Genomic DNA, 115,343 nt, shown 5'->3' on the forward strand with positions numbered 1-115,343 from the left:
CCTCTCGCTGACGGTGCGGAACCAGGGCCCGGCCGCAGCCACCGACATTCTGGTACGGGATCGACTGCCCGACAACCTGGCGGTGGTATCCGTGCCATCGTCCATGACCAGCAGCGGAAGCGTCGTGTCCGGAACGATTGACCGCCTGGAAGCCGGTACTCAGGGCACCTTCACGTTTACGGTCAAACCAACCGCTACCGGTTTTTACCGAAACTCCGCCGAGATTGCCCAGGTTACCCAGCTCGACCCCGACAGTCAGCCCAACTCCGGCACCGGCGACGGGCAGGACGATGCGACCGGGCTTGACTTCAGAACCGCGCAAACGGGCGCGGGCGTCTTCGTGTCACCCAATCCCAACCAGGTGCCGCTGCCCGCTGTGCAAAGCAACCAGCCCACGCCCGACCCCGCCCGGGCCGACCTGAGCCTGCGCGTGGCGGTCAGCAACCGAACCCCGCGGCTCAACGAGGTCATTTCGTTTTCCATTACGCTCACCAATACCGGCGGCTTAACGGCCACGGGCGTGAACCTGACGGCGTACCTGCCGGCTAACCTGTCATTCGTGCCGGGCGATGATCTGGCGCCGGGCGGGGGTGGGCTATCGGGAGGCATCAGTAGCCTGGCGGCTGGAGCCAGCCACGTCTTTCGGTTCTCGGCGCGGGCTGTTTCGGCGGGGCGCGGTGTCTGCACCGCTCAACTGACGGCATCCGGTCAGGCCGACCCGGACTCGACCCCCAATAACGGCACTACCAACGGCGAAGACGACACCGCTCAGGTCGACATCCGGGTTCAGTGAATGGCTGATACTGAACGGTTATTGACCGGATTTGGTTAAATTTGAACTCACCGACGATTAAATTGGAGTAAAACCGATTGCTTTTCCTTTTATATAGGGAAAGAAGACAGTTGCATCTGTACGAAACGTATGAGAGCGAATTGGATCGTATTGGGAGTAGCCGGCATTGGCGGGGCGTTGTTTTTATCGTCGTTTCTTGGCGTGTTCGAAAGCCGCGTCGATTATAACACGCAGGTCAAGCCGCTGCTGAACAAAAACTGCATTGCCTGCCATGGCGGGGTAAAAAAAGCATCGGATTTTTCACTTCTGTTCAGACACGAAGCCGTAGCGCCGGCCAAGTCAGGCAAGCCCGCCATTATTCCGGGCGATGCCGATGCCAGCGAGATGATCCGCCGGCTGACGCTGGCCGAAGATGACGACGAGCGTATGCCGCTCGACCACCCGCCCCTCAAACCTGACGAAATTGATCTGCTCCGCAAATGGATCGACCAGGGAGCCGAATGGGGCGATCACTGGGCCTACCAGCGCGTCGAAAAACCCGATGTACCCGCTATCGGTACGTTCTGGTCGCGGCTGGGGCTGGGCGGCAGCGATGAAACCAGCTGGGCCAAAAACGAAATCGACCATTTTATTCTCGATAAACTCCGCGACGAAGGGCTCAAACCCATGCCCGAGGCCGACCGGGCTACGCTGATCCGGCGGGTAACCCTCGACCTGACGGGTTTGCCGCCCACGCAGCAGGAAGTGGCCGCCTTCCAGAACGATCCATCCCCGACGGCTTACGAAAAAGTAGTTGACCGGCTGCTGGCATCACCCGCATACGGCGAACGCTGGACCGGCATGTGGCTCGACCTGGCCCGTTATGCCGATACCAAAGGCTACGAACGCGATCCGGGCCGTAAAATCTGGCGCTACCGCGATTACCTCATCAACGCCTTCAACGCCGACAAACCCTATAACCTGTTCCTGACCGAACAGCTGGCCGGTGACCTGATGCCGAAGGCGTCGGATGAGCAGTTTATTGCTACGGGTTTCCATCGCAACACGATGACCAATGATGAGGGCGGCACCCAGGACGAGGAGTTTCGGGTAGCGGCCGTCATTGACCGGGTCAATACCACCTGGGACGTGTTTCAGGGTACCACCTTTGCCTGTATCCAGTGCCACAGCCATCCCTACGACCCGTTTACCCACGACGAATATTACAAGTACCTCGCCTTCTTTAACAACACCCGCGACGAAGACGTGACGAGCGAAACGCCGACGCTCCGGTTTTACCAGGGTGCCGATTCGGCCGAAGCGGTGGCGCTGAAACAGTGGCTGCGTACCCACGTATCGGCCCGTACCGAATCGATTCACGAGCGGTTTCTGCGGACCATGGAGCCCAAGTTCAACTCGCACGATATCAAACAGCTAATGAATGCGTCGCTGCTCGATGCCAAGTACTTCGGCGCGCAGGATAAAGGCGTGGGCCAGCTGGACAAGGTGACGCTGACGGGCCAGAACCGGCTCCTGATTGCCTGGGGCACCAAAGAAACCGGCGCCACCCTGACCATCCGGCAGGACGGACCTAACGGGCCGGTGCTGCTGACCCAGCCGGTGCCGAAGACGGGTAGTGAATGGAAAGATACCATCCAGATTTTCGCGCTGCCGGCGGTAACGGGTCAGCACAGCCTGCACCTGTCGTTCAGTAACCCGAAGCATCCAAAAAACTGGACCATGATCAAATGGGTGGCCTTTCAGCAGGCGCTGCCCGATCCGCAACAGGAGAAACGGTACCTGGCCCTGCTCAACAAAGACCCTGAACAAACGCCGATCATGCTCGACGGTTCGGGCGATCTGGCGCGTCCCACGCATATTTTTGACCGCGGTAACTGGCTGGTGAAAGGCAAGCGGGTTACGCCCGATGTGCCGAAGTCGTTTCCGGCTATGGACCCCAAACTACCCCGCAACCGGCTGGGCCTGGCTGCCTGGATGACCAGCCGCGACCATCCGCTGACGGCCCGGGTGGCCGTGAATCGGTTCTGGGAGCAGCTCTTTGGAACGGGTATCGTTGAAACGGTAGAGGACATGGGTACCCAGGGCATACCGCCTACCCACCGCGAACTGCTCGACTATCTGGCGGCCGAGTTCATGGAAACCGACAGCTGGAGCGTGAAAAAGATGCTCAAACGCATGGTTACCTCGGCCACATACCGCCAGCATGCCAAAGCGACTCCCGAGCTGCTGGCCAAAGACCCGTTCAACAAACTGCTGGCCCGCGGCCCGCGGGTGCGGCTCTCGGCCGAGCAGGTACGCGACCAGGCGCTGACGGTAAGTGGGCTCCTGAGCCGGAAAATGTACGGCCCGAGCGTCATGCCGGTCCAGCCCGAAGGCATCTGGCAGTCGCCCTACGACGGTGATATCTGGAAACAGAGCACCGGCGAAGACCTGCACCGGCGGGCTTTGTACACCTACTGGAAGCGCACGGCTCCGTATCCGTCGATGGTGACGTTCGATAGCCCCAGCCGGGAGTTCTGCCAGCTGCGTCGTCTGCGGACCAATACGCCCCTGCAGGCGCTGGTGACGCTCAACGACCCCGTCTACGTAGAAGCCGCCCAGAAACTGGCCGATTACATGCGCCTGCGCGGCCAAACGCCCGAGGCTCAGATACAGGCCGGCTTTCGGCGGGTCATGCTGCGCGATCTGCCGCCCGCCAAGCTGACCGTGCTGACCCGGCTCTACCGCAATACCGAACAGTATTACCGGCAAAAGCCCGACGAGGCTCAAAAGCTGCTCGCCAAAGCCGACGGCGTACCGGTAACGCCCCAGCAGGCCGCCCTGACCGTAACGGCCAATACGATGTTGAACCTGGACGAAGTGATAACGAAGGAATAATGAACAAGCTCCTGCAAGAACTTCAGCACGCGGCTGCCCAACGCGAAACCCGGCGCCATTTTCTGCACACCTGCTCAACAGGGCTGGGCGCCATGGCCCTCAGCTCCGTGCTGGGAAGCTGCGGCTTTCTGGGTAAAGACAGTTCGGCAACGAACGAGGTGGGTGGGGCGCTGATGCCCGACGGATCGGCTACGGCGCCACGCCCGTCGGCGTATCTGCCCAAGGCCAAACGCATCATTTATATCCACATGGCCGGTTCGCCCAGCCAGCTGGAACTGTTCGATTACAAACCCGAGCTGGCCAAATACAACGGAAAAGACTGTCCGCAGGAGTTGCTCGAAGGCAAGAAGTTTGCCTTTATCCGGGGTGTTCCCAAAATGCTGGGGCCGCAGGGTAAGTTCGCGCAGCACGGGCAGTCGGGGGCGTGGGTGTCGGATTATCTGCCGCATCTGCAGGGCGTCGTCGATGACATCACGTTCCTCAAAGCCATGCATACCGATCAGTTCAACCATGCCCCGGCGCAGCTGCTGATGCATACGGGCAGCGCGCGGCTGGGTCGGCCCAGCCTGGGCTCCTGGGTGACCTACGGGCTGGGTACGGAGAACGATAATCTGCCGGGCTATATCGTGCTGGCATCGGGCGGTAAACAGCCCGATGCGGGTAAGTCGGTCTGGGGCAGTGGGTTTCTGCCAACGGTCTACCAGGGGGTTCAGTGCCGCACCGACGGAGATCCGGTTCTCTACGCGTCAGATCCGTCGGGTATCAGCCGCGACGTGCGAAAGCAAACGATCGATGCCATCAGCCAGATCAACCAGCAGCAGTACGACGAGGTGAAAGACCCCGAAATTCTGACCCGTATTGCGCAGTATGAGCTGGCCTTCCGGATGCAGATGTCGGTGCCCGATGCAATGGACATCAAGAGTGAGCCGCAGTATATTCTGGATAGCTACGGTGTAAACCCGGCGCAGGGGTCGTTTGCCCGCAATTGCCTGCTGGCCCGTCGGCTGGTGGAGCGCGGGGTTCGGTTTGTGCAGCTGTTCGACTGGGGCTGGGATACCCATGGCACCAGTGCCGATGGCGCCATCGAGATCGGCCTCAAAACAAAATGTAGAGAATCTGACCAGGCCGTGGCGGCCCTGTTGCGCGACCTGAAGCAGCGCGGCCTGCTCGACGAAACGCTGGTTGTCTGGGGGGGCGAGTTTGGCCGTACGCCGATGCAGGAGAACCGCGATGGGCAGGTGCTGCCCTTCATGGGCCGCGATCATCACCTCGATGCGTTTACGGTCTGGATGGCCGGTGGCGGGGTCAAAAAAGGATTTTCCTACGGCGAAACCGACGATATTGGCTACTACGGCGTAAAAGATAAAGTACACGTACATGACTTGCAGGCCACGATTCTGCATTTGCTCGGGTTCGATCATACCAAGCTAACCTTCCAGTTTCAGGGCCGGCCTTTCCGGCTGACCGATGTGGCCGGCAAAATTGTAAAGCCGATCCTGGCCTGACGCTGACTCGTTATCGTATGCGGAACCGCATCCTGCTGATTCACGGGTACGTTGAAGACCCTACTATTTTCGATACGCTGGTGCCGCTGCTGCCTCCGGCCGAGTACGTCCGTATCAACCTGGCCGACGAGTTCCAGCGCTGGCAACCGGCGGGGGCGGTGAACGTGCGGAAGCTGGCTCAGACCCTGATCGACCTGTACGAAATCAGGGCCGACGATGTAATCATTGGTCACTCGATGGGCGGCTGGGTGGCCATCAACATCAAGGAACTGAGCGGGGCTACGGTTATTCAGCTGGCGTCGTGGACGAACCAGAAAAAGATTCTGTTTCCGACCGATAATCTGACCATTCTGAAGCTGATGCTGAATACGGGCCTGACGCAGAGCCGGATGCTGACCCGCTTTTTCCGGAAGGCATACCCGTTTCAGGAGTCCCGGGCTTTGTACGACCAGCTGCTGGAAGGCTCGACCACCATGGCGCGACTGTACGTCTGGCAGCAGCTGCAAACGCTCTTTGCGAAAGTGGCTCCGCTAACGGTTCAGCCCGACCTGCGTATCCACGCCCGGCGTGATTCGATCGTCAGCCCGCCCGACGAGCCGTTTGTCGACGTGCCGGGCGACCATTTCTGCCTGGTCTTCCATGCCGAAGCGGTGGCGGAGCCAATCCGGACCCTGCTGGCCAATCGATCCGGGATGGGAACAGCCTGACGGCGCTACTCCATTACTTTCGGTACCTCGAAGAACTGCCCGTTATGCTGGGGCGAGTTGGCCAGTGCCTGGTCGCGGGAGAGGTGCTGGCCCACCACATCGTCGCGCAGGACGTTGACTTCGGGCGATATATGCGTCAGGGGCTCAACGCCCGTGGTGTCTACCTCATTGAGTTGCTCCATCCAGGTCAGAACCCCGTTCATGCTGCTGAGCAGGGCTTCTTCTTCGTCCGGCTTCACTTCCAGCCGGGCCAGGTGGGCAATTTTCTGCAGTGTTTCTGAATCGACTTTCATACAATTTCTTTTTTTGTAGAGACGCAATCTTTTGCGTCTCTCTGGCGTCAGCAACAACCCGGCTATAGACTTGACTGCTGATACAAAGGTTGCTGACGCGAATGAGACGCAATAGCCGGGCCGCCGGGCGGTTGCGTCTCTACGCGGGGATTTGTTTTTCTTTGGTCAGTTCGGCGTTGATGATGCGGTAGGTTTCCTGTTTCAGGCGCTCTACATCGGTCTGTGTCATGCCTTTGGTATCGATGGGCGGGTGGATGACCGCTCGCAGGGGATGTCGGTACAGCCGGACTTTTGGTGTATCGGGCAGAATCTGGTGGTTATTCAGCAGCGAGATCGGCACAATGGGGACCTGCTGCTGAATGGCCATGATAAACGCGCCATCCTTAAACGATTCCATGGTGGGCGGATGCGCAGCGCGGATACCTCCTTCCGGAAAAATCATGATGCTCCGTCCGCCCGCCAGCGTTCGGATGGATTTGGCCAGCGAGTAGGCCCGGCTGTTGGGTTGCGACCGATCGACCTGCACGTGTAGCTTGGCGAACATGTAGCCCAGCAGCGGAATGTGTTTCACCTCGCTCTTGCCAACGAACGCGAAGAAATTATCGACAACGACCCCCATGGCAGCAATGTCGATGTACGAAAAGTGATTGGCGCAAAAGACATAGGTGCCCCGCGGGTCGGGCCTGAACCGATGCTCGATCCGCACCGGAATACCGGCTCCGAAAAAGAACAGGCGTCCCCAGATGCGGTTTACCCGGTGGGCCAGCGGTTTCCAGGCCTCCCGCTGCAGAAAAAGAAACTGCAACGGAAATAGCAGCAGGTACAGCAGCACAAGGTAAACAGCGCAGTAAGCGGTGTAAAGCAGTTGCATAGCCGATGCGGGTAAGAGAAGACTGACGAAGCCGCGGGGCCTCGTCAGTCTGAACAATCAGTGTTTGAAGTGCCGCACACCCGTCACGACCATAGCCATGCCGTGCTCGTTGCAGTAATCGATCGAGTCCTGATCCCGGATAGAGCCGCCCGGTTGCACCACCGCCGTAATGCCGGCCTGGCTGGCAATTTCGACGCAGTCGGGGAAGGGGAAGAACGCATCCGACGCCATAACGGCCCCGTTCAGGTCGAACCCGAACGAACCGGCTTTCTCGATAGCCTGCCGCAGCGCATCGACCCGGGAGGTCTGTCCCACGCCACTCGCCAGCAACTGGTTTTCCTTGGCCAGCACGATCGTATTCGACTTGGTATGTTTGCAGATCTTGAGTGCAAACTCCAGGGCGCGTACTTCGCTCTCGGTGGGGGCTTTGTTGGTGGCGGTATTGAACTGAGCCGCTGTTTCGGTCTGGTTGTCCTTATCCTGTTCCAGCACCCCGTTCAGGATGGTTTTGAACATCACTGTCGGCAGCGCGATGGCATTCCGCTGAAGCAGAATCCGGTTCTTTTTCGACTTCAGGAGGTCGAGCGCTTCGGGTGCGTAGCCGGGGGCGATCAGGATTTCCATGAACAGCTTGTTGAGCTCTTCGGCGGTTTCCAGATCGACAGGTACGTTGGTGATGATTACGCCCCCAAAGGCCGATACCGGATCGCAGGAGAGGGCGTTGAGGTAGGCTTGCTTCGGGGTGTCGGCCGTGGCGACTCCGCAGGCGTTGGTATGTTTGATGATGGCAAAAGCCGCCGACGGGTCGGTAAACTCATCGATCAGCTGCACGCAGGCGTCGACATCGACCAGGTTATTGTAGGATAGCTCTTTGCCGTGCAGTTTCGTGAAGAGCGCTTCCAGATCGCCGTAGAAGGTAGCCTGCTGGTGCGGGTTCTCGCCGTAGCGCAGATGGCTGGCCGACAGGCTCCTGAAATCATAGATCGTTTCGTTGATCGAGGGGGCGCCGGTGCTGTCTGTCTCGTCGGCGCTGAAATAAGCCTGAATGGCCGTGTCGTAGTGCGACGTGACCGCAAAGGCCTGGCGCGCATACTGCCGCCGATCGGCCAGGTCGGTATGGCCTTTTTTCTCCGTCAGCAGCGTGACCACATCGGCATACTGATCGCGCGACGACACGATCAGCACATCGTTATGGTTTTTGGCAGCCGCCCGAATCAGCGAGATACCGCCGATGTCGATTTTCTCGATCACATCCTCGTCTGACGCGCCCGACGCCACGGTTTCCTCGAACGGGTACAGGTCAACCACGACCAGATCGATGGGCGGTATGCGGTGCCGCTCGGCCTGGGCCAGATCTTCGGGCAGTTCGCGCCGGTAGAGGATACCCCCCATAACGGCAGGATGCAGCGTTTTGACCCGACCACCAAAGATCGACGGGTAGCCGGTCAGGTCTTCAACCGCCGTAACGGGAATGCCGAGTTGTTCGATGAACGTCTGGGTGCCGCCCGTTGAATAGAGTTTGACGTTCTGCTCGTGTAACAACCGGACGAGGGGCTCGAGCCCGTCTTTGTAATAGACGGAAATCAGCGCGGAAGAGATAGATTTCATTAATGCACAATGAATAATGTACCATGAATAATGAAATGAACCCAAAGCGTATGACACACGGGTCATGATACATTATTCATTCAACTGACAAAGATAGCCAAACGCCGTAACTTTGTCGGACCCCTTTCCTAATCGGGGTCCGTTCTGAATGAGTGCCTTTAAAAAATTAGCGGGTGATACGGCCCTGTATGGCATCAGTACAATTTTGGGTCGCCTGCTCAATTACGTGCTGGTTCCGATCCAGACCTACGCCTTCGCCCAGCCCAAGCAGCTATCGTCCAACGTCGAATTTTATGGCTATATCGCGCTGTTGCTGGTCTTTTACACCTTCGGACTCGATACGGCTTTTTTTCGGTTTGCGGCCCGCTCCAAAGGCGACGATAAAGCGAGCCGGGTGGCCGATACGTTCAGCCAGACGCTGAGCCTGGTGCTGGTTATTACCGGCACGATGACGGCGCTGCTGCTTTACCTGGCACCCCAGATTACGGTCTGGCTCGACTACCCCGGTCAGACCACCTTCATTCGCTGGTCGGCGCTGATCATTGCCATCGATGCCATCATGGCCATTCCGTTTGCGCGGCTGCGGGTCGAGAACAAAGCCCGTCAGTTCGTCTGGGCCCGTATGCTGAATATCGGCCTGGTGGTGCTGCTCAACGTGTTTTTTCTGGTTATCTGCCCCGATATCGACCGGGGGCGCTACCTCAGCGGACTGCAGCCGTTTATCCGGCTCTTCTACGATCCGGCGGTTGGTCCGGGCTATATATTCCTGGCCAACCTGCTTGGCAATGCGTTTTATTTCGTGCTGCTGCGCGATGCGTTTAAGGGGTTCCGTTTCCAGCTCGACAGCGAGCGTATCCGAACGCTGTCTATCTACGCCTATCCGATTATGCTGACGGGGCTGGCCAACGTGGTCAACGGCCTGACCGACCGGCTTTTTTTGCGGCATTACCTACCCGAAGGCCTGTACCGCGGCCTCGACGGGGCTCTACTAACCAACGAAGATGTGCTAGGGATTTACGGCAACTGTTTCAAGCTGTCGGTTTTTATGGCCCTGGCTACCCAGTCGTTCCGGTTTGCGGCCGATCCGTTCTTTTTCTCCCGGGCCGAGGATAAAAATGCGCCCGATCTGCTGGCGCGGGTTACCAAGTGGTTCACCATCGTCTGCGTACTGATCTGGGTGGGGGTGAGCCTGAACGTCGACGTGCTGGGGCGGCTCATGCTCTCTCCGCAGTATCGGCTGGGGCTGAACATCGTGCCGCTGCTGCTGCTGGCCAATCTGTTTCTGGGCGTTTACCAGAACATCAGCCTCTGGTTCAAACTAACCGACCAGACCCGCTTCGGCACGCTGATTACGGTGGTTGGCGCCACCATTACGGTGGTGGGTAATATCGTGCTGATTCCGGTAATGGGCTATATGGGCTGCGTACTGGCGTTTCTAACGTCGAGCCTGGTGATGCTGGTGCTGTGCTATGCGCTTGGTCAGAAGTACTATCCGGTGCCGTACGAGGTGGGCTCGGCGCTGGGCTATATAGCCGGTGGTGGCCTGCTGATCTGGGCATCGTGGCGGTTTCCGATCGATAATCTGTGGATTGGCGTACCGGTGCATCTGGCCCTGCTGGGTCTGTTTCTGGTAGGTATTCTGGTGGTGGAGCGCGATACGCTGCAGCCGGCGCTGGCCCGGCTTCGGCGGGGGCGGGTAAAGCCCGACCCGGGCCAGCCCTGACCCGTACCTGACTCGCATGATGGTATCTTTATGAAAAAACACGCCGATCGCCGATTGGGGTGTTTTTTTATGGGTAAATTGCAAGAGAATCTGACTAGCATACCACCAGGACAGATTCAGATTCGCATCAAACGCATGAAACCAACTTTAGGAAATGGCGCGTGGCTGGTACCGCTCGCGCTGCTGGTACCGCTCGCGCTGCTGGCGCTGCTAACTGGCTGTAAAGACAAACCCCTGTTCGAGCGGCTCGACGCGGCTGATACGGGCATCACCTTCGCCAATACCATTACCGACAGTGATTCACTCAACATCCTGAATTATCAGTACATCTACAACGGCGGGGGCGTCGGCGTGGGCGACTTCAACGGCGATCAGAAACCCGATGTGTTTTTTGCGGGCAACCAGGTGCCGAGTAAGCTGTATCTCAACGATACCGAATCGGGTGGGGGCATACAATTCCGCGACGTGACCGAAACGGCGGGGGTGGGCGGCAGTGGCCGCTGGTGCTCGGGCGTGACGGTGGTCGATATCAACGCCGATGGCAGGCAGGATGTATACGTCTCGAATACGCTGCACAAACAGGCCGCCCGCCGGGCCAACCTGCTTTACGTGAACCAGGGAAACGACGCCAGCGGGGCGCCACGCTTCCGCGAGATGGCGGCCGACTACGGCATTGCCGACACGACCTATACGACCCACTCGGCTTTTTTCGACTACGACAACGACGGCGACCTGGACCTGTACGTGCTGGTCGACCAGATTTTCGACGAGAAGACCACGACCAACCTGCGCGAACAGAAAGCCGATGGTTCGTCGCCCAACGTTGACCGGCTGTACCGGAACATGACAACAGAACGGCAAAAAGGGCAGCAGGCCGCAGCGGGCCCGCTGTTCGTGGATGTGTCGCGGGAGGCCGGGATTCTGTACGAAGGCTTCGGGCTGGGCCTCAACATCTGCGACATCAACCGCGACGGCTGGAAAGATATCTACGTCACCAACGACTTCGCCACCAATGACCTGCTCTACGTCAACAACGGCAACGGCACCTTTACCAACCGCGCCCGCCAGTCGTTCAAGCACACCAGCTACTCGGCCATGGGTAACGACGTGGCCGACATCAACCACGATGGCCTGGCCGATATCGTAGCCATGGACATGCTGCCCGAAGATAACCTCCGGAAAAAGAGCCTCATGGGCGGCAGCAACTATTTCGTGTATCAGGAGTGGGACCGGCTGGGCTACGAACACCAGTATGCCCGCAATACGCTGCAGCTCAACCAGGGCGTTCGGCCCGGCTCGGCCGACACGGCCGGCGTAGGCCTACCTACCTTCAGCGAAATCAGTATGCTGGCCGGTGTGGCCGAAACGGAGTGGAGCTGGTCTCCGCTGCTGGTCGATATGGACCACGACGGCAACCGCGACCTGCTGGTGACCAACGGCTTCCCGCGCGACGTGACCGACCGCGACTTCACCAACTACTACAGTGGCGTCAATAACCTGCTGACCGATGCCATGCGTCTGGACCTGACCGAGCGAATGCCCCAGGTAAAAGTGAGCAACTACGCGTTTCGGGGGCGGGGCGATGGTACGTTCGAGAACGTGACCGACCGCTGGGGTATGACCGAGCCGAGTTTCTCGAACGGCGCTGCCTATGCCGACTTCGACGGCGACGGCGACCTGGATTACGTGGTCAACAACATCAACGACCAGGCTTTCATCTACCGGAACAACCTGGCTGACAGCAAACCCGAAAAAGCGCACTACCTCCGGATTCGGTTCGAGGGCGACGGCGCCAACCGGCTGGGGTTTGGTGCCATGGTCGAGTACGAACTGCCCGGCGGGCGCAAAGAGCTATACGAACATACGCCCTACCGGGGGTTTCTGTCGAGCGTTGAGCCGGTGGCGCACCTGGGCCTGGGCGAGGTTACGACCCTTAAAAACCTGAAAATAACCTGGCCCGGCGGGCGCGTGCAGGTGCTGCCCAGCGTCAACGCCGACCAGACCATTACTATCCGGGCTGCCGATGCGCGGGTAGGTGCACCCGGCGAAGCCACGCCAGCCCGCCCCACCTGGCTGCGCGATATTACCGACTCGCTGGCGCTGGCCTACCGGCACGACGAAGACGATTACATCGATTTCAACAGCCAGAAAACGCTGCTCCACAAGTTCTCCGAATACGGCCCTGCGCTGGCCGTGGGCGATGTCAACGGCGATGGCTTGCAGGATATGATTTCGGGCGGCAGCGCGGGTCGGTCGGCGGGCCTGCTGCTCCAGCAGGCTAACGGCCGGTTTGTGACGCAGACCCTGCCAGTCAAAGTGGCCGAAGATGCCGGGCTGCTGCTGTTCGACGCCGACGCCGACGGCGATCTGGATCTGTATGCCGCCAGTGGCAGTGTTGAGTTTCGGCCCGATCAGCAGGCCGAAGCGCTGCAACACCGCCTGTACCTGAACGACGGGCGCGGCACGTTTACGCTGACCTCCAATGCGCTGCCCAAAACGGGCGTCAGCGGTTCATGCGTCAAAGCCGCCGACTTCGATGGCGATGGTGACCTGGATCTGTTTGTGGGCGGACGGGTCGAACCGAACCGGTACCCGGCGCCCGTGCGGAGTTTCCTGCTGCGCAACGACAGTGCCAAACCCGGCTCGGCGGGTGGGCCTTCGGTTGCCCGTTTTACCGACGTAACCACCCAGCTGGCCCCGGCCCTGGCCAAAGGCGGGCTGACCTGCGACGCGCTCTGGACCGACTACGATAACGATGGCCGGGTCGATCTGCTGGTCGTTGGCGAGTGGCAGGCCCCCGTCATGCTCAGGAACACCAACGGGCGGCTCGAACCCGTCGACGTGAAGGGCCTTTCCGACAAAACCGGCTTCTGGAATAGCCTGACCCCCGGCGATTTCGACAACGATGGCGATATCGACTACCTGGCCGGTAATCTGGGGCAGAATACCCTGCTGCGGGCTACCGACAAACAACCCGTCCGGATGTATGCCGGTGACTTTGATAACAATGGCTTCTACGACGCCTTTACCTCGGTGTACTTCAAGAACCAGAAAGGCCAGTACGATGAGTATCCGTACTTCGGCTGGGACGATATGGTTCGGCAGATGATCGGTATCAAGAAGCGTTACGTGCAGTATGCGGCCCTGGGTCAGGCCACCATGGACGAAGTGCTCACCGAAGACGAACGGTCGCAGGCGCTCAAACTGTCGGTAACCTACACGCCCAGCAGCTACATCGAAAATCAGGGCAACGGAACCTTCGCCGTTCGGCCGCTGCCGCTGATGGCGCAGACCGCGCCGGTCTTCGGCATGGTGGCGCAGGATATCGACGGCGATGGTAATCTGGATGCGGTGCTGGTGGGGAACGAACACGGCAGCGATCTGATAGCGGGCCGGATGGATGCCTTCAACGGACTGGTGCTACGGGGCGATGGCAAAGGGGGATTCGTGCCCCTGACCATGCAGCAAAGTGGCCTTTATGTGCCCGGCAATGCCCGCGCCATCGTCAGCTGGCCCGATGCCGCGGGTCGCTGTCGGGTAGCGATATCCCAGAACCGGGGGCTGATGCGCATCCTGGCTACCCAGAGCCCCCGGACGTTCGCCCCCGTTGATGCTCGGACCCGCGCGGTGGATGTCCGGCTGAAGAACGGCCGTACCCGGCGTGAGGAGTTACCCTTCGGATCGTCGTTCTATTCGCAGTCGGCGCGGGGCGTTTGGCTGCTCCCCGGAGAAACCATCGCGAAACGGTACACGTTTTAACGGTATCGACCGGCAGATTCGTCTCACCCGTGGCTGTGTTAGCAGCGGGGCGGGGTAGCCAGAAAGGGTCTGCCCGGCCGCAAAACCAGCTTCGATCGTATGGGTAACGCCTTTCTTATCATCGATACGCAGATTGACTTCTGCCATCCCGACGGAGCGCTGTTCGTGCCGGGGGCAGATCGGGACGTTGAGCGGATGGCCGGACTGATTACGAACCATGCCGACCAGATCGATCATATTGTCGTAACGCTCGACACACACCACATACTCGACATTGCGCACCCGCTGTTCTGGCACGACGCCCGTGGTCAGCATCCGGCTCCGTTTACGCCGATCTCGGCCGCGGAGGTAGAGGCTGGCCGATGGATACCCCGGTTCGAAGCCGCGCGGGCGCGTCAGTACGTTCGGGATCTCGAAGCCGACGGGCAGTTTTCGCACTTCATCTGGCCCGAACATTGTCTGATCGGATCGCGGGGGGCGGCTCTGCACGATACGCTGCTCGATGCCCTCAAAAGCTGGTCCCGCCAGCGCGACCGCGACTATGTGGCCGTACCGAAAGGGCTCTACCCGCTCACCGAGCACTTCGGCATTTTCCGGGCGCAGGTGCCCGACCCCGCCGTGCCCGAAACCCAGCTCAACCTGGGTCTGATTGCGGACCTGGACCGGTTCGAGACGGTTTACCTGATGGGCGAGGCCAGGTCGCACTGCGTAGCCAACAGCCTGAAACAGCTGCTCGATTCGGCCCCGCACCTCGTTCCTAAACTGGTAGTAGTTACCGACTGCATGTCTGACGTAAGCAAATTGGGCCACCTGGGCGAGCCGATCTACCGCGAAGCCCGGACGCGCGGGGTTCGGTTTGCCGAGTCGACGGCCCTTTTTCGGGCGCAGCGGTAGTTTTGAGCCCTCTCGGGATGGGGTATTTAGCGAAAACCCGTACCTTTTCGACGCTATGGAAAAAACGCTGCCGCTATTCCCGCTCAACCTGATCGTGTACCCGGGCGAAGACCTGAACCTGCACATTTTCGAACCACGCTATCGCCAACTCATCAACGAATGTTTGGAAGAAGAAAAAACGTTTGGCATCCCGGCGTTTATCAATAACAAACTACCCGGCTACGGCACCGAGATGCACGTAACGACGCTGCACAAGCGCTACGACGACGGCCGGATGGATATAAAATCGAAAGGACTCAAGGTATTTCGGCTTATCAACTTCGAGAACCCCGTAGCTGGCAAGCTCTACGCGGGTGGCGAGGTGGAGCTGGTCGAGCCCGGCGATAGCTTCAGCGCCCATGCCGACGCGCTGACCCAGCGACTGGAACGCCTGTACGACCTGCTTCAGATTGAAACGGATTATGACTCGGTTGGCGAAAATTTCTCGTACCGCGTGGCGCACAAGGTCGGGCTGTCGGTCGAGCAGGAATACGAACTGCTGACGCTCGAAACCGAAGCCGAACGACAGCTCTTTCTGATTCAGCACCTCAACAATGTGCTGCCCGTGGTGGCCGATATGGAGCGTACCAAGCAACGAATCCGCATGAACGGCCACTTCAAAAACCTGGACCCGCTCAACTTCTGATTATACCCGGCTGAGTAACCGATCATGGGTAAGCCTGGCTGTGCGGTGAGGGCTCTGCCTTCGGGCCGGCTCTCTGGCTAGCTAGTCTTTCTCCTCGACTTTCCCGACTTTTCTGGCTCGTCGGGGCAGCTGATCGGTAAGTTGCTGCAGGTTCCTGATGGGCGGGCGCGGCTTTTCGGCCTCGCCGATCAGAAATCCGTACGGCTTCAGCGACTCCACCGCGTCGAAAATCACTTTCAGAATGGCCGTTACGGGCAGCGCCAGTACCAGACCGGCCAGCCCCCATACGTTCTCCCACAGGATCAGCACAATAATAGCCGCCAGCGGATTGATGCTCACCTTGGAGCCCACGATGTAGGGCGTGATGAAATTGCCTTCGATCGTTTGCACGAACAGAAAAACGCCGATGACGCCCAGCGCCTTGAGCGGATTGTCTTCGGTAACGAGGGCATAAGCCGCCGGCAGCAACGACCCGAGCGAGATACCGAAATACGGAATCAGCACCAGACAGGCGCCGAAGAAGCCGAAAAAGACGGCGTAGTCGATACCCAGAATCAGCAGGCCAACCGTCATCAGCGTACCGATGATCAGAATCACCAGCACCAGCCCCGCCAGGTAATCCTTCACAACGGTATAGATACCATGCAGCACCGCATCGATCTTGGACCGGCGGGTGTCGTGGAACGCTTTGTAGAAAAAAGACCGGAAAAAATCGCGGTAAAGCAGAAAGAAAAAGACGAACAGCAAGACCAGAAACACATCGGTGAGGGTGCTGGTCGTGGCCAGCAGGGTCGACGTCAGGATCGTACCGCCCTCCGACAGGAGCTGGTTGAGGTATTTTCGGACTTCGGAAATCTGCCGCTTACGGTCAATGTTGAATTGTTCGTCGGCATAGGTCTGAATCTGATTCAGGTATTCGTTGCCCCGTTTGATCAGCTGCGGAATCACCTCGGCAAAACTGCTGATCTGCATCGAAACGGCGTACAGAATGCCGACGATAACGGCCAGCGTCAGCAACAAACACAGCAACACGGCCACGATGCGTGGTATTCGCCAGTTTTCGAGCCGTTGCGCCAGCGGAAACAGCAACACCGAGAATAATATGGCGAACACCAATGGAATCAGCAGCCCCTGTAAGGTGTGAAGCCCATAGATCAGGATGACAATTGATAGAAGTATGCAGGTAATTTTAGCGTAAAGAGGCAGTTGAACCTCCGGTGAGCGAGTATCCATGATGAGGGGTAAACATCGGGAAGCGGCTAATCGTTATTTTCTTTATTATACAACCAAACAATTGCTGGCGAGCCTGAGCGGAACTACCTGAGTAAGCCAGACGGATCGGGTTGGTAACCAGTTCGTATTGAGATAGAAATCGATTAACTTCAGGTACCGTAAGCTGTTAAATTATTGTTAAGGATGGACTCGGTAGTCGTAACGTTGTGGATAAGCCGCGTAACTTCGGGCCACCTGCTATACCAAACAGGTCGTTCTCACCAACTCTGCTTCGTATGAGTGCTGCTAAAGCTGCTCAACCCCTGCACCGCATCTTAGTCGTTGATGACGACGCCGACATTGTCGAGATGCTCGAATACAACCTCTCCAAAGAAGGCTATGACGTACGCACTGCCACCGATGGCCGCAAGGCCATTGAAGTAGCCCGTACCTACCTGCCCGAACTCGTTGTACTCGACATCATGATGCCCCATCTGGACGGTATAGAAGCCGGTCGGCAACTGCGCGACATTCCGGAACTGCGCCAGACCTACATTCTGTACCTGACCGCCCGCTCGGAAGAGTACTCTGAAGTGGCAGCCTTCGATGTCGGGGCCGACGATTACATTACCAAGCCCATTAAGCCGCGGGCGCTCATGAGCCGGATCAACGCCCTGTTCCGGCGCGAAGCCCAGAAGGCCGATCCCGGTGAGCAGATAACCATTGCCAACCTGCTCATCAACCGCAAGAATTATTCCGTTAGTCAGGACGATAAGTCGGTTATTCTGCCCAAGAAAGAATTTGAACTCCTCTTCTTCCTGGCGCAGCACCCCAACAAGGTGTTCAGCCGCGAAGAACTGCTCCAGAAAATATGGGGCGCCGACATCTACGTGCTCGAACGCACCGTCGACGTTCACATCCGCAAACTCCGCGAGAAAATCGGCGACACCCACATCCGAACCCTGAAAGGCGTCGGGTACATGTTCACCGATCAGAATGAATGAGCGAATTAGTGCGGGCCGCGTTCGGTAATGCGTGAATTAGCGAATAATTTTACCAGGTAGATCTGAGTCGGGTAGCTGAACAGGGCGGGCAGGCCCAACGCGCTCATTCACTCATTCACGCATTCGCTACATGTCTCTCAGTCCCCGATTTATTGCGCTTCTGCTGGCTTGTCTGATTTCGGCGCTGACGCTGGCGTTTCTGACGTTTGTGGAAGGGGTCACGTACAACATGCTCTTCGTGGTGGGCATATCGTCGTTTGTCATTTCGTTCTTTCTGGTTCTGTACGCTATTGAGCTATTGGTATTCAGGGAGGTGAACAAGATGTACAAAACCATTCACAAGCTGAAGATTCGGGACTTTACTATCTCGCGCAAGTCGATCATCAAGAACACGAACCCGTTCAAGAAGCTGAACGACGAAATCTTCGTTTACGTCGCCAAAAAACAAAAAGAGATCGATGAACTGAAGCGGCTTGAGCTGTTTCGGCGCGAGTTTCTGGCCGACGTATCACACGAGTTGAAGACGCCGATCTTCGCAGCCCAGGGGTTCATTCATACCCTCATCGACGGCGCCGTTGACGACGAAAACGTACGCGATAAATTTCTGTCGAAGGCGGCCAAAAGCCTCGATGGGCTCGATGCCCTGGTGAAAGACCTCGTGGCTCTGTCGCAGCTGGAAACGGGCGAGGTCAAGATGAATTTTGATCGGGTCGATCTGGCGCTGGTGACCAAAGAGATTTTTGACCAGCTGGAAGACATCGCCAGCAAGAAAAACACGACCCTGCGGCTCAAAACCACCGAACCGGGTCCCGTCTGGGTCAAGGCCGATCCGCAGCGTATTCTGCAGGTGATGACCAACCTGATCGAGAACGGCGTAAAATACGGTAACGAGAACGGCCGGGTGGTGGTCAGTCTGGAGGGCGACAAAAAACACGTGCTGGTATCGGTGCGCGACGATGGTCCCGGCATTCCGCCCGAGCACCTGAGCCGTATTTTCGAGCGCTTTTATCGGGTAGAGAAAAGCCGCTCCAAAGACCGGGGCGGCACCGGCCTGGGGCTGGCTATCGTGAAACACATCCTGAATGCACACAAGGCCAAAATTACCGTTATGAGCAAGCTGGAAAAAGGAACCACCTTCCGGTTCAAGCTGGATCGGCTCGAATAAGGCTCAGATCAGCCGTTTCAGCGCAAAGCTGGTGATGATAACCTGGCCGTTTCGCCGGACCAGCATCGATACTTCCCGGCCTTCGCCCTTCTGCAAAATCTTGTAAATGTCGCTGATCGTGAGGTCTTTGGTGGAGTTGTTGTTGACAAACAGCACTTCGTCGCCTTCCTGGAGGCCGGCCAGATCGGCGGGCGATCCTTCGATGACTTTGTCGACATAGTAATTGCGGAAGCGATCGCCTTTGGCCCGCAGCTCCATGCCGCTCATGTCGTGTTCGAAGCCCTCGCGCATGGCGCGTTTGATGGGTTTCAGCACCACGTACCGATCGGGGTAGTTGAACGTTACGTTGAACCGGCGCAGCAGCTCGCAGCCCACGTTGCCCTGCCGCTCGGGCATGTCGATCAGTTTCATGCCAAAAGCGGTGCTGTCGGGAAACGAAGCCAGGATATTATCCAGCTCATAGCGGCCGAATTTTACCTTCTGAATGCGCCCCATGCTGCCGTTGATCACGCCGTTGAGGCCCCGGCCCAGCTGAGCCCGGATGCTCTTTTCGGGAAGCGGCATCATGGCCGTACTCCGCGACCGATCGAGCAGGAGCGCATGACCGGCGCCCGTATCGAGCACTACCCGCAGCGGCATCGATTTCTGCCCGTCATAGACCGACAACGCGTCGGTATAGGCTTTGGTATCCTGGATGATGATGGGGTAGCGGTCGCCTTTGCGTTTCTTGTACCGGTACTTTTTGGGACTCATCAGCATGATTTCCCGGCGCTGAAAATCGATGTTCACCACAAAATTGGCGAAGATCTCGTAGCCGAAAATGCCATGAACGGGCGTACCCACGTATTCCGACAGTTTCAGAATGTCTTCATCCAGCATGACGATGTTGTGGTGGGCCGCCCGCAGACCACCCAGCACCAGCGAATTATCGATCGCTACCGAGGCCGTCAGGTTGCCGCCCTCGCCGGCGCCTGAGAGTTTAATTTTTCGGGCCAGCCGCAGCGGCTGCCGTTTAAAGGCGCTGGGGTCGGTAACGATGGTATTGCTGACGCCGGTATCGAGAATGAACTGGAGCGTATCTGACTCGTTGATACGAACCGGTACGATAATCAGGTTGGAGTGGAGCTGAAACGGGATGCGGGTCCAGGTACGGTTGCCGGCGATGAAGAAACCATATCGGTCCCGATCGGGCGTGCGCGTATGGTCATCTGCCTGTGCGGTCAGATAAGCACTAAACAGTCCGATAACCAGGAAAAGCGGTTTCATGTAAATGGTCTAAAGCATTGAAATCTACGTATTTTTTATCCGAATAACACAAAAAACAGGTATTCGGTTTCATTACTTTATTAACGGGAGAGAGAATAGCGTATTCGGCTACGAAATTTAGCCGGCAGTGGGGGAGTGGGTTCGGTCAGAAAGCCCTAATTTCGCCCCCGATTGACAAACAAGTTGTTTGCCTTGTTGATTCAGCCTGACTGTTTATTGTCACATTATTAATCTGTTATGCGTAAAAAGATCGTTGCCGGTAACTGGAAAATGAACAAGACCCTCGAAGAGGCCAAAGCGCTCTTGTCGGAGGTCGTTAACATGGTAAAAGATGAGGTCACCGGCGACGTTACGGTGGTGTTGTGCCCACCTGCTCTGTATCTGACCACATCGCGGCAGTATATCACGGCCGGCGGTCGGGTAGCACTCGGGGCTCAGAACTGCCACGAGAAAGCGTCGGGCGCCTATACCGGCGAGATCTCGGCCCCCATGCTCCAGTCGATCGGGGTTGAATACGTCATTCTGGGCCATAGCGAACGGCGCCAGTACTTCGGCGAAACCAACGCTCAACTGGCCGATAAAGTAAACAGTGCGCTGGAAAACGGCCTGACGCCGATCTTTTGCTGCGGTGAGTCGCGCGATCTGCGCGAAAATGGCGACTATATCGGCTTCGTAAAAGATCAGCTTACCGACAGCCTGTTTCACCTCTCGGCCGAAACGTTTGCCAAAGTCGTAATCGCCTACGAACCGATCTGGGCTATCGGCACCGGACTGACGGCCTCATCGGCCCAGGCGCAGGATATGCACTTCGAGATTCGCCGGCATATTGCGGGTCAGTACGGCGACGCCATCGCGCAGGATATCACGATCCTGTACGGCGGTAGTGCCAACGAAAAAAACGCGGCCGAGCTCTTCGCGCAACCCGACGTCGACGGTGGCCTCATCGGAGGTGCCTCGCTCAAATCCCGCGAATTCACCAATGTTGTTAAAGCCGTAAATTAATGAGTGGTTGAGTGACTGGTGAATGAGTGTTTAGCCTATCACCCAATCACTCATTCACCAGTCACTCAATCAAAATGGTTACGTCTGCGTCGTATTATGTTCAGTCGCTGAAGCTTCAGCCGCATCCGGAAGGAGGTTATTTTGCCGAAACCTATCGGGCGGAGGAGTGCATTCCGGCCGGAGCGCTGCCCGCGCGGTTCGGTGGCGAGCGGGCGTTCGGAACGGCTATTTACTTTCTGCTTGAGAATCAACACGTTTCGGCACTGCACCGGATTCAGGCCGACGAAATCTGGCACTTCTACGCGGGCGGCCCGCTGGAGGTATTCGTGATCAATCCAGACGCGTCACTGCGCATCATTCGGCTGGGAAACAGACCTGATCGGGGGGAGGTATTTCAGGCGGTTGTACCGGCGGGTTGCTGGTTCGGCGCGAAGCCGGCCGGCGCTACAGACAGCGCGGGTTTTTCGCTAGTCGGCTGTACCGTGGCGCCAGGCTTCGACTTCGCTGATTTCGAGATGGGTAGCCGGGCTGCGTTGCTGACCGAGTTTCCGCAGCACCGGGCCGTTATCGAGATGCTGACTACCTGAAGTTCACATTCCCGAACTTCGACACCACTTTTACTTTCGTGCCCGAGCCGCTGCCAACCTTACCGATGTATTGCTTGGTCAGACGCGCCCCCCGGCTGTTATTGTCGCTGGGCTGGGTGGTAAAATGCATGGTCGAACCAGTACCGTAGTTGAAATTACCGTAGCTGACCGTTACGTCGAAGTCGCAGTCGTTTCCGTTCTCGATGGGCAGGGCCACGGATGAATAGCTTGCCTGAATAGCCACGTTATCGACTGTTTTGGGAAGCTGCTCGATCCGGAATCCGCCCGAAAAGCTCAGATTGATCCGGCCCGACTCGCGCAGGGTGCCAATGGTAGCGCCGGAGTAGTCGATGTTGGCATCGAGTTTACCAACGTTGCCGATGTGCATCTTCCCAAACTTGTTGACCAGCGTAAGCGCGTTAGCCCGGTTCAGGTCCAGATTTCCGTAAGCTACGTCTACTTTCGCCGTTTCGAGTGCCCGGATCATGGCTTTACCGTAGGCCACATCGATGTCGGTCTGGCGATTGGTCAGTTCGTCGGCGCTGAAATTACCGTAGCGGCTGTACACGGTCAGGGGCGCATGGAACGACGGGATGCTGGTATTGCCAAACTTATTCCGGACGGTCAGGGCGTTCTGTTTGGGCATCATCACCTCGTAGTTGATCCGGACAAAGTTGCGATCGCCATCGTTTTTCCAGCTAGTTAGGCTCCAGTTCGTGAGGCTGCTCTGGCTGAAGTTGGTGCGTACCACAATCTGATTGCCCGCCCGTTTTTCGTCAATCGTTACGGCATCCAGAAATCGCTGTACACGCTCGTCGGAGTCGGAATTGGCCGAAACCGTAATCTGAACCCGGATCTCACTCTTGTCCCACAGCCCGACCGTTACCTGCCCGTACTGGTTGTCAATCGTCAGCACATCATTGGCATCTACGTCGAACAGTTTGATAATCGTTTTCTTTTTCTCCACCGCGCCGAGATCAGTCGGCTCCCCGGCCCACGATAGCATGGGCAAAAGGCAAAGTACCAGACTACACAGGATTTTCATTGGTTTGTTGTTTAATGCGCTGTATGACGCGCAACTGTTCATTGAGCAGGTTGATCTGAATCTGCAGATTCTGAATCATGGCCTGAATCAGGACTTCCTGATTAGGATTTTTGGGCAAATCGGCCTTCAGCGACTGATACGACTTTTCGAGTCGGTTGAGGTCGGTGGCAAACTCCGCATACAGTTCCGGATTGTCCTGAGTCATTTGCATCAGTTCGGCCCGTTTATCGTCGATCAGTCGGGTATACTGAACAACTTCTCTGGCGTACATGGGGCTGGCAGCAACGACCTCGGGCTGGTGGGTTACGCCGTACTGGTAGTTCATGTACCAGAAGCCGCCGGCCAGCAGCAGTATCGCCACCGAAGCCGCCACCCGCCAGTCGAGGCTGGGCCAGCCGATCTGTAGACCCCCCGGTTTGCCGGTATTTTTATGCACGTGCCGGAAGGGCGAGGGGGCGCTGATCGGTTGCTGACCGGGTTGCTGGTTCAGCCCCTCTTCTATCTTCTTCCACAAGTCGCCCATGGGTGGCTCCCGGTCGTCGAAGGCTTCGCGGTTGTCGCGGACGAAGCGTTCCAGATTATCTTTCTTCATCGTTTTGTTGTTAGGTTAATAAGTCAAGCAACCGTTTTTTGCCCCGCAGGTACTGCGTCCGGGAGGTGGTTTCGCTGATGTTCAGCACGTTTCCGATCTCCTCGTGGTCATAGCCCTCGAACAGATACAGCGATAACACCACCCGGTAGCCTTCGGGCAACTGAGCCATAGCCCGTCGGACCCGATCGACCTCCAGCTGTACGCCTTCTTCGTCGTATGGCTCGGGATCGGCCAGGTCGGGACCATCATCTTCGCCCAGCCGGTGCGACTCGATATCGACCAGCGTCATTCGGCGGCTGCGCAGGTGATTGATGGCCCGGTTTACGACAATCTGTTTCAGCCAGGCGCCAAACGTACTTTGTCCGCGAAACGAGCCGATGTGGCTAAAGGCATCAATAAAGGCTTCCTGTAGTACGTCTTCGGCTTCGGCTTCGTTGTTTACAATCCGGAAACAGACGTTGTACATGGCTTTCACGTACTGTTGATACAGGTCATACTGAGCCCGTCGCTCGCCCTGCTGGCAGCGTTTAACCAGATCAGCATGGCGGTCTGGGTACGGTTTGGACTCTAACAGATTCAGCGGAACAGGTAATTTAAGTTGCAATCAGGAGAAAGACAGCGCAACGGTGTCGGGCGTTGCATTATTGCATAAAGTTTTTTCGATATCTTGACGTAAAAAAAGCTGGTCATGTACGAACCATCATTTCCCTCGCCCTTTGTTGTCCATGAAGATGGTACCAACTCGCCACTGGCCCATCAGATCGTTATCAGCAAACTGACGATCGAACTAGGGGTCTTGTATTACCATCGACGGGCCATTTCGCTGATGCCGTTGCCAGAGACACCGCTCGGCGAGGGGCCGGGCCATCAGGTTCCCGATGTGCTGCTGTTCGATAACGAAGCGCAGTTGACCCGTATCGTTATCGAAGTAGCCCAGCCCCGGTCGGCCAACCGGGATCTCCACAAAATTATCAATCTTATCGAAGACGACGACTACGGGATTCTGGAGGGTTTCGTGTATAACTACTATTCCGGCGAATGGCTGCGGTACTGCAAAGGCGACGGTGGTGTTGCTACCGGTTCGTCGTTTTCGTCCCTGATGAACGTCGACCTGGGCCCGATGATCTAGCGCCCACATCCTGTAAAACTCAGCCGCACTGGCCTGGTAAGTCTGCATCAGGCATAGGGGTTGTCTCGACCCAGGCCTGTTGCTGTCGTATAGTCAGGCTTTTGTTGCCAATGAGCAGCCATCAACGCGGTAACGGCGCCAGTTTTGGTTCGGCTCCTTCCGGCCCTGACTCCCGGCCGAAGATGCCTTTTTTGGGGAAGCCTGACCAAATTTTTTCCTACTTTTACTTGTTATAGATGGATAGAAGCGACGTTGATGGTTGATTATATTTCTGGATTGAATGAACCCCAGCGGGAGGCCGTCATGCACGGCGATGGCCCGCTGATGATTATAGCCGGCGCCGGTTCGGGCAAGACCCGCGTACTGACGTACCGCATTGCCTACCTGATCGAAAACGGGGTCGATCCGTTTCGGATTCTGTCACTGACGTTTACCAACAAAGCGGCTGGTGAGATGCGCCAGCGTATCGAAAAAGTGGTCGGTACCGAAGCCCGCAATATCTGGATGGGTACGTTCCACTCGGTCTTCGCCAAGATCCTGCGCATCGAAGCCAAAGCCATTGGCTATACCAGTAACTTTTCGATCTACGATACCGACGACTCGAAGTCGCTGCTTCGGAGCATCATCAAGGAAATGGGCCTCGACGATAAGGTCTACCGCGCCAATAACGTGTTCGGGCGTATTTCGGGCGCTAAAAACCGGCTCATCGGCCCCGACGATTACCTGAACAATGCCGTCATTCAGGCCGACGATGAATCGGCGCGGATGCCGCATATTGGCCGGATCTATAAGCAGTACGCCATGCGGTGCTTTGCGGCCAATGCTATGGATTTCGACGATCTGCTGTTCAATACGAACGTACTCTTCCGCGATCACCTCGACATCCTGAACAAGTACCAGCACAAGTTTCAACACGTGATGGTCGATGAGTTTCAGGATACGAACGTGTCGCAGTACCTCATTACCCGCAAACTGGCCGCCGTTCATCAGAATATCTGCGTCGTGGGCGACGATGCGCAGAGTATCTACGCGTTCCGGGGCGCCGATATCACCAACATTCTTAACTTTCAGCGCGACTACGGCAAGGAGAATGTCAAGATCGTGAAGCTGGAGCAGAACTACCGCTCGACCGATACGATCGTGCAGGCAGCCAACTCCATTATTGCCCGGAACAAGAACCAGCTCGAAAAACACGTCTTCACAGCCAACGAAGCCGGTCCGCTGATCGACGTTATCAAGGCCTCGTCCGATAACGAAGAAGGGCGGCTGGTGGCATCGGCCATTTTCGAAGCCAAGATGAACGAGTCGCTGACCAACAACGACTTCGCCATCCTGTACCGGACCAACGCCCAGTCGCGGGCGTTTGAAGAAGCCCTGCGCAAGATGAGCATCAAGTACCGCATCATTGGCGGGCTGTCGTTCTACCAGCGCAAAGAGATCAAAGACCTGATTGCCTACCTGCGTTTTACGGTCAACCAGCAGGACGAAGAAGCGTTCAAACGGATCATCAACCTGCCCAAGCGCGGAATAGGCGATACGACCGTGGCCAAGATCAGCGTGATCGCAGCCGAGAAAGAAGATTCGGTCTGGGAGATCGTAGCCGATATCAATAAACACGTAACCGGTCGGGCCTCTATAGCCATCGAAGCCTTTGCGGATCTGATCAAAAGCTTCAAACTCCTCCTCGACCAGAAAGATGCCTATGAGGTAGCCTCCCATATTGCCAAGGCATCGGGACTGCTCAAAGAGCTGTACGAAGACAAAACGGTAGAAGGCCTGGCCCGCTACGAAAACGTACAGGAATTGCTGAACGCCATCAAGGAGTTCGTCGACAACCCTGATAACGATGACAAAAGCCTGAGCGCCTTCCTGCAATCAGTGTCGCTGCTCACCACCGCCGATGAAAAAGAAGACGATGGCGACAACGATAAGGTGACGCTGATGACCATTCACGCGGCCAAGGGGCTGGAGTTTAAGAACGTACACATCGTCGGGCTGGAAGAAGACCTGTTTCCGAGTCAGATGATGCTCGAAAGCCGCAACGATCTGGAAGAAGAACGGCGGCTGTTCTACGTTGCCATTACCCGGGCCGAACGGCGGCTGTCGGTGTCGTATGCCGAAACGCGTTACCACTATGGCCGACTGAAGATGTGCGAACCCAGCCGGTTTCTGATGGAGATCGATCAGAAATACCTGAAGATGTCGAAACTCCGTTCGGCACCGAGTCGGATGGATTTCGATCGGCCCGAGCGCGACCGAAGCGAAACCACCTCAACGGGATCGATGGCGTTTGTGCGCAGTCTGGCGCAGAAAACGGCCCAGCGGCAGGCGCCCAAGCCCACCGTTACCCATACGCCCTCGGCCGATTTTGCGCCCACCAGTACGGCTGAGCTGGCGGCTGGTCAGCGGGTCGAGCACGCTAAATTCGGGTTTGGCACGGTTAAAGCGGTAGATGTCAACGGAACCGAGCGCAAAGCCACGATCCTGTTCGAGACAGCGGGTGAGAAAGTGCTGCTGTTAAGCTTCGCCAAGCTGCGGGTCGTATCGTAAATGGCAGCAGGCGCGTCAGGCCAGGCCGTTACGCGTAGCGGTCTGGAACGCGTTGCTCGGCATCAGGATACAAAACGGCTTCCTGCTTTCGTTCTTTCTGAAAGTATCCCACTATTTCGCGTAACTCCAATGAACGTTTACGGTGTCGTTGTCACCAGCTTATTCTGCGTTGCTACCCTCGTTGTCGGGGCCCAGCCCAGTCGCGATTCGGTAAAGGTCGAAAATCTGGGCAACCAGGTGAACTCGGAATACAACGAAATCAACCCGATGATCTCGCCCGATGGCCGGACGCTTTATTTTGCCCGGATCAGCCACCCCAACAACACCCACGGCGACAAAGGGAGCCAGGACATCTGGTTTTCCGACTTCGACGAAGCCAGCAAAAAGTGGGGGCCTGCGCGCCGGATGGGGTTTCCGCTCAATAAAGATGAGTACAACTGCGCCTACAGCATTACCCCCGACGGGCAGACGATGCTCATCAAAGGCCAGTACAACAACGGAACCTACGAAACCCGCGGATTCTCGCTGAGCAAGAAAACCGCAAACGGCTGGTCGCCCCCGCAGAAGATCGACATACCCGGCTACGTGAACATGAGCAAAGGCCAGTTCGACTGCGGATTTCTGTCGGCCGACGGCAAGGTGCTGCTGATGGCGTTCAGCGAAAAGAAGAACAGCAAAGAAGACGACCTGTACGTCAGCTTCCGGCAGAAAGACGGTTCCTGGACCAAACCCATGGAGCTGGGCGTCGAGGTAAACACCAAATTCACGGAAACAACCCCTTTTCTGGCACCCGACGGCGCCACGCTTTACTTTTCGAGCAATCGCGAGGGGGGGCTGGGCAGCAACGATATCTACGTCTGCAAACGCGTCGACAAAACCTGGAAACACTGGTCGAAGCCGGTTAACCTGGGCCCATCGGTCAACACCGATGGCTATGACGCTTATTATACGCTATCGGCCTCGGGCGATTATGCCTACCTGACCACCTTCAAGAACACCCTCGGGAAAGGCGATATCGTACGCATCAAACTGACCGACGTGCGCCCGACCGACCAGCCGGCTAAAGTGGGCGGGGGCGATCTGGCCCAAAGTCCGTCTACACGCCCCGACCCGGTAGCACTCATCAGCGGTAAGGTGATTGACCAGACCACCGGAAAGCCCGTAGAAGCCAAAATCATTTACCAGACCTTACCCGATGGGGCCGAAGCCGGTGAGGCTACGTCAGACCCAATTACGGGCGAATACAAGATCGTGCTGCCGTATGGACAGAAGTACTCGATGCGGGCGGTGGCTAAAAACTTCATCGCCGAGGGCGATAATGTAGATCTGACCCAGACCAAAGGCTATCAGGAAATCAAGGGTAAAGAGCTGAAACTCGTTCCTATCGAAGTAGGGCGATCGGTTCGGCTCAACAATATTTTCTTCGACACGGGTAAGTCTGAGTTACGGCCGGAGTCGGGCCCCGAGCTGGATCGGCTGGTGGTTACGTTCAACGAATCACCCAAGATGGTGATCGAGGTACGCGGGCATACGGACAACACAGGCTCGAACGAAATCAACGCCAAACTTTCTCAGGACCGGGCCGACGCCGTGCGTGAATATTTTATCAGCAAAGGCATCGAACCCGACCGCATCGCCAGCAAAGGCTTCGGCGAAACCAAACCCGTTGCTACCAACGATACCGACGAAGGCCGTCAGCAAAACCGGCGCGTAGAGTTCGTCATCGTTAAAAAATAACTACCCGCTGGGCGTGGTTTGTTTGTTACTGACGCAGAGAGACGCAAAGGCCGGGCCGCCGGGCGGTTGCGTCGCTACAACGCGGTTCGGTCGTCGGCGATTCACCGTGGTTCATGCGGCCTTCAATAAGACAACGTATACTGCAAGCATCAGTCCAGGCCGGGGCGTTGGAAGGCTCGGGCGGTTGGGAAGAGGGTTTCCAGCTCCCGGCGCAGGCGGCTCAGCTGGGCCAGGATGTCGAGGAGGTTATCGATCTTGTCGGGGTACTGAGCCAGTATGGTTTGCCAGGCCGCCAGCGACCGATCGATGCTGACCAGCACCAGCTTGGCTTTTCCCAGGTGATAGACCTTCATCGTGGCGTCCGACTCGCTCAGCGCTCGTAATGCCGACTGGGTTTTGACCGGTATGAGCGTGCGGTACCAGTTGATGATTTCCCAGGCATCGCGGAGCGCGTGCAGGATCGGCATCGACTCCTCCTGGGTACGAAACCCCAGCGATACCTCCCGAAGCTGTTGTTCACCAGCCTGTTCGAGTAGGTGCTTCTCCTGACGGAGCCAGTCTCCCGTATGTTTCAGGTACGAATTGGCCAGCTGGGCAACCGGATGCTGGCGTACCTGAACTGGTTTGGGGAGCGCGTTTTCTTCCAGCGCCTGAACCGTTGTGTCGGCAGGGGCGTCAGGGCCAGTGAGTGCGCCCGACCGGCTCAGATTCTCGATATACTGTTTGGTCAGGTTCAGCGCATCGGTCAACTGATTGATCAGGTCCGGTCCGGCTTCCATGGATTTGGTCAGGCCTGTTTCTGTTTGAATCTGAAAACTTCGACAGCGGCTGGTGAACAGGCAGCGCTCGCACCAGGTGTCGCAATAATTATAAATACCCGGGATCAATTCAGTTTGTACGTTCATGTTGTAGTTACGGTAAGAATAGTACTTTTATTCTGTAAATATAATAGATGACCAAATGAAATTTGTGTAATATAGGTGCCAAAACTTTATGTCAGACAAACAGATGTAAAACCGTTCATCCAACGCTCAGGCCGCTTACAACCAGCTTCCGGTGCCCTTCCTTTTTTAGGGCAGCGCGCTGACTGGTTCGGTTATCTTTACCAAAAAAACACACGTATGAAACGCTTCCTCTTTCTACTAGTCATGCTGTCACTAGCTGTCGCGGCTCAGGCGCAGACGCCGTCGGCCCCGACGGTTGACCCGAAACTCGATTCGCTGGCGAAGCTGGCCCAGCGCTTTATTAACAACAACCAGCCAGACTCGCTCTACGCCATCATGGGCGATGCGTTCAAGCAACAGATTTCGGCCGATAAGATGAAAGAGGTCGTGGGGCAGGTGTCGGGGCAGCTCGGCAAATGGACAGCTATGGAGTCGCGGGGTGTACAGAACGGCATTGCCCGTTACAAAGCCACGTTCGCGCTGGCCCCGCTCGATTTTTACATCAGCCAGGACAAGCAGGGCAAAGTAGAAACGTTTCTGTTCAAGCCGCTTGAGTAAATCCCGCCTATTTTTCGCGATCCGTTCAGAACATTTAAACCGGTTAACGGATTAGTTGAGTATCCCCATTCTCAACACGGACAATCATGCAACTCAACGCCGGCTGCGACCTTCAGTTTCAGGCTGAGGGACCAACCCCTTTAGTGCTTATGCTACGCCCCCGGTCTGGCGCCGGGCAGTGGATCATTCGCGAAGAGTACCAGATCACGCCAACCGTCAACGTAACGGAGTTTACCGACATGTACGGCAACCTCTGTCAGCGACTGGTGGCCCCCGAAGGGCCGTTTTCGATTCATTTTACGGCTACCGTCCAGACGGCCGATGCCATCGATGTGGCGCCGGGCGCGCCCTATACGCCGGTTGAGGATCTGCCCGATGATGTGTTGCACTACACCCTGCCGAGCCGGTATTGCCAGTCGGACCAGCTAAGCGAGCTGGCTACGCAGATTACCGACGGGGTTGAGCCCGGCTACGACCAGCCCGAAGCCATCCGGCGCTGGATCAACGAGAATATCCGCTACGAATACGGTACCAGCGACGCCAGCACCTCGGCTGTTGATACGGCCCAGCACCGGGTTGGCGTTTGCCGCGATTTTACCCACCTCGGTATTTCACTCTGCCGCGCCCTTAATATTCCGGCCCGAATGGTCGTTGGTTATTTGTACCAGCTCGACCCGATGGATCTCCATGCCTGGTTCGAAGCCTACGTGGATGGCCGCTGGTTTACCTTCGACGCTACCCAGCGCGAACCCCGCGGCAACCGGATTACAGTGGCTTATGGTCGCGATGCGGCCGACGTGGCCTTCACTACCCAGTTTGGCCCCATGACGCTGGAGTCGATGCGGGTCTGGGTCGATGCGCTGGAGCCTGAACCCGAAGAGACCGAGCCGGCGCAACCGACAGGGGCTTAGGCAATTCTGTTAAAAAAATGGCGGGTGTACCAACGCTTTTCCTACCGGCGGGGTCTATCCGGAAAACCGATACCAGACTATGACTAAACAACTGCTTTTCTGCGCTTTACTGGGATCGCTGACGGCCTGCCAGCCCGATACGGACATCCAGCCCGGAACGGCCTCGCTCGCGGGCGAAATTGGCGGTCGGTACCGTACCAACGTCTTCCTTGACCCATCGTGCGTGGCGTTGTCCAGCAGTCAGCTGCCAACGGTCACCCTGCTGGCCGAGTCAGACAGTGCGGTATCGGTACTGTATGCCTATCAGTATCCACAAAAAGGTACCCGCCGGGTAGAGGGCGTTGCCCTAAGCCGCCAGGCCGACAGCTCGGTGCAGCTGCGGGTTGGCAATACGACCCTCGGCAGCGTGCAGACCGAACGCGTCTTTACCGACAACGGCATGGAGAAAGAAGGGAAACTGCTGCGGATTACGTACCAGAACGGCGCTACCGAGATTCCGTACTTTGCGGGCGTGAAGGAATAAAAAAAGCGCGATATCGTTGGATATCGCGCTTTGTAGGGAGTGGTGTAGGCTTAGCGAACCGCAAACTCACCGGCACCGATCCGGAAGCCTTCCGAATACAGCTCTACCGTGTACTTGCCGGGCTTGTAGGGAATGCCACGGGTATACAGCAGCTCAACGTTCTGACCATTGCTGGTGTAGTTGACTGTCTGCTTGGTGGTGTAGATCGTCTCGTTACCATCAACCGTGAACGTACCCGAACCGTTGGCCATATCCGATACAACGGCACCGCTTGGGTCAAGCACCCGAACAAACACTTCTTTCGGCTCTTCGCGGGTCAGCGGGTTATCGAGCAGCGTATACACCAGTTTGATTTTGTCTAACCGCTTGGCTTTGTAGGCGTCGTCTTCTTTGACTTTGCCTTTCGAGCTAACCGCAAACACTTTCACGTTCTGGGCTTTCAGGGCGGCAGCGCGGGTTACTTTGGTGCTCAGCTCCTGGTTTTGCGTGGCGATGGTAGCAACCGAATCGCTCAGGCGCTGACGCTCGGTCTTAAGGCCGGTATTCTCTTCGTCCAGCACTTTTACGTTCGTGGCCAGCGTCACGTTTTCACGCTGCAGGTTGGCGATGAGCGTATCTTTCTCGATCAGGAACGCTTCATACTGCTTGATTTTGGTTTCGTACTTGGCGATCGAAACCCGGTTGCCCCGGCGCAGCGATGCTCTGTCTTCTTCCAGCTGGGCTTTTACTTTCTGCAGCTCCGTAACGTCGCCCCCTAATTTTTGTACTTCGGCAATTTTGGCGTCTAAGGCCGTCGAGATCGAATCCAGTTTAACGCGGGTGGTTGAGAGTTCTTCTACGCGCTCGGATATGGTAACTTCTTGGTTCTCAGAAACTTTTTTCTGATCGAAATACAAATAACTCGATACCCCGGCTAAACCAGTCATAATGATAAGGGCGGCCAGTAGGGCACCATTGGTGCGGGGCTTTTGCGGACTATTCTCCATAGTAATGGTCAGTTTAACGATTGAACTTGCACTTTGTACTCGTGTAGAGGTTGTTACATCTGAACGGGTTTATTACAGGAGATCACTTAACAAGAATTACTTACCGATTAGTTGCAAAACGTACGAAAGCAACGCCTTTACGGTTTTCAATATTGTAATCTAAGTCAATAGATTTTGTGCAAAAAAGAAGATAATTCATTGTAAAACAAAGCTTTTTACCGAATAATCAATAATTGATTTAGCGAACGGGACAAACACGCGCCGGAAACAACGATACCCCGGCCCTCGTTACCTAATGTGGGTCAGCCAGGTAAGTAATAGATGACCTGAAATCACCCGGCCGGGACCGGATACCGGTCCCGACACCCGCTGACCCTGCCATACAGTCATGCCCGAACTGCCCGAAGTAGAAATTAGACGCCAATATCTCGAAACGTCATCGCTTTACCAGCCGATACGCCATATTGAGGTGGAAGACAAAAAGCTGCTGACCACCGACTACGCTACCCTTAGCGAACGGCTGACCGGACGGCAGTTTACGGGTACGCAGCGCGTTGGCAAGAACCTGTTCGTATTTACCGACCACCCCGACGTCATTGTTCATATGCATTTCGGCATGACCGGCGATCTGGAATACTACCATGCCTCGCTCGATCGGCCCCGCTTTGCCCGTATTGTTTTTGAGTTCGACGGGGATTTCAACCTTGGCTTTTTGTGTCCGCGCAAGTTTGAGCGGGTTGGCCTTATCGATAATGTCGATGCGTTTTTACGGCGGAAGAAAATTGGTAAAGACGGACTCGACATAGCCCCGGCTGAGCTTGCCGAGCGGGTTCGGGCCAAAAAAGCGGTTATCAAACCGGTTCTTCTCGATCAGCGTGTCGTGGCGGGCCTGGGTAACTGGATTGTCGACGAGGTCTTGTTCCAGGCCCGCGTCCATCCGGAACACCGCGCCAACACCCTGACCGACGAAGAGATGACCCGGCTGCATGAAGCTATCCGGCTGGTGCTGGAGACCGCCATCCGCTACGAAGCCACCTACCGCGACTTTCCCAGCAGTTTCCTGATCCACGTTCGGGAGTGGGACGACTCGCCCTATGACGATGTGGAAGCGCATAAGTTCTGCCCCCGTTGCGGTACCCGCATCGAACGCTCAACGGTGGGTGGCCGAACCACATTCTTCTGTCCCCAGGACCAGCCGTTGCCGGTATAACCGACGTCTGCATGACGATGAGCCGTAGTCAGTTTGGCTGACGAACTTGTACCGGGCCGCTTTCGTTTTCACAATGCGTGTAGATACATTTAATTATACATATGAATCGATCCATTGCTGCCATACAGACCGCTACGCCCAACAGCGTTGGCGATGGTTTTGTCGGGTTGAATGCTTTCCACCCACAGGGCTCACGGCCGTTTAACCCGTTTTTGCTGCTCGACCACCACGGGCCCATGCAGGTTCAGCCCTCGGGTCGGCCGAAAGGGGTTGACAAACATCCACACCGGGGCTTCGAGACGGTCACGATCGTTTACGAAGGAGCGCTCGAACACCGCGATTCGGCCGGTAATCACGGCAAGCTGTTTGCCGGCGATGTACAGTGGATGACGGCTGCGTCGGGTATCATCCACGAGGAAAAACACGAACTCGAATTCTCCCGTCGGGGTGGTCGGCTGGATTTTGTGCAGTTATGGGTCAACCTGCCGGCTAAAGATAAGATGAGTCCACCCCGCTACCAGGATATTGCAGCCACGCGGATTCCGAAGACAACCCTTTTCGGGGGCGGTACACTGCGGGTCATTGCGGGCGAACTGGGCGGACTGCGCGGTCCTGCGCATACCTTCAGTCCCATTACGGTAGCGGATCTGACCCTGGCTGCCAGCCAGACTGAAACGATTACCGTACCGGCCAATCATACGCTGATTGTCTATGCACTGGCCGGTTCTGCTACGATCAACGGGCAATCGATGACCCGCGGGCAGGTGGCGTTGACGGGCATTGACGGCGATACCATTACGCTGACGGCTACCGCTGATGCCAAACTGCTGATTTTGTCGGGAGAGCCGATTAACGAGCCCCTGGCCGTATATGGTCCGTTTGTGATGAATACCCGCGAGGAAATTATGGAAGCCTTCGACGATTTTCAGAACGGTCGGATGGGGGTATTAAATTAACCAGCCTGTCCAATCCGGCACATGGTATATCGCTCTATAAATCCTTGATGTTGCCAAACCCGATGACATCCCGATAGACGGGATTGTCGCGAAGCTCGGTTGCGCGTATCAGTTTGTCGGCACCGAACCTGGTTTTCAGGTCGTAAAGCGTTTTGCGGAGGGTATTTTTACGACTGTCGTTGGTGAAGAGACTGAGCGGAACGGCATCGGCCGGTACGAACCGATGCACCACCACGCTCATGCTGCGGAGGTGTTCGTTCAGTACCGGCTCGCAGTGGTGAGATGCCTGAAACCGCGCCAGCCGCTCGCTGATGATCCGGTACATGTCGGGGCCGTCCTGCATCGGATCGGTAAAGCTGACCTCGCAGTTGTAGGTTTTGCCGGTATGGTATCGGCACGAAAAAGACAGGTTCTGGCAAAACACGCCCTGCCGGACCATCCGCCGTTCGAGCGTCAGACAAAGCGACTGCAGCAACTCATCCAGCCGCTCCGCCGAGCTGCGCTGCTCCGGCGAGATCGTCCGCATGGCCGACATACTTTTGTACTCCTCGTGACTATCCAGATCGACTTCGCCCGCAAAGTTGAGCCGCAGGTGCCAGTGCAACCCGACAATACTTTTGCAGATGGCCTTCAGCCGCTGGGGCGACGCGTACCGTAAATCCAGCGGAGTACGGATACCACCATCTTCGAGCCGGACCGCCATCCGGTAGCCAATGCCGGGCAGGTCGGTAAGCCGAAGCGACCGAAGTACGGCGTCGATGGTGTCGGGGGTGATCACCGTCAGGCCGTCGGGCTTTTGCAGGTCAGAGGCCAGTTTGGCCAGAAACACATTCGGCGCAATACCAATCGAGCACCGCAGCCAGTCGCCCACCTCGTTCCGAATGGCGGCTTTGATGGTTCGGGCCAGCTGCTCCATATCCTTATACACCAGTTGGTAGTTGGTCAGGTCAATCACCGCTTCGTCGATGCTTTTCGGCACCACATCGTCGGCAAACTGTTTGAGCACGCTGATCAGCTTGACGTGGTACGAGCGGTAGCGGGTAGGGTGCGTCTCGACCGGTACCAGATCCGGACAGAGCCGCATCGCTTCATCCAGCCGCATACCGGTTTTTACCCCTTTCCTTTTGGCTTCTACCGAGGGGGCAATGATGCAGCCGTGCTGACCCGTATAGACGCAGACGCCCACCGGCCGACCCCGTAGCCAGTAATTATCCTGTTGTTCGCAGGAAGCAAAAAAGCTGTTCATGTCCACAAACAGGACCGTGGGCAGCGTATGGTTGGTGAGTCGGTTCCGGTTCATCAATTTTTGGATAGAAACGTTCCTTTTGGTGTCGTCTTTCGTCTGTATTAGTCGTATGTTTGTTGTGATACAGGCGCAATATATTTGACTTGTATTATAATGCCAATATATCCATACTATAATGGCGAAAAATTGTTTGGAAAAAGTAGACAACATGACAAGTATACAGGATCGGCTGAAGCAGGTATTTGATTCGCTGGGGATAACCATCTATCAGATTGCCAAGGAGTTGGGCGAGAACCCGTCCAAATTCTATAACATTCTGAACGGACGGGCTAAACCCTCGTACGATACCATCATGAGTTTGCTGGCCTGTTACCCGCAAATCAGCGCCGACTATCTGATTCGGGGTATTTTGCCTGTACTGAATACCCCCGAGGCTAACGCCATGGTATCCGACGCTGACGAAGACACCGCCGAAATTCCGTTCGTGCCGGTGCGGTTCTACGCTACGTTCGTAGAAAGTTACGCCGACGGGATCGGCGCCACGGATACGGAAATGTTCCGGGTCAGAAAGCCGGTACTGAAGGGCCACAAAAAGGCCGTTGTGCTGGAAATTTCGGGGAATAGCATGAGCCCGCAGCTGGCCCACGGGGCTAAAGTGCTGGCCGTACCGGTGAGTGAGAGCGACTGGGAATACCAGTCGGGGGGCGTATACGCCGTTATGTACCGCGATTATTTTGTGGTCAAGCGCATCCGCGACAACGAATTACTGACCCGCAAATACCTGACCCTTCATTCCGACAACCCGAACGGCGGCAACGTTACGGTTCCGCTGCACGACATTCGGGGCATGTGGAAAATTGTAACGATTGTAGAAGCACCTGTCGAGTAAGGTCAGGCGCCTGCTACTTCTTCAGTATGCATGGCTTCTTTCTGGTGGGCCCACATCTCGCCGAAAATAGTGCTGTGCTGACGCAGGTAAACGAACGTGCCTTCGTCTACAACCTTACCGTCGCGGAGTATATAAATGTAGTCGAACATAGGGAGCAGATGCAGGCGATGCAGGGTCGATACGACCACTTTCTGCCGGAATTCGCTCAGCATACTATGATAGATCTGAAATTCAGTTTTCGGATCTACGCTGCTCGTGGGCTCGTCGAGCAGGATAATATCGCTGCTGCGGGCGGCCAGTACCCCGCGGGCCAGCGCCAGCCGTTGCCGCTGACCACCCGACAGGTTTAGTCCTTTCTCCTGAATACTCGTTTCCAACCCCTGCGGCAGATGCGCAACGATGTCGGCAAAGTGGGCGGTTTTGCAAACCTGCATCACCTCATCATCGGCAAAAGGCAAGCCCAGCGTGATGTTATACCCGATGGTGTTCTCGAAGATTTCGGGCTCCTGCGGAAACAGCGTAACGGTATCGGCGATGGCGTTCAGTCCCTGAACATCCTGCCCGTCGGCCTGGACCAGCGCCCCCGGCTCCGGCGCATACAAGCCCCGCAGCAAGGTCAGCAGTGTACTCTTGCCCGATCCACTTTCGCCAATCAGCGCTACCCGTTTCCCCCGCTCGAGCCGGATACTGACCGAGCGCAGGGCCGGACCTTTACGCTGGCTGACCGACGTTGACGGGTGCGAAAAATTCAGATTCGAGAGGGTCAGCGTTTGCCAGTGGTCGGGCAGGGCATCATGCCGAATCGTATCTTCATGCTGCCGGTAGGCGTCGCCGATGCCCCGTGCCGTCTGAACGTCGGTGTTGTACTGCACAATCTGGGTGTATTGATAGGCCACGTCGTTGAATACGCTCGTAAACTGATTCACGTAGCCCAGCAGCGTAACCAGTCCGCCAATCAGAAAGACCTCGCCCGGTACGTAATGCTGGTAGACGAAACCCGCAGCCACCACCACGTAGATCAGCGCCACGAGCATACTGGCCACAAACCATTTCCATTCGTTGATTTTTACCTGCCGCATGAACGGCGGAAAAACAGCCGCCACTTTGCCCGAAAAACTCAGCTCGATCCGCTTTTCCAGCCGCAGGGTGATAACCGTCATGATATTGGACAGGTTGTCGAACAGGGTAGAGGAAGCCTCGTGTTCGCGCTCGTTGGTTTCGTCCAGCGCCCGGATGAAGGGTCGGTCGAACCGCAGGATGACGTAGACCGTCAGCGCACCCAGCGCTACGCCGATCAGCCCGAACAGGGGCGAAAAGTACAGCATGGCCCCGAACGAGAAAACGAACTTCGACAGGGCATGGAGGTAGGTGAACCCGCTCTGAAAAAACGACTTCAGCGCGTTATAGGCTTTGTTGATCCGGTTGATGGTTGCCCCGCTGTGGTGATCTTTGTGCCAGCCTACGGGCAGGTGCAGTGTCTGGTGATACAGTTCGTGCAGGAAGTTCCGGCTCAGGTTGAACGCCAGGCGCCGTTCCAGAATTCGGGCCGGGCCATGAAACGCCCATTCGAGTACTTTAAGGGCCAGAAACGCACCGGCATACCAGCCGGCAATTTCCGGCACCAGCGCGCCTTTCTGCTGAATGGCATCAACAAACCACCCGAAGAGTAACGGGTGTAAAGCGCCGACTATGTTGGCCAGTACGAACAGGACATAGACCAGTACGTACTGCTTTTTTTCCTGTCGGGCATACTGCCAGGCCGTGCGGAGCAGTGACAGGTAGGGATTCTTCATTAGTCAAGTTACGGTAGCGATTTCGGGTCGAAATCGTATAGCAAAGTTGACGAAAAGGCCCGATAAATAGTTCAGGGGGGCAGGCGTAAGTTCAGCTAGATTTATAGATTTAATCTGGATTTAACTGACCAGCTTTTCCGGTCTGGTTGCGCCGGGTAACCCGGCCGGGGCTAAAATCGGGCTGGTTCCGGTTCGTGCGACTGACAAAAACAGAATGTACATTGGTTTTCCGGTTGACTTTCAGTAATTTTGCGACCTGATTTGAAGAGGTGCCGTTTGGTTAGAACTTACCGGTGCCCTTTGGCTGTTATTGAATTACATAACTTTCTGTATAAAACAAGCTAATGGCTCGCGATTTAACGTTCACGAGAAACATCGGTATCGCTGCCCACATTGATGCGGGTAAGACGACCACAACCGAACGGATTCTTTATTACGCCGGGGTAAGCCACAAAATTGGCGAAGTTCACGACGGGGCTGCTACCATGGACTGGATGGAGCAGGAGCAGGAGCGGGGGATTACGATCACCTCGGCCGCTACCACGGTTGACTGGACCTACCGGGATCAAAAGTACCACATCAACATCATCGATACCCCGGGTCACGTTGACTTCACGGTTGAAGTAAACCGCTCGCTGCGCGTACTCGATGGTCTGGTGTTCCTCTTCAGCGCTGTTGACGGCGTTGAACCCCAGTCAGAAACCAACTGGCGTCTGGCTAACAACTACAACGTAGCTCGTCTGGGCTTCGTCAACAAAATGGACCGGTCCGGTGCCGACTTCCTCAACGTCTGCAAGCAGGTGAAGGAAATGCTCGGTTCGTATGCCGTACCGCTTCAGCTGCCCATCGGCGAAGAAGACAACTTCAAAGGCGTTGTTGACCTGGTTAACTTCCGGGGTATCGTCTGGAACGAGTCGGACAAGGGAATGACCTTCACCGAAGTGCCCATCCCGGCCGATATGCTCGACGAAGCGACCGAATGGCGCGAGAAACTGCTCGAAGCCGTTGCCGAATTCGACGACTCGCTGATGGAGAAATACTTCGAGGATCCGGAGTCGATCTCGGAAGACGAAATCCTGGCGGCTCTGCGGAAAGCAACCATCGCCATGAAAATCGTGCCGATGCTGTGCGGATCGTCGTTCAAAAACAAAGGTGTACAAACGATGCTCGACTACGTGATGGCCCTGCTGCCGTCGCCGTTGGACAAAGAGAGCATCAAAGGAACGAACCCCGACACGGGTGAAGAGATTTCCCGCAAGCCGTCGTCGTCGGAGCCGTTCTCGGCCCTGGCGTTCAAGATTGCTACCGACCCTTACGTAGGTCGTTTGTGCTTCGTTCGTTCGTACTCGGGCGTACTGGAGTCGGGTTCGTACATTCTGAACAACCGCTCGGGTAACAAAGAGCGTATCTCGCGGATTTTCCAGATGCACGCCAACAAGCAAAACCAGATCGATCGTCTGGAAGCTGGTGACATCGGTGCCGTAGTAGGCTTTAAAGACATCAAAACCGGCGATACCCTGTCGGACGAGAAAAACCCGATCGTACTGGAGTCGATGGTATTCCCCGACCCGGTTATCGGTTACGCCATCGAGCCGAAGAAAACGGCCGACCAGGATAACTTCTCGAAAGCGATTGGTAAACTGATCGAAGAAGATCCGACCCTGAAGGTTGAATCGAACGAAGAAACCGGTCAGACCATCATTCGGGGTATGGGTGAGCTTCACCTGGAGATCATCATCGACCGGATGCGTCGTGAGTTCAAGGTAGAAGTAAACCAGGGTGCTCCGCAGGTAGCTTACAAAGAGAAGCTGACCAAAAACGTTGAACACCGCGAGGTTTATAAGAAACAGACGGGTGGTCGGGGTAAATTCGCCGATATCGTGTTTGAACTCGGACCCCGCGATGCTGACGAAAACGGTGTAACGCCGATTGGTCTTCAGTTCGACAATGCAATCGTAGGTGGTGTGATCCCCCGCGAATTCATCCCGGCTGTTCAGAAAGGCTTTGACGAGTCGCTGAAGAACGGTCCGCTGGCTGGCTTCCCGCTCGAGAGCATGAAAGTTCGTCTGTTCCACGGTTCGTACCACGACGTTGACTCCGACTCGCTGTCGTTCGAGATGGCGGCTCGTCTGGGCTTCCGCGAAGCAGCCCGTCAGGCTGGTCCGAAACTGCTCGAACCGATCATGGCCGTTGAAGTGCTGACGCCGGAAGAATATACCGGTCCGATCACGGGCGACCTCAACCGTCGCCGGGGTGTGATGAAAGGAATGGATAGCAAAGCCGGATCGCAGGTGATCAAGGCCGACGTACCGCTGTCAGAGCTGTTCGGTTACGTAACGGATCTGCGCACCATGTCGTCGGGCCGGGCTACGGCTAACCTGACGTTCTCGCACTACGAAGTGGTGCCGCAGAACATCTCAGACGCTGTTGTAGCGAAAGAGAAAGGAACGGGTAAATAATACCAGAGGTCATGTGACCTTGATTGATAGGAATACCGGAAAGGCGTCTGACTAGTCAGACGCCTTTTTTTATCGCGCCCGCACCCGGAACGGCCTAACCAACGCGCACCAACCGGAAACAGGCGGCTCGGCGGGCGGATAGATTGGCCGACAGAAAGGCAAAAATTTTGCAGGAACTCGCTGATTCTGTGAGCGGCCGTTTTTTGCCGTACAGATTTTTCGTACCTTTGCACCCGCATTTAGCCACCCGACCGGAGTAAATGGTTCTTTCGGCGGGTGTTATCATCTAACGAACCACAATAGAATGAGCCAGAAAATTCGCATTAAGCTGAAGTCGTTCGATCACATGCTGGTCGACAAGTCAGCCGAGAAGATCGTAAAAGCGGTCAAATCAACGGGTGCTATCGTGAGCGGGCCCATCCCCCTGCCTACCGATAAAGAAATTTATACCGTACTGCGGTCGCCCCACGTGAACAAGAAAGCGCGGGAGCAGTTCCAGCTTTGCACCTACAAACGCCTGGTCGATATCTACAGCAGCAGCGCTAAAACCGTTGATGCCCTGATGAAACTCGAACTGCCCAGTGGCGTCGACGTAGAAATCAAAGTCTAACGGTAGTTGCGCATGGCTTAGCAGGCCGCAAGTACGAAACCAGTTCTGGTTCGGGCTTGCGGCTTTTTGCTAATCAATTATTCTATATTTTAGTTGAATTATACGCCCGGCTAACCTGTTTCCCGTGTAGATCGTCGGTTTCCGGAACTGTATCCGGGCCGGTCTGGCCAACGTCATCTTCTTTGTCATGCACAACGTCATTCAGCTACTGCCCGACTCGATTGCCAACCAGATTGCGGCTGGTGAAGTGGTGCAGCGGCCGGCCTCGGTCGTGAAAGAACTGCTGGAGAACTCGGTCGATGCTAAGGCGAAATCTATTCAGGTCATCATTCGGGAAGCTGGTCGTAACCTGATTCAGATCGTTGACGACGGCCTGGGCATGACCGAAACCGACGCCCGCATGAGCTTCGAGCGGCACGCTACCTCCAAGATTCGCACGTCGGATGATCTGTTCCGGATTCGGACCATGGGCTTTCGGGGCGAAGCGCTGGCGTCTATCGCAGCCGTGGCGCAGGTTGAGATGCGGACGCGCCGGGCCGACGACGAACTCGGCACGCTGATTCGTATAGAAGGCTCGGATATAAAAGCGCAGGAATCGATCTCGTGCCTGCCCGGTACAAACCTGCTCATCAAGAACCTGTTTTTCAACGTACCTGCCCGGCGTAATTTTCTGAAGTCGAACTCGGTCGAGATGCGCCACATCCTCGACGAGTTTCAGCGGGTGGCGCTGGCCAATCCGGAAGTGGCGTTCTCGCTCTTCCACAACGATCAGGAAATCTACAACCTGCCCGCGGGGAAGCTGAGTCGGCGTATTGTCGACATGTTTGGCAAGAACTACCGCGAGCAGCTTAACTTCTGCGAAGAAAAAACACCCTACGTCACCGTACACGGGTATATCGGAAAACCGGAGTCGGCCAAGAAGGCGCGTAACGAGCAGTTTTTCTTTGTCAACAACCGCTACATCAAGCACAACTACCTGCACCACGCGGTAGTGGGGGCGTATGAGGGAACCCTGCCCGAGGGAAGCCATCCGTTTTATGTCCTGTTTATCGAGATCGACCCGTCGCATATCGATATTAACATCCACCCGACTAAAACCGAAATCAAGTTCGACGACGAGCGGTCGGTTTATGCCATCATGATGGCGGCCGTTCGGAAAGCGGTCGGGTTGTATAACCTGTCGCCCTCGCTCGACTTCGATTCGGACGTTAACTTTCTGTCGGGCGCCCGTCCGGGCAGCGCCCCGGCCGGGCCAGCCAGCAAAACCCCCGACAGCGGTTCACTGCCCAAACCGATTACCCCGTCCTGGGCAACCGACAAGGCGGCTTCCCGGCCTGCTTCGTCCCCGGCTACCGAACGCCCTTCGCTCCGCAACGAATCGCTCGACCGGGCGGCTGGCAGTAGCTTCGACATGCCCCGCAGCTCGGCCAGTACCCGCTCGTCGGTCAATAACTGGCAGGCGCTGTACGAAGGCGTTGCGGGCGCCGACACGCCCGCCCGTACCGAATCGACACCCGAACCCACCGGCGACTGGCTGGGCCCTGCCCAGACACCACCGCCACTGGCCGAGCAGCCCGTTACGCTGAGTAGCCGCGCCAACCAGCTTCAGGTGCCCGTCGAGACCGACGAATCGGCAGTGCCGGTCGGTGTGGAGGGCGATAACATCATGCAGCTGCAAAATCGGTATCTGCTGGCTCCGGTCAAGTCGGGCATGGTGCTGATTGATCAACGGCGCGCCTATGAGCGAATCCTGTACGACCAGTTCCATTCGGCGCTGACCAAACGGAGCGGGTCGTCGCAGCAGCTGCTGTTTCCGAAAACCGTTACCCTATCGCCCGTTGACTGCCAGCTGGCGCTCGACCTGCGCGACGACCTGATGAGTCTCGGCTTCGAATTTGACGAGCTGGGGCAGAACACGCTGGTGATCCGGGGCGTACCGGCCCTGACAACCGGCGAAAACGAAGAAGAATTGTTTGCCAACCTATTGGCCCAGATCCGGGTCGATACAGGGCGGCTCAAGCTGGACCGCGTCGAGTCCATGGCCCGGTCGCTGGCCCGACGGTCGTCGCAGCGGCATGTATCACGACTCAGTGTAACCGAACGCAAAGCGCTGATAGACCAACTATTTGCGTCAACGAATCCGAGCTATACACCAACCGGCGAGCCGGTTACCGTTGTGCTGACGTTGGATAAGATTGCGGGACTTTTTCGATGAGAAATGGGTTACTTTGAGTAAATTGTCCCTAGAAGATGTTTGCTTTTACGCCGGTTGTTCGTGCTTTACTGATTCTTAATGTCCTGGTTTTCATCGTCACGAACGATGCCATTATTAGTCAGTTTGGATTACACTCGTTCCTGTCGGATCGATTCAATCCCATTCAGTTGCTCACGCACATGTTCCTGCATGGCGGGTTCAACCACATTTTGAGTAACATGATTGGTCTGATCGTGTTTGGACCGATGCTGGAACGATACTGGGGGGCGCGCCGATTCACGTTTTTTTATTTTTTCTGCGGCATCGGAGCGGCTCTTTTATTTTCCGGCATAAACTACTTCGAAATTCGCGACGTATATGAGTCGGTCCGGGACTACCGGGCCAATCCGACACCCGCGGGTTTTATTGCGTTCGTTGACACACAGGCGCAGTCGTTCTACGATCAGGCAGCCGCGTTTATCGATCGCTTCGAGCAGCAGCCGACAAACCCGCAACTGATAGACGGTAGCCTTCAGATTGTCAATCGGTTGTATCAGGAACAGGTCGACCAGCCAATGGTTGGGGCGTCGGGTGCAATATTTGGTGTAATCATGGGATTTGGGCTGTTGTTTCCGAACACTCAGCTATTTTTATTGTTTCCACCTATACCGATCAAAGCCAAATACCTCGTTATCTTTTACGGGGCTGTTGAAGTCTACTCGGGTTTGTATCGGGCACAAAGTGACAACGTAGCGCACTTCGCCCATATTGGTGGTATGCTATTTGCATTTATACTGGTGAAATACTGGGGTTCACAACGAAAAACGTTTTATTAGTGATGAGCGGGTTGTTAGATGATTTTCGGAGCGAATTCAATAAGCCCAACAATACGTTGGTGCAATTGATATTGGTCAATACTGTCGTATTTCTGGTACTGCTGTTGTCGAAAGTTGGTTTGACTATGGCAGACCGGCTGCCGTTCTATTATCTGGTTCGGGAGCAGATCATGATTCCGGGTGAGATCAATGCGTTCCTGCATAAACCCTGGACGCTGTTCACCTATTTCTTCGCTCATGACGAAATTTTCCATATCCTGTACAACATGCTCTTTTTGTACTGGTTTGGCCGGCTCATCGACGAATACCTGGGTAACCGCCGGCTGATCGGGCTATACTTTATGGGCGGTATTGCCGGTGGTCTGCTCTACCTGCTGATGTACAACACGGTGCCTTACTTCCAGAACCAGTCCGATACGGCCCGTATGCTGGGTGCGTCGGCCGCTGCGTTCTCGGTGGCGGTAGGGGCTGCCACACTGCTGCCGAATTACACATTTCACCTGCTTTTCTTCGGTCCTGTCCGGATCAAATACATCGTCTTTTTCTTCATCATTTTGTCAGTAGCCCAGTCGGCGGGGTCCAACGCCGGTGGCAACCTGGCTCACCTCGGCGGGGCGCTGATGGGCTTCATGTACGTGAAGATGCTGCAGAACGGAACCGACCTCGGGCGACCGATTTACTGGATTGCCGATGGCTGGAGCAACCTGCTGAAGCCGAAACCAGCCGTAAAAGTGTCGTACCGCCAGCGGAGCAACGCCAACACCCAGGCCAGCACCTACGCGGCTGCCGGCACCTCGTCGTCAACCCTGTCTACTCCCGATCAGGATGAAGTAGACACTATCCTGGATAAGATATCGCGCTCGGGTTACGAAAGCCTGACCCGGGAAGAAAAACAAAAGCTCTTCCGGGCCAGCCAGCGAAATTAAACGACCGCTTTGTATCGGTGTTTCTCCTACCCGGGTTCTATTGCCCTTACGAATCGAAGCCTCCGTTCACTACGTATGTATGCAGACGGCCGGGCTTCGATTTTTCATAATTGGCAAATTTAGTCGTACTTTCGCACCCCCAGTGGATGAGCAAACAGCCGAAGGAAACATTGTACTTTGTACGTTTGTTGTTGTGAGACAGACGTTTTTCTGCTACCTACCATGCTGATTACCCCCGGCCCCCTGTTAGCCACCGTTAACACGCCTGATGATCTTCGCAAGCTCAGCAAGACCCAGCTCCCGCAACTTGCCGACGAACTCCGCCAATTCATTATCGACGATGTGTCGGTCTATGGTGGCCATTTCGGGGCCAGCCTGGGCGTGGTTGAGCTGACTGTTGCCCTGCATTACGTCTTCAATACACCCGACGACCAGCTGATCTGGGACGTAGGTCACCAGGCCTACGGACACAAGATTCTGACCGGTCGGCGGGATCGCTTCCATACCCAGCGGTTCTACAAAGGCCTGTCGGGCTTTCCCAAGCGAAAAGAGAGCGCGTACGACGCGTTTGGTGTCGGGCACTCCTCAACCTCCATCTCGGCAGCGCTGGGCATGGCGGTGGCTTCGCAGCTTCAGGGAAATACCGAGCGGAGCCACATTGCGGTTATCGGCGATGGCGCCCTGACCGCGGGTGAGGCTTTCGAGGGCATGAACCATGCCGGCGCTACCGACAGCAATCTGCTTATTGTCCTCAACGACAACTGCATGAGCATAGACCCCAACGTGGGCGCGCTTCGGGAGTACCTGACCGACATTACGACATCGCAGACGTATAACAAGGTCAAAGACGAGATCTGGAATCTGCTGGGCAAAATGGACAAGCTCGGCAAAACGGCCCAGGAACTGGTATCGCAGGTGCAGTCGGGCATCAAGAGTTCGCTGCTGGAACAGAGCAACCTGTTCGAGTCGCTCCACCTCCGCTATTTTGGCCCGATCGACGGACACGATATCGATCATCTGGTCAGTGTGCTCGATGATCTGAAACATATTCCCGGTCCCAAGCTGCTGCACGTGCTGACGGTCAAGGGAAAAGGATATGCTCCTGCCGAGAAAGACCAGACCAAATGGCACGCGCCCGGTCTGTTCGATAAGGTGACGGGGGTGATCCAGAAAAAAGTATACGATACGCCCCAGCCGCCCAAGTACCAGGACGTGTTCGGCAATACGCTGGTCGAGCTGGCTCAACAAAATCCGCGCGTCGTGGGCGTTACGCCAGCTATGCCCTCGGGTTCATCCATGAATATCATGATGAAGGCCATGCCCGACCGCGCCTTCGACGTCGGTATTGCCGAGCAGCATGCCGTTACGTTCTCGGCTGGTATGGCAACGCAGGGCGAAGTAGTGTTCTGTAACATCTACTCGACCTTCATGCAGCGGGCCTATGATCAGGTTATCCACGACGTTTGTATTCAGGAGCTGCCGGTTATCTTCTGCCTCGACCGCGCCGGTTTTGCCGGTGCCGACGGGCCAACGCACCACGGTGCCTATGACCTGGCCTACATGCGCTGTGTTCCCAATATGATCGTGGCCGCACCCATGAACGAGCAGGAGCTGCGGAACATGATGTTCACGGCGGCATCGGACGAGGTTCAGCAGGGTAAACAGGCCTTTACGATCCGGTACCCACGGGGCGAAGGCGTTATGCCCGACTGGCGCACACCGTTCGAGAAACAGGTGGTGGGCAAAGGCCAGATGATCCAGGACGGAGAGGATGTAGCTATTCTGACCATCGGTCATATCGGAAACTACGCCATTCAGGCCACGCAGATGCTGGCTAAAGAAGGTGTCAAACCGGCGCATTTCGACATGCGTTATGTAAAGCCCCTCGATGAAGAGCTGCTCCACCAGATCTTCAACCGCTTCGATCGGATCGTTACCGTCGAGGATGGCTGCGTTATGGGTGGGTTTGGCAGCGCCGTGCTGGAGTTTATGGCCGAGCATGGCTACATGGCCCGCGTGAAGCGGCTGGGTATCCCCGACGCGGTTATCGAACACGGCGAACAGATTGAACTACACCGCGAGTGCGGCTTCGACCCGGCCGGTATTGCCGAAGCCGTTCGTGAACTGCTGTTTACAGGTCGGCCGGTCGTCGTATAAGAGTTATTATCAGCAACACGGGTTGAACCGATCAGACCGATTGGTACGGAAACCATAGCCGTTCTAATCCGTCTGATGGGTTCGGCCCGTGTTTGTGTCGTTTATAGACCTATGAAAGTTTTCAAGTTTGGGGGTGCGTCGGTAAAAGACGCGGCCGGCGTGCGTAATCTGGCCGATATTGTTCAGGCCCAGGGTCAGGGTGCCGTTGTGGTTATTTCGGCCATGGGTAAAACAACCAACGCACTCGAAGAAGTGGTGCGGGCCTACATGAACCGGCAGGCCGACGAGCTGCAGCGACAACTGCAAATCCTGCAAACCTACCACGAGTCGATCATGGGTGAGCTGGCAGGGGGCGATTTCTCGGCTGTTCACCAGACCCTCCGTACGCTGTCCGACTACCTCCGCCGGCCGCCATCGGCCCGGTATGACGAGACCTACGACCAGATCGTATCGATAGGGGAGTTACTCTCGACGCAGATTGTAGCTGCTTACCTGAGTCATATCGGATTACCGGTTCGGTGGGTCGATGCACGTGAAGTGGTTCGTACTGACGCCACTTTCCGCGAAGGACGGGTAGACTGGGACGCCACCCAGCAACGTATAGTGAAAACCGTAAAGGGTCCGGTGACAACCATTACCCAGGGATTCATTGGGCAGACGGGTTCGCCCGACGGGACCGGCTACCGTACAACGACACTCGGCCGCGAAGGATCCGACTATACAGCCGCTATTTTTGCCTACTGCCTCGATGCCGAAAGCGTAACGATCTGGAAAGACGTACCGGGCGTACTCAACGCTGACCCCAAATATTTTGACGAGACAGTGCTGCTCGAGAAGCTGACTTACCAGGATGCTATCGAACTGGCGTATTACGGCGCGACGGTTATTCACCCCAAAACGATGAAACCGCTGCAGAACAAAGGGATTCCGTTGTACGTACGATCGTTCGTACAGCCCGGCGCGCCAGGTACGATGATCGGCAATGTAGAGCAGCGACTCACCACCCCGTCGTTTATCTTCAAAGTAAATCAGGTTTTGATTTCGCTGCACCCGAACGATTTCTCGTTCATAGCCGAAGATAACCTGAGCCGGATATTCGGACGGTTTGCGCAGGTAGGGGTAAAAATAAACCTGATGCAGAACACGGCCATCAGCTTCTCGGTGGTGGTCGACAACAACCCCGACCGGTTGCCAGCCTTACTGACGGTGCTGCGGCAGGATTTCCGGGTAACCTACAACGACGGGCTGGAGCTGATCACGATCCGGCACTACGACCAGCCGACCATCGACCGCGTACTGGTCGATAAGAAACTGCTGCTGGAGCAAAAAAGCCGCTATACGGCGCAACTGGTTGTAAAGAACCTGTAAGAGAGAGAATCAACACACCCCGTCAGAATTTGGGGCAGGGCAGTTTCTTGCTGCGTTTCCGTACGCCAGCACGACGACCTTCGGGTTTCTCGAAAATGTACGACAGCGACAGTTCGTGCGAGCCTCCGCTGTTGCCGAGCGTCGATACGGTCACGTCATAGCTGTAGCCAATGGAGAACTGGTCCATGCGGTAGCCAGCCAGCAGCGCCAGCGCATCGTGGTTGTTGATGGTCTGGTTGTACTTCTTGAACGGAATGCCGCGGTAGTAGGCACCGACTGTCAGCGGGGCATAGGTCAGGTAAGCGCCCAGATCCAGCTGGTCATATTTGCCCTGAAACTTGTAAAGAATCACCGGCGAGAAGCTGATTTCGCGGTCCTGCTCGTCGGCCAGTCCCGTGAAGCCCATCAGCGGAATACGCAGCCCGGCGTGAATACTGCCCTTCATGGGTAACCGATCCTGACCGCCAACAAAAAATCCCTGGTCGGGGCGGTTGATGTGGTGAGCCGCAGCGCCAATCCAGAACCAGTCGGAATAGAAAAGCCCGCCCGTTGAGAAGTCGACGTATTTGTTGCGGGGCATACCACCCTGTAAGGTCGGATCGCCCGATACGCTGCCGGTAATGAAGCCCCGGTCGGTGAACTGATCGCCGGTTGTCAAACCAAAGTAGTTGATATTCCGGTTAACATAGGAGCCTTGCAACCCTAACCGCATAAAAGAGGTCTCACTAACCTGGAACTGGTAAGCATATTGCAGGCCAATTTCTGTCGACTGGATGCGGCCCTGGCCCTGATTATCGTTCATGATCAGCAAACCGACGCCACTGTTGAAGCGGTCGATGTAATGATCCACACCAACCATGCTGGTTACGTAGTTCGTGATAGCAGGCCACTGGTTCCGGTAGTTGGCGGTGATGCGCGGAGCCAGCGCCGACCCGGCAAACGCTGGATTCAGATACTGCGGGGCCGCATAGAACTGCGTAAACTGCGGGTCCTGCGCAACGGCCAGCCGGGCGAGGGCCAGCGCCCACAACATCAGTACGTATTTCTTACTCATATGGATTAACTCGGGCAAAGAATGGGCCAATTTTTAGACTTGCAACGCTGGCAGCGAAAAACCAGTATTAGGGGCGGAAACAGCCTATAAAATTAGTCGGTTTCATTGCCCTTTAACGGCCAACAGGCGATAAAATTTTAGAGCAACTGCTTCGTTTATACTAACGTAATGCCCCCGTTGTCTGTTATGTGGAGGGTTGAATTTGAGTAGAGCGGGCTTTTCAGTGATCATACATGTATACGTCTAATGGGTTTACTCGGTTTGCCGGCCTCTGGCTGGTGCTGTTTCTGCTGGCAGGACTGACAACAGCCCTGGCGCAGCGGGGATTTAGCGTGAGTGGCAAAGCCTGTGTTCCCGATCAGGAGTGTAAGGCCGATTCGCTGCTGTTTACCGATAGTGTCAGTACCGGCGTAACGACCCGGGTCTGGAATTTTGGCGATGGCGGATCGTCGCTGACTACACAGAATAGTACGTTTGCCCGTCATGTCTACCAGACCGCTGGTACTTATACGGTTACTCTGACCCGAACGCTTAGCGGCACAGTTACCCAAACCGTAGAGCGACTGATCACCATCAATAACCGGCCCCAGCCTTTTGCCAGCTGGCGAACCGATACGACCATCTGTATCGGCGAACGAATCACCCTCGATCCCTACGCGAGCGGCCCCCCGCCTTCGGGCTACAAATTTCTCTGGTACCCCAAAGGCGATACGACCCAGACTATACAGGTCGATAGCTCGGGTTGTTATTCTGTCGAAGCCATCGACCCCAATACGGGCTGCTCGTACCAGGACCGAATCAACGTGTCGGTCTGTGGTGAACGGCCGCAGTCGCAGGGGGTGAAATGGTACTTTGGTCAGAACGCCGGACTCGACTTTGCCGGGGGCGGCAATCCGGAACCGATCGAAGACGGAACCCTAAATACCATCGAAGGCTCGTCGTCCATTGCTAATACCAAAGGCATACTGCTGTTCTACACCGACGGAATAACCGTATACGGCAAAGACGGCAAACCACTCAAGTCGCTGGACCCGCGCGACTCGTCGGCTACGGCTACGCCCATTCCGCTGGGAGGTAATAAAAACTCTACCCAATCGGCGCTCATCGTTCCCAAACCCACCTGCCGGGGCTGCGAGTACCTGTATTACATCTATACCACCTCGGAGGTGCGCGGCCAGAAACAGCTGACCTACAGCATTGTCGATATGCGGCAGAATGGCGGTAAAGGAGCCGTTGTCCAGAAAAACATTCCGGTTACCGAGCCGGGCAAAGGCACCGAGCAATCGGCCTCGGTCCGCAACGACCGCGACTCTACCTACTGGGTCATCACCCGCGTTTTCGGTACCAATCAGTTTGAAGTCCGACACCTGACCCGCGAAGAAAATCCGTCTGTAAAGACCTTCACTGGCGGACAAACGCTCGACTCACTGGCCAACGCCGAAGGCTACATCAAGATCGGCCCGGCCGATACGACCGGTGGGAACGCAGGCAACCGGCCCATGGCGGTCGTGGTACCCGGCCCACCCAAAAACTCCGTCGATCTGTTCACCTTCAACGATTCGACGGGTAACCTGACCTTCGATCGAACGATCGATCTTGGGCCAGCCCCGCCCAAAGCCTACGGGGTCGAGTTCTCGCCCGACGGCAAAAGCCTGTACGTAACCATGCTGGCCGATACCAACGCCGATGGAAGCCAGAAGGGCTCGTCGTACATTCTTAAATACGACCTTAACCTGCGCGACTCGCTGCTGACCCGATCCCGAACGGTGGTAGACAGCAGCACCACCCGGCAGTATGGCTCCATCCAGATCGGTCCCGATGGTCGGATCTACGTAGCCATTCAGGGCAGCAGCTCGCTGGGCACCATCGAGAATCCGAACGGCGGTCTGCTCGACAGTTTGCGGTTCAACCCCGAGGGGCAGTCGCTGGGCGGCAAAACCAGTCAGCTGGGTCTGCCCAACCTGGTGGCCAACTTCAACGATCCGTCAAACGGGCCGGGCTTCACCTATGCCGACACCTGCGCCAACCAGCCAACCGTTTTTCAGGCCAGTCCGAACTGTCCGAAGCTGAAAGAAACGTATACCTGGAACTTCGGCGACGGCAGCGCCCCCGTTTCGACCACGGCCCTGCAGCCGCAAACCCATACGTACCGACAACCGGGCGATTATTCGGTCAGCCTCCGGATCGTTACCCAGCTCAGCAACGGCCGCGGTATCTGTAAAGACACGACCATTACCGATACCATCACGATTGTTGAAACGCCACCCGATATAAACCTGGGCGCCGATACGGCCATCTGTAACAAAAAAGGTCTGACGCTCGATCTGAAAGTGGAGGCTAAACTGTACGTCTGGCTCGTAAACGGGCGCGTGGCGGGCAGGCAAAAGACCCTGACCCTGACCCGACCGGGCTTCTACGACGTGGTAGGTATTGCAGCCAACGGAGGCTGTTTCAAGACCGATACCATCGAAGTGCAGATCCGGCCGGTTCCCTCGCTCGACCTGGGTCCCGACACCGTGTTCTGCTACCGATCGGCCGTGACGCTGACGGTGCCGCAGATGCGCTGGACCCAGTTCCAGTGGAGCAACGGCAGCACGGAACGAAATTCACAGGTGTCGCGGGCGGGTACGTACTTCGTTACGGCTAAAGACAACATCGGCTGCGAAAATTCCGATACGATTCAGGTCAACGAACTGCCAAAGATCACGCTTCGTGCCGCCCTGACCGGCCCCACCGCCTGTACTACGGCCAACGGCACCATTGAGCTGACAGCCAGCCCGGTAGGCAGCTATACCTACGTCTGGAGTGGCGGGGCGGGCGCTACCCTGCCCGCTACGATCAACCGCATAACCGGTCTGCCCGAAGGGAATTACGCCGTAACGGCCACCGACACCGTGTATGGTTGTGAAGCCGACAGCTCCTTTACGCTCCGGTCGCCGATCAATCAGCTGGCTATCTCGCCCACGGTACGCGATGCGCTCTGTAGCCAGCCTAACAGCGGTACAATCAGTCTGCGGGTTACGGGCGGTACCGCCACCGCCTACGTCTGGCTGGATCGGAGCAACAATCCGGTATCGACCAGCGCCGTATTCAACACGGCTGCGCCGGGCGTTTATCAGGTGCAGGTGACCGACCAGAACGGGTGTAAAGCCAGTCTCGACAGCATAGCCGTCGGGCTCGACAGTACCGGCTTTGCCCGACTTGGTCCCGATACGCTCAAGTGTCTGGGCAATCCGGTTACGCTGGCTCCGCGCGAGGGCGATGTACCGGGCAACGTATACCAGTGGAGTACGGGCGCTACCTCGCCAACCATCTCGGTCACCCAGCCGGGCGCTTACAGCCTTGTGGTGCGCAACACGCAGAACGGTTGCGTCGGCCGCAGCTCGGTCCGCGTCGGCGATCGGCCACCCCCGCAGTTCTCGCTCACCCGCGAAGCCTCCTTATGTGAAGGCGACCAGGGCATTGTTCAGCTATCGGCAGGCGGAGCACCGACGCTGCGGTACCGCTGGCTCAGTCCGCGAACCGATACGACCCAGCGGATTACCGTCAGTCGCGCCGGCGACTATAGCGTGCGCGTAACCGACGTACAGGGCTGTACGGCCGTAGGCACCTCGCGGGTGCTGAATCTGTGCGAACCGCGTGTCAACGTGCCGGATGCCTTCACGCCCAACAACGACGGGGTAAACGACCAGCTTCAGGTCTTCACCGCCTACGTGATCGAGTACGAGTTCAAGGTCTATAACCGCTGGGGTGAAGTGATCTTCGTGAGCAACAGTCCGGAGCAGCGATGGGACGGAACTTACAAAGGAACGATGTACCCGGCCATGGTTTATCCGTATACGGTAACGTACAAAAGTGAGTCGTTTCCGGACCGCGGAAAGATGGTAAAACGGGGTACTGTAATGGTCATTCGCTAGCGGAAATACGGGCTTTTTTTCGTAAATTTGAAGGAAAGGCCCCGCCCGAATACCCCGACTTTTCGGGTCGAAACGGGCGGGGTCTGTACGGAAAAAAACTATGCGAAACGACTTTCTGAAAGGCTCTACCGACGGCATGACCGCCACCGATAAGGAGATCGAACGGGCGCTCCGGCCGCTCTCGTTCTCCGACTTCACGGGCCAGGCCAAAATACTCGACAACCTGGAAGTGTTTGTGCGGGCGGCTCAGCAGCGGGGCGACGCGCTCGACCACGTGCTGCTGCACGGCCCGCCGGGCCTGGGTAAAACCACCCTGTCGCACATCGTAGCCAATGAGCTGAACGCCAATATCAAGATGACCTCCGGGCCCGTGCTCGACAAGCCTTCCGACCTGGCCGGGTTGCTGACCAACCTTCAGCCCAACGACGTGCTGTTCATCGACGAGATACACCGGCTCAACCCCATCGTGGAGGAGTATCTGTACTCGGCCATGGAAGACTATAAAATCGACATCATGCTCGACTCGGGCCCGAACGCCCGTACGGTACAGATCAAGCTGAATCCGTTTACGCTGATCGGCGCTACGACCCGCGCCGGTATGCTTACGGCACCCCTGCGCGCCCGCTTCGGCATCAGCTGCCGGCTCGAATACTACGACGCCCGGCTGCTGACCAGTATCGTGCAGCGCTCGTCGGCTATTCTGGGAACGCCGATCGATGAAATGGGGGCCTATGAGATTGCCCGTCGGAGCCGCGGTACACCGCGTATTGCCAACAACCTGCTCCGCCGTACCCGCGACTTTGCGCAGGTAAAAGGCAACGGTTATATCAACGTAGAGATTGCCGAGATTGCCCTGAGCGCGCTCGAAGTCGACCAGAACGGACTCGACGATATGGACAACCGGATTCTGTCGACCATTATCGAAAAGTTCAAGGGCGGCCCCGTAGGCCTGTCTACCATCGCAACAGCCTGTGGCGAAGAGTCTGAAACCATCGAGGAGGTATATGAGCCATTCCTGATTCAGGAAGGCTTTCTGAAGCGAACGGCGCGTGGCCGGGAAGCCACCGAAAAAGCCTATATCCACCTGGGGGTTGTACCCAACTACAAGACTGGCGATCTGTTCGGGTAAGCCCGGTACTGCATAGCCAAACGGTCGCCAGGAGCGGGACAGTCCAGCAACTTGTCCCGCTCCTGGCGACCGTTTGGCTTCTGCGAGGCTACGTTGTAATGGATAGCCTGCAAATGCCTAGTTCAGAATTTTACTCTTGTAAATGCAGTCAATGACGTCAGAGACTGCCGAGTCAACCAGAAAATAGTAGATGTTTTTGCCGCTGCGCCGGATGTCCAGTATGCCTTTATCGCGCATGTTGATCAGGTGGTGCGAAATCAGCGACTGTTCGGCATTCAGGTTTTTGTAAATGGTTGACACATTTAGTTCGGTACTCTCGTTCAACATCTGAATGATTTTGATACGCAGCGGATGAGCCACCGCTTTGAGTACATATGCGGCTTTGTCTATGCGCTTTTCATCGTCCATTACTTTGTCTGTAGCCATGATTTTATAGTACAACGAATGCCCTCTAATGTTGAAAAGATAGGTTAAATTCAAACGGCTCGCTCGAATAAGCCCTTGAACGTGAGTAGTATTTATTTAATGGTTGGTTCTCTAATCCTATTTTATAATGTAAGCTTGTTGATTATTATATGATTTCTTTAAAAGGTATACTACCCAACTATATACTTAGGCGAATATGATAGTTATACACAAACGTAGAGGTGAGTCAGTTAGCCGGTTTATTGCCGCGCCAGCCAATCAGAAAAACGCCGGTCAAAACCAGTAAGGTGCCCACCATCTGTTGCCAGCTTATTCTTTCCTGAAGGATAGTGGTTGACAGAACGATGGTGAAAATAGGGCCTATGCTACCAATGATGGAGGTGTTGCCGGAGCCGACCCGCCTGATGCCTTCGGCCATCATAAAGGTAGGGATTACGGTAACGAAGATGCCCATGCCCAGCCCAAGCGCGTAGACGGGCCAGGGGTAACCGCCCAGCTGCAGCCCGTTCTCCAGGGCGCAGTGCAGCACCGTCGGTACCGTAGCCGCCATCATCGCATAACAGGTAAAGCGCTGCGGACCAACGCCCACAATGACCCGATCGCTGCCTACGAGGTAGATAGCGTAGACCAGCCCGCTCAGCACCACCCAGAACCCGCCCAGCAGCACATTGGTCTGCCGGGTCGTTTCAATGTTGCCTACAAACGCGACCAGGATACCCGCGTAGGTCAGTAACAGAGCCAGCAGCTGAAGCCGGGTTACCCGCCGGCCAAACCCCAGCGCATTCATCAGCAATACGAAGGTGGGGTAGGTGAAGAGCAGAATGCGTTCCAGGCTGGCCGTAATGTAGACCAGACCCAGAAAGTTGAAGAAGCTGGCGAGGTAGTATCCCGTAATGCCCAGGATGGCCAGTAACCCCCACTGCCGCCCCGACAGCGAAGGGGCCGGTGCCATACGCGACAGATGCACAGCAATGCCTATGTAGAAAGGCAGCGCAAAGAGCATCCGGAGCGTCAGCAACGAAATGGAATCGATCGAATACTGATAGGCCAGCTTGATCAGGATACCTTTACAGGCAAAACAGAAGGCCGACAGAAAGACCAGCAAAAAGCCGATCCATGACGATCGGCTGGTACTGGTCGGCCGGACCCTTTTGTGTTGAACAGACATGCGTGAACCGGATAAACAAGTCGGCTTCGGAACAGGGTAACACAAACGAACATGGCCCGGCCGCGCCGGCGGCAGCGCACCCGGCTCCGTTACTTCTGGCGGAAAAACAGCGTCAGCGGTACCCCCTCAAAATCGAAGTGGGCGCGAAGCTTGTTTTCCAGAAAGCGCTGGTACGACTCGGGCACGTACTGGGGCAGGTTGCAGAAAAATACGAACGTTGGCGAAGGCGTCGGCACCTGTAGCATGTATTTGATCTTGACGTGCTTACCCTTCAGCGCCGGGGGCGGATAGGCTTCGATCTCGGGTTGCATGGCTTCGTTGAGTTTCGACGTGGCAATCCGTTTGCTCTTGTTTTCGTAGACCTCCATGGCCTTTTCCATGACCTGGAAAATGCGCTGTTTTTCGTGGACTGAAGCAAAGATGATGGGCAGGTAATCGATCGGCATCATCCGCGCAATCATCTCTTTCCGGAGAATATCGGCGGTACGGTGGTCTTTCTCGACGGCGTCCCACTTGTTGACCATAATCACTACGCCTTTTCGGGCTTTCACGGCCTGGCCAATGATGTTGAGGTCCTGCGCTTCGAGCCCCCGCGTGGCATCGAGCATGATGATACAAACGTCCGACTCTTCCATGGCCTTGAGCGACCGGAGGGTGGAGTAGAACTCTACATTGTCCTGAATACGCGCTTTCCGGCGGATACCGGCCGTGTCGGTCAGGATAAAATCTTTTCCGTAAGCCCGGTAGCGGGTGTTGATGGCGTCGCGGGTGGTGCCGGCAATGTCGGTTACGATGCTGCGCTCCTGCCCGGTCAGCACGTTCAGGAACGACGACTTACCCACGTTGGGGCGACCCAGAATAGCGATGCGCGGAATACCGGCGTCGGGATCTTCGACACCGGGCCCCTGAAAATGCTTGACCACTTCGTCGAGCAGGTCGCCGGTCCCGCTGCCGGTCATCGACGAAACCGGGTACGGCTCGCCCAGGCCCAACGCGTAAAACTCGGCCGCTCCCTGCGAGCGGTCTGAGGTTTCGGCTTTGTTGGCTACGACATAGACCGGTTTTTTGGTCCGGCGCAGCACGTCCGCAAAATCTTCGTCGAGGCCGGTAATGCCGGTCTGGGTATCAACCATAAACAACAGCACGGTCGACTCCTGAATGGCAATCTGGACCTGCTCCCGAATCGATTCTTCAAATACGTCGTCAGACCCGACAACATAGCCGCCCGTGTCGATAACGGTAAAGTAGCTGCCGTTCCACTCGGCGGTGCCGTAATGCCGGTCGCGCGTTACGCCCGACTGGTTATCCATGATAGCCTGCCGCTCTTCGATCAGGCGATTAAAAAAGGTAGACTTCCCCACATTGGGGCGTCCTACAATAGCAACGATATTAGCCATTTTTCTGAATGATGAATGATGAGTAATCGGCAACGAGTGGGTCGCAGGAACGCGGCCGCACTGATCAGTCCTAGCTCATCCTATTCGTCGTACCCCAGCCGCTTGAGCATACGCTCTTTCTGACGCCAGTCGGGTTCTACTTTTACGAATTGTTCGAGGAATACTTTTTTGCCGAAGAACCGCTCGAGTTCTTCGCGGGCCATGATACCCGTTTTCTTGATCATCTTACCGCCTTCGCCCAGCAGAATAGCCCGCTGGGTAGCCCGTTCGACCAGAATTTCGGACTGGATAACGATAATGTCTTCTTTCTCCTTGAAACCGATAATAACCACCTCGCTGCTGTACGGAACCTCTTTCTTATAGTTGAGGAATATCTTTTCGCGAATGATCTCCGACGCAAAAAACCGCTCGGGCTTATCGGTCAGTTCGTCTTTGGGGAAGTAGGGCGGGTGCTGGGGCAGGCGGCTGATGATTCCTTCGAACACCCGGTCGATGTTGAAGCCGTTCAGCGCCGAAATCGGCATAATCTCCTGCGCATTGAAGTTCTCCTGCCAGTACGTCATCTTCTCTTCAACCTGCTGCTGGGTAGCCTGATCAATTTTGTTGATCAGTAACAGGACGGGCACGTCTGATTTCTGGAGTCGGGCTATGACATCGTTTTCGTCATGCTGCTCAAAGATGTCGGTCACGAACAGGACTACATCAGCATCTTCGATCGAGCCGCGCACGAAGCTCATCATCGACTCATGCAGTTTGTACTGCGGCTTGATGATGCCCGGCGTGTCGGAGTAAACGAGTTGAAATTCCTGCCCGTTGTGGGTACCGTTCAGGATGCCCATGATGCGGTGACGCGTGGTCTGGGCCTTGGCCGTAATGATGCTCAGGCGTTCGCCAACGAGCTGGTTCATCAGGGTCGATTTGCCAACATTGGGTTTGCCCACAATGCTGACGAAGCCGGCCTTATGATCGGCCGGAAAATTTTCTACAGTCTCTGTACTCATACGAGGTGATCCCGCTGGCTTGATTACCAGCAGCTTTCTCTAACCAACCTTCCCCTTTCAAGAAACGTTTCAGAAAGGCGTAAACTTTTTTTTAACAAAGGTAGTTGTATTTACAGAAAGTCGCCGTACTTTTGCAGTCCAAACATCGCGGGATGGAGCAGTTGGTAGCTCGTTGGGCTTAAGGTTGTCAGCAATGACAACAGCAGTTGCAGAGTCAGTTCAGGTTGCAAGCACATTGTTGCCTGGCGAATGGAAAGATTCAGACTTTGTCAACTCTTGGGCGGTACCGGGGGAAACGCCGGTATGTTAACCTGCCAAATTCGGGGAAGCCGTTCGTGTGGTAATCCCGAGCCAAGCCGGAGCGAAAGTTCCGGAAGGTGTAGAGACTGAATGGTAGGCACCCTAACGTAGAGTCGAGGGTGAAGAGACAGTCCAGACTACAAACTCCGATAATTCGGAGGCAACGAAAGTTGTAGTGGTATGCATAACCCAAAGGTCGCTGGTTCGAGTCCAGCTCCCGCTACTAAGAAACCCCACTGAATTTCAGTGGGGTTTTTCTTTGCTTATGCTTTATTTGTCAACCAAACAGAAACGTAATGTTGACAAAGCAAAAGGGCGATATTGCCGAACAGGCTACTATCTTACAGGCCTTACGGCAAGGATGGGGCGTATGCAAACCAATTGGAGACCGCTTGCCCTATGACCTGGTGTTCGATGTAGATGGACAATTGATCAAAATTCAGGTTAAAAGTGCCTGGTTTGACGATAAGCGGGGTAACTACGTAGTTGATACGCGTAGAACGAAAACCAACCGGCGCGAAATGATCCGGGATACGTACTCGCCAACGGATTTCGACTTTGCAATCGTTTATATCGACTCACTCCACGTCTTCTACGTCATTCCTGTCCACTGCTTTATCGCTTACGGGTCTGAAATACATCTAGTCGAAACGGCTAAAAGACAACGAAAGCCCAAGTCAGCCACGTTTCGGGAAGCCTGGTCGCTATTAGAAGCTGCTTCGCTGAGTGGACTAGTTCAGGTAAAAACCAGCTAGGAGCGGTCTGCGCTGAAACGTTACCTTTCCTGGATCAGATCGTACCAGAGCGCGCTGAATAGAGCGTGGCGCCGGGTCTGACAGACGGGGGCCACAACATATGCCTGCATCGGGCAGTTATGGTAGTCAACCTCCATTCAGCGTTTTCGATATGACTCTACACCTACGATCCGGCGGGTCGGCTCTGTTACTGGGCTGGCTGGTGTTCTGCGGCTCGGTGGCCCTGGCCCAACGGGCTGCCCGGCCGTATGAGCCACCCGCCGATTACCAGCCGGGTATCTACTTCCCGCAGGCACCCCGCCCCGGTGAGTGGCGCAAATCGATCGGGCTGATCTTTACCTCTACACCCCCCGAAATCACCGAAGAAATCCGGCTGCTGGTACCCGCCATCGACGTCAACCTGCAACACGGGCTGTCGAAGAACTGGTACCTGAGCACCCGGCTACAAACGCAGCTCGTGCAAAGCAACCTGGCCCTGGGCGTACGCTATGCCACGCCCGTTACGGATAAACTTTACGCGGGGCTGGGTATCGACGGCGTGGGCTGGTTCGGGGCGCTGGCTATTAAAGATGTATTCAACAGCCAGGCGGGTGGACTGGAGGCCATTCCGCATGCAACGCTAGGCTATCGGCTCACGCGCGATCTGCAGCTGACCTTTCGTACCGAAGCCATTATGGATCTCTATTACCGGTCAACGGTAGGGCCGCTGGCGGTAGAGTATGACCAGCGACGGCTCAACGGCGTGGCGTTTACGTTTGCCCTGGAGCAGCCTTTCTATAAACAGCAGCACGTAACGCTGGGGCTGCGGGCGGCCTATTCTAATTTCAACTGGCAGTTCTGGTCGCTCTACGACACGTTCGAACGCGACTTTTTTTATCCACAACTCTTCTTCGGATTTATTTTATGAAGCCGTTTTACTACCTGCTGGTCGGCGGCCTGAGCTGGCTGTTGCTACAGGCCTGCCGCGAGCAATACGAAGCGCCGATTCCCTACGAGTTTTCCGGACAGACCGGCTCGGGGCGGTTTACGGCGCCGGTGCGGCAAACGATGGAGGGGGTTTATACGGTGACAGACGGGGTGGGTGAGTTTGGGGCGCAGGTAGCGCTCAAATGGACCTACGTACTGAACGGAGCCGACACTACCCACTATTTATCCATTTTTTCGGGCAACGAAGCCGGTTTTTTCAACCTCGAGAATGATCGGAGCGTCGATAGTCTGGTCGTAAGGGGCTACTGGCGCAAGCTGGTCAACACCGATACGGGCCTGGCCCGGCTGGCCCTGCGCACGCGCCGGAACGGGCAGCTGCAGCGGTTTACGGGCACACTGGCGGTAGGCGATACGCTGGTGCTGGAGGGCTTATACGGAACGGGTACAGCCAGTCCGGACCAGCCCCTGACCCTGACCTACAACCGGCCGCTGAATCCACGTCCGTTCGCTATTCTGGCGCATCGCAGCGGTGGCCGCACATCGGATCTGCTGTCGGTATCGGAAAACTCCCTCAATATGATCCGGCTGGCGTCGAGGCTGGGGGCCACCGGCATCGAAATCGACATCAAGTTTACCAAAGATGGCGTACCGATCCTGTACCACGATAACCTGCTGAACCTGCGGCTGATCCAGAAAAACGGGCTCGAAGGGCCGGTAGAAGAATACACCTACCAGCAGCTGAACACGCTCGTGCGGCTGGTCAACGGCGAAAAAATACCGACGCTGGAAGAAGCGCTGGAGACGGTGCTGACCAGTACAACCCTGAATTTTGTCTGGCTCGACACCAAGTATGACGGGCCTATGGATAAAGTACAGGCCATTCAGCAGCGGTTTCGGCAGCGGGCCATTGCGAGTCGGCGCGACCTGCGGATCGTGATTGGTTTGCCCACGACCCAGGCGGCTGATGCGTACCGGGCGCTGGCCAACAAAGAAAACACGCCGGTGCTGAGCGAACTGGATACGGCCATTACCCGCAGTCTGGACGCGCGTATCTGGGCCCCTCGCTGGACACTGGGGCCGCAGCTCGAACAGGTTCGGGCCATGCAGGCCGAGGGCCGAACCGTCTTTGTCTGGACGCTCGATGAGCCCAAGTTTATCGAACAGTTTATTCAGGAGAGCAACTTCGATGGTATTTTGTCCAACTATTCGCCCCTGGTAGCCTATTATCATTATGTGGACCAATAAGCAGATGCGGCTACGGCTATTCCTCCTGCTCCTGACGGCTGCAGGAGCCTCCCGGACAACGCACGCCCAAGCCACCAGTACGACGACCGATTCGGTAACGAACCGGCGCGATCCCTACGCGCTGGTGCTGACGGTGGGCGGAGGGCTATCCTACTACCCGGCGTTTATCGGAGTGCCGCCCGATGTTGACCAGGTAGCCATTAACCGGTCGGGTATACCGGCCACGGTCCGGCTCATGTGGCACCCCGATCACCGGCTTCGGATCGGGCTGGAGAGCGGCCTGGTTCCGTTGTACAATTACCGCGTTACGGCTGCGGGGGAGCAGGCGCGGGTGGCGGTATCGACCATTCCGGTGCTGGTTGTGTTTTCTATGCCGCTGGCGTGGCTGAGCGGCACCGAGCGCAGTCTGGCCCGGCGGCTGTCGGTGTCGGGCGGTACGGGTACGTATATCATCCGCTCGGATCTGTCGTATCGGGGCGATGTCAACGCGAGCCGGCTGAGTATCGGCTGGATGGCGGCCGGGGCCTATACCCAGCCCATCGGGCGTCGGTTCCGGATTGCTACCGAGCTGAAATGGTACAGCATTACCGCAACCAGCGATGCCGTCTTTACGTTACAGCTACAGGCGGTCTGGCGGGCGTTTACGTGGTAGCCAGCCCGTTGTTCTAAAGGCGGGCTGTTGCCCGGCGTGTACGTTATGAATGATATTCTTTTTCTGAGTGATACCCAGGCCCCCATGTGGGTCGAGCGGCTGGTGCTGCGAACGCATCAGAATACCAAAGCTACCCAAACCATTTTTACCGAGATTATTCGTCGGAAACCGCCGGTGCTGTACTGGCTGGGCGACATCGTATCCCTGGGCTACCGCAACGACAAGTGGCGCATCATTGATACCTTTCTGGCCAAATGCACCGAGGTAGGCACGGCGGTCTATGCCATCATGGGGAATCACGACGTGATGGGACGCCCCCGCAAAGGAGCCCGTAACTTCCAGCAGCGCTTTCCTGATCACAGTCCTACCGGCTATGTCCAGAAAACGGGCGATGTGGCCGTTGTGATGCTCAATTCCAACTTCAGCACCCTCTCGGTGGCCAATCTGGTAAAGCAGCAGACCTGGTACGAGCAGACGCTCGAAGACCTCGACGCCGACCCATCCGTAGCGGTTGTGATCGTAACCTGCCACCATGCGCCCTACTCCAACAGCAAACTGGTGGGGTCGTCCAAACTGGTGCAGCAGCGGTTTGTGCCGCCCTATACCCGCTCTCAGAAAGCCCGGCTGTTCATTACCGGGCATTCGCACGCGTTCGAGCGCTACGAGTTCGAGGAAAAAACCTTTCTGGTGATCGGGGGAGGGGGTGGCCTGCGCCAGCCGCTCAATATGTCGCCGAGTCGACTGCCCGATCTGGCCGGTACGTACAAACCGCTCTTTCACTACCTGGCCGTCCGGCGCGAGGGCGATGGCCTGGCACTCAGGTCGTACTGTCTGAAAAACGATTTTTCGGGCTTCGACGAGGGCTACCAGTTCAGCGTATAACCCCCGTCGAAGCCCGCGTTTGTCTTACAGCCGAAGGCCGACCGATACATAACCTGTTCGCCCGTCGGCCGGCAGGATACCGGGGCCTGGATAACCACCAGCCCGCCGGGTGAAGTAGCGCGCATCGGTCAGGTTATTGACGCCCGTGCGCAGGGTATACCGTTTTTTCAGGATGAGCGATGCCGACAGATCCATCACCTGGTAGGCCGGAATCACCCCTGTCTGTGCGTTGGCACTGGCCGTTTCGGTGTTGTTGGCGTCGCTGTAGGCCCTGCCCACGCGGTTGAGCAGCGCGGTTACGGTCAGGGTTCGGTAGGTATAGTTGGCCCCAAACCGGCCCGTAAAGGCAGGCGCGTTCTCGACTTTCCGATCGTTCAGGTTTGTTTCGGTTACCTGCCCGTTCGAAACCGTACTGCTGCGAAGCGAACGGTAGCGGGCATCGGTATAACCAACGGAGGCAAACAAACTCAGATAGCCCACTTTCGAGCGACCCGCGAAGGCGACCACCGGATCGAACTCTACATAAGCCTCAACGCCCTGGCTCACGCTGCGGCCCAGGTTGGTCCGGAACTGGTAGGGCCGGCCAGCCGCGTTCAGCAGGGTAAGCGTACCGATGCGGTCGTTGTAGTTGAGGTAGAAATAGCCAATATCGAAGTTCAGGTATTTCCGGACCGAGCCGCGTATACCGGCATCTACCGAGTAGCCACGGGCATCGCGCAGGTTTTCGTCGACTACGAAGTCGGTAACGGCGGCTGGCGTCAGGTCCGAAAACAAGACCGGCCGGTAAGCCTGGGAGGCATTGCCATAGAGGCTGAGCGAACCCGCCAGTTTATAGTCCGTACCGATACCGGCCAGCACGAACTGCCGGCTGCTCTGCTGGGCAACCCGGTTTTCGGTGCCGTTGGCGTTGAGGCTGAACCGACCCGAAATGTCGTTTTGCAGCGATTCCAGGCGCAGGCCTGGGGTTACGGTCCAGCGGTCGGTGATCCGGAAGAGGTTCTCGGCAAACGCGGCTACGTTGGTTACCGACAGGCTCAGATCGCGGGGAAAGCGATCGGTCTGGAGGTTGAGGTTGAAATCGTTACCGGCGTCGCCCCGGCCCTGCTGCTGCCGCTGGGTGTGCCCGTCGAAATACTTGACGCCGGTCGAGAGGGTGTGCTGTCGACCCAGGAGCCGGTAACCGGTCAGGAGCCGGAGTTCGCTGCCCCAGTTTGTATAGGTGTCGCGGTCGATCTGGCGGTTGGCGTACTGGCCGGTTATACCGATCAGGTCGGGCGTTGTTATGGCGGAGGTGAAGCCAATGCTGTTCCGGCCGGCTATGAGGCCGTGTACGGTAGCCGTCAGGCGGGTCTGGTCGCTGAAGGCGTATTCGGCCTTGAGGGTCGGTACGGTCCAGGGGGTGCTGAACCAGTTGCGGCTGCGGCTGCTCTGGCGGGCGTTCTGCTGAAACTGGCTGTCGGTGAGACCCCCCGGCTGCTGGCTCTCGTTATACATCCGGGTCAGTTCGGCAGTCAGGCGCAGGCGGTTGGTAACGGCATACGACAGCGACGCATAGCCATTGAAGATGGAATAGCGGCTGTTTTCGCGCCAGCCATCGGCCTGCCGGTAGTGCACGTAGGCGTTGTACTGAAACCGCCCGGCGGTACCGCTGATGCGGTTGTAGGTCGAGAAAAGGCCGTAGCTGCCAACGGTTTGCTGCGTTTCCAGACTGAACGGTTTGTCCTGTGCGGCTGGTTTGAGTACGTAGTTCAGGAGGCCACCAAACTGCGGACCATACTGCAGCGACGCGCCACCCCGTACCAGTTCGATGCGGTCAACGGCTTCCATGGGCGGGTTATAATACGCTTCGGGGTAGCCAAACGGGTCGGAGCTGATGTCTACACCGTTCTGCCGGACGTTGAACTCCCAGGACCGGTTCGGGCTCAGACCGCGTACGGCCACGCCGACCTGTACGCCCGACCCGTCGTTTTCCCAGACCGTTACGCCCGGTGTTTTGCTGAAAATCTGGCGGGTATTGTTGGTAACCAGGTTCGCGTCGAGGGCGCTCAGGTTGACGACTTCGGTTTTTTTGCCGGCAAAAATGGCGGTAGCGCTTACGTCGGGCAGGGTTTCGCGTTCGCGGAGGCCGCGGGCCGCTACGATCTTTATCTCGGCCAGCTGCTGAAGGCTCTCGCTGATGGCAAACTGCGCCGTAGTGGTCTCGCGCCGACGTACATTGAGGGTCTGTTCACGGGTTTCAATACCGACTCCCGACACCAGAACGGTATAAGTACCCTCGGGCAGGTTCTGAAACGAGAAGCGGCCCTGCGCGTTTGTCAGAACCCCCCGAACGGTACCTTTGAGCCGAACCGACAGGCCTTCGGCGGGCAAGCCCTCGCGGTCCAGTACGGTGCCGGTCAGGGCGCCACCCGGCTGCGAGTCGGTCCGGGGCGCGGGCGGTATCGACGGGACGCTGGCAAAGGAAGACGTGCAAAAAAGGAGAACGCTAAGTATATATACGATGAAATGCATTGCTTGTTTAGATTGATTCGAAACAATGCAAAGGTAATAGTGCTCAGGTTTAAGTCCGTATTAATTAGAATAAATAAAAATAGATGTTTTTAATAAGGTACTTTTAATCAGGCAATTAACAGTAAAGAATTACTTAAACTAATTTGTTAGCTACGAAACCAACTGCCCTGTTTGTCATCCCGACGAAGGAGGGATCTCGATTTTTCATGTACCGTGGATACGCTGAACTCAGGATTCCTCCTTCGTCGGGATGACAAAATGTGGCTGCCAGTGATTGTATCTGCCTGAACAACAGTCGGTTATTGTGGCGCAAAAAAAGGTCGGAATCCGTGATCCCGACCCTTCGTACAGGTAGTAGGCGTATGCTGGTGATTAGTCTTCGGATACGTTACCGGCACCCAGTTCGGCGAAGAGGGTTTGCCAGTACTGCGTTACGGCCGGGTTGTTCTCGCGCACCGATGCGTTGGGCTCGAAAGGGAGCATCATCGTAATGGTGGGCGAGCCGATGGTGTAACGCTTTAGCTTCTCCGCGTCGGCTTTGGCCCACTCCTCGGCCTGGGCGTTGTCGCGCGGGGGGACTTTCTGGAAGTCGCGCCGGTCGGATCCTTTTACGCTCTCGATCATATCGCTCAGGTAGTACACCTTCACCGAGAGACCGGTTTCGTTGGCTTTCTGGATAACGGGCAGGCTGGCCCAGATGTCGGTTTCCTGGTTCGATGCCCCCGAGTTCTGCGCCATCAGCTGCTGCAGCACCTGTTGTTTGATCCGGGTTCGTTCGCGGCCCAGCAGCAGCCCGAACTCGGTTTCGGCGGCTTCGCGGTCGGTGGGGCTGGCCGAGCTGACATCTTCGCGCTCGGTCTGGGCGGTAACGTTCAGGGCGCGGGCTTTGCTGGTATTTTCGTGAATGAAATACACGTCGAGCTGATCGCCCTTCTGCTGGATATTCTGATCCACGATGTCGTTGATGGCCTGCTGGTACTTCTGGGCCACAAACGTTTTGTTCACGTTTACGCTTCGGGTCTTATCGATAAAAATAAGCGTATAGGTTGGCGTTCCGGTCTGGGTGGCCGTGTCGGTAGACGACGAGCAGGCGCAGACGATCAGCAGAACAACCAGTAAGACAAGATTCGATTTCATGGCGAATGGGGTGGCTTGTGCCCGTTACTCAGCAAGTACGCGTTCGGCAGTGCCTGATGACATCAACGCGTACCGTACTGAAAAATTATTTCATCAACTCGGCCCGCAACGTACTGTCGGCGGGGGCGTTATGTTTCCAATAATCGTTTTGAATGGTTTTTGTTAGAACGGCGCGTGAGGTGAGCAGCGCATCTTTGCTCCGGTAGGTCTCTTCCCAGCCAACGATTTTGTGGGGAAACGTGCTCTCGAAAACGATCATCAGGGTGCGGTCGTCGGTGGGATACTGGATGGTATAGGCCCTGAGCAGTTTGCCCGGATACAGCACTCCTTCGTAGGCATCGACTTTGGTTTTGGCCAGCAGTGGTTCCAGGGTCGTATGGCGCAGCCGGGCGGTCATCGTACCCGGTACCAGGCGCACCTCACCCGTCGGCAGCTTATCCGGATTCAGCCGAATACGGTTCCAGAGTTCATCTTCGAACCACACTTTGTCGATGGTATAGGCTTCGTCGACTTCTTTCTCGAAGTACGACTTCCCGCTGATCTCGTAGCCGTTGTTGCGGTAGTTGGCCTGGAGGTAGCTGTGGCCACACCATTCCTGCGCCGAGGTGCTCACCTTCAGCGTGTTGGGGAACGATGGGTTGTTGATGGGGGTGAAGACAGACGTAAACAGCGAGTAGTCATAGATGCCCGTCACAAACTTCTTGCTGATGTTTGTTTTCAGCACCGGAATGGCTTTGTCGCGGCTCTCGTCGGTTTCGGCTTTAACCTGTTTGTCGGTCCGAAAATCCTCGGTCACGAAAATCAGGACCGCTTCGCCGGGGTTCAGTACGCCGTATTGGGCCTGCTGGAGCCGGTAGTGGTTCAGCTCGGCCTTGCCGGCAAACCAGTAGCCCGCAAAAGCCGGGTTCGGCGGGGCGGCAGCGGGGGGCGCGCTGGCCGGGGTGCTCTGCTGAAAAACCGTTGCTTTCATGGCAAAGGCAAATACGACCGCCAGGGCCAGGACTACGAGCAGAAAGTTTTTGGTGATCGTCTGTTTCATGGGGGGAATGGGACCGTCGGGTCCGGCAAGCGCGCAAAATTCATCTAGTTTCTCTTATCTTACAACTGTTTACCCAACCGATATTCCCTCCATGCATTCACGTTTTACGGCTCTTTCCATCCTGCTGGCGGTCTGGTGTCAGGTCGCCATGGCCCAGATTCCGAAAGCCCCGGCCCGCGCCGAGGGCGATGGTCCCTACAATCGGCTCATCATCCGGGGCGTCACGCTCATCAACAGCACCGGAGCCCCGCCCGTTGGACCGGTCGATATTGTGGTCGAAAAAAACCGGATTGCCCAGATCCGGCAGGTGGGCTACCCCGGCGTGCCGATCGATCCTAAGTCGCGCCCCCAGGCCAGCGCAGGCGATAAGGAACTGAACTGCGACGGCATGTTTCTGATGCCGGGCTTCATCGACATGCACGGCCATATTGGCGGGCAGGCGCAGGGGGCCAGTGCCGAATATGTGTTTAAGCTCTGGCTCGGCCACGGCATCACCACCATCCGCGACCCGAGCTGCGGGAACGGCCTCGACTGGGTACTTGACCAGCGTGCCAAAAGCAGCCGCAACGAGATCACCGCCCCCCGTATTCTGGCCTATACCGTATTTGGACAGGGCAGCAAAGACCCCATCAGTACGCCCGAGCAGGCCCGCGCCTGGGTGCGGCAGAACGCCCAGCGCGGAGCTGACGGTATCAAGTTTTTCGGGGCCGAACCGGCCGTTTTCAAAGCCGCCCTCGACGAGAACAAAAAGCTGGGGCTGCGGTCGGCCTGTCACCACGCCCAGCTCGAAGTGGCGCGGATGAACGTGCTGGCTACCGCCAAAGCCGGGCTGACCAGCATGGAGCACTGGTACGGCCTGCCCGAAGCCCTCTTTGCCGACCGCACCGTTCAGAACTACCCGGCCACCTACAACTATAACAACGAGCAGAACCGGTTCGAGGAAGCGGGTAACCTCTGGCAGCAGGCCGCCAAACCCGGCACCGAGCGCTGGAACAAGGTCATGGACGAGCTGATTGCCCTCGATTTCACCCTCGATCCTACCTTCAATATCTACGAAGCCAACCGGGAGCTGATGCTGGCCCGGCGCGCCGAGTGGCACGAAGAATACACCCTGCCCAGCCTGTGGCGGTTCTACGGCCCCAGCCGCATCTCGCACGGGTCGTACTGGCACAACTGGGGTACCGAGCAGGAAGTGGCCTGGAAAAAGAATTACCAGCTCTGGATGGAGTTTATCAACGAGTACAAGAACCGGGGCGGGCGCGTGACGACGGGGTCTGACTCGGGCTTCATTTACCAGCTCTACGGGTTCGCCTACATCCGGGAGCTGGAGCTGTTGCGCGAGGCTGGTTTCCATCCGCTCGAAGTAGTTCGGGCCGCTACGATCAAAGGGGCCGAAGCCCTGGGTATGGCCGATCAGATCGGTTCCGTCGAGGTTGGCAAACTGGCCGATTTCGTCATCGTAAAAGAAAACCCGCTGGCCAACCTGAAAACGCTCTATGGCACCGGCGCCATTCACCTCAACGACAAAAACGAAGTTGAGCGGGTCGGGGGCGTAACCTATACCGTAAAAGACGGGGTGGTCTACGACGCCAAAAAACTCCTGGCCGACGTGCGCAAACTCGTTGCCGACGCCAAGGAGAAAGAAGGCTTCGAAATCACCCAGCCCGGCCAGCCCGCCAAAGCCAGTAAAGTAGGTGGGGGTAAAAACTAGCCAGCACTTGTATTCAGCCACATGAGCAGGGCCAGCCGGACAATCCGGCTGGCCCTGCTCATTGCTATCGTGCTCTGTAAATGAGCAATCCAGCGTGAGTTAAGGATGATAAAAATAAGTAGCTGACAGCTAGTTGTTTACTTGCGAATCTACTCGTAATTCGCGTTAGCCCGTTAAAGGCTAAACGCGATCAGGCTGCCCGGGTTTGAGCTAACCACCTGAAGCTCGTTGGAAACCAGCCGGCTCGGGTAGACAGCGTCACTCCCTCGGTCAAGGCGGATCTGAAATATATAGCCATCCTTCACCGCCACGGCGTTTGTAATCCTGAAGCTGCCGGCTCGGCGACCCAAGTCCTGATCTACGGAATACAGATTTAGCCAGGGAGCTGACAGGACTGAGGCTTTGGCTACAAAATAAAAAACATAAATATCCGGGATACTGGTACCTCGACCAGATGGGATTGGGATAAAAGCCTGAGCTATTCCTTTGCGGGTATAGTGCTGCTCCATCAGAACCGTTGCTTTGCTGCCTTTTATAAAATCGCGCAAAACGGTCTGGCAACTCCGCAGCGTCTCGGTCGTGTCGACGCTGGCGAAGTCAATGGCGGACTGCCCATAAGCCCTTGGGGCGAGTAGGGGGCTAAGCAGGAAAAGGCAGGCCCAAAGCGAGTGGTTCAGTAGTTGTTTCATGTTGTGAATAGAATAAATGGTGTAAGCCTGTACCGAGCCGATATACCCGTTCGTCAGTATAGCCAGTAACTCACCTGAACGAAGAATGTTTCTGATAAAGATACGTGTTCACGGCTGATAAACAACGGGTTCGGTCAATTGGGTCTGCACCAGCTTTGGATACCCGATGCCCTTTAATAGACTCGCTTTTGTCATTCCCAGGAATGACAAAAGCGAGGGTTTATAACCAGATCAACTACCTGAAACTTACTGTTTGTTGCTGTCGACGGCCAGGCGCTGGTCGCGGTTGGCGATGTCCCAGGCGGTATAGAAAACGAGCCGGGCCGACTTTTCGGCGAGTTTGAAGTCGATCTTCTCAACGTCGTCCGTGGGGCGGTGGTAGTCGGCGTGGAGGCCGTTGAAATAGAAGATGATGGGTATTTTGTGCTTGGCGAAGTTGTAGTGGTCCGAGCGGTAGTAGATGCGCTGCGAGTCTTTCGGATCGTTGTATTTATAATCCAGCTCCATACCGATGTACTTCTTGTTCGTCTCCTCGCTGATTTTATGCAGGTCTGACGAGAGCTTGTCGGAACCGATTACGTAGATATAGTTGTCCGACTTGCCCTGGTGCAGATCATCGACGCGGCCTACCATATCGATGTTCAGATCGCTGACCGTTTTTTCCAGCGGAATAACGGGGCTCATGTCGGCATAGTATTCGGAGCCGAGCAGCCCTTTCTCCTCACCCGATACGGTCAGGAACAGGATCGACCGGCGGGGGCCTTTACCGGCGGCTTTGGCTTTGGCAAACGCCTGCGCAATCTCCAGCACCGATACCGTTCCTGAGCCGTCGTCGTTGGCGCCGTTGTTGATCTGCCCGTCGGCGCTGATACCGATGTGGTCGTAGTGCGACGAGATGATCAGCACTTCGTCTTTTTTGTCGGTGCCTTCAATAAAGCCCAGTACGTTCGAGGCCTGGGTTTTTTCATCGACCCGGTCGGCCTTGACGGCTACCGTACCCGCCAGCGACGAGGCTACGGGCTTCTGGGCCTGCGCGATCTGGGTGGCGGTCTGGGTCAGGGTAGCCGCCGAGGTATTGAGCAGCGCAGCCCCCATGTCGGACGAGATCAGGAATACGCCGACCGAGCCTACGTTTTCGGCGCCGGGTTTGAGGCTGAGCCGGTTGAAGCGGTTCTGCATGACGCTGCGCTGGGCCAGCAGCTGTTTGAACGCGTCGGCCGATTCAGCCGCGATGATGAACAGCTGAGCCGCTCCTTTTTCTTTGGCCAGCAGACTCTTGGCCCGCCAGCCGTTGGGGCCACCCCATTTGGAGGCATCGGTGGTGCCGCTGATCAGGCGTTTGCCGTCGCTGGCTTTAGGTTCGTCGTCGAAAATGACAACGGCTTTGCCTTTTACGTCCTTCCCCGCGTAGTCGTCGTAGTTGGTGTCGCTGATGCCGTAGCCGGCCAGCACGGTTTCGTAGCTGGTTTCGGTCGGGAGGTACAGCAGGCCGTTGGGCATGAAGTCTTTCAGGGACTCGAACCGTTTGCCACCGGCGCTGACGTACAGGTCGCCCCATGATTTTTTGTAGAGCGTATACGGCTGCTGGTAGTCGAGTTTACCGCTTTCGGTTTTGACGAGGGGTTTCAGCCCCAGGGCAGCAAACTGACCGGCAATGTACTCGGCGGCTTTGCGCTGACCGCGGGTGCCGGTTTCGCGGCCTTCCATATCGTCGGCCGCCAGAATGCGGAGGTGTTTTTCGAGGTCAGCCGCCGTAATGGTCGTGGCAAACTTTTCCTGCGCCATACTCGCCAGCGGCAGGCTAATCAGGCCCGCTGCCAGCGTTAGTTGTTGAATGGTCATTGAACGGATTGGTTGAAAAATATGGCTTCAATATACGACGGAGCGCCGACAAATAGGGACACCCGCCGGTAAGCCCGCTGTTTTCTTAGCCTTCCAGTCCATTGGTCTGCGGGCGGGTTTGTATGAGTATCGGCACAATCAGGAAGCTGATGCCACTGAGCAGGAGGGAGTACCCGATCTGAACAGCATGAATAAATGTAGCGACGATAACGCCCTCAGGCTCGTTCAGGCCATAGAGCATCAGCACCCGGCTAACCAGAAAATGATAGGTGCCGAGTCCGCCCTGCGTCGGTACGGCCAGTCCGCCGAGCGAGCTAACCGTCAGGATAGTCAGGGCTGCGGTGGGCGGCAGGGCGCTGGTTCGGGCGGAGGCCAGGAAGAGGACGTAGGTAACCGACCCGATCAGGACGTAGCTGAGTACCGTCAGGCCGATGAACAAACCCGGCTGCCGGAGCCGGCGAATGCCCAGGAAACCCTGCCCCACGGAGCGGCCAACGCCCAGCAGCCGGGCCGTCAGCCAATGCTGCCGTATGGCCGGCGTTCGGGCCAGCCAGTAAACCAGGCCCGCTGCAACCAGCCCCGTCAGTACGCCCAACCCCACCCACAGGCCCGTGTCGGTTCGGATGGAAACGCGGGTGAGTGACGGCCCCAGCAGATCGAGCAGATACTGGCCTGCCCGGTTGAACTCGAGTAACAAGGTGAGGCCGATGAGTACACCCAGCATGAGAATATCGATAACGCGCTCGGCAACTACCGACCCGATCCCCTGCGCCAGGGGTATGCCGTCGGTGCGTTGAAGGGTGCCGCACCGGGTCAGCTCACCCGCGCCGGGAATGATCATACTCGCCATGGCCCCCGCCAGCAGGGCTACGGCTGTTCGGAACAACGTTGGCCGGTAGCCCAGCGCCTGGAGTGTCAGTTGCCAGCGGGCCGCCCGGAGCAGGTAAAACCCTACAATCAGCGCGCCCGCCAGGGCCAGCCATCGACTGTCGGCCTGCCGGAACTGAGCCGCCAGATCGGTAAGCGGAATGCCGTCCAGCACGTACCACAGCAGTCCGATGGCCAATCCAATCGGGATGATCTGCCGGACAATAGCCTTCTTCATGCGGGCAAATTAGGTAAATTTGTAAACAGACAACCCGTAGCTGGTAGAACTGGCACGGTATTAGTAGTTTTGATTTTTGCGTAACTACCGTTATCGCTCAACCCGTACAATAATCCTTCCGTAGCCTCTCATGTCGAAAAAAAGGAAAGGGTCGCCCGGTGGACCGGCAACGCCTTCGCCCAGCCGACCTGCCCAGCCACCATCACCCGTACAATCCGCAGGGGTCCGTTCAGAACTTGTTGGGCCAGCCGTTGCTCAGGCCCTGTCTGACACCAGCCGTCCGTTTGAACTGATCCGCTTCGACAAGCGGTTGAAATGGTACCTGGGCCTTTGCGCAGCCCTGTTCGTGTTGATCACGCTGGCTAAAATTCATCCCATTTCACTGGCCATGTGGAATGACCTGATGCCCGACGGGAGCAATCCGAAGCGGGGGCTCATTTCCGGCCAGCCGCGCCGGATCCGGATGGATGATTACGCGGTAGGAACACCCTGGATTTTATCGCAGGCCAACAAAGGGTTTCCTACAGTCAATGAAACGATAGGGGGGGAGCACGCACCCATTCTGGTGACGCCAACCCATCATTTCAGCGAGATTTTCCGGCCCGACCACTGGGGTTTCTTCGTTTTGCCTATTGACCAGGCTTACGCGTGGCTCTATAACTCACGGGCTTTTATGGCTATTGTCGGGGCTACGCTGATGCTGTTGCTGCTGACCCGCAATAATTTCTGGCTCTCCATATTTGGCAGTATATGGCTTTTTTATTCGTCCGGAACAGTATCCTGGTCGTTTATTCCTGCTCCGCTCATTGCCGGCACCAGCTTTATCTTCGTAGCTACGGTTTACCTGCTTTACGGCAAAAATCGAACTCAGGTGCTGGTGGCGTCGGTAGCGCTGGCCTGGCTGCTGATGGTCTACGCCCTGATCCTGTACCCGCCCTATCAGGTACCGCTGGGGTATGTGCTGCTCTTTCTGCTGATCGGTTATTTCATAAACAACTGGGATGTAAAACGGCTTTTCAGCAACTGGCCGGTGAAACTGACCGGTGGACTGCTGTCGCTGGCTGTGCTGGGCCTGGCTTTCTGGGCGTTCTACGTTGACGTGAAGCCAACGCTCAATGCCATTATGAATACCGTTTATCCGGGCAAGCGTAGTGAGTTGGGCGGAACGGGTTTTGTTGCCAACTGGTTCTCGGAGTTTTTCCGCTGGCAGATCGAAGATACGAAATTTCCGTCTAACTGGCTCAATCACTGCGAGTTGTCTCATTATATCACCTTCGCGCCCCTGATTATTCCCTTATCGCTCGTGGCTTTTGCTATGAGCCGGAAGATCGACTGGACCGTGTTGCTCCTGAGTGTGTTTGTCGTAATTGGGTATGTCTGGATCGAAGTCGGATTTCCTGAATGGCTGGCTAAACTTACCCTTCTGAACATGAGTCCTACCCGCCGTACACAAATTCCGTTTGGTATTGGTAATGTGTTACTTACGGTTCTGTATCTGCATTATCTGACGACTATCGATATCAAGCAGAATAAGGTATATACCGGCGCAGGCATAGCTGCGGTGCTGGGCTTCATGATCTACGCGGCTAACCTGAACGTAGCTGATTCGGCTGGTTTTTTCAGGCTAAACCAACTCATCATACCGATTGTGTTTTTCACGGTTCTGGGTTCGCTGCTGCTGTTTACCTGGCAACCGGCTTACCGGAATCTGATGTTTGGCGCCGGTATTCTGGTGTTCCTGCTGCCCAACCTGCGGCTCAACCCCGTCTCGAAAGGCTTGACGCCTATAACGGATCATGTGCTGTACCGCACCGTTCAGGATATTCACAAACAGGACCCGGCCGGGAAATGGGCTGTGTTTGGCGGACAGTTTGTCTCCTACCTGATAACCGCTACCGGGGTCGATTTGCTGAGCGGGGTGAAATACATTCCGCCCCGTACTACGTTGAAGGTACTGGACCCGACCATGAAGCGCGACTCGGCCTATAACCGCTACGCCCATACGATCTATAATTCGTACATCGACGGAAAAGACTCCGTTATCATTCAGAATACGTTTGAAGACGGCTACGTGGTGGCTATGGACCCGTGTTCGCCCCGCTTCAAACAGCTCAACGTGAAATACATCGTGTTCGACAAACAGCCGCAACCAGTTGAAACACGGTGTATGAAACTAGTGACGACGCTGGGGTCCATTCAGATATACCGTATCAACGAATAAGGCCTATGAACGCTGTCGATTTTCGGGTGTTGGCCGTGGTGCCGTGTTTCAACGAACAGGCGGCCATCGCTACTGTTGTTGACGAAATCAACCGGGTGAAACGCCGACACGGACTAAACCTGGATGTGCTGGTGGTAAACGACCAGTCGACGGATGATTCACTGGCCATCATTCAGACGCTGGAATGCCTCTACCTGAATCTTCCTGTCAATCTGGGCATTGGCGGGGCTATGCACGCAGGCTACAAGTACGCCTTTCGGCAGGGCTACGACATTGCCGTACAGATAGATGGCGATGGGCAACACCCGGCCGGCGAATTGCTGAAAATACTGGAGCCGATTTTTGCCGACAAAGCCGATGTCGTAATCGGGTCCCGTTTTCTGGAGCGTACCGGCTTTCAGTCGACCTACGTTCGTCGGCTGGGAATTCGGTATTTCCGGTGGCTCAACCAGTTACTGATCGGAACGTCTATTCACGATAGTACGTCCGGATTTCGGGCTTTCAACCGGCGCACCATCTGCATCACGAATAGCTATTACCCCGACGAGTACCCTGAGCCGGAGTCGATTGTTCAGTTTGGTCTACACAAACTACGCATACTCGAGGTTCCGGTCGTGATGCGCGAGCGGCAGGGCGGCACGTCATCCATCACGATGGTCAAATCTATTTACTACATGTTCAAAGTAACAATGGCGACGTTATTCGTGTATATTCGATTACAGAACAAACAACGCACGCATGGAATCATTACCGATTGTCATTCAGATACTTAGTCTGATCGGGGCGCTGGGGTTCATGTACTTCATCACCCGGCTTATTGTCATGGGGAAGCTGCGGGAGGAGTACTCCTTCATCTGGATTGCCTGTACTATCATCCTGATCGTTTTCTCCATCTGGCGGAAAGGGCTCGAACAGATCTCGCTGGCCCTGGGCGTTTTTTATCCGCCATCGCTGATTTTTCTGGCCGCTATTTTTGCAATTATCATCTTTCTGGTTCACCTCTCCGTTGTCAATTCGAAGATGCAGCAATCGGTAAAAGAACTGACCCACGAAATAGCCTTTCTGCGGAAAGAACTGGCAGAGCTGCGTCAGAATGAGCCTCCGGTGTCGGTTGATATGCCACTCGTAACGGAACCTTAACGTACGCTCGTGACAGCACCTCCGTTGCCAGAACTCAGTATCGTTATTGTTGCCTATAATAGTCTTGCCGACCTCAGCCGTTGTTTACCTACCCTGGCCCGAGCGGCCAGGAACCTGGCACACGAGGTCATTCTCGTCGACAACTACGGCCACGATCACCTCGCCGACTGGGTAAAAACGCATTATCCGGCCGGTCGATTCATCGCCAATCCCGTTAACTCAGGGTATGCGGGGGGTAATAATCTGGGTATCGGTCAGGCAACCGGCACCTGGACGCTGCTGCTCAATCCAGATACCGAACTCGAACCGGACAGCCTTGACCGGCTGATGGCTACGGCCCGCCAGAACCCCGACGCGTTCATTACGCCCAAGCTCCTCAACCCAGACGGTACTATCAACGCCTGTGGTAACCAGATGCAGTACACGGGCGTTACCAGCTGCCGGGGGCTGAACCAACCCGCGTCGGCCTACGTAGCCATCGAGGAGGTGCCACTGCTATCGGGCGCTGCGCTGCTGGCTCCCACCCGGGCGCTGCGTGAACTGGGGGGCTTCGAGGAGAGTTACTTCATGTACTTCGAGGATACCGATCTTTCGCTCCGCGCCCGGCTGGCAGCCTATACGCTACTCTGCGAACCCAGGGCGGTCATAACCCATTATTACCGGCTAGGTATGTCGCCCGATAAGTTCTATTACCTGGAGCGAAACCGGTTATTGACATTTCTGCGGGTGTTTTCCAGGTCGACGCTGATGCGCTTACTGCCCGCTCTGCTGCTGACCGAAGCTCTCATGTGGAGCTTTACCCTACGGGGCGTTTCGTACATGAGCGCCCGATTCAGGGCTTACCAGTGGATCTGGCAGCACGGGGCGGTTATTCGAAAGCAACACCAGCAAATTCAACGTCAACGGCGCGTATCGGATCGGCAGGTATTGCAGAACAGTCTCGTTGCATTACCCTTCGACCAGTTGGTAGGCGGTGGAGTAGGGAAAGTCCTGAATGCCCTGCTTCAGCCCATCTACCGGCTTCTGCGTCCCCGCTTATAGGCCATTACACGTCGAAACTGGCCGCCAGCGGCAGGTACGACTGCTGGCCTTTGGTAATTAGTCGAACGCCTAAAGTATAACGGCCTGGCTTCAGATCGGTTTTTTTGATAACACTCGAAAAGCCAGCTTCCAGCAATAACGGAGACTGATACTGGTTGGCAACGTCGTACCGGATTTGTCGGCGGGTTGTAAAGAGGTAAGAAGCCTGAGCAGATTGTGCCACCAGCTCAATCTGCGTATCGGCGGATGGCTGACTGTTGACGGCCCAGGCCTGATAAACTACCAGATAGTCGTTAGTAAGATAGGGTTTCACATCAGCGGTTACGTCGTTTGTTGGCACAAGCAGGCGGCTATCCAGCTGAGTTGGCTGGCTCTTTATATCGGCCAGGGTCAGTTTCGGTACCTGATAAATACCTTTTCTGAGCGCATCCTGAAAAATTTCTTTTGCCCGTTTGGGGTCGCCCCAGAAAAGGATGAGGTTATTGGGGTTGTCATTGTAAAGGGCGGTACTGAATTCAAGATTGGTTGTTCGATCGGCTACTTTTGCCAGGTGCTGCCGATACGAATTGGTGTACAGATAAACGGACAGGGCTAATCCCGATACAACCAGCGCAGCCCTGGAATAGGAGCCTCTCGTCGTTTCAACGCACAGAATATAAAGGCCTATCAACAACATGACAGACAGGATGCCGTAGCGCGGTCCCATTGCCTGGGCCACTCCGAAACCCGCCCGGCCTGCCGATACCGACAGGCAGCTGATGTACATGAATGCCAGCAAGGCCAGAATCGTAACGTTCGAACGGACAAGTTGCTTCCGGTACGCGTTGTAGGCGATTAGGGCGAGGGTCAGGGCCAGCATCCATTTGCCGGCTCTGATGGGGTAAGCGGGCTGAGCCGAAAAATCAGAGCCGGTCAGCGTAAAAAAATGATCGAAGAACTGGCCGCTGTTATGCAGAAAGGTTTCCAGTATGGGCGGATGATGACCCGGTTTGACATACCCCCAGAAATACAAGGAAACCGTAACTACGGCAACACCTGCCCAGATACCCAGTTTACGGTACTCCTTCAGCAGAATCAGCACCGGCAGGCCCACCAGAAACGTAAATATGCCGTTCCCGCTGGTAAAAGCTGCTACTACCGCACTCAAACAGGCTATCGTAAACCAGACGGGCCGCTCCGATGCCCGACTAAGCGCATACAGGCTCAGCAGGGCAAAGACAACGATATAGAGATTCTGGATGGAGGACATTCCCCAGACCGTCAACTCCCAGAAATGTAGCTGGAACAAAAGAAACGGAACCGGTAAGAAATAGAACAGTTTTTGCAGGAGGGTTAACGACCTGAACGAAGCCATGAACAGGAGCCAGGCCACAAATACCAGCGACAGATTCCCGAACAGAATCTGGTTACGAAAATTGACGTGTCCGCCTATGGCATAGTCGGCCAGGAAAACCAGCCGGTCAAAAACAATCCGGTGCTCGTTGTGCTGAGAAAAAATAAGCCGCCATGTATCGGCCAGCGAATGGGTGTCGAAGGCGTAGGTTGCAATGAACTGGAGGGTACTGTTGAAATCATCTTCGAAAGGAACGTTGACCGCATTGTGCCAAACCACGTCGTAGTACCGAATAACAGGCACCAACGCAACCAGGAGCATGACCGCACTTAACCCGAGACGCAGTGGGTTGGACAGATGAAACGGCTTCGCAACTGGTGTTTCGGATGAAGCAGCGGCAGCGGATAAGCCCTGTTTAGAGACAAAAGTGGGTGTAGGGCCGGGGTTTGTAGCTAGCTTCGTTTTTTGCCGGGCCGACGCGGTAGGTTTCGACTTCGCCATTGGGGGAGATCGTTGTTAGGTTAACAGTAAATTTATTCCCGATTGGGTAAAAACATAAGGTTGTAGGCTCATTTTCAGGCCGTAAGAATAATTTGCCGGTTATGACAGGCTGGCACTGTTTCGTATGACTATCAAATCGTTGATTCGAACGCTTAAAACGTCACCCTTGCTAACGCCCGTGCTGGCGCTCATCGACCTTACCCTGTTTCTGGTAGACACGCTGGCCATACTATCGGCAGGCCGTGTGCAGCGTCGGCCAAGATCGCTGCTCATAATTCGCGTCGACGTTCTGGGCGATTACCTGCTGTTCCGGAATTACCTGGCTACTATCCGTCAGTCAGATCGTTTCCGGGGCTATGCTATTACCCTATGCGCCAACTTGCCTATCCGAACCATTGCGGAGACGTTTGACAGTGACCTGGTCGACGCGTTCCTCTGGACCGATATCTACAAACTGTCGACTCAGCCCGTTTACCGGTTTCGTTTTATGCGGCAGCTCCGTCGGCAAGGCTTCGAGGTGGTTTTCTGCCCCACGTTCAGCCGCGTTCTGGTACTGGACGATTTTCTGGCTCGCGTATCGGGTGCGCCGGAGCGGGTAGGCTGCCTGACCGATTTTGTCAATATCAAGCGCTGGGAAGCCTGGTTTGGTAATCAGCTCTACACCCGAATGATCGACTCTGGCGCGGGTATTCTGTTCGAGCAGGAGCGTAACCGGCGTATTACCGAGCAGTTTCTAAGCCAGCCAGTGCCCACCTCCTCACTACATCTGGATAGCCAGCGGGCCAAACCAGTAGCAGTGCCGGATCGTTACGTTGTTCTGTCGCTGGGTGCCGGGCAGGATTTTCGGATATGGCCCGCCAGCCGGTACGCTCAGGTAACTCAGTTTATCCGGAAAAACTATCCGGCCTATCATATTGTCCTGACGGGAGCGCCCAATGAACAGGTCTATTCCGATGCCATGCTGGCGCTGCTAGCCGACCATTCGGCCATACTTGACCTGACGGGCCGGCTTTCCATTGCCGAGCTGATTTACGTTGTCAACCACGCCAGCCTGCTGATCACCAATGAAACTGGCATCGTACATATCGCGGCTTCTACCCAAACGCCTACCATCGTTGCTTCACAGGGAAAATCACTGGTTCGATGGCATCCATATCCGCACCCGTCAGGGGCACATATTCACCATCTGTATCCTGACTTCGTTGAGCAGCATCGGCACCGGCTTGACCAGATTGCTCCGCAGTTCAATCCCGAATCTCCGTTTTCGATCGATGTTATATCGGTTGAGCGGGTCATCGGTGCGGTTCAGAGCCTGCTGCCGGCTCAGCATCAGGTAGGGTAGCGGTTAAGCCAGGTGCTCAGCGATCATCCAGCCATCGGCCAGACTATGACCAATAACCCGGAAATCGGCCCTGGTTCGCACATCGTTGAATGAGCGAAAATGCTTCAGGTGGTGAATATCGTCGAGAATAAGCCAGTAGGGCCGGTTACCGAGTGTATCGCGAACGGTCTGGTATTCGAGCCAGCCGATACCACCCGCCGAGTCCAGTAAAACCAGCGGACGGTCATCGCGGTGTTTGATCAGCAGGTTTTGCAGTAAATCATCCTGTCGGCTAAGAAATGTCTCGCCAAACCAGTCTACCATACTGATAACCCAGTTTTTTCCCAGCTTGCCTTCGACCTCATTCGTGTAAAAACGGACCGGGTCCTCGAGCGTATCGATAAATACGTCGGCATATTGCTCATGATGAAGCAGGGCTTCGTCATGTTTGATAAAATGAAGGGCTTTTTCCTTGGCTACAGTATCGCCCCAGAGCGGCTTAACGAAGGGCCATTTCAGCAGATTAAACCGGGCAATAGTATGGAAGGTAAGGTTGCCTTCGATCGTATAATACGCCTTCGGTAATCGACCAGGCGAAAAAGCCCTGGCTAGTGTCTGGGTAGAGCCCGTACCGAGCCAGGTGCCGGTCTCGATGACGTAATCGATCTGGTTTTCGGTAAAAATTTGTTTCAGCGTCGATTGAAATACGTCATCCTTCGACATCGATACAGATTGGCGGGGGTAGTCTTTGTAACTTTTCATTTCGTGGGTAGGCTATGAGAGGGTCCGCGTCTGTTCAGTAGGGCTGCGTCCGATAATATGCGGCTTTTCATAAGCAGTCGAACGATTGCCGAAAGGCCAAGCCGACCCGCTACAACCAGGAACGGAAACAGAAAAGCAGGAATACGTTTGCGGGTATAGAGATGATAATTCAGAATTCGATGATAATGCAAACCGTATTGCTGACCCAGATAGGCCAGCGTTTGGGGCCTGTAAAGCGCTACGTGCTGGCCGTGGTGCGGGGCATAATACCACCAGTCGGTTATGGCCGGGGCCGGTTCGGGGCAGGGCTGGGTAGTGAAAAAAATGTTGTCTGAATACGCCAGGATTTTTTCAAGCTCCTGTCGGGGATGAGCAAAATGCTCGAAACATTCGAAAGCGGTAGCCAGTTCGTAGTGACCGGGTTCAGCATCGAACCCACGGGCCATAAAATTTTCGGCATAGAGGTCTGTCGAATAAAAATCAAATCCGATGTCCCGCATCAGCCGGGCCAGTGTGCCGTATCCACCTGCGTAGTCCACGAATTTGCCGGCTCTGTCAAACGCGAAATAGAGCAGTGTGGCGGCCGATCTGCCCAGAATCAGACTCCGTTGCAGCGTGCCGGTGTCAGTTGCGGTAAAGGCGTTGCTATATGCCTCCGGAAGCCAGTAGGGGTCCTCTGTCTGAACAAAAGCGCAGGTTCGACACTCAAAATAAGTCACTTCATACCGGTGTAAAACGACCGTATTGAAGAGGGGAGTTGTCTCGCTTCCACACACGCGACATTGCATAACAGGAGGTTGGGTTTATGACTAAAAGGCAGTTTCACAAAAACTAGGCCAGAATATGCCCATGGCTTTTGTCGGTGGTGGGCCGACCTGTTTTGGGCGATTCATCTTTTAAAACGGTATAAATTATATACTTCATACAGAGACAGCCTATTATCCTGCCAAATCGACTTGGTAGTAAACACCCGCAAATCGCACGTTTTGCCGTAAATTTGAGTTTTCAATCAAACGAAAAATCACGAGGGCGACCCCGGCATGAAACTCAATCTTCTCCCAACAGACTTGTTTGAAAATCGTCACCATGGCGGTCGGCGTTCCGAACAAACCGATGCGGCACTCGCCGACATGCTTCAGACCGTGAGTAAAACCGGCCAGCCGGTCAGCTCAATCGACGAACTGATTGCACAGACCGTACCCGATACCATCCGGCTCGCCCGCCCGCTCAACCTGCCCGCGCCCAAAACCGAGACGCAGTTTCTGATCGATTTCAAACAGCTGGCCAGTCAGAATAAGGTCTTCAAGTCCTATATCGGCACCGGCTATTACGATACCATTACGCCAACCGTCATTCTTCGTAATATTCTGGAGAATCCGGCCTGGTATACGGCCTATACGCCCTATCAGGCCGAAATAGCCCAGGGTCGTCTCGAAGCGCTGCTCAATTTCCAGACGGTCGTTTCGGACCTGACCGGCATGGATCTGGCCAACGCGTCGCTGCTCGACGAAGCCACCGCTGCCGCCGAAGCCATGGCCATGCTGTTCGCCACGCGTCCGGCGGCCCGGAAGTCGGCCCAGACGTTTTTCGTGTCGGCGTTCTGCCACCCCCAAACCATCGACGTCATCCGCACCCGCGCTACCCCCATCGGGATCAAGGTGCTGGTAGGTGACCACCGGTCGGTCGATCTGACCACCGGCGACCTGTTCGGGATGCTGCTGCAGTACCCGGCCACCAACGGCGACGTGTTCGACTATACCGACCTGATTGCCGCAGCCCACGAGCTGGGTATTACCGTAGCCGTAGCCGCCGACCTGCTGGCCCTGGCCCTGCTGACCTCGCCCGGTGAGATGGGCGCCGATGTGGTGGTCGGATCGGCCCAGCGGTTTGGGGTACCGATGGGTTACGGTGGCCCACATGCCGCTTTCTTTGCTACCCGCGATGCCTTCAAACGGCAGATACCGGGTCGGATCATCGGCGTGTCGATCGATGCGGAAGGCAAACCGGCCCTGCGCATGGCCCTGCAAACGCGCGAGCAGCACATCCGGCGCGAAAAAGCAACCTCCAACATCTGTACGGCTCAGGTACTGCTGGCCGTTATGGCGGGCAGCTACGCCGTTTATCACGGTCCCGAGGGGATTCGCGCCATTGCCGAACGTACCCACGGCCTGACTAAACTCTTCGCTACGGCACTGCACCGCTGCGGCCATACGGTCGTGACCGAGCATTATTTCGATACCGTAACGGTGAAAGTGCAGGATGTCGACTCGCTGAAAAAATCGGCGCGGGCGGCTCAGCTCAACCTGCGCTACTGGGCCGACGATGAGCACGTGAGCATATCGTTCGATGAAGCCAAAACGGTGCACGACGTATCGGAGCTGCTGACGGTATTCGGGGTTAAGATCGACCTGACCGATCTGGCCGACGAACTGGCGATTACCTGGCCCGAGCGGCTCGTTCGTCAGTCGGACTACCTGACCCACCCGGTTTTCAACACCCACCATACCGAACACGAGATGCTGCGCTACCTGCGGTCGCTCGAAGAAAAAGATCTGTCGCTGGTTCATTCGATGATTTCGCTGGGAAGCTGCACCATGAAGCTGAACGCAACGACCGAAATGATTCCGGTTACCTGGCCGGAATTCGGGAAACTGCATCCCTTTGCACCCAAAGACCAGACGGCGGGTTATCAGCAGCTGTTCAGCGACCTGAACGACTGGCTGTGTGAGATTACGGGTTTTGCGGCCATGTCGCTGCAACCCAACTCGGGCGCGCAGGGCGAATACGCCGGTCTGATGGTTATTCGGGCCTATCACGAAAGCCGGGGCGACCATCACCGCCAGATTGCGCTGATTCCGCAATCGGCCCACGGTACCAACCCCGCCAGCGCCGTTATGGCTGGCATGAAAGTGGTTATCGTCAAGTGCGACGAGCGCGGCAACATCGACGTAGCCGACCTGAAAGCCAAAGCAGAACAGCACAGTGCTGATCTGTCGTGCCTGATGGTGACCTACCCCTCGACCCACGGCGTGTTTGAAGAAAGCATCAAGGAAATCTGCGCCGTTATTCACCAGCATGGCGGGCAGGTATACATGGACGGAGCCAACATGAATGCGCAGGTAGGCCTGACCAGCCCGGCCACCATCGGGGCCGACGTTTGTCACCTCAACCTGCACAAAACCTTCTGCATTCCCCACGGTGGTGGCGGACCCGGTATGGGCCCCATCGGCGTAGCGGAGCAGCTGGTGCCGTTCCTGCCCGGCCACGTTTCGCTGAACGCCAGCCCGGAAGCCGCGGGCGCCGTATCGGCCGCACCTTACGGATCGGCCAGCATCCTGACCATCTCATACGCGTACATCGCCATGATGGGTGGAGAAGGGCTGACCAACGCGACCAAGCGGGCCATCCTGAACGCCAACTACATCAAAGCCCGGCTTGAAGGTCACTACGAGACGCTCTACACCAACGATAAGGGACGCGCGGCTCACGAAATGATCATCGACTGCCGGCCGTTCAAGCAGGCCGTTGGTGTCGAGGTAGAAGATATTGCCAAACGCCTGATGGACTACGGGTTCCACGCGCCAACGGTCTCCTTCCCGGTAGCCGGTACGATGATGATCGAACCGACCGAGTCGGAGTCGAAAGCCGAGCTGGACCGGTTCTGCGACGCCATGATCGCCATTCGGAACGAGATACGCGAAATCGAAGCCGGTCAGGCCGACCGCACCAGCAACGTGCTCAAATACGCTCCGCATACGGCCTCGGTCGCGCTCTCCGACAGCTGGGATCGTCCCTACAGCCGTGAGAAAGCCGTTTACCCGCTGCCGCAGGTTCGTGCCCGTAAGTTCTGGCCTAGCGTGAGCCGGATCGATTCGGCCTATGGCGACCGCAATCTGGTTTGCTCCTGCGTACCGACCGATGCCTACGCCACCGACGTGGTCGAAGAAATAGCCGCCGTCGAGCAGGTTTAAGCCGTAGAACGAGACCTCATTAGCCACCCCGCAGCAGCGCCCTACCCCCGTAGTCAGCGCTGGGCGGGGTGGCTTTTTTGGCGTTAATCGGGGCATAAAGTTGATTGAATGGTAGGAGGCTGGTGCAACGCCTTTTTTTGCGGTTCGCTATTGTAAACAATCCTCAATAAATGCGGATTGTATTCGTTAAAAATTAGTCCCGTCAGAAATCTTCATATCTTGGCGGCACAGTGGGTTTTTGCTCTTCAATCTCTATGAAAATCAATACGTCGTCGGCGCTGCTGGCCGCGTTGGGTCTGGCTCTGTCGCTGGGAGGTTGTAACTCGGCCATGATGGCTTACAAGAAAGGCGTTCGTCATTACGATGCCGGCGAGTACAACCTGGCGCTGACTCAGTTCCAGAAAGCGACCAAAGGCAGCGTAGATCCCGCCCGGCTCAACTATTACACGGCCGAATCGTACCGGCTTTCGAACCGGTTTGGCGAAGCCGTTCCGTTCTATCAGAAAGCCCTCGAAGCGAATACGGCCGAGCCGGATGCCCGTTTCAACTATGCGTATGCGTTAAAATCGCAGGGTAATTATGCCGGGGCGCTTGAGCAGTTGCAGCAGTATGTGGCCAGCGCACCCCGCACAACGGCCAAACCGGTGCTGGACAAAGCCAAACGCGAGATCGAAACGCTGAAAGCCATCAACATCATTGCCGCCAACAAGTCGCTCATCACCCTGCAGAACGTAGGGGCTGTCAACTCGCCCGGTTCGGAGTTTGGGCCGGTGGTACGGGGCGAAGAGCTGATCTTCACGGCCTCGCGGAAAGAACAGGTCTACAAGAACAACGGCCTGCCCATGCTGGGGCTGTACAAAACGAAGCTGAGCAATGCGCTGTCCGGTCAGAAACCCGACGAAACCGGTACGGTACCGGCGCCCGAGCTGTTCAGCCAGAACGTGTTTCAGGACAACGTAAACGAAGGAACGCCGGCTTTCTCGAAAGATGGCAAAGCCATGGTGTTTGCCCGCGGCAATACCGGCAAGCGCAAAGGCGGGCTGGACGTGGATCTGTACATCAGCCGCCTGGGCGAAGGTAACGTCTGGAGCCAGCCGCAGCGCCTGCCCATCAGCGATTCGCTGGCCTGGGACGGCTCCCCCGCCTTTTCGGGTGATGGCCGAACGCTTTATTTTGCCTCGAACCGGGCGGGTGGAGCAGGTGGTATCGACCTTTACCGCACCAGCATCGACGCGTCGGGCCGGTTCAGCCGCCCGGTCAATATGGGGCGCGACATCAATACGCCCGGCGACGAGATGTTTCCCTACGTAGCTCCGGATGCCAAGCTGTATTTTGCGTCGGATGGCCACCCGGGCCTGGGTAAGCTCGACGTATTTGTGGCTACCCGCTCGGGCGGGGTAACGCGGGTGGCGAATATGGGCCAGCCGATCAACTCGCCCGCCGACGATTTCGGCCTGATCTACACGAAGCCTACCGAAGGCTACCTGACCTCGAACCGGGGCGGGGGCAAAGGCGATGACGATATTTATTTCTTCCAGGAAGGCCCTGCGCCCGATACGACGACTATTGCGCAGAATCCGCCGGGAGCGCCCAAAACGGTTCGGTACTTCCTGGCCGGTACGGTATCGGCTAACGAGACGCCCATCGCTCCGCTCGATTCGGCGCGGGTACGGATTATCGACGACGCTACCGGTCAGCCCATCGCCGAGGTGACAACGGGGCAGCCGGGTACATTCGGCAAGTATCCCGTTCAGGAAGGCAAGGACTATACGGTACTGGCCGAGCGCAAAGGCTACCTGACCCGCCGGGAGTCGTTCTCGATGCAGGGCCGCAGCATTCCGCAGATTTTCCTGACCAAACCGCAGACCGACACGACCTTCAACGTAGCGCTGCTGCTGGACAGGGCCACGCTGAACCGGACGTTCGTGCTGGAGAATATTTACTACGATCTCGACAAGTACAACATCCGCCCCGATGCGGCTGCCGAACTGGATAAGCTGGTGGCTATTTTGCAGGATAACCCAACCCTCAAGATCGAGCTGAGTTCGCATACCGACGTACGGGCTCCGGATGCCTATAACCTGCGCCTGTCGCAGAACCGGGCCAAGTCGGCGGTAGACTACATTGTCTCGAAAGGCATCGACGCCAGCCGGATGACCGCCAAAGGGTACGGCGAAACACAGCTGGTCGTGAAAAACGCCAAAACCGAAGAAGAACACCAGCGCAACCGCCGGACCGAGTTCAAGATTCTGGAGCTGTAAAGGTGGGCCTCCCAACGACCGTCTGGGTTTGGGAGCCGGTTTGAAACACAACGGGAACGGGGTTGGTTGTTGAGGAACATCCAACCCCGTTCCCTGTTTATGCAAACCGATAAGGTACGCCAGTTTCTCGTTGTGTTCAGTGTCATTACGATGATCGTGATGAACTACCTGTCAAACACCCGCGCGTTTGGCGGGATGACCAACGGCGAGATTTCCGATAAATATCACACGCTGATCACCCCGGCCGGGTACGCCTTCTCGATCTGGGGGCTGATCTTTCTGGGGCTGCTGGCCTTCGCGGTCTATCAGGCGCTTCCGTCGCAGCGGAACAACCCGCGTTTTCGGGCGGTAGGGTGGCTGGTTGTCATCAACACGCTTTGTAATGCGATCTGGAGTCCGCTGTTTAACAACGAGCTGATCGGCGTGGCTCTGTTTGTGATTTTGGTCATGCTCGGCACGGCCACCCTGATCGAGCACCGGCTGCTGGCCCGGCGGCACGTACCGGTTGTATCGGTCGACCCGGACGCTACCCTGCCAGAATCGGCAGCCACCGCTACCGAAACCTGGCTGGCCCGTATTCCCTTCTCTATTTATTTCGGCTGGCTAACCGTAGCGACTATTCTTAACGTAGCCGTATTTCTGAAAGCAACGGAGTTCAGCCTGCTCAGTCTGAGCGAAGAGACCTGGGCCGTTGCCGTACTAGTTGTGGGGCTGGTCGTTGGGGCCATCGTCTTCAACCGGTTTCGGAGCATTGCCTATATCCTGGTCTTTGCCTGGGCTTATGCCGCTATCAGCGCCGAGCAGGACGGCTACAGCCAGATCAAACTAATCAGCGGCCTTGGTATAGGCGTAGCCGTCGGACTAGCCATCCTCGGATTCACCTCCCGCAAAACCCCCGCCTACAGCTGACACACCCACGTCCTGCTGCAATTGGCGGCCATATAGAGACGCAATCGCACCGGCGCCCCGGCCCTTGCGTCTCTCGCGTGTCAGCAATTCTGGCGTCAGCAACCAACCCCTCCAGTCATGATTCGGTGTAGCGCCGGCTGCACGGACCGCTAATAAAAAAACCGGTCTTGATTCAGCGTATCGATGAAACGCTGAATCAAGACCGGTTTGGGTAGCACCGGTGGGGTTGACGGATTACTCTTCCGTTACCGTGATGCTGTTAATTTTATCGCCCTGGCGGATCTGGTCGATTACGTCCAGGCCGTCGACTACCTTACCGAATACCGTATGGTTCCGGTCGAGGTGTTGCGTGTTCTGGCGGTTGTGGCAGATAAAGAACTGCGAGCCGCCCGTATTCCGCCCCCGGTGGGCCATGCTCAGCACACCCCGGTCGTGGTATTGGTTGTCGCCGGTTAGTTCGCAATCAATGGAGTAGCCAGGGCCGCCCGCGCCGGTACCGGTCGGGTCGCCCCCCTGAATCATGAAGTTGGGAATAACCCGATGAAATATAACGCCATCGTAAAACCCTTTTTTGGCCAGGGTAATAAAGTTTTCGACTGTTTTGGGCGCGTCTTTCTCGAAAAACTCGATAGTCATCGTGCCCTTGTCGGTGTTCATCTGTGCCTTCGGCATGATCGAAATTGGTTTTGTTCGGATCACAAAGGTACGGCTCGCGGCTGGTTTCCGCTATTTGCAGGCAATAGTGGTCTACCGCAATTAATTCTTCTGATTGTGCAATTATAAGTGATTGACTTTTAGGGCATATTAGTGCTAACTTGCCCCTTCTCAGCCTACTAGGATAGCTCTTGTCTTTTGTTATTCTAAAAACTGTTCAATTCTACTCATGGTCCTTTGAGTAGAATTAACCGCCTTTTTTTCTTGTAGTGTTCGTATTGCCTGCCTTGCCATGTGGATTGTCCGCTTAGCGTTAGAGAAAAAATATACCATCGCCGTCATGGCGTTGCTGATTCTGATTATGGGCGGTCTGTCGATCGTGCAGATGCCCACAGATATCTTTCCGCGTATAAACATACCCGTTGTATCGGTCCTCTGGGGTTATAACGGCCTGTCTACGAACGAAATGGAGAAGATGGTGACCAACTTCTCCGAAACCTCCATCATCAACAACGTCAGCGACATACAGCGGGTCGAATCGCAAACCTACAACGGTACGGCTGCCATCAAGCTGTACTTTCAGCCCACCGTCAGGATCGAAGAAGCCATTGCGCAGGTGACGGCCATTTCGCAGACGATTCTGACCCGGATGCCGCCCGGTACGCAGCCTCCGCTGATTGTTCGGTATAACGCTACCGATGCGCCGGTGCTGCAGCTGGGCCTGTCGTCGGATAGCCTGACCGAACCGCAGATCACCGACTATGCCCAGACGCGCGTTCGGCCGCAGATCGCCACGGTACAGGGCGCCCGGCTGTCGCAGGCGTTTGGCGGCAAAACCCGGCAGATCATGGTCGATCTGGAGCCGGAGCGCATGATCGCCTACAACGTAACGCCCGAAGAAGTGCTCAACGCGGTCAGCGTTCAGAACCTGACCCTGCCCAGCGGGGCGCTGCGGGTAGCCGACCGCGAATATAACATCCGACTCAACTCCAAACCCGACGCCGTTGCCACGCTCAACGACGTACCGATCAAGGTAGTAGGCGGCACGACCGTGCACATGCGCGATGTAGCCAACGTACACGACGGATCGGCGGTGCAGGCCAACATCGTGAAACAGGACGGCAGCAAAGGGGTACTGATGAGCCTGGTGAAAACCGGTAATGCATCGACCACGCAGATCGTTGACCGCATCCGGAACCAGATTCTGCCTACGGTGCGGGCGGCTGCTCCCCCGGGCCTGCGGATCGAAGAGCTGTTCGATCAGTCGGTGTTTGTGCGGGCCTCTATCCACGGGGTTGTCGTTGAAGGCATTATAGCCGCGCTGCTGACAGCCGCCATGATTCTGCTGTTCCTGGGCAGCTGGCGCAGTACGCTGATCGTGGCGATCTCCATTCCGCTTTCGATCCTTTCGTCGCTGATCGCGCTGTATCTGCTGGGCGAAACGCTCAATATCCAGACCCTGGGCGGGCTGGCGCTGGCCATCGGTATTCTGGTCGACGACGCCACAGTAACGATCGAAAATATTCACCGCAACGAGGAGCTGGGCATGCCGCTTCGCCAGGCTATTCTGGAGGGGGCTCAGCAAATTGCGACGCCCACCCTGGTCTCGACCCTGACGATTTGTATCGTATTCACATCGGTGCTGTTTCTGGAAGGGCCGGCGCGGTTTCTGTTCGGGCCACTGGCCGAGGCCGTCGTCTTTGCCATGCTGGCGTCGTACGTGCTGTCGAGAACGCTCGTTCCCATGCTCGCTGATCTGATGCTGCGGAGCGAAGGCCACAGTGCCGGTCATGCGCCCCGCCCCAACTCGCTGTACGCGCGGTTCAACCGGGGGTTCGACCGGTTTCAGGCCCGGTACATGCGGGCGCTGGAATGGGCGCTGAACAGCCGCCGATCCGTTTTCGTCGTGTTTCTGGGCGTTGTGGCGTTCACCGCCGTCATGGTGCCGTTTGTTGGGCGTGACTTCTTTCCGCGTGTCGATGCCGGTCAGATCAAGCTTCACATGCGGGCGCCGGCCGGTACGCGACTCGAAGCAACCGAGCAGGTGGCGGCCCAGACCGCCGACATCGTTCGCGACATCATTCCGGAAGACGAAGTGGGCTCGATCATCAGCAACATCGGCCTGACCTCCGAGCGGTACAACTTTATCTTTACCGACAACTCGTCGCTCGGCGCGGCCGACGCCGAACTGCTTATCTCGCTGACCGACGACCGCTCGCGCCCGACCGACGAGTACGTGCGTGAACTGCGGAACCGGCTGCGCGACGAGATGCCCGAGGTGACGTATTTCTTCCTGCCTGCCGATATCGTGAGCCAGATTCTGAACTTCGGGCTTACCTCGGCCATTGATGTGCAGGTGTCGGGCTTCGACCGGGTCAACAATCTGCGCGTAGCCCGCGACCTCCGCGATCGGATTGCGCAGGTGCCGGGGGCCGTGGACGTACACCTGCATCAGGTGCTGGACGCGCCCGAACTGTTTCTGGATATTGACCGGGAGCGGGCGGCCCAGTTCGGCCTGACCGAGCAGCGCGTGGCCACAAACATGAACATTTCGCTGAGCGGTTCCGGGCAGACGCGGCCTAACTTCTGGTCCGATCCGGTTACGGGTTTTCCATATATCATTGCCGTACAGACGCCCCCCTACAAACTGGACTCCTACGAGAAACTGCTCCGAACGCCCATCGTGCCGGGGCAGGCCACCGGGTCGGTCAGTCCGCAGCTGCTGAGCAACGTCACGACCGTGAAACGCTCAACCACGCCCGTCATCATTAACCGCGTTAACACCCAGCCGACCTACGACGTTTATGCGGCCGTTGAGCGGACAGACTTGGGGTCGGTGGCCAAGGAACTCAACAAGCTGGCCGCCGAATACCGGGAGCAGCTGAAGCCCGGTAACGTAATTTCCATACGCGGCCAGGTCGAAAGTATGGAAAGCGCCTTTACCCGGCTGGGTTTAGGGATTGTCTTTGCCGCGCTGCTGGTGTACCTGCTGATGGTTGTCAACTTCCAGTCGTTCCGGTATCCGTTCATCATCATTACGGCCCTGCCGGGGGCGTTGTGTGGCATGGTCTGGATGCTGTTCCTGACCGGTACGACCTTCAGCATTCCGTCGCTGATGGGCGCTATCATGAGTGTGGGCGTGGCGACGGCCAATAGTATCCTGCTGGTCAGCTTCGCTAAAGATCACCTGCCCGAAGTAGGGGGCAGCGCCTACGAAGCCGCGCTCGAAGCGGGCCGTACCCGGCTGCGGCCCATCCTGATGACGGCCATAGCCATGATCATCGGGATGCTGCCGATGTCGCTGGGGCTGGGCGAGGGGGGCGAACAGAACGCACCGCTGGGCCGGGCCGTCATTGGCGGGCTGCTGCTGGCTACGTTCACGACGCTGCTGTTCGTGCCGGTCGTATTCAGCTACCTCGCTCGCGAAAAAAATCAAAAACCCCAAAACGCCTGATGATTTACCATGTCGTGACGGCCATGGACTGGACGCGCCAACAGGACGCGCCCGTCTATGAAGCCGCTAGTTTACAGACCGAAGGATTCATTCATCTGTCGACCCGGGAGCAGGTAGCCGGCGTGCTGGAGCGCTATTACCAGAACGTACCGGATCTGTTGCTGCTGCAGGTCGACGAAAGCCGGCTGACCCACGAGCTGAAGTACGAAGCGGCTACGAACAACGAACTATTTCCGCATCTATACGGCCCGCTCAATAAAGAGGCCATCGTATCTATCGATTCAGTAAATAACAACGGCGTTGCCGCATAAACGGCCAGCCCGGTCATGCGGATTCGACGCGTTGTTCCTTTATTTATTAACCTATGAAACTAGTTAAAGTACTTATTCCGCTTGCGCTGCTGATTGCGGTATTCGTGTTTTTCGGCGTGCTGCCCCGCATCCGGAACGCGCAGGAATTAAAGGCCGAGGCCAGTGCCGAACGCAATCGGGAGCCGGTTGTCAACGCCGTTCCGCTGAAACAGGCTTCGGATACCAGTTCGCTAACATTGCCAGGCCAGATTCAGCCGTTCCGCCAAACCCCGCTCTTTGCCCGCACGCAGGGGTTCCTGCGCCGTTGGTACGTCGATATCGGCGCTCAGGTGAAACAGGGTCAGCTGCTGGCTACCATCGATGTGCCCGAGCTGGAGCAGGACATTGCCCGCGCCCAGGCCGATCAGCAGCTGGCGCAGGCCAATCTCGACCGTCTGAAGAGCGTTCAGCTGCCCGGCGCCATCTCGAAGCAGGACATCGATACGCGCCAGTCGGGGGTAGCCGTGGCGCAGGCGAACCTTCGGCGGCTTCAGGCTCTCAAGGCTCTGCAACAGATTCACGCGCCGTTTTCGGGCGTAATTACCAGCCGTAATGCAGAAGTTGGGAATCTGGTATCGCCCGGCTCGGGCCAGCCCCTGTTCACCCTGTCGGAGCTGGGTTCGCTGCGCGTATTCGTCGATGTTCCCCAGACGTATTACCAGTACATGAAAGTAGGCACCCCGGCCACGGTGGTCGTGCCTGAGCTGAAGAACCGGCGGCTGGTCGGCAAAGTGGTCCGGACCTCAGGAACACTGCGAAACGAGTCGCGCACGCTGCTGACCGAGGTACTGATTCCCAATCCGGGGAACGAAATTCCGTCTGGCCTCTACAGTTCGGTGCATTTCGACCTGATTGCGGCCAACGCGCCCGTGCTGATACCCGCCAATGCCCTCCAAATGACTCCGCAGGGACCCCGGGTCGTGATCGTAGGCACCGATCAGCGGGTAAAATTCGTGCCCATTACGCTGGGACGCGACTACGGTACCACGATAGAGGTAACCGATGGACTCACCGGTCAGGAGCGCGTGGTAACGAACCCCAACGATCGGCTACGTGATGGCCAGCGCGTTCGACTTCGTAAGCCTATAGCCGAAAAAACCGTGGCACAACGATGAAAAAACGTATACTTGTCAGTAGCTGGCTGATGGCCTGCGGGCTGGTAGCTGGCGCGCAGACCGTACCACTGAGCGCGCCGGGCGGGGCCGTCACCGTTCAGCCCGGATCTGGCCAGAGTCAGCCATCGGCGCCGGGTACCGGACCTTCGGCATCCGGTACAGCCGCTTCGCAGACGCCTATTCCGGCGCCTTCGGTGCCCGAGTTGTTTGTCAACGGGTTTGGCCGGTTTGCTGATCCGACCCTTGAATCGCTGATTCAGCTGGGGCTAACCAACAGCCCTAACCTGCGGGCGGCACTGAGCCGACTCGAAGAAGCCCGCGTTCGGGTTCGGGTGGCGCAATCGTTCCTGCTGCCATCGATCCGCAGTTCGGCATTGATTACCACGCAAAGCCTGTCGGAACACCGGCCCATCGCTATTCCGACGGCCAGCGAGAGCCTGCCCCGGTTTCAGCTGAATACGTTTCAGCTCTTACCCATCGATGCTACCTATGAACTCGACCTCTTCCGGCGAATTCGCGGGGGCGTTCGGGTGGCTGATTTGCAGGCGCAGGCGTCCGATGCCGATTACCGGGCTTTCCGGCTGTCGCTGGCGTCGGACATTGCCCGAACGTACCTGCTGATTCGGGGTAACGACGCCGAACAGGTGGTATTCCGGCGCAATATCCAGTTTCGGGATACGACCCTCTCTATCATTCGCGAACGGTTTCGGGTCGGGTTGATCAATCAGCTCGACGTACAGCGGGCCGAAACGGATTATGCTGGCCTGCAGGTGACGCTCAAAGGGCTGCAACGCGCCCGGGTCGAACTGGTAAATGGACTGGCTCAGCTGTGCGCTCAGGACCCCGCAACGTTTACCGTAGCCCCCGGCCCGCTTCCCGCCGGCCCACAGTTTCCGTATACGGGCGTATCGATCGAGCAGCTACAGCGTCGGCCCGATCTGCAGGGCTCCGACCGGCAAATTCAGCTGGCCGGGGCGCAGATTGCGGTACAGCAGGCTACTACCCGGCCCCGGGTCAACCTGGTGGGGTCTGGGGGACTGTTGTCCGGCCGGATCGGTGCCTGGCTCGTACCGACGAGCGCCACCTACCTGGTAGGGGTGAACGCATCGGTACCGCTCTACGAGGGCCACCGCAACCGTGAACTCGTTTCGCTCTCGAGACAACAGGCGCAAACCAGTCAGCAGGTATACCAGCAGCAGCTACAGCTGGCCCAGCGAGAAGCCGAAACGGCGCTGGATAACCTGACCCTGCTTCGCGAACAAATCGACCTTCAGAATCAGACCCTTACACTGGCCCGTCGAACCGAGCAGTACAATCGCGAGTTATACCTGAAAGGACTAACGACGTACCTGGATGTACTGGACGCACAACGCACTATTCTGGGGGCCGAGCAGCAACTGGTTCAGCTTCGCAGTCAGGAAGCGCAGTTTATCGTGGCCTTGTTGCGGGCTACCGGTGGCGACTGGTAAATGGACTTCCAGCTATATAGAAATTGGATAGTATATTTACTTAAGGCATATAATCTGTTGATACCATAAACTTTTGCGGAGCAAATCCATAAGATTTGGCAACTTTGTGGCCGCATCACTTCAAGTTGATTTTATCGTTACAATGAATCATACCTATGTCATCATTATGGCGGGGGGCGTCGGGACGCGGTTCTGGCCCTTTAGCCGAACGAGTTACCCGAAGCAGTTCCATGACGTACTTGGTACGGGCCGTACACTGCTCCAGCAAACTGCCGACCGTTTCGACGGTATCTGTCCTTCCGAAAATATTTTCATCGTTACCAGTTCGCTCTACAAAAATCTTTGTCAGCAGCAGCTCCCGCAGCTCTCCGACGATCAGGTCCTGTGCGAACCGATAGCCCGCAATACGGCCCCCTGTATTGCCTACGCCTGCTACAAGATTGCCCAGCGCGACCCCGAAGCCAACATCGTTGTTGCCCCGGCCGATCACATCATTCTGAAACAGGACGATTTTCAGCGGACCATCCGCACGGCCCTGGCGGCTACCCAGGATCAGGACATTCTGGTTACGCTGGGTATTCAGCCCAGCCGTCCGGATACGGGCTACGGCTATATCCAGTACATTCCGGCCGCCAACACCGAGCAGGCGCCGTTGCGGGTAAAAACCTTTACCGAAAAACCCCATCTCGAACTGGCCCGTCAGTTTCTGGAAAGCGGTGAGTTTGTCTGGAACGCCGGTATCTTCGTCTGGAACGTACAGGCGATCATCCGCGCGTTCGAAGCGTACCTGCCCGAGGTGGCCGAAATCTTTGAAGAAGGGCGCAGCGCCTATTATACGGACCACGAAGCCGCTTTTGTCGATAAAGCCTATTCGCTCACCAAGAGCGTTTCGATCGATAACGGCGTGATGGAGAAAGCCGACAACGTATACGTCGTTCTGAGCGATTTCGGCTGGTCGGACCTGGGTACCTGGAAATCGCTGTACGAAGTCTCGGACAAGAACGATGACCTGAACGTGATCGACGGCCACATCATGCTGTACGACACGAAAAACTGCATCATCAAGACCCCGAAAGACCGGCTCGTGGTCGTCAATGGGCTGGATGGCTTCATCGTGGCCGAGTACGACAACGTACTGATGATCTGTCGCAAGGAAGAAGAACAGAAGGTCAAAGCGTTCGTGGCCGATGCCAAAGAACGTGGCGCAGAATTTGTATAGACCCGCCTGAGGCCGGTGCAGAAAAAGGTACGGCTCCGGGTCGTACCTTTTTTGCGTGCTGTAGCGTTATGCCTACGCTGAACAACGTCCGAAAAAGTCCAAACTAGCGTGTTTCTGTGAAAAAACTGTGTGGCATTGCCTTCGTTCTGGTCGTCATTGGGGTCGTGAGCGCCTGTAAAGAAGCGGAGCCGGGATTCTCGCCCGGCGCGGTCGATTCGCGGATTACCGGAACCTGGCGACTGGTCGAACGGCGCTTTCAGAAAGACTCGGCATTTTCGGTGCTTACCACCACGCCCCGGCAGCGACGCGACTCGGTGCTGGTGACGATCAACGGGCAGACCGTCCGGAAAGACACGGTTATCAATTATACCGACACCATCTTTGTCCGGCGCGACACATCGTTCTATACCACCCGGCGTTACCCCGCCCTGCCGCCCCAGACGCTGACTTTCGACCCCGATGGAAAGGTGCTGGCCGAGGGGAGCGAGATGACGTATTTTTATCCGATCCGCTACTTTCGGGTCGACTCTACCTTCGAGGGGCTGGGCGTTAACCTGTACATCTATACCAATCGGGCCAACGTGTCGTTTCGGCAGGGCGTGGCCTTTCAGCGCGACACGCTGACCTTGCTGCCCCGCTGCGACCAGCCCTGCTACCTCAAACTGACCCGCGTGCGGTAACCGCTAAGCCGACTGGCCCCAGCCCTGCGCCCGGATGGGCGTCTGCTGACCGGCTTTGGTAGCCAGTACCACCTGGTTCGGGTCGGCGGTCAGGTACCCAATGGCCGTAATGCGCGCGTTGTTGGCCAGCTTGTCGAACTCCTGCGGCCGAACCGTAAACAACAGTTCGTAGTCTTCACCCCCGTTCAGAGCCGCCGTTACCGGGCTGATCTTGAACTCGTCGGCAGCCAGGTGCGTCTGGTCATCGATGGGTAGGTTCTCATCAAAAAGTACGGCTCCCGTTCCTGACTGGCGGCAGATGTGTAGTAGTTCAGAAGCCAGACCGGTCGAAATATCGATCATGGCCGTGGGGCGGATGCCGAGGTCGTTCAGTTCGTGAACAACGTCGGTGCGGGCATCGGGCCGCAGCTGCCGCTGTACCAGATAGGCGCGCTCTTCGGAAAGATTCGGCTGCATGTTGGGGTCGGCCAGAAACACCTGTTTTTCGCGTTCGAGGAGCTGCAGACCCAGATAAGCCGCGCCCAGGTCGCCGGTTACGCAGACGACATCGTTGGGCTGCGCCGTATGGCGGTAAGTGATTTTATCTTTGGCTACCTTGCCCAAAACCGACACCGACAGGATCAGGCCCGACCGCGAGGCTGTGGTGTCGCCCCCCACCAGATCGACGTTGTAGGCCGTACAGGCCGCCCGGATGCCTTCGTACAGTTCATCGACCGCTTCGACCGGGAACCGGCTGCTGAGGCCCACGCCGATGGTTAGCTGAAGAGGCAGGCCGTTCATGGCCGCAATATCCGATACGGCAAAGGTTACGGCTTTGTAGCCAAGGTGCTTGAGCGGTACGTAGGTCAGGTCGAAATGAATGCCTTCTACCAGCAGTTCGGTTGCCAGCAGCCCGTAGCTATCACCCCAGTCGAAAACGGCCGCATCGTCGCCAATGCCGCGTACGGTTTCGGGATGGGCCGGGGCCGGGGTTGCCTGTCGGATATGATCGATCAGCCCAACCTGGCCCAGTGTATTAAGATCCGTCATGAGAAAAATAAATAAAAAAAAGCCGTTCCGCTTGACCTACGGAACGGCTTAACGCACAAAATGGTTTGCGAATGCTTAGGGGTTCGACAGCGTATAGGTGTTGGTCGAACCACCGGTTTTCTGACTGGTCGTAGTCCGCGTCAGCGTAACGCTGTTGTCGTTCAGGTTACTGATTTTGAATTCAATGGTACCATTGGTACCGGTCGGGGCAGGGGTTAGGGTAGTCAGTACAAGGCGATCATCAGCGGGCACAGAATACTGGCCGGTAAACGTATTGCCATCGAACTCGGTGTAGGTAACGGTAGGCGCTTTACTCAAGTCAAGCCGGTATCTGGCATAATCGCGGACGTTGGCCGTGCCGCCTTTGGTGTATACAGTTGCCGTATTCTCATCGACCTTCTGGGCGGTCCAGACTTTGGCAATACGCTCGGAAACCGGAGCTACTTTCTTGCCACCACAGCCTGTTAACAGACCCAGCAGGGTTAATGCCGAGAAAAAAGCAAGTACAGTATTCTTTTTCATAGTGATGATTAACGTAGGAATCACAATTGGCTAAAGTTACGCTAATTTTGTTTTCACGTGCAAAAACTGTGCTCAATTATTACTCTGTTTGACTATACGGATACATGACCACTGAAAACCGGGCCGGGCTACCGGTATTCAGCCGCTCACAGCTGGCCCTGCGCAACGGACAGGACCGTCCTGAAATCTGGTGCGCCTACAACGGACTGATCTACGATGTGTCGGCATCGAGGCTGTGGCGCAACGGAAAACATTACGAACACTGGGCGGGTCAGGACCTCTCGGCCGAACTGGCCGACGCCCCCCATGCCGAGTGGGTCTTTGATCGTTTCCCGATAATCGGAGCGCTTGCTTGACGACTCATTCGATTTAGCAGACCGCTCATGTGGCCCCCGAAAACAGTTTTTCAACAACGGTGGCCCGTACCTGAAACCATTTACTACCTTGATTACACTGATTGCAGATAGCGGAGCGACCAAGACCGACTGGCGGCTGGTCAGCGCCGACGGCCAGAGCCGCTCATTACCGACCGACGGCATTAGCCCGTATTACCAGTCCACCGAGCAGATTACCGACACCCTCCGTGCCCAGCTGCTGCCCCAGCTCGATGATGTCGTGGTAAACCGGATCTATTTTTACGGAACAGGCTGCATCAGTCCGGCGGTCAACCAGCGCGTTGCTGATGCGCTGCGGGCCGCCCTGCCGGCGCTCAATACCGTAGACGTTAACAGCGACATGCTGGGCGCGGCTCGCGGAGCCTCGGGCCACGAGCCGGGTATTGTCTGCATTCTGGGTACCGGCTCGAATGCCTGCTGCTACGACGGGCAGGATATAACCCACGGTATTCAGTCGCTGGGATTCTGGCTGGGCGACGAGGGGAGCGGTGGATACCTGGGCAAAACCCTTGTCCGGGAGGTTTTTCAGGAGCAACTGCCTGCTGAACTGCGCGACGCGTTTCAGGCCCGCTACGCCCTGGATCGGGCCACCCTGCTCGAAAACGCCTATCGAAAGCCGTACCCGAACCGGTATTTTGCGGGCTTTACTCCGTTCCTGTCCGAAAACATCGCGCATCCACATATCGTTGGTCTGGTGACCGATGCGTTCAGGCTGTTTCTGACAACCTATGTTCGGCGGTTTCCGGAGGCTGATCAGTGGCCCGTACACTTTGTGGGGTCCATAGCGCACTACTTTGCCGGGCCGTTGCAGGAAGCTGTCGGGCAAACCGGTCTGACGATGGGACGAATACTGAAAGCACCCGCCGAACGGCTTGTCGAGTACCATCAAAAGGCGGTGTGACGTACCTTTGTGGAATGAAGTTGACACACGGACGCGTCTGGACAGCTCAAAGCCGGCGCTGGCTTTGAGCAGGCGGGTTGACGGGTGTTCATGAACAACCTGAATACGAATGGCAGCACGATATTTTTTGAAAGTTAAAGAGGTCATCCGGGAAACCCCCGACGCCGTAACCCTTACCTTCTGGCATCCCATCAACGAAGAGGTTCGCTACCAGCCGGGCCAGTTTCTGACGTTTTTGCTGACGGTCAACGGTCAGAAGGTACGCCGGTCGTACTCGATGGCTTCCTCGCCCCATGTCGATGTGTCGCTGGCGGTGTCGGTTAAGCGGGTACCGGGTGGGCTGGTTTCCAACTACCTCTGCGACCGCATCCGCCCCGGCGATGTGCTCGAAACGCTGGAGCCGATGGGTACGTTTGTGCCGAAGCTCGACGCGCAAAACCGCCGGACCCTGATCCTGATCGGCGCTGGCAGTGGGATTACCCCCCTGTTTTCGATGGCCAAGTCTACGCTGCACGTGGAGCCCAACACCCGCGTCTGGCTGATCTACGGGAACCGAAACCAGTCGTCGATCATCTACAAAAGTCATCTGGACGCTATGGAGCAGGCCTATGGCTCGTCGCGTTTTCAGGTAACCCACGTACTGAGCCAGCCCGACTACGGCTGGAGCGGGGCCGAAGGCCGACTCAACCAGCACATGCTGACCCGCCTGCTGGAGCAGCTACCCGCGGCTGACCGGCAAAACGCGAGTGTGTACCTCTGCGGTCCGGATGGGATGATGGCCGAAGCCCGTTCGGCGCTGGCCCTGGTTGGCGTGTCGACCGATCGGGTACATAAAGAAAGCTACATCAGTGCGCCCGTACCGGCGGGTGACGTGGTCGAGGAGCCGCTCACCGCCGGCGACGAAGGCTCGCCCGAGGTAACGGTTCTGTACGAAGGCAGCGAATACAAGTTTGCCGTAGCGCCCCACCAGACCATTCTGGAAGCGGCTCTGGAGCTGGATATCGATCTGCCGTATTCATGTCAGGCGGGTATGTGTACGGCCTGTCTGGGTCGTTGCACGTCGGGTAAGGTAAAGCTCGACGAAGAAGACGGCCTGTCTGAGTCGGAACTCAAGGCGGGATACGTACTGACGTGCGTGGCTCACCCCGTTGGCCGCGATGTCGTTATCGAAATCGAGTAATCGTCGGGGCGTACTCTGCTGTGAAGCCGATACAAAAGCGTCTCTGCGCGTAGTACCTCAACGAGGGACTGCGAACAGAGACGCTTTTTTGTAATTAGAGCTTTTGTTTTACGGATTAGGGTCGCGCTGTTGGAAGCCGGTTTCAGGTGAGGTCTTTCTTGGTTGTTGGCGGAATCTTTGTTGCCTTTACCACTGTCAGGGTCTGCGACCACTGACAGGGTGTGGGCGCTTCACCCCTGACAGTGGTCGCAGACCCTGACAGTGGGTGAAGCGTCTAATGGGAAATGGGGCAATCGTCAACGTATATAGTCAACAAAAAACGCTCAGTATTTCTACACTAGTTCGTAATCGTAGCCCACTGCCCGGGTCACACTGGCCTGTTTCCTTACGCGTTGTCCAACTTTAAAATGTGGTGAAAATTGAAGAAACGATCTATAAGAACTAACGCGGAGTTCGTGATTTTTTAACCCGAGTCGGCCGAATGTTTCTTAGGTCATATTCTTTTTCTATCATATACTCTTCTGGCGCTGCCGCTGGCTTCGGTGCTACCCCTGGGGGGCGCGGAGTAGCTTCGGGTCGCGCAGGGGCCAGGGCACGGGCCGGTGGGGTCGGCGCATCGATCGGGTCGGGTCGGGCGGCACGCGGTGGCAGTGGCACGCGCGGAGCACGGGCTGGCCGGGCCGTACCCCGCAGCGGGCGTACCCCTGCCGCGGCCGGAGGTACGGGAGGAGTGAGTCTGCCGACGGCGTCGCCATGCCGAACCAGCTGGTCGGATAACAGGTCAATTTGCCGCTCCAGCTGCTGCGCCTGTTTCTCCAGCTTTTCCAGTGGCTGTTTGAGTTCTTCCTGATGGCTGCTGGCTTGCTCAAACTGCTGGCTAAGCTGGTCCATGGTCGATTCCAGCTTCTTGATCTCCGGCTCCAGCGCGGCCAGTTGCTTTTCAACATCCGCCTGACTGAACTTCTGTTTGCTGTCGTTGTATAACAGTTGCCGATGCTTTTCAAGCAGGGCCTGCCGCTGCTCCATGAGTTTGTCTTTCTTCCACTGCAATACCTCGCTGCTGCGCTCGGCTTCTTCGACCGGGAACCGTAATTTTTCCATCTGGAGATGCAGCGCCTGCATCTGACGCGCGTGCTGGGCCATCAGCTGGCTCAAGCTGTCCATCTGACGCTGGTTTTGCTGGATGAACGCTTGATCTGTATTGATTTTGCGGCTTATTGAGATTGAAGTTTTCAAGCCATTGATAATAGTGTCCTGCCTAACCATAATCTCATTCACGGCGAGGTCTTTCATCTGATCGAGGCTATCCAGCAAAGCACTAAATAAGCGATCAGTGCTTTTGATCCAGCCCGTTGATGTCAAAACAGAATCCGTTAAGTGTATATTGACTAGATCAGGGTTGGATGGCTCATAGGGAGTTTGAGCGCTGGCCAGAAAGTTCTGATCATTGCTATTATTATTTTCGATGATGGTCAGCAGTATGTCGCGGTCGGGTTGTTTTACGTCGTCGAGGTTGAGCTGGCCGGCCATGACCAGGTCGAGCTGGCGCTGGAGCTGCGCTACCCGTTTGGCCGGGAGTTTCTGCCCTTTCCAGACAATGTAGCTGATCTTCTGGTTGTCAGTCATGCCGTATTCGGTACCGTTGTCGGCTTTGTGGCGACGGCTGGTTTTGGCCTGAGCCGCTTTGGGTTTGGGCTTCTGTGGCTGTTGCTGAACCGCGTAGACCGATGCACTGACCAGCAGCAGCGTGGCCAGCGTCAGCCCCGCCAGGCTCCCATTCGACACCATAGGCCGCGTCGGAACGCCCAGCACCCGCCGAACCCGGTGCAGCAGATGTTGCCGCTTGCTGGCAAAGGCCATCGCCAGGGTAGGGGTGGCCAGCTGCGTGAGCCGAAGTTCTTCGACGCGGGCCAGCGCCTGAGCCAGTACCCGTCCGTTGCCGCCAACGGCTTCTACCGCCAGATCATCGCAGCAGTGTTCACGCTCTTCGCGTATCCGGGCCGACAGCCACCACAAGGCGGGGTGGAAGAAATACAGTACCTCAACCACCGACTGCACCAGATTGACCGCGTAATCGTGACGCTTGACATGTGCCAGTTCATGCGCCAGCACCGCTTCGACCTCCTGGACCGACAGGCTCGTGGCGAGGCTGACGGGCAGCAACAGCACCGGCTTCAGTACGCCCACCACCATCGGTACCGTTACCCGGGCCGACTCGCGCACCTGAATAACCGCCCCGATCTGCATGAATGCCCGTAACGACTGGGTCAGCTCAACGACCTGGCTGGACATGGGGCGGGTGGCCGTCCGGCTCAGGCGTTGCAGGTAGAGCCAGCCGCCAGCCAGCCGTACCGCAAAAATGGCTACGCCAATCAGGTAAGCCAGCACGAACTGACTCAGGTGAGCGTCCAGGAACTGCTGCATCTGCTGATGCCAGGGCAGTGTTTGGGTAGCCGTCTGCCAGCGGACCGACAGCGCCGGACTGGCGTAGGCAGGGCGGAGGACCGCTGTGGCAGGAGCTGCGGGTGTGTAATACCACCAGAACGTAACTGCCGAGGCCAGCAGCTGGGTCAGCAGGGTGAGCACGGCCACGCGATACCGCAGCACGCTCGATCGGTTACGCAGCCCGTGTAAAACCAGCGCAGCAGGAAGTACCAGCGCAAACCCCTGCCAGATAGCATGGAGCAGGGTCCAGCCCAGAGCGTCGGTTGTGGGATTGTTGAGCCAATCAGTTGTGTTCATTATTCAACTGGTTTAGGAGTTGCTTGATTTCTTCGAGTTCCTGTTGGGAGGCCTTGTGCTGGCCCAGTACCTGCATCACCAGTTTAGACGCCGATCCTTTAAAGGCGGTTTCGACAAACCGGTCAACCAGCCCCCGCTGCGTGTCTTCTTCGCTGACGGCGGCTGTATAGGTGTGCGATTTACTCTCGGCGTCGCGGCTGAGCAGCCCTTTTTCATGCATGATCTGCATGAGCTTGAGCGCCGTTGTGTAGCCAATATCGCGGCTTTGACTCAGGCTTTCGTGTACCTGGCGTACGGTGCTGGGGCCGTTGGCCCAGAGCACGTGCAGGATTTCCAGTTCGGCGTCGGTTGGCTTCATCAGACGATCTACGAAATTGTTCGTAGCAAACATATACGAATGATTTCGTAGATGCAAGTGAGCTGAACAAAAAATAGCAACAAAGCATTGTTAATTTATCTTAACGACCCCTTAGCTACCCCAAACTGGTTGCCAGATCAGGTTGTTTATTCGATGCAATGACCCCGAACGAAACCTTATCCCTACCGGCCCGGCCGGCCCGTCCGTTCATTGGCGAAGCGATGGAGCTTCGCGGCTGGGACGACGTTAAACCGTTTTACGACAACCTGCTGAACCGGCCTCTTAACAATGCCGATGAGCTGCGGCAGTGGCTTATTGACCGGAGCGAGCTGGAATCGTACCTCTCCGAAAACTTTGCGTGGCGCTACATCCGCATGACCTGCGACACGGCCAATGAAGAGCTGGTCAACCAACTGAATTTCTTCATCGCCGACATTCAGCCGCCCATGACCGAGTACGGCAACGAGCTTGATTTGAAAGCCGTACACAGCCCGTTCCTGAGCGAGCTGACCGATGCCGGTTTCGACATCATGGTACGGGGTATGAAAAAAGCCATCGAGATTTACCGCGACGAGAATATTCCGCTGCAAACCGACATGCAGACCGAAGAGCGGAAATACGGTGCCATTGCGGGAGCTATGACCGTGCAGATCGATGGCCGTGAGCTGACCCTGCCCGAAGCCACCGACCGGCTGCAGCTGACCAGCCGGGCTGAGCGCGAAGAGGCCTGGCGCAAAATTGCCGAACGCCGGTATCAGGATCATGCCGTGCTCGACCAGCTGTTCGACCGGCTGCGCGATCTGCGGCATCGGGTGGCGGTCAATGCTGGCTTTGCCAACTTCCGCGACTATTCATTTGCGGCTCTGGGCCGGTTCGATTATACACCCGCCGACTGTTACAGGTTTCACGAGTCGGTAGCCGAAGCGGTGGTGCCGCTGCTCGATGTCCTGAGCCAGGAACGGAAACAGAAACTCGGCGTCGACCACCTGCGGCCCTGGGATCTGAAAGTCGATGCCGAAGGCCGCCCTCCGCTGAAGCCGTTTGCTACCGGTGCCGAACTGGTCGAGAAAACCATTGCCTGCTTCGATCGGCTGGACCGCGAACTGGGTGACGACCTGCGCATCATGCGGGCCATGGGCCACCTGGACGTGGAGTCGCGCAAGGGGAAAGCGCCGGGCGGCTATAACTACCCGCTCGAAGAAATTGGGGTGCCGTTTATTTTCATGAATGCCACCAGCAGCCTGCGCGATCTGGTAACGATGGTCCACGAAGGCGGCCATGCCGTACATTCGTTCCTGACGCGTGATCTGCCGCTGAAAGCGTTCCGGAATCCGCCGATGGAAGTGGCCGAACTGGCATCGATGAGTATGGAACTGCTGTCGATGGATCACTGGGACGTATTTTTCGATAAGCCGGATGAGTTGCGCCGGGCCAAGCGGCAGCATCTGGAATCGATCATCGAAACCCTGCCCTGGGTAGCCACGATCGACGCTTTTCAGCACTGGGTTTACGAAAACCCCGATCATACGGTCGAGGAACGGCGCGAGAACTGGGTCCGGATTCACGACCGGTTTGCCGACCGGATAACGGACTGGAGCGGCATAGGTTACTATAAAGAATACATATGGCAACGCCAGCTGCACCTGTACGAAGTGCCTTTCTATTACATCGAATACGGCATTGCCCAGCTGGGGGCCATTGCTATCTGGCGTAACTACCGGCGCGACCCCAAAGCGGGTCTGGCGGGTTATAAAGCCGCGTTGAGCCTCGGGTATAAAGCCCCCATTCGGGATATTTATGCTGCGGCCAACGTACCCTTCGATTTTTCGAAGCCGTACATACAGGAGCTGATGGCCTTCGTCGCCGAAGAAATCCGGACGGTAGCAACGGACACTAATTGACCGATCTGCGAAAAAAAACGGCCCATTACCACCAACCACTAACCAGTAATCACTAATTTTGCTGAATCAATTCGTAATCAAGTGACTATGAAACGCGTAACGAGTGTAGTAGTATTGGCCGTGTCGATCCTGTCGCTGGCTTCGTGTGACTACCAGAAATATAACACCATTCGGCAGTCGGATTACCGCCAGAACGATCCCTACGTATACGGTCCCGGAAAAGACTCGGCGGCTGTTCAGTCAAAATATAAGTATACGCCCAACCCGGCTCTGGAAGGACGGACGCAAAAAATCCGCGAGAAGCTGTTCGGAGCGGGTACGATTGGCGAAGGCGCGTAGTTACTCAATTTATTAAACGGCACGCAGGCGACAGGCTGATTTCTCACAGATCAGCCTGTCGCTTTTGTTTTGCCTGTACGGTTGCTAAATATCCTTGTGCTGAATTGTAAATTTTCCGTTACTTTGTCTGGTAAAGCAGGGCTAACAATAGGATTTTTCGGTTAGCTTTTTCGGTAAATGCATCAGAATACACCATGAATATTGCATTAGTCACGGGTTCGGCCGGTTTAATCGGCAGTGAGGCAGTTGCATTTTTCGCCGACAAGTTCGATCTCGTCGTTGGCGTAGACAACAACATGCGGCAGTACTTCTTCGGAGCAGATGGCTCTACGGAATGGAATCGCAACCGCCTGTCAGAAACATACAAGAACTATCAGCATCGCGCGGCTGATATTCGGGAGGTGGCGCAGCTGGAAACTATTTTCCAGGAGTACGGGACTGACATCAAACTGGTACTGCATACCGCAGCGCAGCCCAGCCACGACTGGGCCGCCCGCGAGCCGTTTACCGATTTTGGCGTCAACGCAGTGGGAACTGTCAATCTGCTCGAGATGACCCGCCTGCACTGCCCCGAAGCCGTTTTTATCTTCACCTCGACCAATAAGGTCTACGGCGACAACCCCAACTTCCTGCCGCTTATCGAGACCGAAACGCGCTGGGAAATAGACCAGAATCACCCCTATTTCCAGAACGGAATCGACGAGCACATGAGCCTTGATCATACCAAACACTCCATATTTGGCGCCAGCAAAGTGGCCGCCGATATTATGGTGCAGGAGTATGGTCGCTATTTCGGCATGAAGACCGCCGTGTTCCGGGGCGGCTGCCTGACAGGCCCTAATCACTCGGGCGCGCAGCTCCACGGCTTCCTGTCTTACCTGATGAAATGCGTCATCACCGGCAACCAGTATACCATCTTCGGCTATAAGGGGAAACAGGTTCGTGATAACATTCACAGTTGGGATTTGGTTAATATGTTCTGGCATTTCTATCAGAACCCCAGACCAGGCGAAGTGTACAACGCCGGTGGCGGTCGTTACGCCAATTGCTCGATGCTCGAAGCCATTGCGCTCTGCGAAGAAATCTCAGGCAACAAGATGAACTACCAGTATTCGGATACGAACCGTTCGGGCGACCATATCTGGTACATCTCTGATCTGACCAAATTTAAACAACACTATCCAGGCTGGGACTGGACCTTCGATCTACGCGAAACGATGACCCAGATTCATGATAGTATGGTGGCTCGGCTGAGCATACCCACCTAACTGATTGGGGAACCGAAAACCGTAAACGGTTGCCCCGCCCGAGAGACAACACATGACACGTTCTGCCCAACTTTTAGTGACGGGATGCGCAGGTTTCATTGGCAGCCACTTGACCGAACGGCTGCTCGGCAGCGGATACCGGGTAATTGGCGTCGATAACTTTGATTCGTTTTACGAACGCTCTGTTAAAGAACGAAACCTGTCGACCGTTCTGGACAACGAGGCTTTCACGTTCATTGAGGCTGATATTCGCGACCGGGACTGGCTGACGCGACTGGGTTCCGGTATCGACGCGGTTATTCATATTGCGGCCAAAGCCGGTGTTCGACCGTCAATCGAACAGCCCGCCGATTATATCAGTACCAACATTGCCGGTACCAATAATCTGCTGGACTGGATGCGGGAGCAGCAGGTAGGCAAAATGGTGTTCGCATCGTCGTCGTCGGTGTACGGAAACAATGAAAAGATTCCGTTCAGCGAAACCGACACGGTAGACGAACCCATCTCGCCCTACGCCTTTACCAAGCGGTCGTGTGAGTTGCTGACGCATAACTATCACCATCTGTACGGGATGGGTGTGGTTAACCTGCGGTTTTTTACGGTATATGGAGAACGGCAACGGCCTGATCTGGCGATACATAAGTTTGTCCGCATGATAGCCGCCGACCAGCCGATTCCCATGTTTGGCCAGGGCGACACCTCGCGCGATTATACCTACGTGAGCGATACGGTCGATGGAATTGTGGCTGCATTAGCTTATCTTGACACCCATCCTCATGCCTATGAGATCATAAACCTCGGTAATAACAGCCCGGTTACCCTGCAAACGCTGGTAACAACGCTGTACCGACTGATGAATAAAACCCCTCAGGTGCAGCACCTGCCCAAACAGCCCGGCGACGTAGAACGTACCTACGCCGACGTGTCGCGGGCGGCTGACCTACTGGGGTATCAACCCAAAGTTTCTCTTGAAGAAGGATTAAGTCGTTTCGTAACCTGGTATAAAACCGTATATACATGATGGTGCGCTCGTGGCTCCGTCCGTCTTCGTCCCGATTGTACTGGCTGACCCTGGCCCTCGTGGTGAAAGGGCTGTTTTTCTGTTGGTATCTGACACAGACCTACAAGCATGACATAGACGGATTCTGGGGGCAGAGCAATGGCGACATGATGACGTATATACAGCCCGTTGAAGAGTTGCTGCTGCATCATGGCTTTAAAACCGATGACCGGATGCCGGGCTATTCGGGCGTGTATCTGGCGTTCCGGCTGCTGTTCAGTCCGGCCGTGGCCTGTAACATCATCATCGTGCTTCAGCTGCTGATGGCGGTGGTATCGGTATACGCACTGGGGCTGGTAGCGCGGGATTTGTTCCAGTCGGAGCGAGCCTTCTACTGGGCGTATTTTATCTACTTGTTCAGCCCGTTTGCCAGCGTCTTCGACAGCTATTTCCTGACCGAAAGCTTTGCTGCGTCGGTCTCGATCTTTTTTTTATATGCCTGGATTCGGTTCGAGCAAAACCCTGACCGGCGGCTGCCGCTGCTGGTAGCGGGGGCGTGGCTGACCTGGTCTGTTTTCCTGAAACCGGCCCACCTGCCTCTGCTGGCCATCCCGATGGCGGTCTGGACAATACGCTGGCTGCGGGGGCGGCTGGTACTTCGGCAGCTGGCCCGCTATAGTTTTACGTTTCTGCTGCCGTTTCTGATCGTTGACGGTGCCTGGATGATACGCAACTACCGGCAGTACGGCGAAGTAATACCCCTGCTGAAAAACCCGTGGTATGCCAACGCGTTCTGGCCCACCAACTACTTTGACATGATGGCGTTCTGCCAGACCTACGGCGAAGATTTCGCGTTCTGGTTTCCAAATACCGATCTGCGGTGGCTGATGGGATGGGGTAACAACCGATACCTGCCACCCCTGCGCTGGTATGTCGACGAGCAGCTGGGCCCGCCCCCGAATTATGTGTACACCGACAAGTTCAACCGCGACTCGATGATTCAGATTCGGGAGTTGTATTTTGAGCTGGGCAACAATCCAAATATCGATTCGCTGCGGAAACAGATGCTCGAAAGTCAGGTCCGGGCCAAACTGGGCCGGTATACCCGCTCCGTTCGGGAGGATAACCCGCTGGTGTACTACGTCTGGTCGCCGGTGCGTTACCTATTCACGTTCCTGCACGGTACCTGGGGATATTCGTTTCTGGACGATATGATTCCGGCGCACTGGCCCCGGTTGCTGCTGCGGCTGTATCATTACGCCCTGGTGCTGATCCCGGGTCTGGTCGGACTCGTACTGCTGCTTCGGCGCGGCTGGCGCAAAAACGATATACTTTTGTTTCTGCCCATGGCGGTAGGCTATTGTGTCTTTGTTTACGCGTTTGCCCTGCGCCATGCCGAAACCCGTTATCTGGTTCCGTTCTATCCGTTTTTAGTACTTAGTGCCGTATCCGTATTCACAGCCATCAGGTCCCGGCGACCTACTCAACAACCCAGTTTGTATGACCTATCTTTCCGTCATAGTGCCGATTTATAATGAATCGAAGAGTATCCCTATTCTGTTCGATACGCTCGAAAGCGCGATAGGGCAGTATGACTATGAAATTATTGCTGTAAACGATGGCTCGAAAGACGATTCGCTGGATCAGCTTCGGGCCGTCTGTACGCGCAATCCACGGGTGAAGGCCATCAATTTCAAGCGCAATTTTGGGCAAACGGCCGCGATCAATGCGGGAATTCAGCACGCGTCGGGCGAGGTGATTGTACTCATCGACAGCGACTTGGAGAACGACCCAAACGATATTCCAAACCTGATTGCCCGGCTCGACGAGGGCTATGATGTGGTCAGCGGCTGGCGGCAAAATCGCTGGAAAAACGAATTCCTGACGCGGAAACTGCCATCTATGACTGCCAACAAGCTGATCAGCTCGATATCGGGCGTTCGGCTGCATGACTACGGCTGTACCCTCAAGGCATACCGTCGGGAGGTGATCAAAGACGTAACCCTGTATGGGCAGATGCACCGGTTCATTCCGGTTTACTGCGCCTGGCAGGGGGGGCGGGTTACCGAACAGCCCGTCAACTACCAGCCGCGCCGGTTCGGGAAAAGCAACTACGGCATTTTTCGGACCTATAAAGTGTTGCTGGATCTGGTACTGATCAAATTCCTGGAGAAATACATGCAGCGGCCCATCCACTTTTTTGGCGGAGCCGGCATTCTGGCGTTTCTGGTGGCCTTCGTGGCAACCTTGCTGGCAACCTATTTCAAAATAACCGGCGAGAAAGACCTGGTCGAAACGCCCCTGCCAACCATTGCGTCGATGTTCTTCATTGTGGGTATTCAGCTCATTCTGATGGGGGTAATGGCCGAAATTCTGATGCGGACGTATTATGAGTCGCAGCACAAAACAACCTACACCGTTAAGGAGCTGATCAACTTCGACGCGCCGGAAGAAGCCTATACGGGCCGTTCTGACGCGCAGTCGGAGCGGGTTCGGGTGCGGTAATACGTAAACCATAACATCGGAGCCGGACGATGAGCGCGTCGGTTCCGGTCTTGACTATAACGATTATGTGTGGAATAGCGGGATTTAGCGGGCGGGGAACAGAAGACGACCTGTTGCGGATGATTCGGCAATTGAAGCACCGTGGGCCCGATTTTCAGGGTGGTTGGTGGCAACCCGGCCGGTTCGATGCAGCTGTTGGGTTAGGACACGCCCGGCTCAGCATCATTGACCTGAGTTCAGGTGCCAACCAGCCCTTTTTTAACGCCGATCAGACCATCGGTATCGTCTTCAACGGAGAGATTTATAACTACCTCAGCCTGAAACAAGAGCTGCTGCAATCCGGGAAATATACGTTCCGGACAACCTCTGATACGGAAGTGCTGCTCTATCTGTATGAGGAATATGGCGAAGCGCTGTTCGAAAAAATCAACGGCATGTTTGCCTTTGCGATCTATGACTTCCGGACCGGCAAAACGCTGCTGGCCCGTGACCGAATGGGCAAAAAGCCGCTGCATTACAGCATAAAAGGCGATACGCTTATCTACGGTTCGGAGCCGAAGTCGCTGCTGCAGCACCCGCTCGTATCTAAAACGATCAGTCCCGATGCGCTGAACGCCTACCTGACATTCGAGTACGTACCAACGCCGTACAGCATCTACCAGGATATCCAGAAACTCGAACCCGGTCATTACCTGCTGTTCGAGAAGGGCCAGGTTACGGCCCGCCAACCGTTCTGGACAGTTCAGTTCAACCACCAGCCCATTACGTTCGAGACGGCCCTGAACCGGTTCGACGAGTTGCTCAACGACGCTACGGCGTCGCGGCTGGTGGCCGACGTGCCGCTGGGGGTGTTTTTGAGCGGAGGGCTGGATAGCTCGACCATTGCGTATTACGCCCAGAAAAACAGCGACAGACCCATACAGACGTTCTCGATCGGGTTCAAGGAAAAGTCGTACGACGAAGCCGACTACGCCCGGGCGGTGGCCAAACACCTGGGTACCGACCACCACGAGAAAGTGCTGACTGCCCGCGATTCGCTCGACCTGCTGCCCGGTATCGCTACCGAGCTCGACGAGCCGTTTGCCGACGCATCGATCATTCCGACCTACCTGCTGTCGCAGTTTACCCGCGAGCAGGTAACCGTAGCGCTGGGGGGCGACGGCAGCGACGAATTGCTGGCTGGTTACCCAACCTTTACGTCTGATTACGTACGGGGGGTTTACGGACGGATGCCCAGGCTGATGCACTCGCTGGCCAATCGCGTGGCCGAGCTGATACCCGTCAGCGATAATAACATCAGCCTCGATTTTAAAGCCAAGCAGTTTCTGAAAGGATTTCAGGAGAAACCGGCCTATACGCATACGCTGTGGCTGGGCAGCTTTTCGCCGGCTCAGAAACGGTCGTTGCTCAGCGCCGAGGTGCTGGCCCAGCTAACCGACCGAACGGGGCTCGGCCTGATCGATAAGCATCTGGCCAATCTGCCCGCATCGACCAGCGCCTTCGATCAGACGTCGTATATCTACTACATGACGTACCTGCTCGACGATATTCTGGTGAAGGTAGACCGGGCCAGCATGTACAACTCGCTCGAAGTACGCGCGCCCTTCCTCGATTACCGGATCGTGGATTTTGCCAACAGCCTGCCCGAGTCGTTCAAGCGGAAAGGACTATCCGGTAAATACATCCTGAAAGCCCTGATGCGTAACAAGATTCCGAACGAGATCATCGACCGGCCTAAAAAAGGATTCGGTATTCCGCTCTCGCAGTGGCTCCGGAACGAACTCAAGCCCCTGTGCAACGAGCTGCTGTCCGACGCGTCGCTGAAACAGCACGGGCTTTTTGATCCTGCTTACGTTCGGCAGCTTCAGCAGGAGCACTATGCCGGCAAACAAAACCATCGCAAACTGCTCTGGACCCTTATGGTTTTCCAGCAGTGGTACCAGCATTACCATTAAATCCGGCCAGAATTGGTGAACAATCAGCCCGGCCCGTTGCTTCTGCTACTGGCCCCGCCCGGTTCTCCGCCCCTGGCTCGGGTTCAGCAACCAGTAATACACATGAATTGGAAAAAACAAGGTCTCGTTTACAAACCAGCTGGTGATCAGCCGTTCAGCCGGACTCACGCTCAGGTGCCATTTGGCTATCCGCTTCAGGATAAACTACGGGTTTATTTCTCGACCCGCGATGAGAACGCATCGTCATCGACCTCCTTTGTAGAACTCGACCCCGACAATCTCTCAACGGTTACGTATGTTCACGACAAAGCCTGCCTGAGCAAAGGCGCAGTAGGTATGTTCGACGAAGCGGGCACGATGCCATCCTGGTTCGTACCGGTTACGAACGAA

92 protein-coding genes (2 of these 92 cut by a window edge) are annotated in these 115,343 nt (G+C 56.4%); 61 read left to right on the top strand and 31 right to left on the bottom strand.

What is annotated here, in order from left to right; translation table 11 throughout:
• From EQG79_RS23170 to EQG79_RS23185, 4 genes are all read left to right on the top strand, one after another.
• Positions 1-793, top strand: partial view of a DUF11 domain-containing protein gene (locus EQG79_RS23170; RefSeq protein WP_129604601.1) — the final stretch only. The gene continues 1,592 nt to the left of window position 1, outside the view; 793 of the gene's 2,385 nt are visible here — the last part of the coding sequence; its start codon lies off the left edge, out of view; its stop codon occupies positions 791-793.
• A gap of 129 nt (positions 794-922) precedes the next feature.
• Complete coding sequence (locus tag EQG79_RS23175; protein ID WP_129604607.1) at positions 923-3,670, top strand: DUF1553 domain-containing protein; 2,748 nt, start codon at positions 923-925, stop codon at positions 3,668-3,670.
• On the top strand, positions 3,670-5,175 hold the full coding sequence (locus tag EQG79_RS23180) for a DUF1501 domain-containing protein (protein ID WP_077922251.1): 1,506 nt from the start codon (positions 3,670-3,672) through the stop codon (positions 5,173-5,175). The genes EQG79_RS23175 and EQG79_RS23180 overlap by 1 nt, the downstream gene beginning before the upstream one ends.
• A 17-nt stretch (positions 5,176-5,192) precedes the next feature.
• Positions 5,193-5,882, top strand: a complete 690-nt coding sequence (locus EQG79_RS23185; RefSeq protein ID WP_240699431.1) for an alpha/beta hydrolase — start codon at positions 5,193-5,195, stop codon at positions 5,880-5,882.
• A gap of 5 nt (positions 5,883-5,887) precedes the next feature.
• Here the strand turns inward: EQG79_RS23185 and gatC are convergent, their stop codons facing one another.
• The 3 genes from gatC to purH form a co-directional block, all read right to left on the bottom strand.
• On the bottom strand, positions 5,888-6,175 hold the full coding sequence (gatC, locus tag EQG79_RS23190) for an Asp-tRNA(Asn)/Glu-tRNA(Gln) amidotransferase subunit GatC (RefSeq protein ID WP_129604611.1): 288 nt from the start codon (positions 6,173-6,175) through the stop codon (positions 5,888-5,890).
• A 139-nt stretch (positions 6,176-6,314) separates the two neighbouring features.
• Positions 6,315-7,046 carry a lysophospholipid acyltransferase family protein gene (locus EQG79_RS23195; protein WP_077922249.1) on the bottom strand — a complete coding sequence of 244 codons (732 nt, stop codon included), beginning with the start codon at positions 7,044-7,046 and terminating at the stop codon, positions 6,315-6,317.
• Between the two features lie 57 nt (positions 7,047-7,103).
• Positions 7,104-8,654: a bifunctional phosphoribosylaminoimidazolecarboxamide formyltransferase/IMP cyclohydrolase gene (gene purH / locus EQG79_RS23200; protein WP_129604617.1), complete on the bottom strand. Its 1,551-nt coding sequence runs from the start codon at positions 8,652-8,654 to the stop codon at positions 7,104-7,106.
• A 148-nt stretch (positions 8,655-8,802) separates the two neighbouring features.
• On the opposite strand from purH, the gene EQG79_RS23205 reads away from it, so the two are divergent.
• The 4 genes from EQG79_RS23205 (at position 8,803) to EQG79_RS23220 (ending at position 15,715) form a co-directional block, all read left to right on the top strand.
• Positions 8,803-10,377: a polysaccharide biosynthesis C-terminal domain-containing protein gene (locus tag EQG79_RS23205; protein WP_129604621.1), complete on the top strand. Its 1,575-nt coding sequence runs from the start codon at positions 8,803-8,805 to the stop codon at positions 10,375-10,377.
• 135 nt (positions 10,378-10,512) lie between these two features.
• Positions 10,513-14,136, top strand: coding sequence for a VCBS repeat-containing protein (locus tag EQG79_RS23210; protein WP_129604627.1), 3,624 nt, complete (start codon positions 10,513-10,515; stop codon positions 14,134-14,136).
• Positions 14,137-14,235: 99 nt separating this feature from the next.
• Positions 14,236-15,030 (top strand): cysteine hydrolase family protein, encoded by a 795-nt coding sequence (locus EQG79_RS23215; RefSeq protein ID WP_129604631.1) that lies wholly within the window; start codon positions 14,236-14,238, stop codon positions 15,028-15,030.
• Between the two features lie 55 nt (positions 15,031-15,085).
• Positions 15,086-15,715: an LON peptidase substrate-binding domain-containing protein gene (locus EQG79_RS23220; RefSeq protein ID WP_077922245.1), complete on the top strand. Its 630-nt coding sequence runs from the start codon at positions 15,086-15,088 to the stop codon at positions 15,713-15,715.
• 81 nt (positions 15,716-15,796) lie between these two features.
• Here the strand turns inward: EQG79_RS23220 and EQG79_RS23225 are convergent, their stop codons facing one another.
• The gene (locus EQG79_RS23225; RefSeq protein WP_129604634.1) at positions 15,797-16,948 is read right to left on the bottom strand and encodes an AI-2E family transporter; all 1,152 of its coding nucleotides are present in this window, start codon (positions 16,946-16,948) and stop codon (positions 15,797-15,799) included.
• Positions 16,949-17,223: 275 nt separating this feature from the next.
• Here EQG79_RS23225 and EQG79_RS23230 point away from each other — a divergent pair, with 275 nt between their 5' ends.
• Together EQG79_RS23230 and EQG79_RS23235 are read left to right on the top strand one after the other, a co-directional pair.
• Positions 17,224-17,931 (top strand): response regulator, encoded by a 708-nt coding sequence (locus tag EQG79_RS23230; protein ID WP_077922243.1) that lies wholly within the window; start codon positions 17,224-17,226, stop codon positions 17,929-17,931.
• A 130-nt stretch (positions 17,932-18,061) separates the two neighbouring features.
• Entirely contained in the window at positions 18,062-19,096 is a 1,035-nt protein-coding gene (locus EQG79_RS23235) for a sensor histidine kinase (RefSeq protein WP_077922242.1), read from the top strand.
• A gap of 3 nt (positions 19,097-19,099) precedes the next feature.
• Here EQG79_RS23235 and EQG79_RS23240 read toward each other — a convergent pair whose 3' ends face one another.
• A complete protein-coding gene (locus tag EQG79_RS23240; protein WP_077922241.1) occupies positions 19,100-20,362 on the bottom strand; it encodes an aspartyl protease family protein in 1,263 nt (420 codons plus the stop codon).
• Between the two features lie 237 nt (positions 20,363-20,599).
• On the opposite strand from EQG79_RS23240, the gene tpiA reads away from it, so the two are divergent.
• Positions 20,600-21,364, top strand: coding sequence for a triose-phosphate isomerase (gene tpiA / locus EQG79_RS23245; protein WP_077922240.1), 765 nt, complete (start codon positions 20,600-20,602; stop codon positions 21,362-21,364).
• Between the two features lie 74 nt (positions 21,365-21,438).
• Complete coding sequence (locus EQG79_RS23250; RefSeq protein ID WP_129604637.1) at positions 21,439-21,951, top strand: cupin domain-containing protein; 513 nt, start codon at positions 21,439-21,441, stop codon at positions 21,949-21,951.
• On the opposite strand, the gene EQG79_RS23255 is transcribed toward EQG79_RS23250, so the two are convergent.
• From EQG79_RS23255 to EQG79_RS23265, 3 genes are read right to left on the bottom strand one after another with little or no spacing between them, the layout of a single operon-like run.
• Positions 21,944-22,996 carry a hypothetical protein gene (locus EQG79_RS23255; RefSeq protein WP_077922238.1) on the bottom strand — a complete coding sequence of 351 codons (1,053 nt, stop codon included), beginning with the start codon at positions 22,994-22,996 and terminating at the stop codon, positions 21,944-21,946. The two genes, EQG79_RS23250 and EQG79_RS23255, sit on opposite strands and share 8 nt — an antisense overlap.
• Positions 22,980-23,588 (bottom strand): hypothetical protein, encoded by a 609-nt coding sequence (locus EQG79_RS23260; protein WP_129604639.1) that lies wholly within the window; start codon positions 23,586-23,588, stop codon positions 22,980-22,982. The genes EQG79_RS23255 and EQG79_RS23260 overlap by 17 nt, the downstream gene beginning before the upstream one ends.
• Positions 23,589-23,598: 10 nt before the next feature.
• A complete protein-coding gene (locus EQG79_RS23265; protein WP_240699432.1) occupies positions 23,599-24,192 on the bottom strand; it encodes an RNA polymerase sigma factor in 594 nt (197 codons plus the stop codon).
• A gap of 84 nt (positions 24,193-24,276) precedes the next feature.
• Between EQG79_RS23265 and EQG79_RS23270 the strand changes: the two genes are divergently transcribed.
• The 3 genes from EQG79_RS23270 (at position 24,277) to EQG79_RS23280 (ending at position 29,004) form a co-directional block, all read left to right on the top strand.
• Positions 24,277-24,717 carry a hypothetical protein gene (locus EQG79_RS23270; RefSeq protein ID WP_129604642.1) on the top strand — a complete coding sequence of 147 codons (441 nt, stop codon included), beginning with the start codon at positions 24,277-24,279 and terminating at the stop codon, positions 24,715-24,717.
• A 255-nt stretch (positions 24,718-24,972) separates the two neighbouring features.
• Positions 24,973-27,267 (top strand): ATP-dependent helicase, encoded by a 2,295-nt coding sequence (locus EQG79_RS23275; protein WP_129604644.1) that lies wholly within the window; start codon positions 24,973-24,975, stop codon positions 27,265-27,267.
• A 129-nt stretch (positions 27,268-27,396) separates the two neighbouring features.
• Positions 27,397-29,004 carry an OmpA family protein gene (locus EQG79_RS23280; protein ID WP_129604647.1) on the top strand — a complete coding sequence of 536 codons (1,608 nt, stop codon included), beginning with the start codon at positions 27,397-27,399 and terminating at the stop codon, positions 29,002-29,004.
• 149 nt (positions 29,005-29,153) lie between these two features.
• Here the strand turns inward: EQG79_RS23280 and EQG79_RS23285 are convergent, their stop codons facing one another.
• On the bottom strand, positions 29,154-29,909 hold the full coding sequence (locus EQG79_RS23285) for a hypothetical protein (protein WP_077922231.1): 756 nt from the start codon (positions 29,907-29,909) through the stop codon (positions 29,154-29,156).
• Positions 29,910-30,125: 216 nt separating this feature from the next.
• On the opposite strand from EQG79_RS23285, the gene EQG79_RS23290 reads away from it, so the two are divergent.
• From EQG79_RS23290 to EQG79_RS23300, 3 genes are all read left to right on the top strand, one after another.
• Entirely contained in the window at positions 30,126-30,506 is a 381-nt protein-coding gene (locus EQG79_RS23290) for a hypothetical protein (protein ID WP_129604649.1), read from the top strand.
• An 86-nt stretch (positions 30,507-30,592) separates the two neighbouring features.
• Positions 30,593-31,417, top strand: coding sequence for a transglutaminase domain-containing protein (locus tag EQG79_RS23295; protein WP_077922229.1), 825 nt, complete (start codon positions 30,593-30,595; stop codon positions 31,415-31,417).
• A 79-nt stretch (positions 31,418-31,496) separates the two neighbouring features.
• Entirely contained in the window at positions 31,497-31,940 is a 444-nt protein-coding gene (locus tag EQG79_RS23300; protein ID WP_077922228.1) for a hypothetical protein, read from the top strand.
• Between the two features lie 50 nt (positions 31,941-31,990).
• On the opposite strand, the gene EQG79_RS23305 is transcribed toward EQG79_RS23300, so the two are convergent.
• Positions 31,991-32,926, bottom strand: a complete 936-nt coding sequence (locus EQG79_RS23305; RefSeq protein WP_077922227.1) for a hypothetical protein — start codon at positions 32,924-32,926, stop codon at positions 31,991-31,993.
• A 388-nt stretch (positions 32,927-33,314) separates the two neighbouring features.
• On the opposite strand from EQG79_RS23305, the gene EQG79_RS23310 reads away from it, so the two are divergent.
• Together EQG79_RS23310 and EQG79_RS23315 are read left to right on the top strand one after the other, a co-directional pair.
• A complete protein-coding gene (locus EQG79_RS23310; protein WP_129604651.1) occupies positions 33,315-34,136 on the top strand; it encodes an Fpg/Nei family DNA glycosylase in 822 nt (273 codons plus the stop codon).
• Between the two features lie 101 nt (positions 34,137-34,237).
• Positions 34,238-35,092, top strand: a complete 855-nt coding sequence (locus tag EQG79_RS23315; RefSeq protein ID WP_394343322.1) for a pirin family protein — start codon at positions 34,238-34,240, stop codon at positions 35,090-35,092.
• 34 nt (positions 35,093-35,126) lie between these two features.
• Here EQG79_RS23315 and EQG79_RS23320 read toward each other — a convergent pair whose 3' ends face one another.
• Positions 35,127-36,392 carry a DNA polymerase Y family protein gene (locus EQG79_RS23320; RefSeq protein WP_129604656.1) on the bottom strand — a complete coding sequence of 422 codons (1,266 nt, stop codon included), beginning with the start codon at positions 36,390-36,392 and terminating at the stop codon, positions 35,127-35,129.
• A gap of 154 nt (positions 36,393-36,546) precedes the next feature.
• On the opposite strand from EQG79_RS23320, the gene EQG79_RS23325 reads away from it, so the two are divergent.
• Positions 36,547-37,227 (top strand): LexA family transcriptional regulator, encoded by a 681-nt coding sequence (locus EQG79_RS23325; RefSeq protein ID WP_369822706.1) that lies wholly within the window; start codon positions 36,547-36,549, stop codon positions 37,225-37,227.
• Positions 37,228-37,229: 2 nt separating this feature from the next.
• On the opposite strand, the gene EQG79_RS23330 is transcribed toward EQG79_RS23325, so the two are convergent.
• Positions 37,230-39,020 carry an ABC transporter ATP-binding protein gene (locus EQG79_RS23330; protein ID WP_129604659.1) on the bottom strand — a complete coding sequence of 597 codons (1,791 nt, stop codon included), beginning with the start codon at positions 39,018-39,020 and terminating at the stop codon, positions 37,230-37,232.
• Between the two features lie 344 nt (positions 39,021-39,364).
• Between EQG79_RS23330 and fusA the strand changes: the two genes are divergently transcribed.
• The 7 genes from fusA to EQG79_RS23365 all read left to right on the top strand — a co-directional run bounded on the left by fusA (position 39,365) and on the right by EQG79_RS23365 (position 49,570).
• Positions 39,365-41,479, top strand: coding sequence for an elongation factor G (fusA, locus tag EQG79_RS23335; RefSeq protein ID WP_077922221.1), 2,115 nt, complete (start codon positions 39,365-39,367; stop codon positions 41,477-41,479).
• Between the two features lie 304 nt (positions 41,480-41,783).
• Positions 41,784-42,089, top strand: a complete 306-nt coding sequence (rpsJ, locus tag EQG79_RS23340) for a 30S ribosomal protein S10 (RefSeq protein WP_077922220.1) — start codon at positions 41,784-41,786, stop codon at positions 42,087-42,089.
• Between the two features lie 187 nt (positions 42,090-42,276).
• Positions 42,277-44,304, top strand: a complete 2,028-nt coding sequence (gene mutL, locus EQG79_RS23345; protein ID WP_129604661.1) for a DNA mismatch repair endonuclease MutL — start codon at positions 42,277-42,279, stop codon at positions 44,302-44,304.
• Between the two features lie 35 nt (positions 44,305-44,339).
• A complete protein-coding gene (locus EQG79_RS23350; protein ID WP_077922218.1) occupies positions 44,340-45,119 on the top strand; it encodes a rhomboid family intramembrane serine protease in 780 nt (259 codons plus the stop codon).
• Between the two features lie 2 nt (positions 45,120-45,121).
• Positions 45,122-46,045, top strand: a complete 924-nt coding sequence (locus EQG79_RS23355; RefSeq protein ID WP_077922217.1) for a rhomboid family intramembrane serine protease — start codon at positions 45,122-45,124, stop codon at positions 46,043-46,045.
• 222 nt (positions 46,046-46,267) lie between these two features.
• On the top strand, positions 46,268-48,202 hold the full coding sequence (gene dxs, locus EQG79_RS23360; protein ID WP_129604663.1) for a 1-deoxy-D-xylulose-5-phosphate synthase: 1,935 nt from the start codon (positions 46,268-46,270) through the stop codon (positions 48,200-48,202).
• A gap of 111 nt (positions 48,203-48,313) precedes the next feature.
• Positions 48,314-49,570 (top strand): aspartate kinase, encoded by a 1,257-nt coding sequence (locus tag EQG79_RS23365; RefSeq protein WP_129604666.1) that lies wholly within the window; start codon positions 48,314-48,316, stop codon positions 49,568-49,570.
• A gap of 22 nt (positions 49,571-49,592) precedes the next feature.
• Here EQG79_RS23365 and EQG79_RS23370 read toward each other — a convergent pair whose 3' ends face one another.
• Entirely contained in the window at positions 49,593-50,624 is a 1,032-nt protein-coding gene (locus EQG79_RS23370; protein ID WP_077922214.1) for a PorP/SprF family type IX secretion system membrane protein, read from the bottom strand.
• Positions 50,625-50,857: 233 nt separating this feature from the next.
• On the opposite strand from EQG79_RS23370, the gene EQG79_RS23375 reads away from it, so the two are divergent.
• Positions 50,858-54,541, top strand: a complete 3,684-nt coding sequence (locus EQG79_RS23375; RefSeq protein ID WP_240699433.1) for a PKD domain-containing protein — start codon at positions 50,858-50,860, stop codon at positions 54,539-54,541.
• Positions 54,542-54,641: 100 nt separating this feature from the next.
• Positions 54,642-55,670 (top strand): Holliday junction branch migration DNA helicase RuvB, encoded by a 1,029-nt coding sequence (ruvB, locus tag EQG79_RS23380; RefSeq protein WP_077922213.1) that lies wholly within the window; start codon positions 54,642-54,644, stop codon positions 55,668-55,670.
• Between the two features lie 117 nt (positions 55,671-55,787).
• On the opposite strand, the gene EQG79_RS23385 is transcribed toward ruvB, so the two are convergent.
• The 4 genes from EQG79_RS23385 to era all read right to left on the bottom strand — a co-directional run bounded on the left by EQG79_RS23385 (position 55,788) and on the right by era (position 59,662).
• Complete coding sequence (locus tag EQG79_RS23385) at positions 55,788-56,096, bottom strand: ArsR/SmtB family transcription factor (protein WP_077922479.1); 309 nt, start codon at positions 56,094-56,096, stop codon at positions 55,788-55,790.
• A gap of 226 nt (positions 56,097-56,322) precedes the next feature.
• On the bottom strand, positions 56,323-57,264 hold the full coding sequence (locus tag EQG79_RS23390) for a DMT family transporter (RefSeq protein WP_129604668.1): 942 nt from the start codon (positions 57,262-57,264) through the stop codon (positions 56,323-56,325).
• Between the two features lie 89 nt (positions 57,265-57,353).
• Positions 57,354-58,661, bottom strand: a complete 1,308-nt coding sequence (der, locus tag EQG79_RS23395) for a ribosome biogenesis GTPase Der (protein WP_077922211.1) — start codon at positions 58,659-58,661, stop codon at positions 57,354-57,356.
• Between the two features lie 80 nt (positions 58,662-58,741).
• Positions 58,742-59,662 (bottom strand): GTPase Era, encoded by a 921-nt coding sequence (gene era / locus EQG79_RS23400; protein ID WP_077922210.1) that lies wholly within the window; start codon positions 59,660-59,662, stop codon positions 58,742-58,744.
• Positions 59,663-60,258: 596 nt separating this feature from the next.
• Between era and EQG79_RS23405 the strand changes: the two genes are divergently transcribed.
• The 5 genes from EQG79_RS23405 to EQG79_RS23425 all read left to right on the top strand — a co-directional run bounded on the left by EQG79_RS23405 (position 60,259) and on the right by EQG79_RS23425 (position 64,423).
• Positions 60,259-60,717: a group I intron-associated PD-(D/E)XK endonuclease gene (locus EQG79_RS23405; RefSeq protein WP_129604671.1), complete on the top strand. Its 459-nt coding sequence runs from the start codon at positions 60,259-60,261 to the stop codon at positions 60,715-60,717.
• A gap of 151 nt (positions 60,718-60,868) precedes the next feature.
• Entirely contained in the window at positions 60,869-61,624 is a 756-nt protein-coding gene (locus EQG79_RS23410; protein ID WP_240699434.1) for a hypothetical protein, read from the top strand.
• Positions 61,621-62,889: a glycerophosphodiester phosphodiesterase gene (locus tag EQG79_RS23415; protein ID WP_129604673.1), complete on the top strand. Its 1,269-nt coding sequence runs from the start codon at positions 61,621-61,623 to the stop codon at positions 62,887-62,889. Before EQG79_RS23410 ends, EQG79_RS23415 begins: the two co-directional genes overlap by 4 nt.
• Complete coding sequence (locus EQG79_RS23420) at positions 62,876-63,541, top strand: hypothetical protein (RefSeq protein ID WP_077922207.1); 666 nt, start codon at positions 62,876-62,878, stop codon at positions 63,539-63,541. Before EQG79_RS23415 ends, EQG79_RS23420 begins: the two co-directional genes overlap by 14 nt.
• A 45-nt stretch (positions 63,542-63,586) precedes the next feature.
• On the top strand, positions 63,587-64,423 hold the full coding sequence (locus EQG79_RS23425) for a metallophosphoesterase family protein (protein ID WP_129604675.1): 837 nt from the start codon (positions 63,587-63,589) through the stop codon (positions 64,421-64,423).
• Positions 64,424-64,447: 24 nt separating this feature from the next.
• Here EQG79_RS23425 and EQG79_RS23430 read toward each other — a convergent pair whose 3' ends face one another.
• The 3 genes from EQG79_RS23430 to EQG79_RS23440 form a co-directional block, all read right to left on the bottom strand.
• Positions 64,448-66,934 (bottom strand): TonB-dependent receptor, encoded by a 2,487-nt coding sequence (locus tag EQG79_RS23430; protein ID WP_129604678.1) that lies wholly within the window; start codon positions 66,932-66,934, stop codon positions 64,448-64,450.
• A 372-nt stretch (positions 66,935-67,306) separates the two neighbouring features.
• Positions 67,307-68,071, bottom strand: a complete 765-nt coding sequence (locus EQG79_RS23435; protein WP_129604680.1) for a hypothetical protein — start codon at positions 68,069-68,071, stop codon at positions 67,307-67,309.
• 85 nt (positions 68,072-68,156) lie between these two features.
• Entirely contained in the window at positions 68,157-69,110 is a 954-nt protein-coding gene (locus EQG79_RS23440; RefSeq protein WP_129604684.1) for a hypothetical protein, read from the bottom strand.
• Between the two features lie 91 nt (positions 69,111-69,201).
• Between EQG79_RS23440 and EQG79_RS23445 the strand changes: the two genes are divergently transcribed.
• Positions 69,202-70,821: an amidohydrolase family protein gene (locus EQG79_RS23445; protein ID WP_077922202.1), complete on the top strand. Its 1,620-nt coding sequence runs from the start codon at positions 69,202-69,204 to the stop codon at positions 70,819-70,821.
• Positions 70,822-70,994: 173 nt separating this feature from the next.
• Here EQG79_RS23445 and EQG79_RS23450 read toward each other — a convergent pair whose 3' ends face one another.
• From EQG79_RS23450 to EQG79_RS23460, 3 genes are all read right to left on the bottom strand, one after another.
• A complete protein-coding gene (locus EQG79_RS23450; protein WP_129604687.1) occupies positions 70,995-71,510 on the bottom strand; it encodes a hypothetical protein in 516 nt (171 codons plus the stop codon).
• Between the two features lie 246 nt (positions 71,511-71,756).
• Positions 71,757-73,352 carry a M28 family peptidase gene (locus EQG79_RS23455; RefSeq protein WP_129604689.1) on the bottom strand — a complete coding sequence of 532 codons (1,596 nt, stop codon included), beginning with the start codon at positions 73,350-73,352 and terminating at the stop codon, positions 71,757-71,759.
• A gap of 85 nt (positions 73,353-73,437) precedes the next feature.
• Entirely contained in the window at positions 73,438-74,457 is a 1,020-nt protein-coding gene (locus EQG79_RS23460) for a lysylphosphatidylglycerol synthase transmembrane domain-containing protein (RefSeq protein ID WP_129604692.1), read from the bottom strand.
• A gap of 130 nt (positions 74,458-74,587) precedes the next feature.
• Between EQG79_RS23460 and EQG79_RS23465 the strand changes: the two genes are divergently transcribed.
• Genes EQG79_RS23465 through EQG79_RS23480 form a run of 4 tightly spaced genes read left to right on the top strand, consistent with a single transcriptional unit; the run spans position 74,588 to position 78,859 of the window.
• Positions 74,588-76,678 (top strand): DUF7657 domain-containing protein, encoded by a 2,091-nt coding sequence (locus EQG79_RS23465; protein WP_129604696.1) that lies wholly within the window; start codon positions 74,588-74,590, stop codon positions 76,676-76,678.
• 5 nt (positions 76,679-76,683) lie between these two features.
• A complete protein-coding gene (locus EQG79_RS23470; protein ID WP_129604699.1) occupies positions 76,684-77,451 on the top strand; it encodes a glycosyltransferase family 2 protein in 768 nt (255 codons plus the stop codon).
• Positions 77,417-77,818 carry a DUF2304 domain-containing protein gene (locus tag EQG79_RS23475; protein ID WP_077922196.1) on the top strand — a complete coding sequence of 134 codons (402 nt, stop codon included), beginning with the start codon at positions 77,417-77,419 and terminating at the stop codon, positions 77,816-77,818. Before EQG79_RS23470 ends, EQG79_RS23475 begins: the two co-directional genes overlap by 35 nt.
• A gap of 9 nt (positions 77,819-77,827) precedes the next feature.
• Positions 77,828-78,859, top strand: a complete 1,032-nt coding sequence (locus EQG79_RS23480) for a glycosyltransferase family 2 protein (protein ID WP_201723567.1) — start codon at positions 77,828-77,830, stop codon at positions 78,857-78,859.
• 4 nt (positions 78,860-78,863) lie between these two features.
• On the opposite strand, the gene EQG79_RS23485 is transcribed toward EQG79_RS23480, so the two are convergent.
• Positions 78,864-80,693 carry a hypothetical protein gene (locus EQG79_RS23485; RefSeq protein WP_129604702.1) on the bottom strand — a complete coding sequence of 610 codons (1,830 nt, stop codon included), beginning with the start codon at positions 80,691-80,693 and terminating at the stop codon, positions 78,864-78,866.
• A 124-nt stretch (positions 80,694-80,817) separates the two neighbouring features.
• Here EQG79_RS23485 and EQG79_RS23490 point away from each other — a divergent pair, with 124 nt between their 5' ends.
• Complete coding sequence (locus tag EQG79_RS23490) at positions 80,818-82,035, top strand: glycosyltransferase family 9 protein (protein WP_077922193.1); 1,218 nt, start codon at positions 80,818-80,820, stop codon at positions 82,033-82,035.
• A gap of 3 nt (positions 82,036-82,038) precedes the next feature.
• Here the strand turns inward: EQG79_RS23490 and EQG79_RS23495 are convergent, their stop codons facing one another.
• Positions 82,039-82,776 (bottom strand): hypothetical protein, encoded by a 738-nt coding sequence (locus EQG79_RS23495; RefSeq protein WP_077922192.1) that lies wholly within the window; start codon positions 82,774-82,776, stop codon positions 82,039-82,041.
• Complete coding sequence (locus EQG79_RS23500) at positions 82,773-83,564, bottom strand: class I SAM-dependent methyltransferase (RefSeq protein ID WP_077922191.1); 792 nt, start codon at positions 83,562-83,564, stop codon at positions 82,773-82,775. Before EQG79_RS23500 ends, EQG79_RS23495 begins: the two co-directional genes overlap by 4 nt.
• A gap of 252 nt (positions 83,565-83,816) precedes the next feature.
• On the opposite strand from EQG79_RS23500, the gene gcvP reads away from it, so the two are divergent.
• From gcvP to EQG79_RS23515, 3 genes are all read left to right on the top strand, one after another.
• Positions 83,817-86,747, top strand: coding sequence for an aminomethyl-transferring glycine dehydrogenase (gene gcvP / locus EQG79_RS23505; RefSeq protein ID WP_129604705.1), 2,931 nt, complete (start codon positions 83,817-83,819; stop codon positions 86,745-86,747).
• A 254-nt stretch (positions 86,748-87,001) separates the two neighbouring features.
• Positions 87,002-89,008: an OmpA family protein gene (locus EQG79_RS23510; RefSeq protein WP_129604708.1), complete on the top strand. Its 2,007-nt coding sequence runs from the start codon at positions 87,002-87,004 to the stop codon at positions 89,006-89,008.
• Between the two features lie 99 nt (positions 89,009-89,107).
• On the top strand, positions 89,108-89,917 hold the full coding sequence (locus tag EQG79_RS23515) for a TspO/MBR family protein (protein ID WP_129604711.1): 810 nt from the start codon (positions 89,108-89,110) through the stop codon (positions 89,915-89,917).
• A gap of 234 nt (positions 89,918-90,151) precedes the next feature.
• Here the strand turns inward: EQG79_RS23515 and EQG79_RS23520 are convergent, their stop codons facing one another.
• On the bottom strand, positions 90,152-90,589 hold the full coding sequence (locus EQG79_RS23520; RefSeq protein WP_077922188.1) for a peptidylprolyl isomerase: 438 nt from the start codon (positions 90,587-90,589) through the stop codon (positions 90,152-90,154).
• Positions 90,590-90,863: 274 nt separating this feature from the next.
• On the opposite strand from EQG79_RS23520, the gene EQG79_RS23525 reads away from it, so the two are divergent.
• The 6 genes from EQG79_RS23525 to EQG79_RS23550 all read left to right on the top strand — a co-directional run bounded on the left by EQG79_RS23525 (position 90,864) and on the right by EQG79_RS23550 (position 98,858).
• Entirely contained in the window at positions 90,864-94,025 is a 3,162-nt protein-coding gene (locus EQG79_RS23525; protein ID WP_129604714.1) for an efflux RND transporter permease subunit, read from the top strand.
• A complete protein-coding gene (locus tag EQG79_RS23530; RefSeq protein WP_077922186.1) occupies positions 94,025-94,336 on the top strand; it encodes a DUF952 domain-containing protein in 312 nt (103 codons plus the stop codon). The genes EQG79_RS23525 and EQG79_RS23530 overlap by 1 nt, the downstream gene beginning before the upstream one ends.
• Before the next feature lie 53 nt (positions 94,337-94,389).
• Positions 94,390-95,490, top strand: coding sequence for an efflux RND transporter periplasmic adaptor subunit (locus tag EQG79_RS23535; protein ID WP_129604717.1), 1,101 nt, complete (start codon positions 94,390-94,392; stop codon positions 95,488-95,490).
• A complete protein-coding gene (locus EQG79_RS23540) occupies positions 95,487-96,959 on the top strand; it encodes a TolC family protein (RefSeq protein WP_077922184.1) in 1,473 nt (490 codons plus the stop codon). The genes EQG79_RS23535 and EQG79_RS23540 overlap by 4 nt, the downstream gene beginning before the upstream one ends.
• A 142-nt stretch (positions 96,960-97,101) precedes the next feature.
• Positions 97,102-98,178, top strand: coding sequence for a mannose-1-phosphate guanylyltransferase (locus EQG79_RS23545; protein WP_077922183.1), 1,077 nt, complete (start codon positions 97,102-97,104; stop codon positions 98,176-98,178).
• Between the two features lie 116 nt (positions 98,179-98,294).
• Positions 98,295-98,858, top strand: coding sequence for a hypothetical protein (locus EQG79_RS23550; protein WP_129604720.1), 564 nt, complete (start codon positions 98,295-98,297; stop codon positions 98,856-98,858).
• Between the two features lie 3 nt (positions 98,859-98,861).
• Here the strand turns inward: EQG79_RS23550 and thiL are convergent, their stop codons facing one another.
• Positions 98,862-99,887, bottom strand: coding sequence for a thiamine-phosphate kinase (gene thiL, locus EQG79_RS23555; protein WP_129604723.1), 1,026 nt, complete (start codon positions 99,885-99,887; stop codon positions 98,862-98,864).
• Positions 99,888-99,962: 75 nt separating this feature from the next.
• On the bottom strand, positions 99,963-100,409 hold the full coding sequence (locus EQG79_RS23560) for a hypothetical protein (protein ID WP_077922180.1): 447 nt from the start codon (positions 100,407-100,409) through the stop codon (positions 99,963-99,965).
• A gap of 104 nt (positions 100,410-100,513) precedes the next feature.
• Here EQG79_RS23560 and EQG79_RS23565 point away from each other — a divergent pair, with 104 nt between their 5' ends.
• The 3 genes from EQG79_RS23565 (at position 100,514) to EQG79_RS23575 (ending at position 102,885) form a co-directional block, all read left to right on the top strand.
• The gene (locus EQG79_RS23565) at positions 100,514-100,765 is read left to right on the top strand and encodes a cytochrome b5 domain-containing protein (RefSeq protein WP_077922179.1); all 252 of its coding nucleotides are present in this window, start codon (positions 100,514-100,516) and stop codon (positions 100,763-100,765) included.
• Between the two features lie 91 nt (positions 100,766-100,856).
• A complete protein-coding gene (locus tag EQG79_RS23570) occupies positions 100,857-101,705 on the top strand; it encodes an N-acetylglucosamine kinase (RefSeq protein ID WP_129604983.1) in 849 nt (282 codons plus the stop codon).
• A 109-nt stretch (positions 101,706-101,814) separates the two neighbouring features.
• Positions 101,815-102,885 carry a ferredoxin--NADP reductase gene (locus tag EQG79_RS23575; protein WP_077922178.1) on the top strand — a complete coding sequence of 357 codons (1,071 nt, stop codon included), beginning with the start codon at positions 101,815-101,817 and terminating at the stop codon, positions 102,883-102,885.
• Positions 102,886-103,326: 441 nt separating this feature from the next.
• Here the strand turns inward: EQG79_RS23575 and EQG79_RS23580 are convergent, their stop codons facing one another.
• Both EQG79_RS23580 and EQG79_RS23585 read right to left on the bottom strand, forming a co-directional pair.
• Positions 103,327-105,627 (bottom strand): M56 family metallopeptidase, encoded by a 2,301-nt coding sequence (locus tag EQG79_RS23580; RefSeq protein WP_129604726.1) that lies wholly within the window; start codon positions 105,625-105,627, stop codon positions 103,327-103,329.
• Positions 105,614-105,985 (bottom strand): BlaI/MecI/CopY family transcriptional regulator, encoded by a 372-nt coding sequence (locus tag EQG79_RS23585; RefSeq protein WP_077922475.1) that lies wholly within the window; start codon positions 105,983-105,985, stop codon positions 105,614-105,616. The genes EQG79_RS23580 and EQG79_RS23585 overlap by 14 nt, the downstream gene beginning before the upstream one ends.
• 158 nt (positions 105,986-106,143) lie before the next feature.
• Between EQG79_RS23585 and EQG79_RS23590 the strand changes: the two genes are divergently transcribed.
• From EQG79_RS23590 to EQG79_RS23625, 8 genes are all read left to right on the top strand, one after another.
• Positions 106,144-107,886, top strand: a complete 1,743-nt coding sequence (locus tag EQG79_RS23590; protein ID WP_129604729.1) for a M3 family oligoendopeptidase — start codon at positions 106,144-106,146, stop codon at positions 107,884-107,886.
• A gap of 87 nt (positions 107,887-107,973) precedes the next feature.
• Positions 107,974-108,225, top strand: coding sequence for a hypothetical protein (locus EQG79_RS23595; RefSeq protein ID WP_077922175.1), 252 nt, complete (start codon positions 107,974-107,976; stop codon positions 108,223-108,225).
• A gap of 194 nt (positions 108,226-108,419) precedes the next feature.
• Positions 108,420-109,493, top strand: coding sequence for an NAD-dependent epimerase/dehydratase family protein (locus EQG79_RS23600; RefSeq protein WP_077922174.1), 1,074 nt, complete (start codon positions 108,420-108,422; stop codon positions 109,491-109,493).
• A gap of 52 nt (positions 109,494-109,545) precedes the next feature.
• Positions 109,546-110,514: a GDP-mannose 4,6-dehydratase gene (locus tag EQG79_RS23605; protein WP_077922173.1), complete on the top strand. Its 969-nt coding sequence runs from the start codon at positions 109,546-109,548 to the stop codon at positions 110,512-110,514.
• Positions 110,511-112,028: a hypothetical protein gene (locus tag EQG79_RS23610; RefSeq protein WP_077922172.1), complete on the top strand. Its 1,518-nt coding sequence runs from the start codon at positions 110,511-110,513 to the stop codon at positions 112,026-112,028. The genes EQG79_RS23605 and EQG79_RS23610 overlap by 4 nt, the downstream gene beginning before the upstream one ends.
• Positions 111,994-112,998: a glycosyltransferase family 2 protein gene (locus tag EQG79_RS23615; RefSeq protein WP_129604732.1), complete on the top strand. Its 1,005-nt coding sequence runs from the start codon at positions 111,994-111,996 to the stop codon at positions 112,996-112,998. Before EQG79_RS23610 ends, EQG79_RS23615 begins: the two co-directional genes overlap by 35 nt.
• Before the next feature lie 65 nt (positions 112,999-113,063).
• Complete coding sequence (gene asnB / locus EQG79_RS23620; RefSeq protein WP_161492776.1) at positions 113,064-114,953, top strand: asparagine synthase (glutamine-hydrolyzing); 1,890 nt, start codon at positions 113,064-113,066, stop codon at positions 114,951-114,953.
• A 102-nt stretch (positions 114,954-115,055) separates the two neighbouring features.
• Positions 115,056-115,343 carry the start of a glycoside hydrolase family protein gene (locus EQG79_RS23625; RefSeq protein WP_077922169.1) on the top strand. Its footprint extends 663 nt past the window's final position, so 288 of the gene's 951 nt are visible here — the first part of the coding sequence; the start codon lies at positions 115,056-115,058; its stop codon lies off the right edge, out of view.

Source organism: Spirosoma sordidisoli, from assembly GCF_004138325.1.
Taxonomy (GTDB): domain Bacteria; phylum Bacteroidota; class Bacteroidia; order Cytophagales; family Spirosomataceae; genus Spirosoma; species Spirosoma sordidisoli.

What these genes read in the sequence shown, in the direction of transcription:
- EQG79_RS23175 (WP_129604607.1), top strand. Translation starts at nt 923, where the DNA reads ATGAGAGCGAATTGGATCGTATTGGGAGTAGCCGGCATTGGCGGGGCG.
- EQG79_RS23180 (WP_077922251.1), top strand. Translation starts at nt 3,670, where the DNA reads ATGAACAAGCTCCTGCAAGAACTTCAGCACGCGGCTGCCCAACGCGAA.
- EQG79_RS23185 (WP_240699431.1), top strand. Translation starts at nt 5,193, where the DNA reads ATGCGGAACCGCATCCTGCTGATTCACGGGTACGTTGAAGACCCTACT.
- gatC (WP_129604611.1), bottom strand. Translation starts at nt 6,175, where the DNA reads ATGAAAGTCGATTCAGAAACACTGCAGAAAATTGCCCACCTGGCCCGG.
- EQG79_RS23195 (WP_077922249.1), bottom strand. Translation starts at nt 7,046, where the DNA reads ATGCAACTGCTTTACACCGCTTACTGCGCTGTTTACCTTGTGCTGCTG.
- purH (WP_129604617.1), bottom strand. Translation starts at nt 8,654, where the DNA reads ATGAAATCTATCTCTTCCGCGCTGATTTCCGTCTATTACAAAGACGGG.
- EQG79_RS23205 (WP_129604621.1), top strand. Translation starts at nt 8,803, where the DNA reads ATGAGTGCCTTTAAAAAATTAGCGGGTGATACGGCCCTGTATGGCATC.
- EQG79_RS23210 (WP_129604627.1), top strand. Translation starts at nt 10,513, where the DNA reads ATGAAACCAACTTTAGGAAATGGCGCGTGGCTGGTACCGCTCGCGCTG.
- EQG79_RS23215 (WP_129604631.1), top strand. Translation starts at nt 14,236, where the DNA reads ATGGGTAACGCCTTTCTTATCATCGATACGCAGATTGACTTCTGCCAT.
- EQG79_RS23220 (WP_077922245.1), top strand. Translation starts at nt 15,086, where the DNA reads ATGGAAAAAACGCTGCCGCTATTCCCGCTCAACCTGATCGTGTACCCG.
- EQG79_RS23225 (WP_129604634.1), bottom strand. Translation starts at nt 16,948, where the DNA reads ATGGATACTCGCTCACCGGAGGTTCAACTGCCTCTTTACGCTAAAATT.
- EQG79_RS23230 (WP_077922243.1), top strand. Translation starts at nt 17,224, where the DNA reads ATGAGTGCTGCTAAAGCTGCTCAACCCCTGCACCGCATCTTAGTCGTT.
- EQG79_RS23235 (WP_077922242.1), top strand. Translation starts at nt 18,062, where the DNA reads ATGTCTCTCAGTCCCCGATTTATTGCGCTTCTGCTGGCTTGTCTGATT.
- EQG79_RS23240 (WP_077922241.1), bottom strand. Translation starts at nt 20,362, where the DNA reads ATGAAACCGCTTTTCCTGGTTATCGGACTGTTTAGTGCTTATCTGACC.
- tpiA (WP_077922240.1), top strand. Translation starts at nt 20,600, where the DNA reads ATGCGTAAAAAGATCGTTGCCGGTAACTGGAAAATGAACAAGACCCTC.
- EQG79_RS23250 (WP_129604637.1), top strand. Translation starts at nt 21,439, where the DNA reads ATGGTTACGTCTGCGTCGTATTATGTTCAGTCGCTGAAGCTTCAGCCG.
- EQG79_RS23255 (WP_077922238.1), bottom strand. Translation starts at nt 22,996, where the DNA reads ATGAAAATCCTGTGTAGTCTGGTACTTTGCCTTTTGCCCATGCTATCG.
- EQG79_RS23260 (WP_129604639.1), bottom strand. Translation starts at nt 23,588, where the DNA reads ATGAAGAAAGATAATCTGGAACGCTTCGTCCGCGACAACCGCGAAGCC.
- EQG79_RS23270 (WP_129604642.1), top strand. Translation starts at nt 24,277, where the DNA reads ATGTACGAACCATCATTTCCCTCGCCCTTTGTTGTCCATGAAGATGGT.
- EQG79_RS23275 (WP_129604644.1), top strand. Translation starts at nt 24,973, where the DNA reads ATGGTTGATTATATTTCTGGATTGAATGAACCCCAGCGGGAGGCCGTC.
- EQG79_RS23280 (WP_129604647.1), top strand. Translation starts at nt 27,397, where the DNA reads ATGAACGTTTACGGTGTCGTTGTCACCAGCTTATTCTGCGTTGCTACC.
- EQG79_RS23285 (WP_077922231.1), bottom strand. Translation starts at nt 29,909, where the DNA reads ATGAACGTACAAACTGAATTGATCCCGGGTATTTATAATTATTGCGAC.
- EQG79_RS23290 (WP_129604649.1), top strand. Translation starts at nt 30,126, where the DNA reads ATGAAACGCTTCCTCTTTCTACTAGTCATGCTGTCACTAGCTGTCGCG.
- EQG79_RS23295 (WP_077922229.1), top strand. Translation starts at nt 30,593, where the DNA reads ATGCAACTCAACGCCGGCTGCGACCTTCAGTTTCAGGCTGAGGGACCA.
- EQG79_RS23300 (WP_077922228.1), top strand. Translation starts at nt 31,497, where the DNA reads ATGACTAAACAACTGCTTTTCTGCGCTTTACTGGGATCGCTGACGGCC.
- EQG79_RS23305 (WP_077922227.1), bottom strand. Translation starts at nt 32,926, where the DNA reads ATGGAGAATAGTCCGCAAAAGCCCCGCACCAATGGTGCCCTACTGGCC.
- EQG79_RS23310 (WP_129604651.1), top strand. Translation starts at nt 33,315, where the DNA reads ATGCCCGAACTGCCCGAAGTAGAAATTAGACGCCAATATCTCGAAACG.
- EQG79_RS23315 (WP_394343322.1), top strand. Translation starts at nt 34,238, where the DNA reads ATGAATCGATCCATTGCTGCCATACAGACCGCTACGCCCAACAGCGTT.
- EQG79_RS23320 (WP_129604656.1), bottom strand. Translation starts at nt 36,392, where the DNA reads ATGAACCGGAACCGACTCACCAACCATACGCTGCCCACGGTCCTGTTT.
- EQG79_RS23325 (WP_369822706.1), top strand. Translation starts at nt 36,547, where the DNA reads ATGACAAGTATACAGGATCGGCTGAAGCAGGTATTTGATTCGCTGGGG.
- EQG79_RS23330 (WP_129604659.1), bottom strand. Translation starts at nt 39,020, where the DNA reads ATGAAGAATCCCTACCTGTCACTGCTCCGCACGGCCTGGCAGTATGCC.
- fusA (WP_077922221.1), top strand. Translation starts at nt 39,365, where the DNA reads ATGGCTCGCGATTTAACGTTCACGAGAAACATCGGTATCGCTGCCCAC.
- rpsJ (WP_077922220.1), top strand. Translation starts at nt 41,784, where the DNA reads ATGAGCCAGAAAATTCGCATTAAGCTGAAGTCGTTCGATCACATGCTG.
- mutL (WP_129604661.1), top strand. Translation starts at nt 42,277, where the DNA reads ATGCACAACGTCATTCAGCTACTGCCCGACTCGATTGCCAACCAGATT.
- EQG79_RS23350 (WP_077922218.1), top strand. Translation starts at nt 44,340, where the DNA reads ATGTTTGCTTTTACGCCGGTTGTTCGTGCTTTACTGATTCTTAATGTC.
- EQG79_RS23355 (WP_077922217.1), top strand. Translation starts at nt 45,122, where the DNA reads ATGAGCGGGTTGTTAGATGATTTTCGGAGCGAATTCAATAAGCCCAAC.
- dxs (WP_129604663.1), top strand. Translation starts at nt 46,268, where the DNA reads ATGCTGATTACCCCCGGCCCCCTGTTAGCCACCGTTAACACGCCTGAT.
- EQG79_RS23365 (WP_129604666.1), top strand. Translation starts at nt 48,314, where the DNA reads ATGAAAGTTTTCAAGTTTGGGGGTGCGTCGGTAAAAGACGCGGCCGGC.
- EQG79_RS23370 (WP_077922214.1), bottom strand. Translation starts at nt 50,624, where the DNA reads ATGAGTAAGAAATACGTACTGATGTTGTGGGCGCTGGCCCTCGCCCGG.
- EQG79_RS23375 (WP_240699433.1), top strand. Translation starts at nt 50,858, where the DNA reads ATGTATACGTCTAATGGGTTTACTCGGTTTGCCGGCCTCTGGCTGGTG.
- ruvB (WP_077922213.1), top strand. Translation starts at nt 54,642, where the DNA reads ATGCGAAACGACTTTCTGAAAGGCTCTACCGACGGCATGACCGCCACC.
- EQG79_RS23385 (WP_077922479.1), bottom strand. Translation starts at nt 56,096, where the DNA reads ATGGCTACAGACAAAGTAATGGACGATGAAAAGCGCATAGACAAAGCC.
- EQG79_RS23390 (WP_129604668.1), bottom strand. Translation starts at nt 57,264, where the DNA reads ATGTCTGTTCAACACAAAAGGGTCCGGCCGACCAGTACCAGCCGATCG.
- der (WP_077922211.1), bottom strand. Translation starts at nt 58,661, where the DNA reads ATGGCTAATATCGTTGCTATTGTAGGACGCCCCAATGTGGGGAAGTCT.
- era (WP_077922210.1), bottom strand. Translation starts at nt 59,662, where the DNA reads ATGAGTACAGAGACTGTAGAAAATTTTCCGGCCGATCATAAGGCCGGC.
- EQG79_RS23405 (WP_129604671.1), top strand. Translation starts at nt 60,259, where the DNA reads ATGTTGACAAAGCAAAAGGGCGATATTGCCGAACAGGCTACTATCTTA.
- EQG79_RS23410 (WP_240699434.1), top strand. Translation starts at nt 60,869, where the DNA reads ATGACTCTACACCTACGATCCGGCGGGTCGGCTCTGTTACTGGGCTGG.
- EQG79_RS23415 (WP_129604673.1), top strand. Translation starts at nt 61,621, where the DNA reads ATGAAGCCGTTTTACTACCTGCTGGTCGGCGGCCTGAGCTGGCTGTTG.
- EQG79_RS23420 (WP_077922207.1), top strand. Translation starts at nt 62,876, where the DNA reads ATGTGGACCAATAAGCAGATGCGGCTACGGCTATTCCTCCTGCTCCTG.
- EQG79_RS23425 (WP_129604675.1), top strand. Translation starts at nt 63,587, where the DNA reads ATGAATGATATTCTTTTTCTGAGTGATACCCAGGCCCCCATGTGGGTC.
- EQG79_RS23430 (WP_129604678.1), bottom strand. Translation starts at nt 66,934, where the DNA reads ATGCATTTCATCGTATATATACTTAGCGTTCTCCTTTTTTGCACGTCT.
- EQG79_RS23435 (WP_129604680.1), bottom strand. Translation starts at nt 68,071, where the DNA reads ATGAAATCGAATCTTGTCTTACTGGTTGTTCTGCTGATCGTCTGCGCC.
- EQG79_RS23440 (WP_129604684.1), bottom strand. Translation starts at nt 69,110, where the DNA reads ATGAAACAGACGATCACCAAAAACTTTCTGCTCGTAGTCCTGGCCCTG.
- EQG79_RS23445 (WP_077922202.1), top strand. Translation starts at nt 69,202, where the DNA reads ATGCATTCACGTTTTACGGCTCTTTCCATCCTGCTGGCGGTCTGGTGT.
- EQG79_RS23450 (WP_129604687.1), bottom strand. Translation starts at nt 71,510, where the DNA reads ATGAAACAACTACTGAACCACTCGCTTTGGGCCTGCCTTTTCCTGCTT.
- EQG79_RS23455 (WP_129604689.1), bottom strand. Translation starts at nt 73,352, where the DNA reads ATGACCATTCAACAACTAACGCTGGCAGCGGGCCTGATTAGCCTGCCG.
- EQG79_RS23460 (WP_129604692.1), bottom strand. Translation starts at nt 74,457, where the DNA reads ATGAAGAAGGCTATTGTCCGGCAGATCATCCCGATTGGATTGGCCATC.
- EQG79_RS23465 (WP_129604696.1), top strand. Translation starts at nt 74,588, where the DNA reads ATGTCGAAAAAAAGGAAAGGGTCGCCCGGTGGACCGGCAACGCCTTCG.
- EQG79_RS23470 (WP_129604699.1), top strand. Translation starts at nt 76,684, where the DNA reads ATGAACGCTGTCGATTTTCGGGTGTTGGCCGTGGTGCCGTGTTTCAAC.
- EQG79_RS23475 (WP_077922196.1), top strand. Translation starts at nt 77,417, where the DNA reads ATGGAATCATTACCGATTGTCATTCAGATACTTAGTCTGATCGGGGCG.
- EQG79_RS23485 (WP_129604702.1), bottom strand. Translation starts at nt 80,693, where the DNA reads ATGGCGAAGTCGAAACCTACCGCGTCGGCCCGGCAAAAAACGAAGCTA.
- EQG79_RS23490 (WP_077922193.1), top strand. Translation starts at nt 80,818, where the DNA reads ATGACTATCAAATCGTTGATTCGAACGCTTAAAACGTCACCCTTGCTA.
- EQG79_RS23495 (WP_077922192.1), bottom strand. Translation starts at nt 82,776, where the DNA reads ATGAAAAGTTACAAAGACTACCCCCGCCAATCTGTATCGATGTCGAAG.
- EQG79_RS23500 (WP_077922191.1), bottom strand. Translation starts at nt 83,564, where the DNA reads ATGCAATGTCGCGTGTGTGGAAGCGAGACAACTCCCCTCTTCAATACG.
- gcvP (WP_129604705.1), top strand. Translation starts at nt 83,817, where the DNA reads ATGAAACTCAATCTTCTCCCAACAGACTTGTTTGAAAATCGTCACCAT.
- EQG79_RS23510 (WP_129604708.1), top strand. Translation starts at nt 87,002, where the DNA reads ATGAAAATCAATACGTCGTCGGCGCTGCTGGCCGCGTTGGGTCTGGCT.
- EQG79_RS23515 (WP_129604711.1), top strand. Translation starts at nt 89,108, where the DNA reads ATGCAAACCGATAAGGTACGCCAGTTTCTCGTTGTGTTCAGTGTCATT.
- EQG79_RS23520 (WP_077922188.1), bottom strand. Translation starts at nt 90,589, where the DNA reads ATGCCGAAGGCACAGATGAACACCGACAAGGGCACGATGACTATCGAG.
- EQG79_RS23525 (WP_129604714.1), top strand. Translation starts at nt 90,864, where the DNA reads ATGTGGATTGTCCGCTTAGCGTTAGAGAAAAAATATACCATCGCCGTC.
- EQG79_RS23530 (WP_077922186.1), top strand. Translation starts at nt 94,025, where the DNA reads ATGATTTACCATGTCGTGACGGCCATGGACTGGACGCGCCAACAGGAC.
- EQG79_RS23535 (WP_129604717.1), top strand. Translation starts at nt 94,390, where the DNA reads ATGAAACTAGTTAAAGTACTTATTCCGCTTGCGCTGCTGATTGCGGTA.
- EQG79_RS23540 (WP_077922184.1), top strand. Translation starts at nt 95,487, where the DNA reads ATGAAAAAACGTATACTTGTCAGTAGCTGGCTGATGGCCTGCGGGCTG.
- EQG79_RS23545 (WP_077922183.1), top strand. Translation starts at nt 97,102, where the DNA reads ATGAATCATACCTATGTCATCATTATGGCGGGGGGCGTCGGGACGCGG.
- thiL (WP_129604723.1), bottom strand. Translation starts at nt 99,887, where the DNA reads ATGACGGATCTTAATACACTGGGCCAGGTTGGGCTGATCGATCATATC.
- EQG79_RS23560 (WP_077922180.1), bottom strand. Translation starts at nt 100,409, where the DNA reads ATGAAAAAGAATACTGTACTTGCTTTTTTCTCGGCATTAACCCTGCTG.
- EQG79_RS23565 (WP_077922179.1), top strand. Translation starts at nt 100,514, where the DNA reads ATGACCACTGAAAACCGGGCCGGGCTACCGGTATTCAGCCGCTCACAG.
- EQG79_RS23575 (WP_077922178.1), top strand. Translation starts at nt 101,815, where the DNA reads ATGGCAGCACGATATTTTTTGAAAGTTAAAGAGGTCATCCGGGAAACC.
- EQG79_RS23580 (WP_129604726.1), bottom strand. Translation starts at nt 105,627, where the DNA reads ATGAACACAACTGATTGGCTCAACAATCCCACAACCGACGCTCTGGGC.
- EQG79_RS23585 (WP_077922475.1), bottom strand. Translation starts at nt 105,985, where the DNA reads ATGAAGCCAACCGACGCCGAACTGGAAATCCTGCACGTGCTCTGGGCC.
- EQG79_RS23590 (WP_129604729.1), top strand. Translation starts at nt 106,144, where the DNA reads ATGACCCCGAACGAAACCTTATCCCTACCGGCCCGGCCGGCCCGTCCG.
- EQG79_RS23595 (WP_077922175.1), top strand. Translation starts at nt 107,974, where the DNA reads ATGAAACGCGTAACGAGTGTAGTAGTATTGGCCGTGTCGATCCTGTCG.
- EQG79_RS23600 (WP_077922174.1), top strand. Translation starts at nt 108,420, where the DNA reads ATGAATATTGCATTAGTCACGGGTTCGGCCGGTTTAATCGGCAGTGAG.
- EQG79_RS23605 (WP_077922173.1), top strand. Translation starts at nt 109,546, where the DNA reads ATGACACGTTCTGCCCAACTTTTAGTGACGGGATGCGCAGGTTTCATT.
- EQG79_RS23610 (WP_077922172.1), top strand. Translation starts at nt 110,511, where the DNA reads ATGATGGTGCGCTCGTGGCTCCGTCCGTCTTCGTCCCGATTGTACTGG.
- EQG79_RS23615 (WP_129604732.1), top strand. Translation starts at nt 111,994, where the DNA reads ATGACCTATCTTTCCGTCATAGTGCCGATTTATAATGAATCGAAGAGT.
- asnB (WP_161492776.1), top strand. Translation starts at nt 113,064, where the DNA reads ATGTGTGGAATAGCGGGATTTAGCGGGCGGGGAACAGAAGACGACCTG.